Raw genomic sequence first — 114,696 nt, 5'->3', positions numbered from 1 at the left:
AAACGGCTGCTGACCAGAAAGAGGATGACGCTCATGAGCAAATTGACTGATATACCGCTGGCGACCTGCCTGCCCGCCGACCTGCCCCAGGCCCTGCTGGTGGGCCGCGTGTGGCGCGGCGGCGAGATCGACGGCCCCAGCGTGGTGGTGGTGCGCAACGGCGAGGTGGTCGACATCACGCGCCATGCGCCCACCGTGTCCGATTTGCTGGAGCGCGAGGACGCCGCCGCCTGGGCCCGCGCCGCCCAGGGCGAGCCCCTGGGCCGGGTCGAGGCCCTGCTGGAAACCGCGCTGCGCAATGACCCCGGCGCCGCCACCGCCGACACCCCGCGCCTGCTGGCGCCCAACGACCTGCAAGCCATCAAGGCCTGCGGCGTGACTTTTGCCGTCAGCCTGCTGGAGCGGGTGATCGAGGAGCAGGCCGGCGGCGACGCCAGCCGCGCCGAGGAACTGCGACTGGCCCTGCTCAAGGACATAGGCGCCGACCTGTCTGCCATCAAGCCCGGTTCGCCGGAAGCGGAGCAGCTCAAGCAGCAGTTCATCGCGCGCGGCGCCTGGTCGCAATACATGGAAGTGGGCATAGGCCCGTACGCCGAGGTATTCTCGAAGTCGCAGCCCATGTCGGCGGTGGGCTTTGGCGCCGACGTCGGCCTGCACCCTATCTCCAACTGGAACAATCCCGAACCGGAAATCGTGCTGGCCGTGAACAGCCGCGCCCAGGTGCAGGGCGCCACCCTGGGCAACGACGTCAACCTGCGCGACGTCGAGGGCCGCAGCGCCCTCCTGCTGGGCAAGGCCAAGGACAACAACGCTTCCTGCGGCATCGGCCCCTTCATCCGCCTGTTCGACCAGCATTTCACCATCGACACCGTGCGCGGCGCCGAGCTGCGCATGCTGATCGAAGGCGCCGAGGATGGCTTCACGCTCGATGGCGAAAGCCGCATGCGCGAGATCAGCCGCGATCCGCTCGACCTGGTGCAGCAGACCTGCGGCCCGCACCACCAGTACCCGGACGGCTTCATGCTATTCCTCGGCACCATGTTCTCGCCGATCAAGGACCGTGGCGCGGCCGGCGCCGGCTTCACCCACAAGCTGGGCGACCGCGTCACCATCGCCACCCCGTCGCTGGGCGCACTGGTCAACCACGTGCAGCGCAGCGACCAGATCGCGCCCTGGACCTTTGGCGTGCGCGCGCTGTACCGCAACCTGGCGCGCCGCGGCCTGCTCACCTGAGCCCAACCACAACGAATACGTATCAACTGGAGGTAACAAGATGGTCCAAGCAACAGCCGGCACGAGAGCACCGATGGTGTACGCCACCTATCCCAGCCTGGCCAACAAGCGGGTGCTCATCACCGGCGGCGGCACCGGCATAGGCGCGGCGCTGGTCGACGCCTTTGCCAAACAGGGCGCGCAAGTGTTTTTCATCGATATCGCGGCCGAGGCCTCGCGCGAGCTGGCGGCCAGCCTGGCCGGGTCCAGCTACCCGCCCGTGTTTTTCGAATGCGACCTGACCGACCTGAAGGCGCTGAGCCAGGTGTTCGCGCAAATCGAGGGCGAGCACGGCGCGGTGGAAGTCCTGATCAACAACGCCGCCAACGACCATCGCCATGAAATCCAGGGCGTGACGCCGGAATACTGGGACAACAGCCTGGCGGTCAACCTGCGCCACCAGTTCTTTTGTGCGCAGGCCGTGGCGCCCGGCATGAAGGCGGCAGGCGGCGGCGTGATCCTCAATTTCGGCTCCATCTCCTGGCACCTGGCGCTGGGCAGCCTGAGCCTGTACATGACCGCCAAGGCCGCCATCGAAGGCCTGACGCGGGGCCTGGCGCGCGACCTGGGCGGCGACGGCATCCGCGTCAACTGCATCATCCCCGGTTCCGTGCGCACCCCGCGCCAGATGGCGCTGTGGCATACGCCGCAGGGCGAGCAGGACATCCTGGCCGCGCAATGCCTGCACCAGCGCGTGGAGCCCGAGGACATCGCCGCCATGGCGCTGTTCCTGGCTTCCGACAACGCCGGCCGCTGCTCGGGCCGCGATTACTTCGTCGACGCCGGATGGTATGGCGCATGAACGCCAGCCCTGAGTGCATCTGGGCGCTGGGCGCCACCCTGGGCGAAGGCCCGGTGTGGCATGCCGGCGAACAGGCGCTGTACTTGGTCGACATCAAGGGCCGACAGCTGCACCGCTGCGGCGCCGACGGCGGCCAGCGCCACAGCTGGGCGCTGCCGGACGAAACCGGCTTCGCGCTGCCCATGCGCGACGGCGGCCTGGTATGCGGGCTGCCGGGACGCTTGCTGCGCCTAGCGCCCGGCAGCGGCGACACCGAACCGCTGCTGATGCTGGAGCAGGACCTGCCCGGCAACCGCCTTAACGACGGCTATGTGGACCGCCACGGCAGCCTATGGTTCGGCAGCATGGACAACGCCGAGCAGCAGCCCAGCGGCGCCCTGTACTGCTGGGACGGCGGCGTCCCGCAGCGCCAGGACCGGGGCTATGTGATCACCAACGGCCCCTGCGCCAGCCCGGACGGCCGCACCTTCTACCATACGGACACGCTGGAAAAAACCATCTATGCCTACGACGTCGATGCGGATGGCAGGCTCTCGGGCAAGCGGGTGCTGATACGCATAGACGGCAGCGGCTACCCGGACGGCACTACCGTGGATGCGCAAGGATCGCTGTGGGTGGCGCTGTTCGGCGGCGCCCGCATCGAGCGCTACGACGCCGGCGGCGTGCTGCGCGACACCATCCCCATGCCGTGCTCGAATATCACCAAGGTGGCCTTCGGCGGCGCCGACCTGCGCACCGTGTACGCCACCACCGCCCGCAAGGGACTGGACGCCGCCGCGCTGGCGCGCGAGCCCCTGGCCGGCGGGGTGTTCCGCTTCCGGGCCGAGGCGCCCGGCCTGCCGCAGCATCACTATTCACCATCAGGATACGCAACATGAGTGACCACACAGGCGCCGCGCGCCGCTACCGTTCCCAGGACTGGTTCGACAACCCGGACCACATCGACATGACCGCGCTCTACCTGGAGCGCTTCATGAACTACGGGATCACGCCGGAGGAACTGCGCTCCGGCAAACCCATCATCGGCATCGCCCAGTCGGGCAGCGACATCAGCCCGTGCAACCGCATCCACCTGGAACTGGCCAAGCGCGTGCGCGACGGCATCCGCGACGCCGGCGGCATTGCCATGGAATTCCCGCTGCACCCCATCTTCGAGAATTGCCGCCGCCCGACCGCCGCCATCGACCGCAACCTGGCCTATATGGGCCTGGTCGAGATCCTGCACGGCTATCCCATCGACGCCGTGGTGCTGACCACCGGCTGCGACAAGACCACGCCCTCGCAGCTGATGGCTGCCGCCACGGTGGACATCCCGGCCATCGTGCTGTCCGGCGGCCCCATGCTGGACGGCTGGCTGGACGGCGAACTGGTGGGTTCGGGCGCCGCCATCTGGAAGGGCCGCAAGCTGCTGGCGGCCGGCCAGATCGACGAAGAGAAATTCCTGGCCATGGCGGCCGCGTCGGCGCCGTCGGCCGGCCACTGCAACACCATGGGCACGGCCTCCACCATGAACGCCATTGCCGAAGCGCTGGGCATGTCGCTGACCGGCTGCTCGGCCATCCCCGCGCCCTACCGCGAACGGGGGCAGATGGCTTATGAAACGGGGCGGCGCATCGTGGAACTGGCGCGCCAGGACCTGCGGCCCTCGGCCATCCTGACGCGCGAGGCATTCCTGGACGCCATCGTGGTCAATGCGGCCATCGGCGGCTCCACCAACGCCCAGCAGCACATCATGGCCATGGCGCGCCACGCCGGGGTGGAGCTGAAGTCCAGCGACTGGATGGAATACGGCCACAAGGTGCCACTGCTGCTGAACATGCAGCCGTCCGGCAAGTTCCTGGGCGAGCGTTTCCACCGCGCCGGCGGCGTGCCGTCCGTCATGTGGGAACTGGAGCAGGCCGGCCGCCTGCGTTCGGACCGCATCACCGTGACCGGGCGCAGCATGCGCGAGAACCTGCAACACCGCGAGACCACAGACCGCGAAGTGATCTACCCGTACGCGGCGCCGCTCAAGGAAGATGCCGGTTTCTTCGTCTTGAAGGGCAATCTGTTCGACTTTGCCATCATGAAGACCAGCGTGATCTCGGACGCCTTCCGGGCCCGCTACCTGAGCCGCCCGGGCCAGGAAAACGTGTTCGAATGCCGCGCCGTGGTGTTCGACGGCTCGGGCGACTACCATGCCCGCATCAATGATCCCGCCCTGAACATCGACGAGGATAGCATGCTGGTGATACGCGGCGCCGGTCCGGTCGGCTGGCCAGGCTCGGCCGAGGTGGTCAACATGCAGCCGCCGGACGCCCTGATCAAGCGCGGCGTCCAGAACCTGCCCACCCTGGGCGACGGCCGCCAGTCCGGCACCTCGGACAGCCCGTCCATCCTGAACGCCTCGCCGGAAAGCGCGGTGGGCGGCGGCCTGGCCTATGTGCGCACCGGCGACATCATCCGCGTCGACCTGAATGCGGGTACCTGCGACATGCTGGTCAGCGACGAGGTGCTGGCGGCCCGCAAGGCGGAAGGCATCCCGCCGGTGCCACCCAGCCAGACCCCGTGGCAGGAGCTGTACCGCGCAACGGTGGGGCAGATGGAGTCCGGCGCCTGCATGGAGTTGGCCCTCAAGTACCGGGGCGTGGCAGACCAGCTGCCACGCCACAACCACTAAACGATAATAAAACAAGACACAAGGAGACAGCAGCATGGAGCAGGTGCAAGCCTGGGGCGGTGCACGCCCCTGTTGCCGGAAGTGAGGCCGCCATGGCCGATTATCTTCTGGAGATGCGCAACATCGTCAAGGAGTTCGGCGGTGTGCGCGCACTGAACGGCATCGACATCCGGATACGCCAGGGCGAATGCGTGGGCCTGTGCGGCGAGAACGGGGCCGGCAAGTCCACGCTCATGAAAGTGCTGTCGGCGGTCTACCCGCACGGCAGCTGGGACGGCGAGATCGTGTGGGACGGCCAGCCGCTGCGGGCCCAGTCCATCCGCGAGACCGAGGCGGCCGGCATCGTCATCATCCACCAGGAACTGATGCTGGTGCCGGAACTGTCGGTGACCGAGAACCTTTTCCTCGGCAACGAGATCACGCTGCCCGGCGGGCGCATGGACTATGGCGCCATGCACCGCCGCGCGGCCGAATTGCTGGCGGAACTGAACATCCGCGACGTCAACGTGGCGCTGCCCGTCAAGCAGTACGGCGGCGGCCACCAGCAGCTGATCGAGATCGCCAAGGCCCTGAACAAGAATGCGCGCCTGCTGATCCTGGACGAACCCTCGTCCTCGCTGACGGCGGCCGAGATCAAGGTGCTGCTGGCCATCATCCACCAGCTCAAGGCCAAGGGCGTGACCTGCGTCTACATCTCGCACAAGCTGGACGAGGTGGCCGATATCTGCGACACCATCTGCGTGATACGCGACGGCCGCCACATCGCCACCACGCCCATGGCGCAGATGGACATAGACCGCATCATCGCCCAGATGGTGGGGCGCGAGATGAACCAGCTGTACCCGCCGCGCAGCCACCAGCCGGGCGAGGTGGTGTTCGAGGCCCGTAACGTGACCTGCTTTGACGCCGACAACCCGCAGCGCAAGCGCGTGGACGATATCTCGTTCTCGCTGCGGCGCGGCGAAATCCTCGGCATCGCCGGGCTGGTGGGGGCGGGGCGCACCGAGCTGGTGTCGGCCATCTTCGGCTCCTATCCGGGGCGCCACAGCGGCGAGGTGTGGCTGGAAGGGCGCAAGCTCGATACCGGCACCCCGCTCAAGGCCATACGCGCCGGGCTGGCCATGGTGCCGGAGGACCGCAAGCAGCACGGCATCGTGCCCGACCTCGGCGTGGGCCACAACATGACGCTGTCGGTGCTGGGCAGCTTTGCGCGCCACACCCGGATCGACCAGCAGGCCGAGCTGGTGGCCATCCGCAAGGAAATCGCCAGCGTCAGGCTCAAGACGTCCAGCCCCTTCCTGCCGATTACCGGTCTGTCCGGCGGCAACCAGCAGAAGGCCGTGCTGTCCAAGATGCTGCTGACGCGCCCGAAAATCCTCATCCTGGACGAGCCCACGCGCGGCGTGGACGTGGGCGCCAAGTACGAGATCTACCAGCTGATACTGGACCTGGCCAGGGAAGGGATGTCCATCATCATGGTGTCGTCCGAGATGGCCGAGGTGCTGGGCATGTCGGACCGCGTGCTGGTGATAGGCGAGGGTAGGCTGCGCGGCGATTTCATCAACGACAATCTGAGCCAGGAAACCGTGCTGGCGGCGGCGCTGGAGCAGGCGCACTAACATAGTGATCATCATGAAAAGTAACGACATCAAGAAGCTGTTCACGCAGTACAAGATGCTGGCCCTGCTGATCGCCGTCGCGCTGATCTGGGGCTTCTTCAGCTACCACACCGAGGGCGGCTACGTCTCGCCGCGCAACCTGTCCAATTTGATGCGGCAGATGGCCATCACCGGCATCGTCGCCTGCGGCATGTCGCTGGTGATCATCGCCGGCGAGATCGACCTGTCGGTAGGCTCCCTGCTGGGCCTCCTGGGCGGGGTGGCGGCGGTGCTGGATTCCACCCACCACCTGCCGCTGCCCATCACCCTGGCGGCGGTGCTGGCCGTGGGGCTGTTCATCGGCCTGTTCAACGGCTACCTGACGGCCTATCTGGCCATCCCCTCCTTTATCGTCGGCCTGGGCGGCATGCTGGCCTACCGCGGCATCGTGCTGGGCGTGACCGGCGGCGCCACGGTGGCGCCGGTGTCGGACCAGCTGGTCTACATCGGACAGGCCTATCTGCCGCCGCAGGCCGGGCTGGTGCTGGGCGTGGCGCTGTTCGCGGTGGCGGCCTTCCTCGTGTGGCGCCAGCGCCGCAGCCACGCGCTGCACCAGCTGGCCGTGGCGCCGGCCTGGCGCGACGCCATCAAGCTGGCCGTGACCGGCGCCGTGATTGCCGCCTTTGTGCTCACCTTCAATTCCTACGAGGGCATCCCGCTGCCGGTGCTGCTGCTCCTGGCCTTGCTGGGCGTGTTCAGCTACGTGACCACCCAGACCGTGTTTGGCCGCCGCGTGTATGCCGTGGGCAGCAACATGGAGGCGACCCGTTTGTCCGGCATCAACGTCAGGGCCGTCAAGCTGTGGATCTTCGGCATCATGGGCCTGATGTGCGCCCTGGCCGGCATCGTCAACACGGCGCGCCTGGCGGCCGGTTCGCCCTCGGCCGGCACCTCCGGCGAACTCGATGCCATCGCCGCCTGCTTCATCGGCGGCACGTCCATGCGCGGCGGCTCAGGCACCGTGCACGGCGCCCTGATCGGCGCCCTGGTCATGGCCAGCCTGGATAACGGCATGTCCATGCTGGACGTGGACACCTATTGGCAAATGATCGTCAAGGGCGCCATCCTGACCCTGGCCGTGTGGGTGGACGTCAGCACCCGCAGCGGCAAGCGTTGAATACATAAATACATCAAGGAGACATACGACATGAGCAGCAACCGCAGGCAGTTCCTCTCTTCCATGACCGGCCTGGCCGGCCTGACCATGCTGCCGGCCATGGCCGCCACCAGCGAACCGTACAAGGACCCCACGCTGCCGGTGGCGCGCCGGGTCGACGACCTGCTGGCCCGCATGACGCTGGAAGAAAAAATCATGCAGATGCAGTGCACCTGGCAGCAAAAGCCCGCGATCCAGGACGCCAAGGGCGAGTTCTCGGCAGCCAAGGCGCAGCAGGTCTATCCCCACGGCCTGGGCATGATCGCCCGCCCGTCGGACCGTCAGCTGGGCCAGGCCGCCGGCGCCGGGGACACCGGCGCGGTGGCCAACCGCAAAGCGCTGGAGACGGCCAACTACGTCAACGCGGTGCAGAAGTGGGCGGTGGAGCAGACCCGCCTCGGCATCCCGCTGCTGATGCACGAGGAAGCCCTGCATGGCTACGTGGCGCGCGACGCCACCAGCTTCCCCCAGGCCATCGGCCTGGCGTCCTCCTTCGATACGCAGCTGGTGCGCGAGATCTTCAGCGTGGCGGCGCGCGAGATGCGGGCGCGCGGCGCCAACCTGGCGCTGGCGCCGGTGGTGGACGTGGCGCGCGAACCGCGCTGGGGCCGCATCGAGGAAACCTTCGGCGAGGACCCCTACCTGTGCGGCGAGATCGGCAAGGCCGCCGTGCTGGGCTTCGCCGGCGAGTCGCCCAGGCTGGCCCGGGACAAGGTGTATGTCACGCTCAAGCACATGACCGGCCACGGCCAGCCGGAAAGCGGCACCAACATCGGCCCGGCCGAAGTGAGCGAACGCACCCTGCGCGAGGAATTCTTCCCGCCGTTTGAAAAGCTGATCAAGGAAACCAATGTCGGCGCCGTCATGCCCTCGTATAACGAGATCGGCGGCGTGCCCTCGCACGCCAACCGCTGGCTGCTGCGCAAGGTGCTGCGCGAGGAATGGGGCTTCAAGGGCGTCACGGTGTCCGACTACTTCGGCATCAATGAACTGGTCACGCGTCACAAACTGGCCGCCACGCCCAAGGAAGCGGCCTATTACGCCTTCCGCGCCGGGGTCGATATCGAGACCCCTGACGGTCTGGGCTACCAGACCCTGGCCGAGCTGGTGCGCGAAAAGCGCATCGCCGAAAGCGATATCGACACGGTGGTGCGCCGCATCCTGGAACTGAAGTTCAACGCCGGCCTGTTTGAAAACCCCTATGTGGACGCCAAGGCGGCCGACCGCCTGACCGCCACCCCGGACGCCGTGGCCCTGGCCCGCCGCGCCGCCACCCGCAGCGCCGTGCTGCTCAAGAACGAGCGCGGCCTGCTGCCGCTGGACGGCAAGAAGGTCGGCAAGGTGCTGCTGCTGGGCACCCACGCCAAGGACACGCCCATAGGCGGCTACTCCGACGTGCCGCGCCACGTGGTATCCATCCACGACGGCCTGCTGGCCGAGAGTCGCGCCCAGGGTTTCGAGCTGGCTTACGCCGAGGGCGTGCGCATCACCGAAAGCCGGGTCTGGGGCCAGGACGAGATCAAGTTCACGCCGCCGGAAGTGAACCGCAAGCTGATTGCCGAAGCGGTGCAGGCGGCCAGGTCGGCCGACACCATCATCATGGTCCTGGGCGACAACGAGCAAACCAGCCGCGAAGCCTGGGCCGACAACCACCTGGGCGACCGCGACAGCCTGGACCTGATGGGCCAGCAGAACGAGCTGGCGCAAGCGATTTTCGCGCTCGGCAAGCCGACCGTGGTATTCCTGCTGAACGGCCGTCCGCTCTCGATCAACCTGCTGGCGGAGAAGGCCGGCGCCATCATCGAAGGCTGGTACATGGGGCAGGAGACCGGCCACGCGGCGGCCGACCTGCTGTTCGGCCGCGCCAACCCGGGCGGCAAGCTGCCGGTGTCGATCGCGCGCTCGGTGGGCCAGCTGCCCATCTTCTACAACCACAAGCCATCCGCGCGGCGCGGCTATATCGATGGCTCGACCAAGCCGCTGTATCCCTTCGGTTTCGGGCTGAGCTACACCAGCTTCGTGATCTCGGCGCCACGCCTGGCCAAGTCCAGCATCGCCGTGGGCGAGGCTACCCGGGTGGAAGTGGACGTGGCCAACACCGGCAAGCGGGTCGGCGACGAAGTGGTGCAGATCTACATCCGCGACGACGTCAGCTCCGCCACCCGGCCGGTGCTGGAGCTCAAGGCCTTCCAGCGGGTCACGCTGCAGCCGGGCGAGAAGCGCACCCTGGCCTTCGACATCAAGCCTTCCGACCTGTGGTTCTACAACCAGGACATGCAGCGCGTGGTGGAGCCGGGCAGCTTCACCATCCACGCCGGTCCCAATTCGATGGACTTGAAATCGGTGAAGCTGATGGTGGTCTAGTCGCCGCTGTAGACGGCTACTTCCGCCAGGCGCAGCGGCCGCATCGGCGCCTGGTACTGGAAGGCGATGATGGCGTCGTTGCTCCAGGCCTGGTCGCTGAGCGGCAGGCGGTAGGCGCCGCCCTCGGACCTCAGCGGTTCCTTGCGGCCGGCCTCGGTGATGGTGGCGCCGCTGGTGGCAGCGCGGGGCCGGTACAGCACCCTGGCCCTGGCGTTGCAATAAGTCCGGCTCTGGCGCTGCAAACGGCCATTCCTGCGGGTGGGCTGGTCCACGTTGCGGCCCGGGTCGTCGGCGTCGGCGATGGCCTCGGTGATTTCGCAGCGCAGGCGGGCGTCGCCCAGACGTTCCTGTTCGGGCGGCACGGCCAGGGTATGCACCAGCAGGCCGATGCGCAGTACGCCGCCCTTGAAATTGCTGACCAGGTCGGCTTCGACCCCAGGATCGGGCAGGGCGGGCAGTTCGAACAGTTCGCCGTTGTCCAGCGTGATGGGAAACTCCACGCCGTCCCGGGTGCGCACGCGCAGCAGGAAATTCGCCGGCAGGGCCAGGCCGGGCGGCGGCATGACGGCGAAGCGGAAGATCGCGTCCGGCGCCAGCGCCTTGTGCTTGCCGTAGGCTGCCAGCGCGGCCGCCATGGCGCGGTAGCTTTTCCACGGCACGGCGCGCACGCCAGTGACGCGCACCACGGCGGCCTCGGTGGCACCGGCCTGTTCGCGCATGGGGCCGCCGCCGGCAGGCTGCTGCGCTCGCGCGGCGGCGACCATGGCAAGCAGCAGCAGGGCTTGCATCCTCATGGCCCAGGCGGAGCGGCATTGAACACGATATCGCGTACCGTGTAATCGGCCGGGATCTTGAACAGCGCATCGGCCACCTCGCCGGCCTTGAAATTTTCCAGCCGGGTGATCGCTTCGCCGCCCAGCGCCGTATATCTGCGCTGGTAGGTGTACAGGGCGTATTCACCGGAGCGCCACACCTCGCTGGTCTCCACCAGCTCCCTTTCATTTCCGGCGCTGCCGGCGGGGAAAAACGTTTCAGTGAGCGTGCCGGCAGTCTTGTGGCCTTCGAAGTCCTTGCTGCCCAGATTGGTCCGCACTTCCCTGGCCCAAGACATGACGATGGTGCGGGCGGTCAGTGGCGTGTAGACGCGATATCGGGCAGGTTCACCGCTGACACGCAGGACGTCGCGGCGTTCCGGCCGTATCAGGTAGCCGGCCTTGGCCCTGGCATCGACGATCAGGATGCGTTCCTTGCCGGCCGTGGTCTGGTAGGCGAGCCGCAGCCTGCCATGCTGGTCCTGGATACGGTTGACGACCTCGCGTTTCCTGATCTGGTTGCCGTCGGCCAGGGTTTTGGTGCTGTCCGTTACCTGGTCCACGGTATAGGGCGGTATCTTGAAGTCGTAACCGTAGGCGCTGCCATATTCCAGTTGCAGCTTCCTGCCGTCGGATTCATCCTCTCGGCTCGCTGCACTGGCGTCTGCCGTTTGCGCGTGCGCCAGGCCGCAGGTCCCGGGCAGGACCTGGGCAGCCAGCAGCAGGGCGAACAAGGTGGCGGAGGCTTTCATGGGGGGCTTCCTTTCGTCGGATGTGGAAGTGGTTGGTCAGGGCGGCGCGCCATCAACGGCGCTGGATGTCGCGCACCGTGTAGTCGGCGGGCGCCGTGAACAGGCTGGCGGAGGGCTCCGTGCGATGTATCTTTTGCACCCGGCTGATGGTTTCTCCATAGCGCGGATCGACGCTCTTGACGTACAAGTCGAGTTTCAGCGCCGCCGAGTGCCAGGTTTCCACCGTGCTCACGATGGGCAGCGTATTGCCGGCCTTGCCGGCGGGGAGGGTGGTGGTGACCAGTGTGCCCTCGGCCGTCAGGCCCTCGATCTGCCGGGTGCCCAGCGCCCGCGTGCTGCGCAGGCTGTCCGTCGCCGCCACGGCGCCGGCCAGCGCCGGCGCCAGCTGCTCGGCCACCATGCTGGCGCCGGACGAGATGCTGACCGTGGCCAGCGGCGGCACCGAGCCATTGCTGTTGGAGGCGGCCGGTTCGCTGATCGCCATCCTGATGCCCGACCTGTCGCCGGGATACAGGCGGTAGCTGTAGCCTTGCACCGGGTCCTGGATTTGCACCAGTCCCTGATTCAGCCAGGTCGATTCCACCCGGCTGCGGCCCGCGGAGTCGCGGAACAGCTGCTCGCTGCTGCTCCTGGCGATGCGGTTGCCATCGGCGAGCAGGCGCACGTTGTCGATGATGCGTTCGGCAGAATAGGGGGCGTCGCGCACCACGCATGCCTGCTGGCAGCGCGAGGTTGCGCTCAGGCGCAGCATCATCACTTCGCTCGAACTACTGTCGATGACCATGGTGTTGTGTTGCTGCGCGTAGACGGATGGCGCCCATGCCAGCAGCGCGATGGAGATGGTGAGTAAGCTGTGTTTCATGCCTGCCTCCTGTGACGGGCTTAATTGACGGCCAGCCGGATGGCCAGCGGTTCGCCGGAGGCTGCCACCAGCAGTTCGGCATGGATCAGTTCATCGGGCGCATCGGACGCAATCGGTATGCCCAATTGGACCAGCGCCTGGCGCGTCAGGTTGGCGCGCTTGAGCTGCGGATGGACGGCGGCCGCGATCTGCTCGGGCGTGGCCAGCGAGAGGAAACCGTCGCCGGGTGCATGCGCGGCCAGGTCGGCCTGGGGCAGCGGCGCCAGGGTGCCGGCGACGGCCATCAGCAGCACCACGGCGACCGAGGCGATCCCGGCGCCGGAGGCAAGACCGTCCAATGTCCAGCGGCGATACCACGGCCGCTTTTTGTGGCGCCGGACATAGGCTTGCAGCAGCGCGGCTTCCACGCTGTCCGGCGGCGCCGCATGTGCCAGTACCCGGCGCGCGGCGGCCCACTCGGGGGCGCGGCCCCGGCCATCGTTGCGGTGCGGTTCGATGTCGATGGTTTGCATGTCGGTGTTCCTAAGCGAGGTTCTGGTGGATGGCCCGGTACGGGGCCAGGGCTTTGTACAGTGCCGAACGGCCGCGCGACAGGCGTGAACGCACGGTGCCGATGTCCAGCTGGCAGATGCCGGCGATTTCCTGGTACGACAGCTCCTGCAGCTCAAACAGGATCAATACGTCGCGGTAATGCGGGGCCAGCCTGGCCAGCGCCCGGCGCAAGTGGTCAGCGGCTTCCTGGTCCAGCAGCGCGTGCAGCGGACCGTTCTCGCCGATATCTCCTGCGCCGCCGGCCGCGCTGGCCAAGCCGGTAGCGCCGTCCCCGTGCTCGCCGTCCTCCACATCGGGATCGGGCTGCACCCAGCGCTCGTTCTGGCGCGCGTGGCGCAGCAGCAGGTTGTGCGTCACCCCGTACAAAAAGCTGGACAGCATGCCCTTGAGCGGATCGAAGCGGTAGTCGTCGTTAAGAAGGCCGATGAAGACTTCCTGGACCACATCGGCCGCCACCTCCGGTGCGCCGCAGTGCAGCAGTGCGTAGCCATACAGGCGGGAGCGGTGGCGCCGGTACAGGCTCTGGAAGGCGTTGGCGTCGCCCAGCCGGGTGGCGCGCAGCAGTTGTATGTCATCGGTCTCGTTCACGGTGCTGTGTTATGTGTTTTCTTATATTCGCACCGGACTGCGGAAAAGTTCCCGCTTTTTTAGATCGGCAGCAGCAGCGAGTGCTGGGTGGCGGTGTGGAGGTCGCGCCACACCCGGTTGATGGCGGTGGCGGGATTGGCGGCCTGCAGGCCGCAATAGGGATAGACGCCATCGACTGCCTGGCGGGCGGCCTGCACCAGCGCCAGGGCGGTTTGTTCCAGCGCAGCCGCCCTGGCCTGGTCAGGCGACGGCCAGGCCGCGTCCAGCCGGCCATAGAATGCGCTGCGCGCGGCCAGGAAGGCGGACTGTTCGCGTTCCAGGTACGCCGCCACTTCGGGGCGTCCGGCCACACCCCGGGACAGTGGCGACAGGCGGCGGGCGGCGATGATGTCGCCGGACAGGCTGAGGAAGTGCAGCGCCATGCCGGACACATTGGCCGCCAGCGTGGCGAAGGCCAGGGCGCGGAACGGATAGCGGTACAGCGGTCCGGCGGCGCGGGCGCCCTGCGGCGTCAGGTCGAACCCATGGCTGGCGTCCACCCATCGTTCATGCACGCGGTAGCTGTGCGAGGCGGTGGCGCGCAGGCCCATGGTCTGCCACGACGGCGCCAGTTCCACTGCGGCGGCAGGCAGCACGAATGCCCGGATGCGCGGCGCGCCATGTTCGTCCAGCAGTGGCTGGCCGTTTTCGCGCAGGATGGCGTTGAGGGTGAAATGGCTCGCCATGGGCGCGCCGCTGGCGTAGTCCCAGGCGCCGCTGATGATGTAGCCGCCGTTTTCCAGGTCGGCGTGGCCGGTGGGTGCGCCGCTGCCGGCCAGGCACACGCGCCGTGTGCCGGTGATGGACGCCGCAAGTTCAGGCTGCAGGAAACCGGCGAACCAGCCGGCGCCCGCGCACAGCGTGACCACCCAGCCCACACTGCCATCGGCGGCCGCCAGGGCTTCTTCCAGCCGTACCACGGATGGCAGCGGCAGTTCGGCGCCGCCGCTGGCCTGCGGCGCCAGCATCCTGAGCCAGCCGCGCTGGTGGATGAGGGCCTGCTGGGCCGGATGCAGCCATCCGGCCTGGTCGGCCGCCGCCGCGTGGCGCCGGATACGCAGTACATCGCGCGCGGACAGCCAGGGCTGGACCTCCTGCAAAAGTTCGTTGAGCTGGGCTGTTGGCGGCATCGGTTCCCTCATGAATGGCAGGGATTATAACCGCAGGGATTATCACCGCCGAAGCGTCAGCGGTAGCGGTACAGCCGGACCCGCTGGATGCTGAACGCGTCCGTGCGCAGCATGAGCTGGCGGCCCTGGTGGGTTTCATCGCCGTTCAGCCAGCGTCCCGGCTGCCATGCGCCATGCCGGTACACGCCTTCCGTGGCCTGCCTAATGCCGTAATCCATCAGCTGGCTGCTATCGAGCACCGTGTAGTCAAAGAAAACACCGCCTGCCCACGTGGGCAAGGCGGTGCCAAGGCCGCGAGGCGGCAGGGGGGAGCCCCAGTGAAACAAGGAACATCAAACCGGCGAGTGCAAGTGTGCGTGTCCTGGATGTTCATGTCAACAAAAATATCAATCAAATGTTATGCGCAACCATCGCCGCTGCCGCCACTGCCTTCGCGCAGTCCCGGCCGGCATCGCCAGCTGTGTCAAGGAAACAATTTAATGCTACACGACAGCAACACGGCGGCCTGCCTGCGCTGAAGTATGTTTTAACGTGAGATAACGAACATGGAATCACAACAACGTGGGGCAAACTCGGCATTAATCGTGCGGCGCAAAAATTTTAAAAGCGTAACAATGCACATATAAAAATGTTTTATTGATAACCATCATGCGCAGCCGCTGAGCCCGGTGGCGGCCTGCGTAACTACTACGGGTCTATGCGCCGGGAGTGACTTGTTAAAAGGGGAATGCTATGCCTAAGGTGTGGAAGCCTTGCTGGTTGGCCGTTTGCCTGGCGGTGGGTGCGCCGCTGGCCCATGCGGCCCAGGTGCTGGATCAGAATGTTTCGTCCGGCTTGATGAATGTGTCGTCTTTTGATGAAAGCATGGTGGCCCAGTCGTTCCAGACCTCGGCCACCAACCTGTCCGGGGCAGGCTTGATGCTCGGCTCCAAGGCGGAACCCAGCGGTCCGGTGACGATTTCGCTGTGGACGGCGCTGCCGACCCAGGGCGGCATCAAGCTGGCCAGCGGTACCGCGCAGGGATCGGCCAGCCAGTGGGTGGACGTGGCCTGGAACGCGGTGACCGTGACTCCCAACCAGACCTATTATCTGATGTTCGAGAGCGATACCATCCTGCTGATCAGCGGGGGCATCAAAACCTACAGCAATGGCATGGCATATGCGAACGGATCCGCGCAGCCGCTGTATGACTACAACTTCCGCACCTATTCGTCCTCCACGTTTGTGGCGCCGCCCCCGGTGCCCGAACCGGCAACCTGCGGCATGCTGCTGGGCGGACTGGGGATGCTGGGCATGCTGGCGCGCCGCCGCGCCGGCAAGGCTTGACGGCAAGGGGGACCGGGACGCGGCCGCCGGCCTATCCCGGCTGGCCCGGCTTGGGCAGCCCGGCCAGCACGGCCCGCACGGCGCCGTGCGCCATCACCACGTCCGCGCCGTCGTGCAGCATGGCGCTGTACTTGTCGCGGAATTCCTGGTTCGATGGCGCGCCGGGGCCGATCAGGGCCTCGACCGCGGCGCGGTAATCCCTGGCGGTGGCGTCGTCCAGCGCCTGCGGATCGTCCAGGCGCTCGTCCAGTTCCGCCATCAGCACCGACAGCCGCTGCAGCCAGGCGAACTGTGGGTGGTTGGTGATCAGCTGCAGGTGCTCCAGCGGGCTGCCGACCTGGCCGAAATACTGGGTCTCGACATGGATCAGCTGCTTGTGCAGGTCGCGCAGGGCGCGCGTGAGCGCCGTCAGTGTGGCGCGGTGGTCTGGCTGTGTCATGGCGGCTCCGTTCTGGTGGGGAGGCTGGAGCCTATCAGAAATCGGCGCCGGCCGGCGTTCTCCCTTTTGCCAGAGGCGGGCGCCGTCTCGTCCTTTTGGCGGTCCGCGCGGCGCGCGCTTTGCGCTAGCATGACGGCTTCGCCCCCTATCCAGGAGTAGCCCATGGCCGCCTGCACCCACCTCAACCAGATCCACACCCGTGACGCCAACACCAGCGGCTGCGAGGAATGCATGAAGTCCGGCGACACCTGGGTGCACCTGCGCGTGTGCATGGCGTGCGGCAAGGTCGGCTGTTGCGACAACTCGAAGAACAAGCACGCCACCCGCCATTTCCTGGAAACTGGGCACGCCATCATGCGCTCCAAGGAGCCCGGCGAGACCTGGGGCTGGTGCTACGTGGATCGCCAGGTGTTCGATCCGGTCTGAGTCGCCCCTGGCGCCGTTCGAGCATTCCTTGATTACCTATACGTACAGATACTATCCCCGCTCCACCGCACGGCATAAGATGGGGCCGGACGGTGGACCCGGCGGCGCTCCCTGGTGGCGCGCTATCTTGCCCACCGGCGCTTGGCGTATCGGAACGAAGGAGTGTTATGGGTGGGGTGGAAGACGGCCAGCTGGGCCAATGGCAGGTCGCCGTGGTGGATGACGACCACGCCGTCCGGCAGGGGCTGTGCAACCTGCTGCTGTCGGTGGGCTACAGCGTCACCGGGTACGAGTCGGCCGAGTCCTTCCTGGCAGACGGCCGGCTGGAGCGCTACGGCTGCGCCGTGCTGGACATCAAGCTGCAAGGCATGGGCGGGCTCGATTGCCAGCAGCAGCTGCTGTCCCGGGGCGTGCGCCTGCCCCTGATTTTCATCACCGGCTTCGGCGAGCGCGCCATGGAAACGCGGGCCCTGCGCGCCGGCGCCATCGCCTTCCTGCACAAGCCCATCGACGTCGACGCCTTGCTGCAGCACCTGCAGCAGGCCATGGGTGGAGCGCCATGAATGGCGAGCCCACCGCCTCCGGACCGGACCTGGACGGCTACCGCTTCCATGTGCTGCACCAGGAAGGCGCCCTGGCCTGGCTGCGCGGCTGGCGCGGCGGCGACGCCACTATCCTGCTGGCGCAGCCCGCGTCCGAGGCAGTGGCAGCCCAGGCCCTGCAGCAGATGCAGTCCGAGTACGCGTTGCGCGAACAGCTCCCGCCCGCCTGGGCCCTGGCGCCGACGGCGCTGGTACGGCGCCAGGGCGGCCCGGCCCTGGTCTACCCCGACGACCAGGCCGAGACCCTGGACCAGCGCCAGGCGCGCGCGGTGGACATCGACACCTTCCTGGCCGTGGCCATCGGCGCCAGCGGCGCCCTGGCGGCGCTGCACGGCGCCGGCCTGGCGCACCGCAGCCTGCGACCCACCAGCATCCGTATCGACGCTGCGGGACGCTGCCGGCTGGCCGGCTTCGGGATGGCCGGGCCGGTCCACGGCGCCGCCGACGGCGCAGCGCTATGCGGCACGCCGGCCTACATGTCCCCGGAACACAGCGGCCGCACCGGCCGCAGCCCGGACGCCCGCAGCGACCTGTACTCGCTGGGCGTGATCTTCCACGAATTGCTGGCCGGGCGCCTGCCGTTCGAGCCGGAGGCCGAGGCTGGCGCGGCGCCGGGCTCGTGGATCCACGCCCACCTGGCGTCGCCGCCGCCACCGCTGGACCAGGTCCGCCCCGGCCTGCCCGAGGTGTTGGCGCGCATCGTCGCCAGGCTGCTGGAGAAGAGCCCGGAGCAGCGCTACCAGAGCGCGGCGGGGCTGGAACGCGATTTGCGGCGCTGCCGCCTGGCCTGGCACAGCCGGGGCATGCTGGCGCCTTTCCCGCTGGGCCAGCAGGACCGCGCCGGCGCGCTGGCTTTTCCGGCGCGCCTGTATGGCCGCGAAGCCCAGGCGGCGGCAGCGCGCGCCGCACTGGACGAGGTGTGCGCCAGCGGGCGCCAGGCGCTGCTGCTGGTCAGCGGAGCCTCCGGTGTCGGCAAGTCGGCGCTGCTGCAAGGGTTGCTGGCGGCGCCGCGCACGCAGCGCCTGGCGGCCGGATGGGCCAAGGCCGACCAGTACCGGCACGACATCCCGTATGCGGTGCTGGCGGACGCCCTGCGCAGCGTGGTGCTGCGCATCCTGGGCGAGGGCGGGGCCGCCTACTGGCGGGAGCGGCTGCGTGCAGGCCTGGCCGGCAGCGCGGCCCTGGCGTGCGAGCTGGTGCCGGAACTGGCCTCCCTGCTGGGCGGCGCGTGCGCCGCCGCGTCCGGACCGGAGAGCCAGGACCGTTTCAGGCACGCCGTGCTGGCGCTGGTGCGGGCGTTCGCCGCCCCGGCGCATCCCTTGCTGCTGATGCTGGATGACGCCCAATGGCTGGACGCGGCCACCACCGAGGTGCTGGCCGCGCTGCTGTCGTCCAGCCAGGCCGTTCCCATGCTGCTGGCGGTCAGCTGCCGCCACGGCGGCGAGGCCGGGCCGGGGGCGCCGCTGCTGCTGGAGCCCCTGCGCGCCGCCGCACCGCGCCTGCGCGAAGTGGCGCTGGCGCCGCTAGGACAGACGGTCCTGGCCCGCATGCTGGCCGACACCTTCGGGAGCGGCCGGCGCCAGGCCGGCGCGCTGGCGGAAGTGGTGCACGGCAAGACCGCCGGCAATCCCTACTTCGTACGCCAGTTCATCCAGGCCGTGGCCGACGACGGCCTGATCGCGCGTGACGTGCGCGATGGCCGCTGGCGTTTCGACCTGCAGGCCATGCGCGCGCGCGGCTACACCGCCAACGTGGTGGACCTGGTGCTGGTGCGCCTGGGACGGCTTCCTTCCGAGACGCAGCACGTGCTGGCGGCGCTGGCCTGCCTGGGGCAGGGCGGCGACGCCACGCTGCTGGGTGAGCTGCTGGAGCTTCCCGGACAGCAGATCCATTTGCGCCTGCTGCCGGCCCTCGCCGCGGAGGCCGTGCAGCGCAGCGGGGACGGCTACCGCTTCAGCCATGACCGGGTGCAGGAGGCGGTGCACGCCACCACGCAGGCCGCGCTGCAGCAGCAACTGCATCTGGGCCTGGCGCGGTTGCAGGCGCGGCGCGCCACGGCCTCCAACCGCGACGAGCTGGTGTTCCGCGCCGCCGACCACCTGGCCCAGGCGGGCTTGCAGCCGCTGGCGCAGGAGGAGCGCCGGCGCTTCGCGCAGCTTGCCCTGGATGCCGCCCGCAGGGCGCGCCGCAGCTGTGCCTATGAGTCGGCGCTGCGCTACCTGGGGTTGTCGCGTGGCCTGCTGGAACAGATGGTGGGGGAGCGACCGGTGGAGGCGGCGGTGCGGCGCCTGGAATGGACCGGGGCGCAGCAGCCGATGGAGGCCGCGCTGGAGGATGCCGCGCGCAGCGTGCTGCGGGTGGAACTGGCGCTGGAGCAGGCCAGCTGCGAATTTCTCAGTGGCCACCTGGAACGCTCGCTGGGCGTGCTGCTGCCGCTGCTGGCGGACGCCGCGGCGCTGCCGCTGCCGGTGCGGGCCCAGGCCTGGCGGCTGCGGCTGGAAATCCACATGCGCCGCAGCGAGTTCAGTGCGGCGGTGGCGCTGGCCCTGGCCGCGCTGGCTACTTTCGGCATCCATATTCCCGCCCATCCCGACGACCAGGCCTGCGACCTCGCCTACGCCGGGATCCGCCCGCTGCTGCGGGGCGATTGCGCCGCCACCCTGCTGGCGCTGCCGCCCTTGCGCGATGACGAGGCGCAGGCTGCCATGGGGCTGCTGTGGGCCTTGTCCTTCCCCGCCACCATGACCGACCCGCGCCTGCAATTCATCCAGCTGTGCCACTTGCTGCGGCTGACCTTCGAGCGCGGCATGTCGCCCAGTGCGCCGGTAGCCCTGGCCTGGTTGGGCGTGCTGGCCGCCGAACGCTATGGCGCCTATGCCGAGGGCTATGGGTATGCGTTGGCGGCGCGGGCGCTGGCCGAACGCCAGGACCATCGCGGCTACCTGGCCCAGGTCCTGCTGCCGATGGACCAGGTGGGAGTCTGGACCCAGCCGCTGGCATGGACCGTGGACTGTGCGCGCGAAGGCTACGCGCTGGCGCTGGCGGCGGGCGACACCACCACCGCCTCATATGAATGCTGCCACATCGTCTGCAATTGCATGGTGCTGGGCGTCCCGCTTGAGGCGCTGGGCGCCGAGATCGCCCGCCTGCTGCCATTCGTGCGCGAGGCCGATTTCGCCGACGTGGAAACCATCCTGCTGCTGCAGCAGGAGTTCGTCAACGGCCTGCGCAGCACGGACGGCGCCCTGGGCGGCGCTGCCCTGCGCGGCTGGACACCCGGCTATGCGCTGGGCGGCCGCATGCCGCCCATGGAGTTCTGGCGCTGGCTGTACATCGCCATCACCCATTACCTGGCCGGCGAACTGGCCGATGCGCGCGACGCGCTGGAGCGCGCCGGCGGCCTGGCCTGGGCCGCGCCGGCCCACATCCACCAGCTGGACTACCACTTGTACAGCGTGCTGGTGCTGGGCGCGCTGGCGCGGCAGGCACCGGGGCCGGGAGCGGAATCGCGCGCGGTGCTGGAAGGGCACGCGGCGCGCATCGGGCAGTGGGCGGATCTCCATCCCGACACCTTCGCCGACAAGCATGCCGTGGCCCGGGCGGTGCTGCTCGGCCTGGACGGGCGGGGCCGCGAGGCGCTGGCCGCCTGCGAGCATGCCATCGCCCATGCCGAAGCGCGCGGCTACGAGCAGTACGCCGGCCTGGCGTGGGAGCTGGCGGCCACGCTGGCCCAGGATAGTGGCCTGGCCGCCGCCGCCCGCGCCTATACGCGCGGCGCCCGCGACGCCTACCGCCGCTGGGGCGCGGCGGCCAAGGCCGCGCACATCGAGCGCACGCTGCCGCAGCTGATGGCGGCGCCGCCGCGCGCCAGCGACGGCACGGTATCGTTCACCGACACGGCCGCCATCCGCGACATCGACAGCGTGATACGCGCGGCACGGGCGCTGAGCGAGGAAATCGTGCTTGACGACCTGGTGCGCACCCTGATGAAGATCGTGCTGCAGCAGGCGGGTGCGCAGCGCGGCCTGCTGCTGCGCTGGCAGGACGGGCGCGCCGTGGCCGAGGCCAGCGCGCACAGCACGGCCGCCGGCATCGTGGTGGAGCTGGACCAGCACCAGCCCAGCGAGCGTGAGCTGCCGCTGGCGCTGCTCAACAAGGCGGTGCGCAGCGGGCGGCTGGTGCGGGCCGGCGCCCGGTTCGAGGGCGCCGGCGCCGCCGAGCCTGGCGACTATCCCTACCTTGCCGCGCATCCGGATTGTGCGGCCCTGTGCATCCCGCTGCTCAAGCAGTCGCGCCTGCTGGGCGTGCTGTACCTGGAAAACCGCCTGTCGCCGGACGCCTTCACGGCCGAGCACCTGCAGGTGCTGCAGCTGCTGGCCGGGCAGGCCGCAGTGTCGCTGGAGACTGCGCGCCTGTACGCCGAGCTGATGGCGGAGAACGAACAGCGCCGCCGCATCGAATCCGAGCTGCGCCAGAGCCAGGAAACGCTGCTGATGGGCGAGCAGATCTCGCACAGCGGCAGCTGGACCTGGGACACGGCGAGCGGCCTGCTGCAGTGTTCGGCCGAATTTTGCCGTATCTTCGGGCTGGATCCGGCCCGGCGCCGTATCCCGTTCGCCAGCGTGATGGCGTGCATCCACCCGGACGACCGCGCCCGCGTGGAGGAGAGCGCGCTGCGCGCCGTGCGCGACCGCGCCACCATCCGCAGCGAGTACCGGGCCGTGCGCCCGGATGGCGAGGTGCGCTACCTGTCCGGCGTCGGCAAGCCATTGCCGGACGAGGATACCCTGTATGTCGGCACCGTGTCCGACATCACGGCGCGGCGCCAGGCCGAGGATACGCTGCGCTCGGCCCAGGCCGACCTGGCGCGGGTCGCGCGCGTGACCACCGTGGGCCAGCTGACCGCCTCCATCGCGCACGAGGTCAACCAGCCGCTGATGTCGATCGCTTCCAACGCCGGCGCCAGCCTGCGCTGGCTGGAGCGCGATCCGCCCCAGCTGGACAAGGTGCGCGAGGGCATGCAGGATATCGTGGTCCAGAGCAAGCGCGCCGGCCAGATGATACGCAGCCTGCAGCAGCTGACCCGCAAGGCGCCGCCGGCGCACGAGGTGCTCGACCTGCACGAGACCATACGCCATATCCTGGCCATCTCGCGCGGTGAGCTGGAACGCCAGGGCGTGGCGCTGGAACTGGCGCTCGATGCGCCCGACAGCATGGTGGTGGGCGATGGCGTGCAGCTGCAGCAGTTGCTGCTCAACCTGGTGGTCAACGCCATTGACGCGATGAACGAGTCGCCCGGCGCGCAGCGCACGCTGGCCATCTCGTCGCGCGCCGGCGCCGGCCGCGAGATCGAGGTGCGGGTGGAGGACAGCGGTACCGGCCTGTCGCCGCAGGTGGCGGACCAGCTGTTCGAAGCCTTTTACACCACCAAGGCCAACGGCATGGGCATGGGCCTGGCCATTTGCCGCTCGGTGGTGGAAGCCCACCACGGACGTATCCACGCCGCGCCGCGTGCGCCATGCGGCAGCAGTTTTGTGTTTATATTGCCGACGTGTGCGGCGTAATCGTGACAGGATGGTGGGTTGATGCAGCAAACGGTGTATGTGGTGGATGATGACGACGCGGTGCGCGCCGCGCTGGCGCGCCTGCTTGAAGCCGAGGACTATGCGGTGCGGGCCTATGCCAGCGCGCGCGAGTTCCTGGCGCTGCCTGAACCGGACTGCACGGCCTGCCTGATCCTGGACATGAAGATGCCCGGGGTCGACGGCATGGAGGCGGTGCGCGAACTGGCGGCGCGCGGCTGCGCACTGCCGGTCATCTTCCTGACCGGCTTCGGTTCCATCCCCATGACGGTGCAGGCCATGCGCGCAGGCGCCATCGAGTTCCTGACCAAGCCGGTGGAGCCGGAGCAGCTGCTGGAGGCGGTGGCCGCGGCCCTGGCCGCGCACGAGAAAAGCCAGGGCGCGCGCAATGAGCTGGCCGAGCTGCGCCGCCGGTACGACAGCCTGACGCCGCGCGAACGCGAAGTCATGGGCCTGGTGATAGGCGGGCTGCTGGTCAAGCAGGTGGCCATGGAGCTGGGCATCAGCGAGATCATGGCCAAGGTCCACAAGCGCAAGGTCATGGACAAGATGCAGGCGCGCTCCATGCCGGACCTGGTGCGTAGCGCGGAGCGGCTGGGCATCATCCAGAGCAAGCGCCGCTAGGAGGACGCAGCTGCTCGCCGTGCAGGCCCACGGTCCCGGGAGCTGCGCCTGGCCACGCTCAAGTTGAAACGTCCTCTAAGTGGCGGCACCGTCCTGCAGGGCGCGCTGGGCTTCCTGCGCGCGCTGCCGGTCCTGTTCCGAGTCGGCGCGGCGCAGCAGTTCGGTAGCGGCGGCGCGGGCGTCGGCATGGCGGCCCAGCAGCCCGAGGCAGGCTGCCTGTTCCAGCAGCAGCGAGAATGACAGCGCATGGTGGCGCTGCCAGCAATCCTCGCCCAGCAGGCGCCAGCCGGCGCGCAGGTAGGACAGCGCCGCAGCGCAGTCGCCTCCCTGTCGGGACGCGCGTGCGGCCAGCAGGTTGAGCTGTGCGCACTGCGAACGCTCGGCCTGCATGGGCATGGCATCGTGTGCGCGGTTGAGCTGCTCCAGGATGGCGTACAGCACGGCCGGTGCGGGCGTGGCGCCGGGATGGCCGGACTCCTCCAGCAGGCGGCGGCCCAGGCGCAGGTGCAGCGCCTGGCGCTGCGGCGGCTCCATGGACTGGTACTCGGCCAGCCGCAGTGCGGCGTCGGCATGGGCGTACACCTGGCCGTGGCGTACCAGCGTTCCGTCCGCCACCAGCCGGTCCAGCAGCTGCCGCGCTTGCCGGCTTTGTCCGGCGTGGCCGGCCAGCGCCGCCAGGGTGGCGGCGCTGGCGCCCGCCGGCAAGCAGGCCAGCAGGCGTGTCAAGCGGGCCGCCGCGTCACGGAGTGCCGGGCTTGGTTGCGGCGCCGGCCCATCCGCGCCACCATGCGTTATGCTCATGCCGAAATTGTCGCCAAGGCGCCCGGCCGGCAGCTCTCCCAAAAGAGGGAGACGTCCCCACTCAATGGAGGAAGGGGGCTGGCTTTTGCGCGTAACGCAAAGCAGTTGCGCGGGCGGCGCATCTTCCGGCGCCGGCCCCGGGCCGTTACATTGTCCCCGGGGGCGGAGCGTCAACCGGTCTCCCGTGAAAGGACACCGGCATGAACATCAACACAACAGAGCGCCGCCGCTTCCTGCGCTACCTGGCGGCCGCCATTCCGCTGCCGTGCCTCGCGGGTGCGCCGCCACGGCCGCTGGTCGGCCTGCCGGACCTGGAACCCTGGGTGCTGCACACCCCCTCCGGCGTGCGCGGACCCTTCATTGAACTGGTGCGTGCGCTCGGCGCGGCCAGCGGCCAGGTTCTGGTGCCGTACCTGGCGCCCTACGCCCGCGTGCTCAGCGGCCTTGAAGGCGGCTCTCTGGACGCCATGGTGGCGATTGCCTCGGAGCGTCTGCTGCGCCAGGCGGACGAGATCATGGTGCTGGGTCCGGAGCGGGTGTTGCTGGTGCTGCCGCAGGGCGCGCATCCGGATGTGCTGCGCGGCGCCACGGTGGGTCAGCTGCGCTGGACCGGGCTGGCCACGGCCGAACTGGCCGCGCTGGGGGCGCGGGCGTACGAGACCGGCAGCCACCTGCAGGGCTGGCGCATGTTCCAGGCCGGCCGACTGGACGCGGTGGTGATCCCGGGCACCGCCTGCGATTGCTTCGCGCGCCATGGCCGGTTGTCCCGGCCGTGGAGCGCCATTGAACTGCGCCGCACTGCGGTATCGCTGTTCTGGAGCCGGCGTTCGGCGCTGCCCGAGGCCGGCGCGCAGTTGCGGCGCGCCCTGCAGGACCAGGATCCCGCCAGCCTGCTGGCGCGCGCCAGGCTGGCCGCCAGGCGGAGCTGAGTCCTTGCGCAGGGCGCAACGCAGCTGTGCGTCACGGACCGCTTATCGCCGGCGCCTTGCGGCCTTACATTGGAAGCATGTAACCAGCAACGGGAGGTCACCATGAACAAGCAAAAAACCGCCATCATCATAGGCGCATCGCTGGGCGGGCTGTATGCGGCCGTGTCGCTGCGCGCCATCGGCTGGGAAGTGCAGCTGTATGAGCGCTCCACCAGCCTGCTCGGCAGCCGGGGCGGCGGCCTGGTGCTGCAGCCGGAAGCCGAGAAGGCGCTGGAGGCGGCCGGCGTGACTTATCCGCGTCCGCTGGGCGTGCTGTCGCCGGACCGCATCTACCTGAACCCGCGTGATGAGGTGATCAGCCGCCAGTCCATGCCGCAGATGCAGACCTCGTGGGCCATGCTGTACGACACCCTGAACCAGGCGGTGCCGGCCGGCGTCATCCACCGGGGCCGGCGCCTGGTGTCCTTCGAGCAGGACGCCGGCGGTGTGAGCGCGCATTTCGACGATGGCCACACGGCCCGGGGCGACCTGCTGGTGGCCGCCGACGGCACCCGCTCCACCGTGCGCGCCCAGCTTTATCCGGAACTGGCGCCGCGCTACGCCGGCTATGTGGCCTGGCGCGGCCTGGCGCCGGAATCGGCCCTGGCGCCGCAAGCGGCGGCCGTGCTGGCGGACAGCTTCAGCTTCCAGCACGAGACCGGCCACATGCTGCTGCAGTACCTGGTGCCGGGCGCGGACGGCGCCATGGAGCCGGGCCGGCGCCGCCGCAACTGGGTCTGGTACCGGCGCATTCCGGCCGGTCCTCAGCTGGACGCAGCGCTCACCGGCGCCGATGGCCAGCTGCACGAGGGCACGCTGCCGCCCGGCGCCATGGGCGAGCTGCAAGCCGCGCAACTGCGCGCCGACGCCGGGCGCATCCTGGCGCCGTCGTTCGCCTCCCTGGTGGAAGCGACCGACCAGCCCTTCATGCAGGTGATACAGGACGTGCAGGTGCCGCAGATGGTGCATGGCCGCGTGGTGCTGACTGGGGACGCCGCCTTCACGGTGCGGCCGCACACGGCGGGCGGCGCGGCCAAGGCGGCCGACAATGCGATGACGCTGGCGCGCGCCTTGTCGGGCGATGGCGACATCGACGCCGCGCTGCGGCGCTGGCAGCCGTTCGCGCTGCGTCTCGGGAAGCACTTGATGCAGTCCGGCATCCACGTGGGCGACCGGCTGATGGGCATGGGCCGCCCGCAATGAGTCAGATCGCGCACTCGGCCAGGATGCCGCGCCGGGTGGCGATGGTGACGGCGTGGGTGCGGTCGCGGGCGTGCAGCTTGACCAGGGCGGCGCTCACGTGGGTCTTGACGGTCTCCTCACGGATGCCCAGTTCGGCGCCGATTTCCCGGTTCGAATTGCCCAGCGCGACCAGGCGCAGCACGTCGATCTCGCGCGCCGACAGGGCGTTGGCGCCCAGCCAGGCGCCGACCTCCATGGCCACCTGGGGCGGAATGTACTTGCGGCCCGCGTGCACCGACTCGATGGCCTCGGCCAGTTCCATGCGGCCTTCGCCCTTGAGCAGGTAGCCGGCGGCGCCCGCGTTCAGGGCGCGCTGGATCTGGGCGTCGCCGCGGTCGCCGGTCAGCACGATCACTTTGGCGCGCTGGTTCAGCGCGCGTATCGCCAGCATGGCCTGGTAGCCGCCCAGCAGCGGCATGTGCAGGTCCATCAAGGTGACGTCCGGCCGCACGCGCTGGAACTCGTCGATGGCTTCCTGGCCGTTGCCGGCCTGCGCCACCAGTTCTATGCCTTCGTTGGACGACAGTACCGAGACGATGCCCGCCCGCAGCAGGGCGTGGTCGTCGGCGATCATGACGCGGATGGACATGGCGGACTCCTTGGCGGTGTCAGTTGGCGGCGGGGGCGCCGTCGTAGTTCAGCGGCAGCCACTGGTAGCTGGCGCCGTCCTGGCGGATGCGGCCCAGGCCGGGGAAGGCGATGTGGGCCGCGCCCACCACGATGTCCTGGCGGGCCGCCAGTTGCAGCAGATCGCGGCGCGTGGCGGCGGCGCCGGCCGCGTCGCTGTCGTACTTGAGGGTGGCTTCCGGGTTGGGGAACTGCAGGGCCGCCACGTGCACGATGTCACCCCAGACCAGCAGCTGGCGTCCGCGGCTCTCGACCAGGTAGGCGGCATGGCCCGGGGTATGGCCGGGCGCGGCCAGGGCCCGTATGCCCGGCTCCAGCTGGCCGAAGCCGGAGTAGGGCTGGAAGCGGCCGGCGTCGCGGTAGGGCTGGACTGCCGCGCGCGCGGCGTCGAAGAAGCTGCGCAGGAATTCCGGCGCGGCGGCCTGCTGCTCCCTGCTCAGCCAGTAATCGGCCTCGCGCTGTTCCAGGCGCAGCACGGCGTTGGGAAAGGCGGGGGCGCCGCCGGCGCTGACGCCACCCGCGTGGTCCTTGTGCAGGTGGGTGAGCAGGATCTCGTCCACCTGTTCCGGCCGGTATCCGGCGGCGCGCAGGTTGGCCAGCACCCGTCCGCAGCAGTCGCCGTACAGCACCCCGGCGCCGCTGTCGACCAGTATCAGCTTGCTCCCCGTGTTGATGAGGAAGGCATTGATCGAGCCCTGTACGGGCTGGGCCAGGCGGGCCAGGGACAGGTCGGCGGCGATGGTGGCCGGCGTGATGTTGGTCATCACGCTGTCGATGGGGAAGGCGTGGGTGCCATCGGACAGCACGGTGATCTCGAAGTCGCCCAGCATCATGCGGTAGTAGCCTGGCGCCTGGGTGCGCACCTGGGGCGCGGCCGCGCGCGCGGCGCCGGGATAATCGAGCAGCGGCGCGGCGGCCAGCAGGGAAATCAGCAGCTTGGTGATGGTGCGTGGCATGGGGTGTCCTGGCGGTGGCGGCGCGCGCGGCGCCCGATGTGGCACATTCTGCAAAATTCCAGCGCCAGCGCCTAGTTATACCTAGGGATAGGGCGGGCCCAACCTCCATTGCGCGGGGCGCAAAACAGTTGCGCGCCCGGTGTGGATGGTCCGCGCGCCGCGCGCGGGCTACCCTGCCGCTATCGTCCCCAAGGAGTTCATCATGAAAAAACTGAGTTTTCGCCAGAAATTGTGGCTGCCGCTGGCGGCCGGCCTGTCCTGCGTCTGCGCGCTGTCGGTGCTGCACGCCTTCGAGAGCCGCACGGCCGGCTATGAGGAGCGCCGCACCGACCTGCGGCATGTGGACCAGGCCGCGCTGTCCATCGTGCGCGGCATCGCGGACAGCGCCCGTGCCATGGGCCTGGACCGCGAGCAGGCCCAGGCCCGCGCCCGGGAGGTGCTGGCCAGCTTGCGCTACGGCGAGGACGGCTACGTGGCCATCCTTGGTGTGGATGGCCGCGCGATCCAGAATCCCGGCAATCCGGCCATCAATGGCAGATCCATGCTGGACTTCCGCGACCCTGACGGGCGTTACGTGTTCCGCGAGGTGGCGCAGATCGCCGCCAGCGCGGCCGGGGAGGGTTTCCTGTCCTATGGCTGGCTGCGCCCGGGGCGCGAGGTATCGACCAAGCTCAGCCGGGTGGTGAGCTACCAGCCCTGGGGCTGGGCCCTGGTGACGGGCGTGTACACCGACGACATCGAGGCTGCCTTCCGCGCCTCGCTGTACCGTGCCCTGGGCTGGACGGCGCTGGCCTGCGCGCTGTTGGCGCTGGTGGTTGCGGCCATCAACCGCAGCCTGCAGCGGGCCCTGGGCGGCAGCCCGGAATATGCGGTGGAGGTGGCGCGCCAGATCGCCGCCAACAACCTGGGCATGGCGGTGGCCACCGCGCCGGGCGACGACAGCAGCCTGCTGCACGCAATGAAGACCATGCAGCACAACCTGGCCTCGATGATAGGGGCGATACGCCACAGCGCCGACACCATCGCCACCGCCTCCACCCAGATCGCCGCCGGCAACCAGGACCTGTCGGCCCGCACCGAGACCCAGGCCAGTTCGCTGGAGGAGACGGCGGCCTCCATGGAGCAGCTGACCCAGGCCGTGGCCCGCAACGCCGACCATGTGCGTGCGGCCAGCCGCCTGGCCGGCGACGCGGGCGAGGTGGCGCACCGTGGCGGGGAAGTGGTGGCGGACGTGGTGCGCACCATGGGCGACATCAACGCCAGCGCCGGCCGCATCGAGGACATCACCTCCGTCATCGACGGCATCGCCTTCCAGACCAATCTGCTGGCGCTGAATGCGGCGGTGGAGGCGGCCCGCGCGGGCGAGCAGGGCAAGGGGTTTGCGGTGGTGGCGGCCGAGGTGCGCAGCCTGGCCCAGCGCAGCGCGGCGGCCGCGCGCGAGATCAAGCTGCTGATCGACGCCTCGGTGCAGGGCATGGGGGAGGGCGCCGGCAAGGCGGCGCGCGCCGGCGGCACCATGGACGAGGTGGTGGACAGCGTGGCGCGCATGCGCGCCATCCTGGCCGGCATCAGCGCGGCCTCCAGCGAGCAGAGCACCGGCATCAGCCACATCCACACCGCCATTGCCGAGATGGATGGCGTGACGCAGCAGAATGCGGCCCTGGTGGAACAGGCCGCGGCGGCGGCCGTCAGCCTCAGCGAACAGGCCGGCCTGCTGGCCGGCCTGGTGGGGCGCTTCCGCCTGGCGCCGCAGGCGCCGCGCCTGGCCTGACAGCCATGTCCCGCACGGCGGCGCCGCATGCATCGACGGCGGCGGCCAGCTGCTCCAGCGCCGCCAGCGCCTGGCCCACATCGGGCGTTGGCTTCTTCAGCCACAGGCTGGCCGCCCGCGCGTGCAGCGCAATGGCGGCCAGCGGCTGGTTGAGCTCATGCGCCAGCGCGCGCCGCAACGCGTGCTCGCCGTCGCCGTCGTCATCCATGCTCAGGAACGCAGGAAGGCCAGCAGGTCGGCGTTGAGCTGGTCCTTGTGGGTAGTCGGCAGGCCGTGCGGGGCGCCGGCGTAGACCTTCAGTTCGCCCTGGGGCAGCAGCTCGGCGGCGCGGCGCGCGGTGGCCGCCAGCGGCACGATCTGGTCGTCGTCGCCATGGATCACCAGGGTCGGGATGGTCATCTTCTTCAAATCTTCCGTGAAGTCGCTTTCCGAGAATTGCTTGATGCAGGCGTAGGCGCTGCGTATGCTGCACTGCATGCCCTGCAGCCAGAAGTTGTCGCGCACGCCTTCCGAAACCTTGGCGCCCTCGCGGTTGTAGCCGTAGAAGGGCAGGGTCAGGTCCTTGAAGTATTGCGAGCGGTCGGCCTTGACGGCGCTGCGGATGCCGTCGAACACCTCCATCGGCACGCCGTTCGGATTGTCGTCGCCGACCAGCATGCGCGGGGTGACGGCGCCCACCAGCACGGCGCGCGCCACCCGGCCGGTGCCGTGGCGGCCGATGTAGCGCGCCACTTCGCCGCCGCCGGTGGAGTGGCCCACCAGGGTGGCGCCGGTCAGGTCCAGGGTTTCGATCACGGTGGCCAGGTCGTCGGCGTAGGTGTCCATGTCGTTGCCGTGCCAGGGTTTGCTGGACAGGCCGTGGCCGCGGCGGTCGTGGGCCACCACGCGGTAGCCATGCTCGGCCAGGAACAGCATCTGGTCTTCCCAGGCGTCGCCCTGCAGCGGCCAGCCGTGGCTGAAGACGACAGCCGGACCGTGGCCCCAGTCGGTGTAATGGATCAGGGTGCCGTCCTTGACGGTGACGGTGTTGATGGTGCGGGTAGCGGTCATGGCGTTTCCTTGGTGTGCGTTGAACGGGAAAGGGCCGGAACGCTGTCCGGCCCCTGCGACCCATTCTCGGCAAGGCGCCGGGCCGCGTCTAGCTATACGAAGGGATATCCGCCTTTAGGCCAGCTTTCGTCCCTGCATCGCATGTTGCGCATATTCAGTGACCCAGTACAGCAGGGCCAGGGCCGGGAAGGCCATGCCGGTCAGCAGGGCGGCGTGCCAGCCATGGGCCGCGTAGACCCAGGCGCCCAGCGCCGAACCGAGCGCGCCGCCGGCGAAGAACAGGGCGAAGTAGATGCCGTTCAGGCGGCTGCGCACCTCGGCGCCCAGGGTGAAGATGGCGCGCTGGCCCAGCACCAGGTTGCCGGCCACGCCCATGTCCAGCACGATGGAGGCCGCCACCAGCAGCACCAGGGCCACGTTGCGCGAACCGGGAGCGATCATCGGCAGCGCGAAGCCCAGTACGCCGAGCAGCAGGGCGGCGGCGGTGGCGGGCAGGGTGTGGCCGGCGTCGGCCAGGCGGCCGGCGATGGGCGAGGCCACTGCGCCGGCCATGCCCACCAGGGCGAAAATGGCAATGCCGGTCTGCGACAGGTGGAACTGCGGGCCGGCCAGCATCAGCGGAGTGACGGTCCAGAACAGGCTGAAGGAGCCGAACAGGCCGGCGTGGTAGGCGGCGCGGCGGCGCAGCACCGGGGTGGTGGTGAACAGCGTCCACAGCGAGCCGATCAGCCGCGCATAGGGCAGCGGGGCGGCCGGCACGCGCTCGGGCAGCCGGGCGCGCAGGATGGCGGCCAACGCCAGTATCACCACGGCGGCGCCGCCGAACACCACGTGCCAGCTGCTATGGTCGGCGATCAGGCTGGCGGCAGGACGGGCCAGCATAATGCCCAGCAGCAGGCCGCTGACCACCTTGCCCACGGTCTGGCCGCGCGTGGCTTCGTGCGACAGGTGGGCCGCGAACGGCACCAGGATCTGGGCCGCGACCGAACCCAGGCCGATGGCCAGGGCCGCCGCCAGGAACACCCAGGCCGTGGTGGCGAAGGCGGCCACCAGCAGCGCCACGGCCGTGAACAGCAGGGCGTTGACGATCAGGCGGCGGTTTTCCAGCAAATCGCCCAGCGGCACCACGAACAGCAGGCCCAGGGTGTAGCCGACCTGGGTCAGGGTCACGATCAGGCCGGCCGCCCCGGTGGACAGGCCGGTGGCGGCGCTGATCGGCCCCACCAGGGTTTGCGAGTAGTACAGGCTGGCCACGATCAGGCCGGAGGCGATGGCCAGCAGCAGCACCATGCCGTGCGAGATGTCGGGTTCATGCGGTTTCATGTCGTTTCCTTTGATTGGGTAGGGGATGCGGCCAGTGTAGACAAAAGCGGGCCGCAGATAATCAGGGCATAATCGCCCTATACTTTTCACATTTAATGAACAATTCCGGGAGCCCCATGGACAAGGTCAAGGCCATGCAGACATTCGTGCGCATCGTGCAGGCCAACAGCTTCACCAAGGCCGCCGAAACGCTGGAGTTGCCGCGCGCGGCGCTGACGGCTACCCTGAAGAACCTGGAAGCCTTTCTTGGCACCCAGCTGCTGCAGCGCACCACGCGCCGTTTGTCGCTCACCCCGGACGGCGCCGAGTACTACCGCCAGTGCGTGGAAATCCTGAGCGCCATCGAGGCCGCCGAACAGGCCCTGCGCGGGCCGGAGGCGCGCCGTCCCCGGGGCAAGCTGCGGGTCGACCTGCCGGGCGCGCTGGGCCGCCATCTGGTGGTGCCGCGCCTGGCGGAATTCCACCACGCCTACCCCGAGGTGCAGCTGGCCATCAGCCTCACGCACCGCCTGGTGGACCTGACCCAGGAGGGCATGGACTGCGTGCTGCGCGTCGGCCAGCTGCAGGATTCGTCCATGGTCGGACGCCAGCTGGGCACCATGCGCTTCGTCACCTGCGCCGCGCCGTCCTACCTGGAACGCCACGGCACCCCGCTGGCGGTGGAGGAGCTGGAGCGGCACCAGTGCGTGGTGCACTTTTCCGGCCGCACCGGCCGCCCCTTCGAATGGGAGTGGATGGGGCCGGACGGCGCCGTGCGCAGCAGCGCCATCAGCGGGCCGGTGGCCGTCAACGACGCCGACGCCTACATCAGCTGCGCCCTGCAGGGCCTGGGTCTGGTGCAGGCCGCCAGCTACCAGGCGCGCCCGCACCTGGCGGCCGGGCGGCTGGTGGAGGTACTTCCGCAGGCCGTGCCCACGCCCATGCCGGTGTCGCTGCTGTATCCGCAGGGTCGCATGGCGTCGCCCAAGCTGAGCGTGTTCGCGGCCTGGCTGGCGGGTTTGTTCGAGCAGGACCCCGACCTGCGCCTCTAGGCTAGCCATCGGCGGGCAGGCGCTCGGCCAGCAGGTCGACCAAGGCCTTGATCTTGACCGACCCGCGCCGGTTGGCGGCGTACATGGCGTACAGGGCGATGTCCATCTCGCCTGGATTGGCCTGGTAGCGGGACAGCACCGGCAGCAGCGCGCCCGAGGCCAGGTCGGCGCGCACCAGCCATTCCGGCAGCATGGCCAGGCCGACGCCGTCCAGCACCGCGCGCCGCAGCACTTCCGAGTTGTTGACGGCCAGGGTGCCGCGCACCGGCAGGTCGATGCAGGCCTCGGGTTCAGCGCTGCCCTGGCCGTCGCACGCTGGCTCGCGCAGGCGCCAGCCGCGCCGCGTGCCGCCATAGGAGAACAGCAGGCAGTTATGGCCCAGCAGGTCTGACGGTTGCCGCGGCGTGCCGTGTTCCCGCAGGTAGGCCGGGCTGGCGCAGATCACGCGCCGGTGCCCGCCCAGGCGGCGCGCGATCAGGTTGGGCTGCTGCTGCGCGGTGCCGATGCGGATGGCCACGTCGATGGCGTCGTCCACCATGTTGCTCACGGTGTCGGAGAGCTGCAGTTCCAGCTGCAGGCGGGGATGGCGCCGCGCCAGCTCGCCCAGCAGCGGCGCGATGTACAGGGTGCTGAAGGTGACCGGCGCCGTGACCCGCAGCAGGCCGGCCGCCTCGCCCTGGTGGGCGGTGGCGGTGTCGTCGGCCGCCTCCAGCTGCGACAGGATGGCCAGGGCGCTGTCGTAGTACTGCTGGCCGCTGTCGGTCAGGGTCACCCTGCGGGTCGAGCGGTTCAGCAGCGGCGCGCCCAGACGCTGTTCCAGCGCATCCACCAGCCGCGTCACCGAGGAAGTGGCCACGCCCAGCTGGCGCGCGGCCGGCGAAAAGCCGCCGCAGGCGGCCACCAGGCAAAACGCCTTCAATTCAGAGAACCTGTCCATACGATGTCCTTGTCCTTGCCCTTGGCCATGGCCTTTGCGCGCTGCGCAAGGGTGTTGACGGCGGCCACCGTCTTATCGCGGCGGCGCCGGCCCGCTACAGTGGCTCCATCGCAATCAACCCGGAGCCCCACATGAAACACCTCCTGCAAGCCGCCACCCTGGGCGACCTGACCTTCAGCAGCCGCGTCGCCATGGCGCCCGTTACCCGCGCCCGCGCCGGCGAGGGCGGCGTGCCGACCGCGCTCAACGCGCAATATTATGCCCAGCGCGCCTCGGCCGGCCTGATCATCAGCGAGGCCACCAATGTCTCGCCCAATTCGGCTGCCTTCGAGCTGGCGCCAGGCATCCACAGCGCAGCCCAGGTGGCGGGCTGGCGCCGTGTGGCGGAGGCGGTGCACGCCGGCGGCGGCCGCATCTTCATGCAGCTGTGGCATGGCGGACGGGTGGGCAGCTACGCCGTGCTGCAGGGCCGCGATCCGCTCTCGCCATCCGGCGTGAACGAGGACCTGGGCCTGCTGCAGGTGTATGGCGCGCTGCGCAATGGCTATTACGCGCGCATCGCCGCCTCGCCCTCGCGCGCCATGACGGTGGAAGAGATTCACCAGGCCGTGGCGGAATTCCGCGAGGGCGCCCGCAATGCGCTGCTGGCCGGCATGGACGGCGTGGAAATCCACGCCGCCAACGGCTACCTGCCGCAGCAGTTCCTGTCTCCCCACGTCAACCGCCGCAGCGACCAATTCGGCGGCAGTGTGGACAACCGGGCGCGCTTCCTGCGCCTGGTGGTCGAAGCGGTGCTGGACGTGCTGCCGGCCCAGCGCGTGGGCGTGCGCATCTCGCCCTATGCGCTGTACAACAATGCCATCGACGACCGGCCCGACCAGACCTATGCCTATGTGCTGCGCATGCTGCAGCAGTACGGCATAGGCTATGTGCACGGCGCCGACACCAACGCCTGGGGCGGCACGGCCGACATGCCGCGCCTGCTGCAGCTGATACGCGCCAACTACCAGGGCCTCTTGATCGCCAACGCCGGCCTGGCGCCGGACCAGGCCGAGGCGCTGGTGGCGCAGGGCCGGGCCGACATGGTGGCCTTCGGGCGCCAGTATGTGGCCAATCCGGACCTGGTGCGCCGCATCGCCCAGGATGGGCCGTTCAACACGCCCGATCCCTTTACTTTCTACGGCGGCGGCGCCAAGGGTTATACGGACTATCCGGCGCTCGATTGAGTCCATGCTCAGCCCCGCAGCGGCGGGGACAGCAGCGGCAGCGCGTGGCGGCGCTGGCCGCTGGCCTGGGCCAGGGCGTTGGCCAGCGCCGCCGCCGTCGGTCCCTGGGCCGCTTCCGCCACGCCCAGGAAGGGCGCGCCCGGCTGGTCCAGCAGCTCGACCTCGATGCGCTCCGGCATGGCCGGGAAGCGCAGGATGGGGTAGCTGGCCCAGTCGATGCTGGCCACGCCCTGCGGTCCGTAGCGCAGCTGCTCATACAGGGTCCAGCTGGAGGACTGGATGATGGCGCCTTCCAGCTGGTTGCGCGCGCCGTCCGGGTTCACCACCTGGCCGCAGTCGGCGGCGGCCGCCACCCGCACGATGCGCACCAGGCCGGTGTCGCGGTCCCAGGCCAGTTCCAGCGCGACCGCCACGTAAGCCATGATGTTCTTGTACTGGCCGAAACCGAAGCCATAGCCATGGTACTGGGGCGGCTTCCTTGCGCCCCAGCCGAACCTGGCGGCCGCCGCCCGTATCACGGCCTGGGCGCGCGGCTGGCCTTCCAGGTGCCGGAGGCGGAAGTCCACCGGATCGGCGCCGGCCAGCGCGGCCAGCTGGTCCATGGTGCCTTCTATGGTCACCAGGTTGAGGTGGGCGCCCAGCGAGCGCATGGCCGAGGTGCGCAGCGGCGTCACCGGCAGGAAGTGGTTCACCACCCGCTGGTTGGGAAACTCATATAGCGGGATGGCGTTGCGGTCGCCGCCACCCTCCGGCTGCGGCATGGGTTCGGACGGCGTGGGCGCGATCGGCTGCGCCAGCAGCCAGGCGGGCACCAGCTTGCCGGCGTTGCCAGGGCGTTCATTGTGCGAGCCGCTCCACAGCTCGTAGTCCCAGTGGCTGACCTTGCCGTCCGCGCCCAGGGCCGCGTGCACGCTGGTGGCCATGGCCGGCGCGTACGGTTCCCACATATTCTCCTGGTCGCGCATCAGCTGCACGCGGATCGGCCGCCCCGGCATGGCGCAGGCCAGCAGGGCGGCGTCGGCGGCCACGTCGTCGGCGCCGTTCTGGCCATAGCAGCCGGCGCCCTCGGTATGGATGCAGCGCACCCGCTCCGGCGGCATCCTGACCAGCTCCGCCAGCGCCATGCGCAGCGGGTAGACGCCCTGGGTATGGGTCCAGATGGTCAGCTCCTCCCGGTCCAGCAGGCCCACTGAACATGAGGGGCCGATGGAGCCGTGCAGCACGTACTGCTTGGTGTACTCGGCCCGCACGGCGCGCGCGCCGGCTGGCGCCGTGGCGCCAGCCGCTCCCACCGCGCCACGGTTGGCGATGGTGATGTCCTGCGAGGGCAGCTTGCGCAGCACGGCGTGGATCTGGTCCGGGCGCGGCAGCTCGGCGCCGCCTTCCCAGCGCGCGCCGGCGTACAGCGCCTGCATGGCTTGCACCGTGCGCCATTCGTCGTCGCCGATCACGGCCAGGTAATTGCCGTCGCGGACCACCTTGAGTACGCCCGGCAGGCGCCGTATCGCGTCCAGGTCGGCCGCCGCCAGGCGTGCGCCGGGACGGGGCGGGCGCACCACGCGGGCGTGCAGCATGCCGGGCAGGCGCATGTCCTGCACGTAGGCGGCGCCACCGGTCACCTTGGCCGGGATGTCTACCCGCTGCACCGGTTTGCCGATCAGGCGGTAGCTGCCCGGCGCGCGCAGCGGCGACTGTTCCGTAGCCGGCCGGTGCAGCTCGATGCCTGCGACCGCCTCGCCGTAATGCATGCTGCGGCCGTCCGCGCCATGCACGCGGCCGGCGCGCAACTGCACGCTGGCCGGCGCCACCCGCCACTGCGCGGCCGCGCCCTGGCGCAGCAGCGCCGCCACCTGGGCCGAGGCATGCAGCAGGGCGGTTCCGCTGTCGGCCACGCTGTGGCTGCCGGCCGTGAAGCCCTCGTTGGGCGTGAGGCTGGTGTCGCCGGCGATGAAGCGCATGCCGTCCAGCGTCAGCTCCAGCTGCTCGGCGGCGACCTGCATCAGCGCCGTGCGCAGGCCGGTGCCCAGTTCCACCTTGCCGCTGCAGACCGTCACCGAGCCGTCGCTGGCCACGCGTATCCAGGCATCGAGCATGGGCGTGCTTTTCAGGCTGCCCGGCAGCCTGGGGTTGGCCACGGCGGGAACGCCCATGGCGTTGAACTCGGCCCGCGCCAGTTGCGGCAGCAGCGAAAAGCTGAGCAGCAGGGCGCCGCCCTTGATGAAGGCGCGGCGGCCCGCGCTGTCGGCCACGGGCCTCATGCCGCTGCTCCCTGCGCCACGTCGCGGATGGCGGCCAGGATGCGGTGGTGGGTGCCGCAGCGGCACAAATTGGGCTCCATGTGGCGCTTGATCTCCTGGTCGGTGGGATGCGGATTCTGGTCCAGCAGCGCTTGCGCGCGCATGATCATGCCGGCGATGCAATAGCCGCACTGGGCCGCCTGGTGCTTGATGAAGGCTGCCTGCAGCTTGCCCGGCTTGGCGGCGCTGCCCAGGCCTTCCACGGTGCGCACCGAGCGGCCCTCCAGCGCGGCCAGCGGCGTCAGGCAGGAAAACACGGGCTTGCCGTCGACGATGACGGTGCAGGCCCCGCACTGGCCCATGCCGCAGCCGAACTTGGCGCCGTTGAGCTGCATCTCGTTGCGCAGCACGTACAGCAGCGGCGTGGCGGGATCGGCCTGCAGGCGCTGGGCGCGGCCGTTGATGGTGACCTTGGTGCTCATGGCTGGTACTCCTTGCGCAGCTTGGCGCTTTGTTGGGTGACATTCGTCCAGGCCGGACGGCCGGCCAGGTCGGCGCGCACGTAGGCGGCCAGGCTGGCGATCTGTTCATCGGTCAGCACGTCGGCAAACGGCGGCATGTAGGCGCTGCCCGGCGTTGGCGTCCAGGGTATGCCCTGCAGGACGGTCTGGATGAAGGTGCTGGGCGCCGCGTTGGCCAAGGCGCTGCTGCGCGCCAGCGCGGGGCGCCCGCCCAGGCGCATCATGGCGGCCGGGATGCTGTGGCAACCGGCGCAGGCGGCGGCGAACAGGGTGGCGCCCCGGGCGTTGGCCGCAGCGCTGGCGGAGGGCCCCGGCAAGCCGCCGGCGTGCGCTGGCGGCGCGGCGGTGCCGCCCACCGGCCCCGCCGGCGGCTCCTGGATGGACATCAGCCAGGCCGCGATGGCGTCCACGTCGCTGGCGGGCACTTCGGCCAGGCGCTCGGTCACGGGCCGCATCGGGCCCTTGGCCGCGCCATGGGCCAGCGACAGCCCGCCGCGCAGGTAGTCGGACAGTTCGGCCGCGTTCCAGGGCGCGGCGCCGTGCGCGAGGCGGGTCAGGGCGGGCGCGTCCCAGCCGTCCACCTGTCCTCCGCCAAATGGGGGATGGCGTTCTCCGCCGATCGGATTGAGGCCGCTGTGGCAGGAGGCGCAGTGGCCCAGCGTATCGGCCAGGTAGCGCCCGCGCTCGACCTGGCTATCCTGGCGTGCGGGGATGCTGCTGTCGCCGGGCCGCAAATACAGCACGTTCCAGAAGGCCAGCAGGCGCCGTATGGTGAGCGGGAAGACCAGGTCGTTGGGCGGCGGCGTGTAGCGCACGGGCGTGCGCGACATCAGGTAATCGTAGGCCAGGGCGATGTCCTGGTCGGACAGGCGCGTGTAATGGATGTAGGGGAAGGCCGGATACAGCAGGTGGCCGTCGCGCGCCACGCCGCGCCGCAGCGCGCGCTGGAAGGCGTCCCTGGACCAGGCGCCGATGCCGGTCTGCGGATCGGGCGTGATGTTGGTGGTGTAGATAGTGCCGAAGGGCGTCTTGAGCGGCAGGCCGCCGGCATAGGGTGCGCCATTGGCGGCCGTGTGGCAGACCATGCAGTCGCCCAGCGCCACCACGCGGGCGCCGGCCGCTATCGCCTGCGCCGAGGCCTGCGGCGGCGGGGGCACCGGGGCGATGGCGGGTTCGCCGGTCCAGGCATACAGCGTGGCGGCCGCCAGGGCCGCCGCGCCGACGGCCACGCCAATCAGCTTCTTGTTCATGTCGGTATACCTCCGTGTGGTGTCACCGGCCCATTGTCGAAACAGCGCCAGGCAGCGTCTAGATATACCTATGGATAGGCCGGGGCCGTTTCATGGAGGAGTATTAAACCTAGGTATGAGTGGCCATACCTAGGTCTGATTTTCCTGGCCCGCGCCGCTGTTTATATTGGGCTGTATCGCCGCCAGCAGCGGCCCATACCACGATACCGGGGGAGATATGCCAGTCGAACTGCTAGCCCGCTTGCCCAGGCCGCGCCGCGCCACCGCCGAATGGCTGGTGCTTGCGCTGGTGCTGCTGATGAGCGGATTGATGGCCGTGTACTTCATCTGGAGCGAGCGCCGCATGCTGTTCGCCTCGGACATCGAGCGCATGCGCATGCAGACCCTGATCATCGACGAGAACCTGCGCCACCAGCTGGAAGGGGTGCGCAATGCGCTCGACAGCGCCCGCGCCGGCTTCAACGCCAGCAGCGGCTGCAACGGCAGCTGCCGCCAGGTGCTGCTGCAGTCGCTCAAGCGCGCCATGCCGGGCGTGCGGGCGCTGGTGGTGGTGGACCGCGAGGGGCGCATCCAGAAGTCGGACGACGACCTGCGCGACGCCCGCCTGGACGACCGCGCCTACACCAGCAACGTGAGCCGCATGCGCGCCGCCGACACCCTGTACCTGTCGCAGCCCTACGAGAACACGCCAGGCGTGTTCAACATCAAGCTGTCGCTGGCGATCCTGGATGCGGCCGGCCACAATGACGGCGCCGTCAGCGCCATCCTCAACCCGGAATACTTCGACGCCGTGATGCGCTCGGCCATGTACGCCAACGACATGAACAGCTCCATCACCGAGAACGGCGGACGCCGCATCCTGTACGTGCCCGCCGATCCCGGCGCCATGCGGGCCGACGCCTCCAGCGAACCGTTCTTCCGCCGTCACCAGCAGAGCGGCCTGATGCTGACCGTGCTGGCCGGGGCGGACCGCAACGGCGAGCAGCGCCTGGTGGTCCAGCGCACCATGCAAATGGGCGAACTGGGCCTGGACAAGACCCTGGTGGTGAGCCTGAGCCGCAGCCAGGCCCGCATCGAGGCCGGCTGGCACGGCCTGGCCGTGGTGGCCGGGATGGCCTGGGCCCTGACCGGCGCCGTGGGCGCCATCGGGCTGTGGCTGGCGCAGCGCCGCCGCATGGCGCTGGAAGGGCTGGCGCTGGAGCAGGAGGCCGAGCGCGCGGCCGCCGCCGAGCGGGTCGAACTGGCGCTGAACGGCGCCAACCTGGGACTGTGGGAATGGCATCTGCCCACCGATATCCGCAAGGTGGACGCGCGCGCCGCAGCCATGCTGGGCTACGCCCCCGGCGAACTGCCCGAGCAGCCGGGCGACTGGCGCCGCATGGCGCACCCGGACGACTTGGAACACATCGATGCGGCCCTGGCGCTGCACCTGAACGACAGCACCCATTCCTATGAAGCGGAATACCGCATGCGTCACCGCAACGGCCATTGGGTCTGGCTGCAAAGCCGGGGCAAGGTGATCGAGCGCGATGCCGCCGGCAAGGCGGTGCGCATGGTGGGTACGCGCATGGACATCAGCGCGCGCAAGCTGGCCGAGGCGGAAATCGCCCACCTGGCCTTCTACGACGGGCTGACCAACCTGCCCAACCGCCGCCTGCTGCTGGACCGCCTGGGCCACGCCATCGCCAAGTGCGAGCGCGGCGGCTGCCATGGCGCCGTGCTGTTCGTGGACCTGGACAACTTCAAGGCCCTGAACGACACCATGGGCCACGACATGGGCGACCGCCTGCTGGAAATGGTGGCCTTCCGCCTGCAGCAGGTCACCCGTGACAGCGACACCGTGGCGCGCCTGGGCGGCGACGAATTCGTGATCCTGCTGGAAGACCTGGGCGGCTCGGCCCAGCTGGCGGCCTCCCATGCCGAGGTGGTGGCGCAGAAGGTGGTGGCCGCGCTCAGCCTGTGCTATCCGCTGGACGGCCATGAACTGCGCAGCACGCCCAGCATAGGCGTGGTGTTGTTCGGGGGCGGCAGCCACACCATCAACGACCTGCTGCGCCAGGCCGACATGGCGATGTACGAGGCCAAGGCGGCCGGGCGCGCCACCTTCCGCTTCTTCGATCCCGTGATGCAGGCCGCGCTGGACGCCACCGCCACCCTGGAAGCCGACCTGCGCTACGCCCTGGTGCGGCGCGAACTGGTGCTGCACTACCAGCCGGTGGTCGACGCCCACGGCCGCACCCTGGGCGCCGAGGCGCTGCTGCGCTGGCAGCATCCGCGCCGGGGACTGGTGCTGCCCGGCGAATTCATCCCGCAGGCGGAAAAGAGCGGGTTGATCATCGAGATCGGTGTATGGGTGATAGAAACCGCCTGCCAGCAGCTGGTGCGCTGGGCCCAGGCGCCGCACACGCGCGCCCTGACCGTGGCCGTCAACGTCAGCGCGCGCCAGTTCCGCCATCCCGCGTTCGCCGAGCATGTGCTGCAGATCGTCGAGCGCAGCGGCGCCAACCCACACCTGCTCAAGCTGGAGCTCACCGAGAGCATGCTGCTGGCCGACGTCGAGGACATCATTGCCAAGATGGCCCAGCTCAAGGCGCGCGGGGTCGGCTTCTCGCTGGACGACTTCGGCACCGGCTATTCCTCGCTCAGCTACCTCAAGCGGCTGCCCATCGACCAGCTCAAGATAGACCGCTCCTTCGTGCAGGACATGCTGGTCACGCCGCACGCTTCCACCATCGTGCGCAGCATCGTCTCGCTGGCGCACAGCATGGGCCTGAGCGTGGTGGCGGAGGGCGTGGAAAGCTGCGAGCAGTGGGACAGCCTGCGCCAGATCGGCTGCACCGCCCTGCAGGGCTACCTGTTCGGGCGCGCCGTGCCGGCCCAGGATCTGCTGGCGCCGGGCGTGGCGCTGCTGGCGCCGCCCGCCGCCGTCGCCGCTGAGCACAGCGGCGACGGATTGATACTCGACTTGCCACTTTAGGGGAAGGCACCACATGGAAAAGAAAGACACCCGCGCGCCAGCCGGCCGCATCGCACCCTACACCCACGCCGCCGCCGGCTGGGGGGCGCTCAAGTACGTGGCCCTGAACCTGATCAGGGAGCGTGTCAGCGGCATCAACTACAAGACGCTGTTCGCCCAGAACCAGCCGGACGGTTTCGACTGCCCGGGCTGCGCCTGGCCGGACCGCGTGCACACGTCCACTTTCGAGTTCTGCGAGAACGGCGCCAAGGCGGTGGCGGCGGAGGCGACCAGCAAGCGCGCCACGCCGGAGCTGTTCGCGCGCCATACGGTGGCCGAGCTGCTGCTCCAGTCCGATTACGAACTGGAGCAGCACGGCCGCCTGACCCACCCCATGCGCTACGACGCGCCGACCGACCGCTACCTGCCGGTGCCCTGGGAAGAGGCCTTCGCCATGGTCGGCCGCGAGCTGAACCGGCTGCCGGACCCCGACCAGGCCGCGTTCTATACCTCGGGCCGCGCCAGCAATGAGGCGGCTTTCCTGTACCAGCTGTTCGCCCGCGCCTACGGCACCAACAACTTCCCGGACTGCTCCAACATGTGCCATGAGGCGACCAGCCGGGGCCTGCCGCCCGTGGTCGGTGCAGGCAAGGGCACGGTCACGCTGGACGACTTCGAGCATGCGGACACGCTGCTGCTGTTCGGCCAGAACCCGGCCACCAACCATCCGCGCATGCTGGGCGAGCTGCGCGAGTGCGCGCTGCGCGGCGCCACCATCGTCGGCATCAACCCGCTCAAGGAGCGCGGCCTGCAGCGTTTCACCAATCCCCAGGACCCGGCCGAGATGCTCACCAACGGCAGCACGCCCATAGTCTCGGTGTTCATCCAGCCCAGGCTGGGGGGAGACTTCGCGCTCATCAAGGGTGTCGCCAAGCGCCTGCTGGAACTGGACGACGAAGCCGTGCTGGAAGGCTGCCCGCGCCTGGTGGACCAGGAATTCATCGCCAGCCATACGGTGGGCTACGGCGAATTCGCGCGCGACCTGCGGGCCGAGCGCTGGGAGCTGCTGCTGGAGGAAAGCGGCGTACCGCGCGAACAGATGGACCAGCTGGCCGCGATCTACGCGCGCGGCCAGCGCGTGATCGCCACCTGGGGCATGGGCCTGACCCAGCACAAGAACTCGGTGGCCGCGATCCAGATGCTGGTCAACCTGATGCTCATGCGCGGCAACATCGGTAAGCGCGGGGCCGGGCTGTGCCCGGTGCGCGGCCACTCCAACGTGCAGGGCGACCGCACCATGGGCATAGAGGAACAGCCCGCGCCGGCCTTCCTGGACCGTCTGAAGCAGGTGTTCGGCTTCGAGCCGCCGCGCCGCCACGGCCATGACGTGGTGGCCACCATCGCCGCCATGGCGGCCGGCAAGGTCAAGGTGTTCATCGGCCTGGGCGGCAATTTCGCCGTCGCCACGCCGGACACGCCGCTGACCTTGCGCGCCCTGCGCGCCTGCGAGCTGACCGTGCACGTCGCCACCAAGCTCAATCGCAGCCACCTGGTGCATGGCCGCCAGGCGTTGATACTGCCTACGCTGGGCCGCACCGAGATCGATCTGCGCCAGGGCGTGCCGCAGGGCGTGACGGTGGAGGATTCGATGAGCATGGTGCACATCTCGTATGGCCGCAACCAGCCGGCATCCGCCCACTTGCTGTCGGAGGTGGCGATCGTGTCGCACATGGCGCAGGCCACGCTGGGCGGCGGCGCCGGCCAGGGCCGCCACGGCCTGGCCTGGCAGGCCTACCGCGACAACTACGCCATGATACGCGACGATATCGAGAAGGTGTTCGACGACTTTTACGACTACAACGCCCGCGTCGGCGTGCCGGGCGGCTTCCACCTCAAGGTGGCGCCGCGCGAACGCGAGTGGCGCACGGCCAGCGGCAAGGCCGAATTCACGCTGCATGCGGTGCAGCTGGACAGCCCGATCCGCCGCGCCCGCGCCCTCCACGGCGAGCGGCTGCTGGTGATGATGACCACCCGTTCACACGACCAGTACAACACCACCATCTACGGCCTGGACGACCGCTACCGGGGCGTGTTCGGTATGCGCCGCGTGATCTTCATCCATGCGGCCGACCTGGCGATGCTGGGCATGCGCGCCGGGGACTGGGTGGACGTCACCAGCGTGTGGGACGACGGCGTGCAGCGCCGCGCCGACGGCTTCATGCTGGTGGAGTACGACATTCCGCGCGGCTGCGTGGCCGCCTACTATCCCGAGACCAATCCCCTGGTGCCGCTGGCCAGCGTCGCCGACGGCGCAGGCACCCCGACTTCCAAATCCATCCCGGTGCTGCTGCATCCGGGCGACATTCCCGCCAACGGAGGAAAGTGATATGACGCCTGATACCCTGGACCTGTCCCGCCTGCAGTTCGGCCTGACTGCGGTCTTTCATATTTTGTGGCCCATCCTGACCATCAGCCTGTCGGCCTTCGTGCTGGCCATGGAGGCATGGTGGATGCATACGGGCGAAGTGCTGTACTATCGCCAGGCGCGCTTCTGGAGCCGGCTGCTGGTGCTCAATTTCGCCGTCGGCGTGGTCAGCGGCATCCCGATGGAATTCCAGTTCGGGACCAACTGGTCCTCGTTCTCCGAGTTCACGGGGCAGTTCATCGGCAACATCCTCGGCTTCGAAGGCGCCATGGCCTTCATGCTGGAGGCGGGTTTCATCGGCGTGATGATGTTCGGCTGGGACCGGGTGCCGCGCGGCGTGCACCTGTTCGCCACCGCCATGGTGGCGCTGGGCTCCTCCATCTCGGCGTTCTGGATCATGGTGGCCAACTCCTGGATGCAGACCCCGGCCGGCATCAAGGTGGTGGCCGGCAAGGTGGTGGTGACCGATTACGTGGCCGCCATCTTCAATCCCGACATGGCGCTGGGCGTGGCCCACATGTGGGTGGGCGCCATGGAGACCGGCCTGTTCGTGGTGGGCGGCGTCTCGGCCTGCTACCTGCTGCGCCGGCATAACACGGAGTTCTTCCTGCCGTCCTTCAAGTTCGCCCTGGGCGCGCTGCTGGTGGTGGCGCCGCTGCAGATGCTGCTGGGCGACGCCAGTGGCGTGGACGTGTTCGAGCGCCAGCCGGCCAAGGGCGCGGCCATCGAGGGCCATTGGGACACCAACGCGCCCGGCACCGGCGCCTCCTGGTCGCTACTGGCCTGGCCGGACCAGGAGCGGCAGCGCAACGATTGGTCCATCGAAGTGCCCAACATGCTCAGCGTCCTGGGTACCCACAGCCTGCACGGCACCGTCACCGGCCTGCACGATATTGCGCGCGCCGACCAGCCGCCCGCGCTGCCGCTGCTGTACTACGCCTTCCGCATCATGGCGGGCATAGGCTTCATCCTGGTCGCGCTGGCCACCTGGACCGCATGGACCATGTACCGCACCGGCGGCCGGCTGGCCGAGGTGCTGGCGCAGCGCAAGCTGCTGCTGGCCTGGATGTGCTGCATCCCGCTGCCCTATATCGCGGTGGAAGCGGGGTGGATAGTGCGCGAAGTGGGGCGCCAGCCCTGGGTGGTGTACGGCCTGCTGCGCACCAGCGAGGCGGCGTCGCCGGTGCCTGCCGCCGACGTGGCCGGCAGTATCGCGATGTTTTGCGCCTTCTACGTGGTGCTGCTGGCCACCTTCGCGGTGTTCGCCCTCAAGTGGCTGCGCCAGGGTCCGGACCTGAGCATCATCCCGGTCACCATCCTGGAGCGTACCCAGCTCACCATGATGCAGCAGGAGGTGCTATGAACGGCATGACGCACGGTTTGCTGGCCCATATGTGGTTCGGCCTGATGGGACTGATGCTGGTGTTCTATGTGATCACGGACGGCTTCGACCTGGGCGCCGGCCTGCTCAGCCTGGCCACCCGCGACCAGCGCGAGCGCGACCAGATCTTTGCCGCCATCGGCCATGTATGGGACGCCAACGAGACCTGGCTGGTGGTGCTGGGCGGGGCCATGTTCGGCGCCTTCCCCGCGGCCTATGCGCTGCTGATGCACGCGCTGTACGTGCCGGTGATGGCCCTCATCGCCAGCCTGATACTGCGCGGCGCCGCCATCGAATTCCGCCACGCGGCCAGCAACAAGCGCGGCTGGGACCTGGCCTTCGGCATCGGCAGCCTGGGGGCCGCCGTGTCGCAGGGCGTGGTGCTGGGCAGCGTCATCACGGGGCTGCAGCCGGGCGCCGCCAGCATGGGTTTCATCGCCATCGCGGCGCTGGGCGTGGTGTCCGGCTACGCGCTGCTGGGCGCGACCTACATGATCAAGAAAGCGGGCGGCGCCGCCGGGAGCTGCGCGCGCGTCCATGCGCGCTACAGCCTGGCCGCCACCGTGGCCTGCGCCTTCTGGCTGACCGCCGCCACCTTCCTGTTGCCGGAGGTCGGCCATGAGCGCTGGCGCCAGCCCGGCGTGCTGCCGCTGCTGGCCGTGCTCGGGGCCTTGTCGGCCAGCGCCGTGCTGTGCGTGATGCACGGCCTGTACACGGGCGCGCAGCGCGCGCCGTTCCGGGGCGCCGTGGCCCTGTTCGTGTTCTCCTTCGCCGGCCTGGCGGTGAGCCTGTTCCCGGACCTGGTGCCGGGCCGGCTGGCCATCACCGAGGCGGCTTCGGACACCGCCACGCTGGCCTTCATGTTGTGCGGGATAGGGCTGTTCTTTCCGGTGATGGTGGGCTATAACTTGTACCAGTACTACGTTTTCCGCGGCCGGGTGCGGCTGCAGCACTGAGTGCGAACGCTAGCAAATCCGCTGAGCCGCCTGGCCGCGCTGGCGGCCGGCCAGGGCGGCGCCCCATGCCGGCAGCTGCGAGGCTGGCATGGGGCGGGACACCAGGTAGCCCTGGGCCAGCCGGCAGCCCAGGCTGCGCAGCAAGGCCAGGTCGCCCGGCTGCTCCACGCCTTCGGCCACCGTTTCCACACCGAGCTTGTGGGCCGCCAGGATGGCGTGGCGCAGCAGGGGGCGCAGGTGGGGGCGGGCGGCGGCGCCGTGCACCAGGCTGCGGTCCAGTTTGAGTTCGGTGAACGGCATGCGCGACAGCTGCAGCAGCGAGGCGAAGCCGGCGCCATAGTCGTCCAGCGACAGGCCGAAGCCGCGCAGCCGCAGTTTCAGGACAAAGCGCAGCGCGGCCGCCAGGTCGGCGATGTCGCTCTGTTCGGTGATTTCGAAGGTGATGGCGGACGGCGGCGCGCCGGCCTGCTCCGTGGCCGCGATCAGCTGGACCGCCAGGTGCGGGTCGCTCAGCGACAGCGCGGACAGGTTGAGCGACAGCGGCAGTTCCCATCCGGCCTCGCGCCAGCAGCGCCACTGGTCCAGGGCGATGCGCAGCACTTCCAGCGTCAGCATGCCGGACAGGCCGGCCTCCTCGGTCTCGGGCAGGAAGGCGGTGGGCGCCAGCAGTCCGTGGCGCGGATGACGCCAGCGCAGCAGGGCCTCGGCGCCGCGCAGGGAGCCATCCCGCAGCGATATCTTGGGCTGGTAATGCAGCTCGAACTGGCGCTGTTCCAGCGCCTGTAATTGCTCGGCCGCTTCCGGTGCGGAGGCGGTGAGCGCGGGCGCCGCCTGGACGGCGCCAGTGCCGGACTCCCGTGGTGGCGCGATGCAGGGCAGGGCCGCCGCCAGCGCGCCAGGACTGACAGGCTTGGCGACGGTGGTGCAGGCGCGCAGCCCCAGCGTGCGGGCCAGCGCCAGGGCGGCGTCCAGGATACGGGCGTCGGCCGAGGCGCACAGCGCCAGGGCGAAATCCCGCTCCAGCATGGACAGGGCCGGCACCAGGTCGGCGCCATCCATGTCCGGCAGGCGCAGTTCGGCCAGGACCAGGTCCGGCGGCGACGGCAGCGCCTCGATCAGCTCCAGCGCGGCGGCGCCGCACCCGGCCCAGCCGTTGATCTGCCACCCCAGGGCGCGGCAGGCGGCGTAGGCGCGCTCGCGGGCGGCGGGATCGGGGTCGATGACGACGATGCGCGGCGCTGCAGGCAAGAGATGAGCGTTCACGCGCCGCGCCCCCGGTTCAAGGCCAGTACCACCGCGCCATCGGCCCGGGATGCAGCCGCGCCTGCTGGCGCGCCACCGCCAAGCCGGCCGTTGGACGCGTTTCTGGTCCAGTCCCGCCCAGCGCCGGCGCCGCGTGTCCAGGCCCGCGTGCCGGGGGCAGCTGCGCCCGCCGCCGCCGTGTGGGCGGCGCCGCCATGGGGGTGCTCGTCGATACGGAAGCGTGCCACCGCGCGCGTGAGCTGGCCGGCCTGGTCCTGCAGGGACTGGGCCGCCGCCGCCACCTGTTCCACCAGCGCGGCGTTTTGCTGGGTGCCCTGCTCCATGCGGGCGATGGCCCCGCTGCAGGAGCGTATCCCGGCCAGCTGCCCCGCGCTAGCGTCGCGGATCTGGCCCATGATGGTGTCCACGCTGGCCACCCGGGCCACGATGTCGCGCATGGCCGTTTCCGCCGCCGCCACCTTGCGCGCGCCGGCTTCGGTCTCGCGCGCGGCGCCGGCTATCAGTCCCGCGATGCGGCCTGCCGCGTCGGCCGTGCGCGCGGCCAGTTGCCGCACCTCGGCAGCAACCACGGCAAAGCCGCTACCGGCCGCGCCCGCGCGCGCCGCCTCCACCGAGGCGTTCAGCGCCAGGAGGTTGGTCTGGAAGGCGATGCCGTCGATCAGGCTGGTGATGTCGGCCATCTGGGCGGCGGCCGCGAGTATGGCGTCCATGCGCTCGCTGACCGCCGCCATGGCGTGGCCGCCGTGTCCGGCCGCCACGGATGCCTGTTGCGCCAGCCGGTTGGCCTGCTCGGCATGGCCGGCGTTTTGCTGCACTGCCACGGTCAGCTGTTCCATGGCGGCCGCCGTCTCCTGCAGGCTGGCGGCCTGCCGCTCGGTGCGCTGCGACAAGTCCAGGTTGCCGCTGGCGATCTGGGTCGAGGCGGCTGCGATCTGGTCGGTGTCGGCGCGCACCTGGGCCACCAGCTGTCCCAGGCTGGCGCGCATGTGTTCCATCTCATACAGCATGCTGGCGCGGTCGCCCGGGCGCAGCGGCACGGCGCCGGCCAGGTCGCCGCCGGCGATGCGGGCCGCGATGCGCGCCGCCTGTTCCGGTTCACCGCCCAGGTCACGCCGCAGCCGCATTATGATGGCGGCCACCGCCGCGCCCGAGACCAGCAGCGCTACCGCGCCCAGCGCCGCCATCTTGAGGCGGGTGGCGTCATAGGCGCGCGCCGCCTCGGTGCGGGCGCCGTTCATCAGTTCCACCTCGTTGCCGATCTGCGTGGCCAGGGCGTCGCGGCAAGCTTGCAGCATGGGTTTGACATGGGTGTTCAGGAAGTCGCGCGCCTCGGTCTCGCGGCCCGCCTCCACCAGCGCGACCAGCTCGCGCTGGCCGGCCGCATAGTCCTGGAACGCCGTGCTGACGTGCTGCAGGGCCGCGCGTCCATTCGGCGTGACCACGCGCCTGTCCAGTTCGGCGATGCTGGCGGCGGCCGCCTCTCGCGCGCTGCGCATGTTGTCCAGCTGCCGCCGGCGCACGGCCGGATCGCTGGTCAGCAGGATATTGCGCAGCGCGACCGCGATATCGGTCACGCGCAGGCGCACGTCGGTGGCCAGTTCGATCTTGGGCCAGCGCTCGTCCGCCATGCTGGCGGTGGCGGCGTTCAGTTTGGCCTGTTCGCTGAGTGCGAGCGCGATGGCGGCGACCAGGAAGGTGCAGACCAGGCCGTAGCCTGTCATCAGCAGGTTGGCGACCTTGATGCGGGAGGTTTTCATGGGTGTCCGTTCCGGTTGGCTGCGTTGCGGCCGGGCGGGAGTGCGCGGCGTCAGGCCTCAGGATAGGACTGGAGGCCGCGCCCGATGGGCTACAGTTTGTGTGCGCGGCGGGGAGCACAGTTGGCGCGGGCGCGCTGCCGGGGCTCGGCCAGCTCGCCGGCCAGCAGCCCCAGGGTGCGCACGGCGGCCTCGAGGCCCGGTCCCCACGGATAGCTGTAATTGAGGCGGATGTGATGCTGGAAGGCGTCGCCGGTGGCGAACATGTTGCCGGCCCCGATACTGATGCCGCGCTCCTGTGCCCGCGCATACAGCTCCAGCGCGCAGATGCGGCCCGGCAGGCCGACCCACAGCAGGTAGCCGCCCGCCGGCCGGCTGACCGTGGTCCCCGGCGGGAAGAAGCGCGTCACGGCGGCAGTCATGATGCTGGCCTGCTGGGCATAGGCCTTGCGCAACCTGCGCAGGTGATAATCGTATCCGTCCTGGCCCAGGTATTCGGCTATGGCCAGTTGCGGCAGGGTCGGCGTGGTCAGGGTGTTAAAAAACTTGAGTTTTTCCACTTCGGCCCGGTAGCGGCCGGGGAGGGTCCAGCCGATGCGGCAGGCCTTGCTCAGGCTCTTGGAGAAGGAATTGCAGTGCAGCACCAGCCCGCGCTCGTCGTAGGCCTTGAGTGATCCCGGATGCGCGTCGCCGTAATACAGTTCGTGGTAGACGTCGTTTTCGATCACCGGCACGTCGTGGCGCGACAGCAGCGCGACCAGCTCGCGCTTGCGCTGCTCGCCCATCTGCAAGCCCAGCGGATTCTGGAAGTTCGGCATCACGACGCAGGCCGCCACCCGCTCGCGCGTGATGGCGCGCTGCAGCGATTCCAGGCGCACGCCCTGGACCGGATCGGTGTCCAGCTCCACCACGCGCATGCCCATGCGCGCTATCGTGTGCAGCAGGGCGTGGTAGGTGGGCGTCTCAACGGCGATGGCGTCGCCCGGCCGCGCCACCGCCTGCAGGCACAGGTTGATGGCCTCGGTGGCGCCGGCCGTGATGATGATCTCGGACGGGTCGACCGCCAGCCCGTTCGCCAGGTGGCGGCGGGCGATCTGGCGTATCAGCTCCGGGTTGCCGGGTGGGAGGTCGGCCAGCAGCGCGCTGCCGCTGTTGCGGCGGGCGATGGCGGCGGCGTACTGGTTCAGGCGCGCCTCGGGAAAGGCGCCGGGATCGGGGTAGGGCGAACCGAGCGGCACGCTGCCCTGGTCGATGGAGCGCAGGTTGGTCAGGGCCAGGGCGCTGGTGTCCAGCTCTTGCGCGCGCGCCACGGCCACCGGATCGGGCGGCGGCACCACGCTCAGGCGCGCGCGCGCCGCCCCGGCCGGACGGCGCCGCACGAAGTAGCCGGACTGCGGGCGGCTTTCTATCAGTCCCTGGCTTTCCAGCAGCAGGAAGGCGCGGATCACGGTCGAGATGCTGAGGTTGTGGTGCTGGCTGGTCTGGCGCACCGAGGGGATGCGCTCGCCTTCGAGGATCACCCCCTGCGCGATCTGTCCGGCGATGTCGGCCGCAAGGGCCTGATACATTTTCACGGTAGGCTCCGGAGCTTGGATGCCCCAGCTTAGCCCGGAATCGGCGCGGCCGATACTATACCTGGGTTTAGCATTCTTTCCGATTGTTATCGATTTATAATGCGTTGACAACGATTCCAATCACTCCTGAATACCTCCTGAAAGGACACGCATGGTGCGCATGAAGGGCAGTCCCTTGTTTTCCGGTCTGCTGGCCGGTCTGACGCTGCTGATCTTCGTTATCGACGCCTTGACGCCGCTGGACGTGGCCATCGCCGTCATGTACGTGGTGGTGGTGCTGCTGTCGGCACACATCTGGGAGCGGCGCGGCGTGCTGCTGACCACCGGCTTGTGCCTGGGACTGACGCTGCTGGCCTACATCCTGGCGCACGGCCAGTTTTCCGGTCCGGCCTTCGCGCGCATGCTGGTCAGCGTGGCGGCCGTCGCCAGCACCGCCTTCCTGGCCCTGAAAAGCCAGGACGCCACCAACGAGCTGCGCGCGCGCGAGGAGGCGCTGCGCCGCAGCGAGGGCTTCCTGGCCGGCGCCCAGCGCATCGCCAAGACCGGCAGCTTCAGCCTGCGCCACAGCGACGGCACCATGTACTGGTCGGACGAGGCGGCCCGCATCTTCGGCTATGCCCCGGGCCAGCCGGCCGGCATGGACCTGGTGCTGCGCCACACGGCGCCGGAAGACCGCCAGCTGGTGCTCGACGCCATGGAGCAGGGTCGCCGCTGCGAGGGGCCGCTGGAACTGCGCCACCGCCTGCTGCTGCCGGACGGCGAACTGAGATACGTCCACGTGCTGGCCCATCCGGCCTACGACAAGGCCGGCCAGTGCGAATACCTGGGCGCCGTGATCGACGTCACCCGTTCGGTGCAGGCGGAGCAGGCCCTGCACCGCTCGCAGGTACAGCTGGCCCACGTTACCCGCGTCACCATGCTGGGCGAACTGGCCGCCTCCATCGCGCACGAGGTCAACCAGCCGCTGGCCGCCATCGCCACCAATGGCGAAGCCGCGCTGCGCTGGCTGAACCGTCCCCAGCCCAACCTGGACGAGGCGCGCGCCTGCGTCGACCGTCTGCTGGAGGCCAGCGTGCGCGCCACCGAGGTGATACAGCGCATCCGCGCCCTGGCGCGCCGCAGCGATCCGCGCCACTTGCCGCTGGACTTGAACATGGTGGCGCAGGAATCGGTGGAACTGGTGCGGCGCGAGCTGGCCAGCCACCAGGTGGCGCTGATGCTGGAGCTGGCGCCGCAGCTGCCGCCGGTGCTGGGCGACCGCGTGCAGCTGCAGCAGGTGCTGATCAATTTGCTGATGAACGCGATCCAGGCCATGCAGTCCTGCGCCCCCGGGCAGGCGGTGCTGGTGCTGCAGACCCAGCGCGACGCCGAGGGCGGGGTGCAGTGCAGCGTCAGCGATTCCGGTCCCGGCATCCCGGCCGAGCACATGCCGCGCCTGTTCGACGCCTTCTTCAGCACCAAGGAAGAGGGCATGGGCATGGGCCTGCCGATCTGCCGCTCCATCATCGAGACCCACGGCGGCCGTATATGGGCGGCCGGCGCACCGGCGGCCGGCGCCACGCTGCTGTTTTCCCTCCCTGTCCTGGATACCGAACACGCATGAACGAACTCCCCGACACCGCACTGGTCTATATCGTCGACGACGACGCGCCGCTGCGCGCCGCCATTTCCAGCCTGCTGCGCTCCGTGGGGCTGGAGGTGCGCGACTTCGGCTCGGTGCCGCAATTCCTGGCCCACGCGCGCGCCGAGGTGGCCAGCTGCCTGCTGCTGGACGTCCGGCTGCAGGGTATCAGCGGGCTGGAATTCCAGGCCGAGCTCAATCGCGAGGGCGTGGCCCTGCCCATCATCTTCATGACCGGGCATGGCGACATCCCGATGTCGGTGCGCGCCATGAAGGCCGGGGCGCTGGACTTCCTGGCCAAGCCCTTCCGCGACCAGGACCTGCTGGACGCCGTCAACGCGGCCCTGGAGGCGGACCGCGAGCGGCGCCGCCGCGACCAGTCGCGCCTTGGCCTGCAGGCCTGCTACCAGAGCCTGACGCCGCGCGAGCGCGAGATCATGGCGCTGGCGGCCAGCGGCTTGATGAACAAGCAGATTGCCGGCCAGCTGGGCACCAGCGAAATCACGGTCAAGATCCACCGAGGCAACGCCATGCGCAAGATGCAGGCGCGCACCTTCGCCGACCTGGTGCGCATGGCCGAAGCCCTGGGCGTGGTGCCGGGCAAGGACTGACGTACACCTGCGGGTTGATAGTCTTATACCCTTGTATGATTTCGCCGCCGCCCGGCGGCCTGTATCGTACTCCCATGCGCTGGACGGCCGCGAACCGCCGTCAGTACCAGGGAGTATGCAGTGAACCTTTCCACCAACCTTTATCGAATCGCCCTCGTCGACGACCATGAGCCGGTGCGCAGCGCCGTCAGCAGCCTGCTGCGCTCCTACGGCTACGAGACCGATGGCTACGAGAGCGCCGAAGCGCTGCTGGACGCCGGCGGCCAGCAGCAATGCGCGTGCATCATCACCGACCTGCAGATGCCGGGCATGAGCGGCCTGGACCTGCTGGAACAGCTGCGCCGCAGCGGCTGCCAGGTGCCGCTGATCGTGCTGACCGCCTTCCCCGAAGCCTCGGTACGCCAGCGCGCCCTGCAGTCCGGTGCCTGCTGCTTCCTGAGCAAGCCGTTCCAGGCCAATGACCTGATGCGCTGCGTGCGCCAGGCCTGCGGCGCCCCCTGATACGCCGTCCCCCCCACCCACCACCAGGGAGTCCCGTATGAGCACCGTCATGAGCAATGCCCCCCTCCTGTCCCACGCCGTGCACGGCGCCGGCTTGTACAGCCCGCAGGGCGGCTGGTGGAACTTCGCCGTCCAGCGCGCCCGCTGGGCTGTGTATGGCCTGTTGCTGGCCGTGATTGCCGCCAGCATCGCGCTGTCGGTGGTGATGGAGCAGACCGCCGGCGCCATCCGCCGCAACGCCGCGCCGCTGCTGGACCAGAAGATCCCGCAGCTGCGCCACCTGGCCAACTTCGACAGCGCCGTGCTGCGCTACCAGCTCGCGCTCGACAAGCTGTACACGGAATCGATCACCCATGAGCGCTTCCAGATGCTGGAACCCATGGTGCGCGGTGAGCTGGAGGCGGACTACGAACAGTTGCGGACCAGCCTGGGCGATAGCCCGGAGCTGGCCGCCCTGCATCAGAACTACGCGCGCATCGTGGCCCGCACGCCGCGCTTCGAGCAGGAAATGGCAGTCTCGCCGGCTGCTGCGCGCGGTGTGCTTTACCAGATGAACCAGGATGTCAAGCAGCTGCGCGCCGAGGTCGGCGCGCTGGAGCAGGGCGCGCAGCAGGCCATCTACGAGAGCGGCGGCATGGCCGTGCGCAATGTGGACGGCATGACGCGCCTGGTGCACCTGTTCGATATCCTGGCATTGCTGACCAGCGGCTTCCTGCTCTACCACGTGTGGGCCCGCTACCGCGTCGAGCGCCAGCTGGAGCACCATGCCGGCCACGACCCGCTCACCGGCCTGGCCCACCGCCGCTCGTTCGAGGCCCGCCTGCGCGGCCTGCCGGCGCGGCCGCATACCGTGGTGCTGGGCACCATAGACCGCTTCTCGCGCATCGTCGGCGGCTACGGCCACAGCTTCGGCGACCGCATGATCAAGGGCCTGGCCCGCCGGATCCGCCAGTCCGCCGAGGCCAGCGGCGGCGAGGTGTACCGCCTGGACGGGGCCAATTTCGCCATCCTCTACCAATGGCGCCGCGACAGTCCGGAATTCGACGCCGCCATCTCGGCCCTGCGCGAGGAAGTCGGCCTGCCCTATGTGTGCCAGGGCCATGAGGTGTACACCACCCTCAGCCTGGGCGCCGTGTGCTATCCGATGGACGGCGCCGAGCCGGAGGTCCTGCTGCGCAACGCCGACGCCGCCCTGCAGGCGGCCCGCCAGGCTGGCGGCGACACCCTGGTGCGCTATTCCGGCCACCTGAACGCCCAGGCAGGGCAGCGCCTGGAGCTGGAAGCCCAGCTGCGCCACGCCATCGACCGCCGCGAGCTGGAACTGCACTACCAGCCGCAGCAGGCCCTGCACGATGGCGCGCTGGTCGGCTTCGAGGCCCTGATACGCTGGCGCCGGAATGGCGAGCTGGTGTCCCCGGCCCAGTTCATCCCGCTGGCCGAGGAATCGGGCCAGATCGTCGCCATCGGCGAATGGGTACTGGAGGAGGTGTGCCGCCAGCTGGCGCAGTGGCAGGATCTGTGCGGCAGCGTGCCCACGGTGGCGGTCAACATCTCGCCGCGCCAGTTCGCCGCGCCCGGCTTCCTGCAGCACGTCGAAGCGCTGCTGGCCGCCAGCGGCATCCCGGCATCCTGCCTGGAGCTGGAGATCACCGAAGGGGTCATGATGGAAAACGCCGAAAGCGCCATTGCGCTGCTGGAGCGCCTGCGCGCCCTGGGGCTGCGCTTGTCGATCGACGACTTCGGCACCGGCTATTCCAGCCTGGCCTACCTGAGCCGCTTCCCCATCCACAAGCTCAAGATAGACCAGTCTTTCGTGCGCAACATGAGCGCCGTGACCGAGCAGAGCGCCATCGTCCAGGCCACCATCAGCCTGGGCCACAGCCTGGGGCTGACGGTCATAGCCGAGGGCGTGGAAACCGAGACCCAGCGCGCCCTGCTGCACAAGTGGCAGTGTGACGAAATCCAGGGCTACCACTATAGCCGGCCGCTGCCGGCGGAGGCGGCCCGCACATTCCTGGAAGGCAGCCTGCAACTGCAGGCGGCCTGACCGTTCAACCGATCACCGGAGATAGCCATGAACTGGTTCCACCACTTGAAAATCGCCCACAAGCTGATTGCCGCCGTGGCGGCCGTGCTGGTCCTGACCGCCGCGCTGGGCGTGTTCTGCTTCCTGCAGCTGCAGCATCTGAACCGCGTCAATGGCGAGATCACCCAGCGCTGGAGTCCCGCCACGCGCAGCGTGCTGGAAATCAAGGCAGGGCTGCTGCGCTTCCGCACCTATGAATTGCAGCATGTGCTGTCGCGCGAGGCCGGTGAGTTCGATTACTACGAAGCGCAGATGAAGGCCCAGATGGCCACTCTGATGGCGGCCGTGCAGGACTACGCGGACCAGCCGCGCGCGGCTGGAGCGCAGGCCGAGTTCCTGAGTTTCCGCTCGGCGCTGGAGTCCTACCGGGCGGCGGCGCGGCGCGTGGTGGCGCTGGACCGGGCCGGCGACCATGCGGGAGCCCTGGCCCTGGTGCGCGGCGAGTCGCGCCAGTATAACTTCCAGGCGGCCGGCCTGGTCAACCAGCTGGTGCAGGCCAACGAGGCCGGCAGCGCGGCGGCCGCCGCCTCGGCCGCGCAAGCCTATGCCCGCTCGCGCACCCTGATTGTCGGCCTGGTGGCGGCCACCGTGGCGCTGGGCATGCTGCTGGCCGCCTGGGTGGCGGCCCGCATCGCCGGGCCGCTGCGCATGGCGGTCGAGGTGGCGCAGCGCGTGGCCAGCGGCGACCTGCGCAGCGGCGCCATGGTGGAGTGGCGCGACGAGACCGGCGAGCTGCTGCGCGCCCTGCACGCCATGAACCTGCAGTTGCAGCAGATGGTGGGCCAGGTGCGCGCCGGTGCCGATAGCGTTGCCGCCGCCTCGGCCCAGATCAGCGCCGGCACCGGCGACCTGGCCAGGCGCAGCGAGCGCCAGGCCGCCGCGCTGGAGCAGACCGCGGCCACCGTCGGGCAACTGACGGCCACCGTGTGCCACAACGCCGACCAGTCGGTGCGCGCCCACGCCGTGATGGAGCAGACCGCGCAAGTGGCGCAGGAGGCGGAGACGGCCGTGCAGGGCATACGCAGCACCATGGACGGCATCGCCGGCGCCGCGCGCCGCATCGGCGACATCGTGGGGGTCATGGACGGCATTGCCTTCCAGACCAATCTGCTGGCGTTGAACGCCTCGGTGGAGGCGGCCCGCGCCGGTGAGCAGGGGCGCGGCTTTGCCGTGGTGGCGGGCGAGGTGCGCAGCCTGGCGCACAGCAGCGCCCAGTCGGCGCGCGAGATCCGGCAGCTGATCGCCGCCTCGCTGGCGCAGGTGGAGCAGGGCGGCCAGGTGGTGCACCGCGCCAGCGCCGTCATCAACGAGGTGACGGCCGGGGTGCGCCAGGTGGCGGCCCTGGTGGCCGATATCAGCGTGGGCAACCGCGAGCAGAGCAGCGGCCTGCGCCAGGTCAACGCCAGCCTGGCCGAGCTTGATGGCAATACCCAGCAGAATGCAGCCCTGGCCGAGGAATCGCTGGCGGCCACCGTGTCGCTCAGCGGGCAGGCGCAGCGGCTGGCGCGCAGCGTGGACCTGTTCCGGCTGGCCGATCCGGCCGGCCAGGACGTGATCGAGATGGAGGCGGTGCGCAAGGTGCGGCCGCCGCGCGCGGCGCGCCAGCCGGCGCCACGGCGCCCTGCCTATGTTGCGGGCCTGGTCTGACTGATAACCCGTTTCAAAAGGACCATGGCGCCGTTGCCGCACCTTGCCGTGCTGGCGCACTGTCTGCGTCGCCCCGGCTTTGGCCGCGCCTGGCCCTGCTCATGTTGAAACGGGTTTTAACTGGCCGGGCGCGCCGGCTGCGCCGCGAAGAAAGGCCGAAGGCGCGCAATGGCCTCGGCGATTTCCGGGGTGGACACGGCAAAGCTGAAGCGGATGAAATGGCGTCCGTCCACCGGGTCGAAGTCGATGCCCGGCGCCGTGGCCACGCCGGTTTCTGCCAGCAGGCGCTGGCAGAAATCCAGGCTGTCGCCGGTCAGGTGGGCGATGCTGGCATAGATGTAAAAGGCGCCGTCCGGCGGCGCGATGGCGTTCAGGCCCAGGCCGGGCAGGGCGTCCAGCAGCAGGCGGCGGTTCTCGCGGTACACCTGCAGGTGGCCTTGCAGCACATCCAGCTGGGTAAACGCGGCCAGCGCCGCGTGCTGGCTGAGCGAGGGCGGCGTGAGGAACAGGTTGCCGCAATAGGCCTGGGCGCGCTCGATGTGCTCCGCCGGCACCAGCAGCCAGCCCAGGCGCCAGCCGGCCATGCTGAAGTACTTGGAAAAGCTGCTCACCACCAGCGCCTGCGGTGCGTGGGCCAGGATGGTCTGGGCCGGCTCGGCATAGCTGAGGCCATGGTAGATTTCGTCCGAAATGATGCGGATGCCGCGTTCGCGGCACACCCGCGCGATGGCGGCCAGTTCATCGGGGGCGATGATGGTGCCGGTCGGGTTGGCCGGGCTGGCGATGATCACGCCGGCCGGCGCCGGTTCCAGCGCCGCCAGCGCGGCCGCCGTCAGCTGGAAGCGCACCTCCGGGGCGCAGGCGATTTCCACCGGCTCCAGGTGCAGGGCCTTGAGCGTGTTGCGGTAGGCCACATAGCCGGGCCGCGCCAGCGCCACCCGCGCCCCCGGTGCGAACACGGAAGCAAGCGCCAGCACCAGCGCCGGCGATGCGCCGCAGGTGAGCACGAAGCGCTCCGGAGCGATCTCCAGCCCGTATTGCTCCTGGTAGTGCTGCGCCATGCGCTGCTTGAGGGGCGCGCTTTCCCAATAGCCCATGTGGTCGCTATCCAGGATCTCGTGCGCGCGGGCGATGGCGGCGGCAGGGGCGCCGGTCGACGGCTGCCCGAATTCCATGTGGATGATGGACCTGCCTTGCGCCTTCATGGCGTGGGCTTGCTTGCTGATGGCGATGGCGTGGAAGGGTTCGAGCCCGGAACGGGGTAGACTATTCATTAATAAATTATTAGCTGATGTTTGGATAGTGTGCTACCGTGGCGAAGCGCCACAATATAGATGAGTTTTCGATGCTTGGCTGACATGAAAGTTACAATCGTAACAATAATATTTAGTTAATTGTGTTATGCTACTTCCGCCAGCCGCCGTTGCTCGTTTGTAATCGGCCTGGGTTGCATGCGTGGTGGCTGGCGCCTGTACTGTGCACGGCATCCGGCACGGTGGTTAGCACCGTATCGGCTCCCATAGCCGCCCCATAGCCCCCCATAGCCGTCCCGTGGCCGCCCCCGTATCGGCTCCCGTAGCCGCCCCCGTATCCGCCATTGTATAGCAGCCCCCCATGTGCCAGCGCGGCCGCTTGTGCGCGCCGGTAGCGGCTGCTATCCTGCCTTTTTTGACTTTTTTGCGTGCTTCCGGAGCTTTATGCGTTTGACCTTCTTGCCCGCCCTGGGTTTGGCCCTGGCGCTGGCGGCCTGCGCGCCGCCCCGACTCCCGCCCGGCCATGCGTCCGGCGCCAGCCTGCGCTTCATCGGCGAACAGCGCTTGCCGCACAAGTCCGGCTATGGCGGCACCACGGTGGGCGGCTTGTCCGGCATCGACTATGATCCCGCCAGCGGCAGCTGGCTGCTGGAAAGCGATGACCGCTCCGCCGTCAATCCGGCCCGCTACTACACGGCGCGCCTGGACTATGACGGCCAGGCGTTCCGCTCGGTGCAGCTGACCGGCGTGCACCTGCTGCGCCAGCAGGATGGCAAGCCCTATCCAGGTACCGATACGGTGGCCAGAAACGGCGGCGAGGTGCCCGACATCGAATCCATGCGCTACGATCCGCGCGACGGCAGCATCTGGTATTCCAGCGAGGGCGACCGTACACTGGGCTTCCAGCCTTTCGTGCGCCACGCCCGGGCCGATGGCGCTTACCTGTCCACGCTGGCCACGCCGGCCATGTTCCGGGTCTGGCCGCAGCGCGAGTATGGCGCGCGCGACAATGTCTCCTTCGAGGGCCTGAGCTTCGCCCCGGACGGCCGCACCCTGTGGTTGGGCATGGAGGCGCCCACCTACCAGGACGGCCCGCTGCCGACCCCGCAGTCCGGTGCGCTGTCGCGCATCACCCAGCTGGACCGTGATGGCAGGGTGCTGGCGCAGTACGCCTATCCGCTGGACCCGATACCGCACGCCCCGGCGCCCGGCAAGGCGGCCGACAACGGCGTCTCTGAAATCCTGGCGCTGGACGGACGCCGCCTGTACGTGCTGGAACGGGCCGGCGTGCAGCAGGCCGACGGCAGCTACCGTTGCTACGTGCGGCTGTATGAAATCGACGTGCAGGGCGCCACCGACGTGAAGGATGTCGAGGCGCTGGGCGGCGCCAGGTTCGCGCCGGCGCGCAAGCGCCTGGTGCTGGACCTGAACACGCTGGGCCTGCCGCAGATCGACAATATCGAGGGCATGTCCTGGGGCCCGCGCCTGGCCAACGGCCACGACACCCTGGTGCTGGTTTCGGACGATAACTTCAACCCCGGCCAGGTCACCCAGTTCCTGTTGTTCGAAGTGCTGCCCTGAACGCCGCAGGGTGGGGTAGCGCACTGCGGACGGGACCGGGAGGGACGAGAATGCGTCTCATGAACCGCCTGCATTCCACTGCCTATGCGCTGCGCCGGCAGAAAATCGCCACCGAACGGGTACTGGTCTCGTCCACGCCCGAGGAATGCCAGCGCGCCGCGCGCTGGGCCCGGGCCTGGGAGCGGCTGGTCCAGCGCAACCTGGAGCTGGCCGCCGCCCACGCCCTGCAGCAGCGCTACCTCCATTGAAGCGTAGGACAAGGATGACAATCTGTCATCCATGCTGACTACAAAACGTCTGACAGTGCTCCTATCCTCTTGCCGGTCTCGTGTAGATAAAGTGTCATCCATACCGCCGATATGCATCGGCATCCATCTACCGAGAGAGGTCCGCAATGTTGAACGCCATGGAAACCGCCGCTAGCCGCACCACCGTCCACACCCTGGCCGCCCAGACCGATACTCTGGCCGGCGCCCGCGCCATCAGCATCACCGGCGCTCAGCAGAACGACCTGCTGCGCGGCCTGTCGCGCGATGACCTGATGGGCTTGTTCCAGTACCTGGACCTGGTGCCGCTGCCCGCAGGCAAGCGCCTGTTCGAGCTGGGCGGCAAGATGGAATACGCCTATTTCCCCACCAACGCCATCGTCTCCCTGCAGCACGTGATGGAAGACGGCGCCACCACCGAGGTGGCCGTGGTTGGCCATGAAGGCGTGGTGGGGGTGTCCATGTATCCCAACGAGCTGGCCACCTTCTGCGCCGTGGTGCAGAGCGCCGGCTACGGCTACCGCGTGAAGGCCGAGGTGCTGCGTGAAGCCATCTATGCCGGCGGCCCGCTGGGCCAGCAGCTGATGCGCCACACCAGCGCCCTGTTCGCGCAGATCGTGCAGACCGTGGCCGGCAGCCGCCACAGCAACATCGAGCAGCAGCTGTGCCGCTGGCTGCTGGAGCGCCTGGACCGTTCCGTCTCCAACGAGCTGAAAGTGACCCAGGAGCTGATCGCCAACATGCTGGGCGTGCGCCGCGAAAGCATCACCGGCGCAGCCGGCAAGCTGCAGGAAGAGGGCATGATCGAATACCGCCGCGGCACCGTGGTGATCCTGGACCGCGAGGCCATGGAAAAGCGCGCCGGCCACTGCTACCAGGCGGCCCGCGCGGCCATGCTCAACGCCTGATGTGCCGGTTTATTTGTCCAGTTTCCTGACTTCGATTTCCCAATCCAGGCCGGACGCCACCTGGTGGCGTTCGGCGAAATTGCCCTGGCTGATGGCCACCGCCACCTCCAGCAGGCTGTTCAGGTAGACCAGTGGCTGGCCCTTGGCCACAGCGCCGAAGGTGTGCTCGAACGGCGCCACTACCCTGGCTGCCTGTTTGCCGCCGTGATAAATCTTCACTTCCAGCCTGTCATGCTCGGCCACGCCCAGTTCGTCCAGCAGCGCCTTCGGTATATTGGTCCAGACATTGCCGTATTTCTCATCCAGCACGGGAATGATGCCGCGCACGCCGTTGCCGCTGCGTGTGGGCTGCCGGTAGGCCAGCTTGACGACGCTGTCGGCCGGCAGCTCGGGCCCCACCTGTTCAAACGTGATCTGGCCGGAAGCCAGGCGGGCGCCCGTGTAGGCATAGACGTCGCGGCCGTGGAAGGTGTAGGACTCGCGCGAGCCGGGCAGGCGGTTGACGTTTTCATCGATCTGGCGCAGGCCGGCCACGCCGTCGCGCTGCGCGATCAGGGTGAACAAGCCGTTGTCCGGGCCGACGAAATAGCGGCCGGCCCGGGTCTTGAGCACCACCGACCTGCGGCTGGTGCCCACGCCCGGATCGACCACCGCCACGAACACGCTGCCCTCGGGCCAGTAGTTGGCGGTCTGGTACAGGCGGTAGGCGCCCAGCCAGATGTCGTAATCCGGGATCTGGTGGGTCAGGTCGGACACGGTCAGGGCCGGATCGACTCCGTAGGCCACGCCGTGCATGGCGGAGACGGCGCCGTCGCCGGTGCCGAAGTCGGTCAGCAGCACCAGCGCGGAACGGGCCTGGACCTGGGCCGCGAGGAGGGCGAGGCAGGCCGCAGCGACGAGTTTGTGTATTTTCTTCATGGCATCCTTGGCGGGTTTGTTTTAAAAATTATAAGGCAGTCCACAAGGGATGTTACCGTCGCGTTGCCGATCTCTTGAACACTGTTTTCGGATATCCTGACACATCTGTATAGGATCATGTTCAAAGGTCATGATGACATTCGCCGTTACTTACAGCTTGCCAGGACTCTCTGTCACGGACAGTGCCGGGGGAGTGAACTCCGCCCGGATCTCGATATGAGCTGCGGCCCGCACACCTTCATATTGCTGGTCTGGCTGGTCATCGTCGTGATATTTGCCACACCGTACCACGGGCGATTTACCTTGTACTGTGAACGGCGCGCCAGCCTGGAGGGACGGTCCTTGGAATTCTATTCAGGGGTTTCCATTGATGGCGGGGACAATCTGTATATGATCGAGCAAGCGGGCAAGCTGTGGAAACGCGACTATGTCAAATTCAATGACAAGCAGTTGAGCGAGCTGGGCGACAAGCTCTACCGCGACGGGGGATTTCTGCTCCTGCTTGTTGCAGCAGCAGTCGTCATCAGCTGTTTTACCGCGAACAGTTGCAGCTAGCCCTTTCAGCCCAGCGATGGCCTGCTTAGGTGAGCACGGCGCCCTGTTCGTTCTCGGCGCCGGCCGCGATGCGCCGCAGGCGCCCCGGGTCCAGTATCGACAGCCTGCTGCCGCCTATTTCCAGGCAGCCCGCCTTGCGCATGCGCCCCAGCAGGCGGCTGACGGTCTCGCCGGTCAGGCCCAGGTAGTCGGCCATATCCTGGCGCGACATCGGCAGGCGCAGCTGCAGTGCCGCCTGGCCGCGCATGCTCATGCCCTGCGACAGCTCCAGCAGCATGCCGGCCAGGCGCTGGGCCGCGCTGGCGCCGCGCAGCATGCGGGTGACGGCCAGGCGCTGGCGCAGCGTGTCCGCGGTCGCCGCCTCCAGCCAGCCGCACAGCAGGCCGGCCCGCGCCGCCCGTTCCACGGCGCGGGTCGAAAATTCACACACCAGCGCCGGCTCCAGCGCCACGGCGCTGTAGGCATGGTATTCCAGCTCGCCCGCTTCCAGTCCCAGGTAATTGCCGGCCTGGGCGAAGGCCGCCACGCGCTGGCGCAGCTGGCCGTCCAGCTGGTACAGCTTGAAGGCGCCGCCGCACACGGCGTAGAAGCGGTCCTGCACCGCATCGCCGGCCTGGTACAGCGCCTCGCCGCGCTGCAGGCAATGGCGCGCCACCACCAGCCGCGCGATCTCCTGGATGCAGCCGGCGCCGGCCTCGCCCATGCACAGCTGGCGCGCCACGCAGGCCGCGCAGGACTGCTCGCCGTCGTTCCTGGGAGGTACGCTCATGCTGCGCTCCTCATGGGCTCACCCGAGGCGATATGCTGCAGGCCGGCCAGGTCCAGGATGCGGATGCCGCCGCCGTCCGCGCCCAGGACGCCCAGGCTGCGCAGCTGGTGCAGGGCGCGGCTGGTGCATTCGGGCGTCAGGTTCAGGTAGTCGGCCATGTCCTGGCGCCGCATCGGCAGGCGGAAGGCGTCGGCCGCGTAGCCGCGCGCCAGGTAGTGCTGCGACAGGTGCGCCAGATAGGCCGCCAGGCGCTGGTCGGAGCGGGTGTGGCGCAGCAGCTGGGCCGTATCCTGCTCGGTGCGGATGGCGCGCCGCAGCCGTGCGCGCACATGGGCCGCCAGCGCGGGCTCGGCCAGCAGGGCGGCCCACGACAATTCGCACACCACGCTGTCTTCCATGGCGGCCGCGTTGTACTGCAGTGGCCGCCCGCCCAGGCCGTCCAGCCCCAGCAAGTCGCCGTTGAAGGCAAAGCCGGCGATGCGCTCTTCGCCGGATGGACTGCAGGCGGTGAGCTTGAAGCTCCCGTGGCGCACCGCATAGCAGCTGGCCGAGCCCTGGCCTTCGCGGTACAGGGTCTCGTGCCGGGCTATGCGCAGTTGGCGCCCCAGTGCCGCGCCCAGGCCGCTTTCCAGGCCGCTTTCCAGGCCGCCATCCGGCGAAATGCAGAAGGGCCGGGCGCGGCATTCCCGGCAGGGGCCGGAGACCGGCCAGGTGGATAAGGCAAGTGCTTGTTTCATGTGATCAGAATAACTAGTGGAAACATTAATTCCTTTGATTTGGATCAAAACACGCGCAGCTTGCTGGTGCAAATAACAATAATTTTTGCGGCCTACTTGATTCTGATCAGAATCCCTGCATGACGATGAGGTAGGAACACCATAAAGTGTTGCTCCATATAAAACGTTTATTACCAAAGGGAGTGGAGAGCGATGAAGGACATGGACGCGGTAGCAGCCGGGATGGCGCCGGATCCGGAGCAATTGAGCGCGCGCCTGGCCTTTCTGCAGATCGGCGAGCGCGACCTGGCGCTGCTCAAGCGCGTGCACGCGCGCCTGGAGCAGGAACGCGGCGCCGTGGTGGACGCGTTCTACGCCCATCTGGATGAAGTGCCGGCGCTGCGCACGCTGCTGGGCGACGAGCACGCCCGCGCACGCCTGCGTGAGGTGCAGGGCGCCTATTTCAGTTCGCTCAGCGGTGATCCCATCGACGAGGCCTATGTCCATCACCGCCTGCGGGTGGGCCTGGCGCACCAGCGCATCGGCCTGGCGCCGCAGTGGTATATCGGCGCCTACCGCACCTACCTGGCTGAACTGTGGCCGGTGCTCAACGAGGTGCTGGCCGACCGGCCGCAGCAGATCTGGCCCACCTTCGACGCCCTGCTCAAGCGGGTCTGCTTCGACCTGGGCCTGGCGCTGGACGCCTATATCGAGTCGGGCCGGCGCCAGCTCGAGAGCCTGAAGAACTATTCGGAACACATCATCGGCGGCATGTCCAGCGGCGTGCTGGTGCTGGACCGCCGCCGCGCCGTGCGCACCATGAACCTGGCCTTCCGCGCCATGCTGGACATCGGCGAGCACGAGCCGGTGCAGGGCCAGCCCTATGTGCGCTTCGTCCAGCACGCGCTGCTGCGCGACTGCATCGAGCTGGGGCTGGCCGATCCTGGCTACCAGCAGGAGCTGCTGCTGAGCGTGGAACAGGGCCGGGCCCCGCGCCACCTGCGCTGCAAGCTGTCGCGCTGTGTGCTGGACGGTGATGGCTACCTGATGGTGATGATGGAGGACGTGACGGCCCTGCTGCGCGCCCGCGCCGACCTGCGCGACAGCGAGGAGCGCTTCCGGGTTGCCTTCGGCCAGGCCGCCGTCGGCCTGGCGCAGTTGGGGGCGGACGGCTGCTGGCTGCGCACCAACCGCAAGCTGCAATCCATACTGGGCTATGGCGAGCATGAGCTGGCGCGCATGACCCTGGCCGACCTGACCTCGCCCGAGGAGCACGAGGACGAAGCGCGCCAGTTGCGCGGCCTGCTGGACGGCAGCGTGCCCTCCTACAGCCGCGAGGCGCGCTACCGCCACAAGGATGGCGGCATGGTCTGGGTGCAGGCCAGCTTCTCGCCCATGCACACGGGTGACGGCCAGGCCAGCCTGATCGCCGTGATCGAGGATATCGCGCCGCGCAAGCGCTTCGAGCTGGAGCTGATCAAGCTGGCCAACCAGGATGGCCTGACCGGGCTGGCCAACCGCAACCTGCTGCTGGACCGGCTGTCGCAGGCCATCTCCCATGCGCGCCGGGCCGGACGCTGGGTGGGGTTGCTGTTCGTCGACCTGGACCGTTTCAAGAACATCAACGACAGCCTGGGCCACGACGCCGGCGACCATGTGCTGATGGAGGTGGGACGGCGCCTGGAGCATAGCGTGCGGCAGGGCGACACGGTGGCGCGCCTGGGCGGCGACGAATTCGTGGTGCTGCTGTCGGACGTGGCGCGCAGCGATGACGTGGCCTCCCTGGGCCAGAAGGTGCGCGATGCGCTGGAGGCGCCCTTCATCGTGTTCGGACACGAGGTGGCGCCGGTGGCCAGCATCGGCATCAGCCTGTATCCGCGCGACGGCGCCGACGCGGCCTCGCTGCTGAAGAATGCGGACGCCGCCATGTACCGCGCCAAGCGCCTGGGCGGCGACAGCTTCCAGTTCTACGCCCAGGACATGAATGCCCGTACCCTGGACCGCCTCAAGCTGGAGGCCGCGCTGCGCCACGCGCTGGAGCGCGGCGAATTCCACCTGGTGTACCAGCCCCAGCTCGACCTGGCCAGCGGCCAGATCGTTGGGGTGGAGGCGCTGGTGCGCTGGCAGCCGCCGCACCGTCCCCTGGTGATGCCGGGCGAATTCATCCCGGTGGCCGAGGAAACCGGCTTGATCGTGCCGCTCGGGGCCTGGGTGCTGCGCACCGCCTGTGCCCAGCAGGCCGCCTGGGAGCGGGCAGGCCTGCGCAGCGTGCGCATGGCGGTCAACCTGTCGGCGCGGCAGTTCAAGCAGCAGGACCTGGTGCAGACGGTGTCGGACGCGCTGCACGCCAGCGGCTGCGACCCGCGCAAGCTGGAGCTGGAAATCACCGAAAGCGTGCTGATGGAGAATCCGGACGCCGCCACCGCCGTCATGCAGCAACTGGCCGACATGGGCATACAGCTGTCGATCGACGATTTCGGCAGCGGCTATTCCAGCCTGTCCTACCTGAAGCGCTTCCCCATCCATTCGCTCAAGATAGACCGCAGCTTCGTGCACGACATCCCCAACGACAGCGACGACGCCGCCATCGCCAGCGCCGTGATCGCGCTGGCGCACAGCATGCGCCTCAAGGTGACGGCGGAAGGGGTGGAAGGGCCGGCCCAGCTGGACTTCCTGCGTGCCCAGCGCTGCGACCAGATACAGGGTTATTGTTTCAGCAAGCCCAAGCTGGCCAAGGACCTGGCGGTGCTGTTGGAACCGGACTGCGGAGGCCAGGCCGCCTAGCCTGCGAGTATTTAAATTCCATGCTAATATTTAGGATCCTAAGTAAATATTGGCATGCAACATGGCGGACGACGCGGACGACAGGAATTACGACAAGACCCTGATGACACTGACCCACACGCTGGTGCACGCGGCGCGCGCCTACAAGGCCGTCGCCGACCAGCTGGCGGGGGAATTCGAGCTGTCCCATGCCAGCGCCTGGCCCATGGTGATGATCGCCCGCCTGGGCGACGGCGTCCGCCCAGGCGTGGTGGCCGATGCGGTGGGCATCGAGGCGCCCTCGCTGGTGCGCATCATCGACCAGCTGGTGGCGGCCGGACTGGTGCTGCGCCAGGACGACCCCGGCGACCGGCGCGCCAAGACCCTGGCGCTGACGCCGGAAGGCAAGCGCCGCGCGCAGCGCATGGAAATGGCGCTGGTGCCGTTCCGCCGCGAGCTGTTCCAGGACATGGCGCAGGCCGACGTCCAGGCCTGCGTCAAGGTGCTGATACAGCTGGACGACTTGCTGGCCAGGCGCGGCAAGGCCTGAGCGGGCGGCCAGCATGAAGTTCAGGTTTTCGCCTCCCACCGGCGCCGAGCTGCTGTTTTCGGCCAAATGCTACGCCGGCTCCATGCTGGCCCTGTACGTGGCCCTGGCCGCCGGCTTGCCGCGCCCGTTCTGGGCCATGATGACGGCCTACATCGTGGCCAGTCCGCTCTCCGGCGCGGTGCGCTCCAAGGCGCTGTTCCGCGTGTGCGGCACCATCATCGGTTCGCTGGCCACCGTCGTCATGGTGCCGCAGCTGGCCAACGCGCCCGCGCTGCTGTCGCTGGCCCTGGCCTGCTGGGTGGGCCTGTGCCTGTATGTGTCGCTGCTGGACCGCACCCCGCGCTCCTATGTGTTCATGCTGGCCGGGTACACGGCCGGCCTGATCGGTTTTCCGGCCGTGTCCGACCCGTCCACCGTGTTCGACAGCGCGCTGGCCCGGGTCGAGGAAATCACCATCGGCATCCTGTCTGCCACCGTGGTGCACTCGCTGGTGTTCCCGCAGGGCGTGGGCAAGGCGGTGCTGGGCCGGCTGGACCGCGCCATCGCCGACGCCCAGCGCTGGATGTGCGATATCCTCGCGCCGGCCAGCACCACGCCGGCCAGGGCGGCGCATACCCGTTTGGCGCTGGCCGGCGAGATCAGCGACATGCGCGTCATGTCCACCCACCTGCCTTTCGATACCAGCCATTTACGCTGGACCGCCGGCATGGTGCACGGCCTGCACGACCGCCTGGCCACCATGGTGCCGCTGCTGCTGGCGGTGGACGACCGCCTGTCCACCCTGCGCGAGATCGACCCGGGCAGCCTGACGCCGCGCTGGCAGGCAGTGCTGGACGAGACCGCGGCCTGGGTCAACGCCGGCCACGGCGCCGACCCGGCCCGCGCCGCCGCCCTGCGCGCCGAACTGGCCGCCCTGGCGCCGCCCCTGGCGCCCGATTCCAGCTGGAGCGACATTTTGCGGCTCAACCTCAGCCAGCGCCTGGACGCCCTGGTGGCCGCCTGCGCGGACAGCCTGGCGCTGCGCGCCAGCGTGGGCGCCGTGATGGAGGGCGCCGCGCCCACCATCCAGCCGCCGCACCTGACCCCGGCCGTGCTGCACCGCGACCATGGCATGGCGCTGCGTTCGGCGCTGGCGGCCGTGCTGGCCATCGCGCTGTGCTGCGGGTTCTGGATCATGACGGCATGGCCGGCCGGCGCCGCCATGCCCATGATGGCGGGGATCTTCTGCTGCTTCTTCGCCACCCAGGACGACCCGGTCCCGGCCATCAAAGTATTCCTTCATTACACGCTGCTGTCCATGCCGGTGTCGGCGCTGTACATCCTGGGCGTACTACCGGCCGTGCACAGCTACGAAATGCTGGTGCTGGCCATCGCGCCCGTGTTCCTGCTGGCCGGGGCCTATGCGGGCCGGCCCAGCACCGGCGGCCCGGCCATGGCCTTTTTGATCGGCATGGCCGGCACCCTGTCGCTGCAGGACACCGGCCCGCTGGATATGCCCAACTTCCTCAACAGCATGCTGGCCCAGCTGCTGGGCTATATCGCAGCCGGCGTGGTGTCGCGCCTGGTGCGTACCGTCAGCGGCGACTGGATGGCGCGCCGTATGCTGCGCAAGTCGCGGCAGGAGCTGGCCCGCATGGCAGCCGGCCCGGCGCCGCAGCCGCTGCTGGCGGTCTCGGCGCGCGTGGTGGACCGTATCGGCCTGCTGATGCCGCGCCTGGCCATCGCCCATGCCACCCCGGAGGCGCGCGCCGCCGCCGTGGATACCTTGCGCGAACTGCGCGTCGGCCTGCACATCACGCAACTGCGCGGCATGCAGGCGCAGCTGGAGGCGGCCGGCGTGCCGCTGCAAGCCTTGCTGCAGCGCGTGGCCCGCTATGTGGGCGCGCGCGCCGGCGCCAGCGCCGGCCCGGCCCTGCTGGAAAGCCTGGACGCCACCCTGCGCCGCGTCTGCGCGGCCGGGATGGGCGGGAGCGAGGGCAGGGCGGCTGGCGCGTTGGCTGCCGCCGCCCTGGCCAGCATGCGGCGCGACCTGTTCCCGCGCGCCGCTTCCTATCAACCCAAGGCCACGGAGAGCACGCCATGACCGCCGAACTCAGTCTGTACGGACTGTATGTCCCCGCCTTGCTGCTGCTGGCCGTGCTGGCACTGATCTGCACCCGCGCGCTGGGACGCTTGCTGATGCACCTGGGCTTGTACCGCCTGGTATGGCATCCGGCCCTGTTTGAATTCGCCCTGTTCTTCATCCTGCTGGGCGGCTTTTCCACCTTCCTCACCACACGGGGTATTTAACATGAACCTCAAGACCTCATTGGCGGCGCTGGGCCGCTTCACCGTCACCATGGTCGCCGTGGCCGCCGCCGCCTGCCTGGGCTGGCGCCTGTGGCAGCACTACGAAGTCGAACCCTGGACCCGCGACGGCCGCGTCAAGGCCGACGTGGTGCAGATGGCGCCCGACGTCACCGGCCAGGTCACGGCCGTGCTGGTGCGCGACAACCAGCAAGTCCAGGCCGGCCAGGTGCTGTTCGAAGTGGACCGCGCCCGCTTCGAGCTGGCGCTGCGCCAGGCCGAGGCGGCCGAACAGGCCCAGCGTACGGCGCTGGAGCAGGCGCAGAAGGAGGCGCGCCGCAATACCGAGCTGCGCGAACTGGTGGCGGCCGAGACCCGCGAACAGGGAGCCTTGCGCGTGGACCAGCTGCGCGCCGCGCTGGCCCAGGCGGTGGTGGCGCGCGAGCTGGCCAGGCTCAACCTGGAGCGCACCCGGGTGCGCTCGCCGGTCAACGGCACCGTCGCCAACCTCGACCTGCGTCCCGGTTCCTACGTCAGCGCCGGCCACGCCGTGATGGCGCTGATCGACAGCGACTCCTATTATGTCGAAGGCTATTTCGAGGAAACCAAGCTGCCCGCCATTCAGGTTGGCGACGCCGTCACGGTGCTGCCCATGGGCCAGCGCCAGCGCCTGGCCGGCCACGTGGAGAGCCTGGCCGGCGGTATCGCCGACCGCGACCGCAGCACCTCGGCCAACCTGCTGTCCAACGTGAATCCGACCTTCAACTGGGTGCGGCTGGCGCAGCGCATTCCGGTGCGCGTCAAGCTCGATGCGCTGCCGGCCGGCGTGCGCCTGGTGGCGGGACAAACCGTGACCGTGGACGTGCGTCCGTCCGCCACCCATTCCTGAAGCGGAGGCCGCCATGAACTCCTTAGCCGACACGGGCCGCGCCCTGGCCGCCACCGCCGTCCTTGCCACCCTGGCCGCCTGCGGCACCGTGGGGCCCGATTACCAGGTGCCGCAACAGGCGGTCATCCAACGTCAGTCCGCCGCCGCGCCTTTCCTGAATACCGCCGAAGCGCCGTACACACCGGCGCCGCTGCCGCCACACTGGTGGCGGCTGTACCACGATGCACAGCTCGATGGGCTGATAGAACAAGCCTTTGCGGCCAATACCGATTTGCGCGTGGCGGCGGCCAACCTGGCGCGGGCGCGCGCCGTGCTGCAAGAGGCCGGCGAGGCCGGCAAGCCGGTGCTGGGTGTCAGCGCGGCGCCGGGCGTGGGGCGCTCCTCGGCTGCCGCGCGCGGCATCGCCCATCCGCTGCCGGACGCCTGGAACTACGACGCCGGGGTCAGTGTGTCCTACCAGTTTGACCTGTACGGCAAGATCGCGCGGGCGGTGGAATCGGCCACGGCCGATACCCAGGCGGCCCAGGCTGCCTACGACCTGGTGCGCGTCACCGTGGCGGCCGATACCGCGCGCGCCTACGCCGACGCCTGCGCCGCCGCGCGCCAGGCCGAGGTGGCGCGCCACTCCATCGTCCTGCAGCAGCGCTTCGTGCAGCTGACCGCCGAACGCATCCGGGCCGGGCGCGGCACGGCCACCGAGGATGCCCGCGCCCGCGCGCAGCTGGAACAATTCCATGCCGCACTGCCGCCGCTGCTGGCCCAGCAGCGCACCGCGCTCTACCGGCTGGCGGCGCTGACCGGGCGCACCCCCGGCGAGATGGCGGCGCCGGCCGCCCAGCTGCAATGCCAGGCCGCGCCAAGGCTGGCAACACAGATTCCGGTCGGCGACGGCGCCGCGCTGCTACGCCGCCGGCCCGACATCCGCCAAGCCGAGCGCGCGCTGGCCTCGGCCACGGCGCGCATCGGCGTGGCCACGGCCGACCTGTATCCCAGCATCAGCCTGGGCGCCTCGCTGGGCAGCACCGGCTTGCTGGACCAGTTCGGCGCCGCCAACGCCACGCGCTGGAGCCTGGGCCCGCTGATTTCCTGGACCGTGCCCCATACCGGCAGCGCGCGCAGCCGTGTTGCCCAGGCAAAGGCCGGCGGCGACGCGGCGCTGGCGAGGTTCGACGGGGTGGTGTTGAACGCCCTGCGCGAGGTGGAGGGCGCGATGACGGTTTATGCGCGTGAATTGGACCGCAACGCGGCCCTCAAGGCGGCGCGCGAGCAGGGCGAGATGGCGTCGCGGCAGTCGCACCGGCTGTACCAGGCCGGGCGCATCGATTTCCTGTCGGTGCTGGACGCCGACCGCAGCCTGGCGTCCATGGATGCCGCCTGGGCGGCGTCGGACGCGCAGTTGGCGGCCGACCAGATCGCCTTGTTCCTGGCCTTGGGTGGAGGCTGGGAGCCGGCAGCCACGCGGCCGCCAGCCGAGGCGCAACCCTGATCAGCTGCGGCGGCGCGCCAGCGCGACGGTGGTGGCCAGGCCCGCCAGCAGCATGGCATAAGTGGATGGTTCGGGCACCGGTGCGGCGTCCTTCAGGCTGACGGCGGAAATCGAATTCGCCAACTGGTTGTTGTAGCCGGCGAAGGTCAGCTTGTCGTTACCGGTGGCCATGAACGTGTAGCTATACACGCCGCCGACCTGCCCGGAAATCTTGCCGATGAGTGTATCGTTCCAGTACACGTTCTCCCAGGCGCTATCACTTCCCATTGAACTGTAAGTAAATGTCAGGCTCAACTGGCCGCTCAGGCCGGTAAACGATTGACTGATATTGCCTGCATCGATTTGTGTGTAGCTGCCATTGAGGAACATGTAATTGTTCAGCAGCGTACCCACATCCCACCCGGTCTGGAATTTGGCGCTCGCATCACTAAATGTCCCGTTAACAATAACTTCCTTGGCAGAAACCCCTAAACTTGCTGCCATCATTGTGGCAAGCAATATTTTTCTTGGTAACAATTTATTTCTCCTTTCCTATTTAAGTTAGAAAAGCAAGCGTGGGATTGCAGACCTCCTAGTGGACATACCTTTTATATACATGAGCTCGCCCTGACATAATAGCACTCAGGAAAAAAAATACTAGAAAAATTAATAATAATACCTCGCTACATTATTTCTTCGAGATAATATTGATTGTCGAAATTGCCGGCTGGATAATCGACGTTTCTTTAATTAAATTAAATTTCCACAATTTAACGATATGTGGATGATATGGTGAGGATAATGGCAGGGCGCAACGGTGGCGCCTGGCCAACTCCTTCAGGAGCGGGCGCCAGGATGGCCTTACAGAGAGGGAAGGATAGTTACCGTATCCAGCGCCGGAACGGGGACGGATCGGCGCCTTCCGGCACGTACCAGGCGCGCCGGGCGAGGTCGTAGGCCGCCCCGAGGGCCTTGGCCTCGGCCTTGTCCTGGTATGCAACCTGCAAGTACACGCGGTGGTGCGACGCCGGGGCGGCGGTGGATTGGTTGCGTGTCATTGCCGCCGCTGCGCTGGCGCTGCTGCCCGGCAGCTCCATCGCCGCCAGAAAAGGGCTGCGCCGCTGCGCCGCGGCCGGCGATAGCAGGGTCAGGCGGAATCGTGCGCGGGTGGCGCCCACATAGAACAGGTTTTCTTCGGCCCGCAAGTCCTCCAGCGCACTCGGAAACTCGCCCGCCTCCAGGTAGGGCAGCAGCACATGGTCATACTCCTTGCCCTTGGCGCTGGCCACGCATTCGATCAGCACGGCGTCGCGCCCGCGCTTGCGCTGGCCGCCATCCTCGCTGGCATTGAGCCAGGCCCAGAAGCCGCGCAGGTCCAGCCGGCTGGCGTGCGCCGCTTCGACAAAACCGGCCACCGAGCGCGCCACCACGCTGGCGTCGTAGGGACGCACGAAGATGCGCCGCGCCGCCGTGACCAGCTGCATGCGTTCGCAGATCCCGGCCAGCACCTGGCCGGCCGGCTGCGCCGCATCGACCGACTGCAGCCAGGCCACGGTGGCGGCAATGATCTGGCGCGCCGCCAGCCGGGCCGGGTGGGGCGGCTGGCCGCCGCGCCGCTCGTGTCCGATATAGGCGCTGAAGAAGTCGTTGAGCAGCTGCGGGTCGCGTGCGATGTCGTTGCGCGCCATTTCCATCTCGCGCGGGGACAGGTCCACTTCGCCAAAGATGGCCATGGCGTCGACGATGGCGCGGCGCACCTCTGCCGAGCGTACCGCCGCCAGGTCCCCGAGGGCGATGGCGATCATCCCGCGCAAAAACAGGATTTCATCGCGCCGCAGATAGCCCGCCATCTGCTCGGTACGATAGGGGATGCCGGCCTGCAGCAGGGCGTTTTCCAGCGCGACCGACTGGTGCCGTTCGCGTATCAGGATGGCGCATCCCGCCAGCGCATGGCCTTGCTTGCGCCAGGACTGGAGCGCATCGAGCACGAGGGCAGCGCAGTCCTGCGCGTCGCCTGCCCGGGGCTCGCCATCTCCGTAATGGAGCTGGCGGATTTCAGTATGCAGCGCCAACGGCGATTCGACCCGTTTGCGCTTGAAAGCGGCCATGGCCAGCGCCAGGTGCGGCCCGTAGCGGTAGCTCCAGGTCAGCGGCAGGCGCACCAGCGCCGGGTAGGCCTGCTCGAAGCGGCGTGCCAGGAACTCGTGGCTGGCGCCCTGGCGCGCGTGGATCACCTGGTCGCGGTCGCCGGCCCCGACGAAGTAGCAGTGCGGCTGGGCCAACAGCGCGCCGAGGATGCGGAAGGCTGCCTCGTTCAGGTCGTGCAGCTCGTCGCACAGCACCAGCCGGTATTGCGGCAGGGCTTGCAGCGCCTCGGAGCCGTGCGCCAGCGCGCAGGCCAGGTCGTAGCTGGCGTCCAGCGGACCGCGGAAGCTGGCCCCGGCGCCGCCTGCCAGGCGGATGCGTTCATATTCCACCGTCAGCAAATAGTCGGTGACGGGCACGCCCAGCACATCGGCGGCTTCTTGGTGGTCCATGAATTCCACATCCGCTTCCAGCGCCATGCTGGCTTTCAGGTTGAGCTGGGTGTCGAGGAACTGGCTCAGGGCCAGGTTGTGGGTGCGCAGATCCAGGCCCTCGACCTGGCCGGCGTAGCGCAGTCCGGCCTGTTCCACCGCCGCCAGCACCCACGGCTTGAGCTGGCGCGGGTGGGACAGGCAGGCCACCTCCTCGCTGTCGGACAGGGCCAGCCGGCGCGCCGCGAAGTCTTCGAAGGTCAGCACGGCGATGCGCGCCGCCACGGCCGGCGCCACGCCCAGTTCCAGCAGGCGCTGGCGCATCACGTCGCGCGCCTCGGGCGTGAAGGCCAGGGCCAGGATCTGTTCCGGCGCCAGGCCGCGCGCCAGCGCCTCGCCGGTGCGCAAGGCCAGCGTGGTGGTCTTGGCGGCGCCTGCATTGGCGTCCACCAGCACCACCTTGTGGCGCGCCAGCTGGATGGCCAACTGTTCGGCGGTGGGCGTAATGCCGTGCGGGATGAAGCGGGGCGGATTGGTACTGTTCATCGGCGGCATTATAGCGGGGCCGCCGCCGGGGTGCGGCCTCAGGCCGCCAGTACGCTGAAGCGCGGTGCGGCGTCGATGCGGGGCGGCGCCAGGCGCGCCGTGGCGCCTTCGATGAACTGGGCCCCGAAGACGCGCCTTTCTGCTTCGCCGCCGCCGTGCTCCATCAGCTCGTGCAGCAGGTCGGCCGCCGCCACCGCCATCTTCTGCATGGGCTGGCGCAGCGTGGTCAGGTTGTAGCTGAGCCAGCCGGACGGTTCGACCGCGTCGAAGCCGGCCACCGACAGCTGCGCCGGCACTTGCAGGCCCAGCTCGTGGCGGGCGCAATCGAGGCAGCCGATGGCTGTCACGTCATTGCCACAGATGACGGCGTCCGGCAGGCGGCCCAGCTGGGCCACGATTTCGCGCAGGCCGCGCTGGCCGCTGGCGTAGTCGAACTGGCCGGACACGATCAGCGGCGCCGGCAGACCCAGTTCGGCCAGCCGTTCGCAGGCGCCGCGGCGGCGCTCGGCAGCCACGCTGGAGTCACCCGGCCCGTCGATAATGGCAAAGCTGCGGTGGCCGGCGGCGGCCAGCCGCCCGGCCAGCATGCGGCCGGCCTCGTGGTGGTCGCACAGCACGGTGTGCACCGGCTGGTCGCGCAGATGGCGGTTGAACAGTACCAGCGGCACCTGGCGCCGCTCGAACTCGGCCACCTGCGACGGCGCCATGCGCGCCGCCACGATGGCGCCATCGACCTGGAATTGCCAGACGTCGGCCATGACCTGTTCCACCTCGGCCTCGCGTGCCAGCGTGAATAGCAGCACGCGCTTGCCGCGCCGTGTGACATGGCGGCTCAGCTCGGCCAGGAGTTCCGGATAATACAGGTTGGCCTGGTTGGTGATGATCAGCGCCACCATGTTGGAACGGCGCGTGATCAGGCTGCGCGCGGCGGCGTTGGGAATGTAGTCCAGGCCGGCGGCGGCTTCCATCACCCGCTCATAGGTGGACTTGGACACGCTGGCGCCCGGCTTGAAGCAGCGCGATACGGCCGATTGCGATACCCCGGCCGCCAGCGCCACATCGTAGGAGGTGACGCGGCGGGCGGCGCGCTGCAGGACTGCTTTGTGCTCGGCTGGGCTGTCGCCCTCGAATGACTTGGTCTTGGTCATGGATGGCCTGGTAATTGGCACGAATTTAGTTGCCTTGGAGCATAACCAATAAATTGCCATGTGGCAATGAGTTTCCTTGGGTAAAGCTTTTCCTGTGGTTAATTTGCCCGCGGGGCGGCCGGTCCGGCAACGCCCCTGTGGCGGCTGCGGCACTTCTGGCGCAAGGCGTTTTCTGATATGCTCTCGCCCCTTTACATGGAAGGGTGTACATGGCCATCGCTTGCGGCGTCGACTTCGGAACGTCTAATTCCACGGTGGGCTGGGTGCGCCCCGGCCAACCCGTCATGCTGGCCCTGGAGGATGGCAAGCCCACCCTGCCGTCGGTGGTGTTCTTCAACGCCGACGACGACCAGGTCAGCTTCGGCCGCGCCGCCCTGGCCGAATACCTGGCCGGCTATGAGGGGCGCCTGATGCGTTCGCTGAAAAGCCTGCTGGGCACCAGCCTGATCGACGGCCAGACCGAGGTTGGCGGCCGCGCCCTGCCGTTCCGTGAGCTGCTGCAGCAGTTCATTGGCGAACTCAAGCGCCGTGCCGAGCGCGCCGCCGGGCGCGAGTTCACTTCCGCCGTGTTCGGCCGCCCCGTGTATTTTATCGATGACAATCCGGACAGCGACCGCCTGGCCCAGGACACCCTGGCCGAAGTGGCGCGCGCCGTCGGCTTCAAGGAGATCGCCTTCCAGTTCGAGCCGATCGCGGCCGCTTTCGACTATGAGTCGCAGATCAGCCGCGAGGAGCTGGTGCTGATTGCCGACATCGGCGGCGGCACTTCGGACTTTTCGCTGGTGCGCCTGTCGCCCGAACGCTCTAAGCGGACCGAGCGGCGCGACGACATCCTGGCCAATGGCGGCGTGCACATCGGCGGCACCGATTTCGATAAATACCTGAGCCTGTCGGCCGTGATGCCGCTGCTGGGCTACGGCAGCCGGCTGCGCAACAACAGCGAGATCCCGTCCAGCTATTACTTCAACCTGGCCACCTGGCACACCATCAACCAGGCCTATACCAAGAAAATGTGGACCCAGCTGTCCGACCTGGCGCGCGACGCCGCCGAACCGGACAAGATAGGCCGGCTGCAGCGCCTGATCGAGGAGCGCGCCGGACACTGGCTGGCCATGAAGGTGGAGGAGGGTAAGATCGCGCTGTCCGGCGCCGAGCGTGCCGAACTCGAACTGGAGCGCTTGTCGCCGCCGGCCGTGCTGGCGCTGGAGCGGGCCGGGTTCGAAGGCGCCATTGGCCACCTGGTCGGCAGCGTGGAAGATACCGTGCTCAAGCTGCTGCGCGAGGCCGGCGTCGCCCTGGACGCGGTCGACACCGTGTTCTTCACGGGCGGCTCCAGCGGGGTCGGCATGCTGCGCAGGCGCATCGCGGCCCTGGTGCCCCATGCCCGCAAGGTCGAAGGCGACCTGTTCGGCAGCATAGGCGCCGGCCTGGCGCTGGACGCCGTGCGCAAGTTCGGCTGAGGAGGCGGGATGAGCGTCTACGATCAACCCATGGTCATGCTGGACTTCGAGACCACCGGCCTGTCGCCCGACATGGGTGACCGCATCACCGAGGTGGCCGCCCTGCGCATCGTCGGCGGACAGGTGGTGGAACGCTATGTCAGCCTGGTCAATTGCGGTGTGCGGGTGCCGTCCTTCATCACCGCCCTGACCGGCATCACCCAGGCCATGGTGGACGGCGCGCCGCCCGCGCAGCAGGTGGTGCCGCAACTGCTGGACTTCATCGGCGATGACACCCTGTGCGCGCACAATGCCAGCTTCGACGACAAGTTCCTGCGCGCCGAGGCGGCCCGGCTGGGCCTGGCCACCCGCCATCCCAGCCTGGTGTGCTCGCTCAAGCTGGCGCGCCGCGTGTTTCCCCAGCTGCCCAGCTACAAGCTGGGCCACCTGTCGGCCCAGCTCGGTATCCGCTTTGCCAGCGCCGCCCACCGGGCCGAGGCCGACGCCGAGGTGGCGGCCGAGGTGCTGATCCACATCGCGCGCCACTTGGGCCGCACCTACAGCCTGCCGAGCGTGGCGCCGGCCCTGTTGGTGGCCGTCAACAAGCTGGCGGCCGCCAAGGTGCACGCCTACCTGCTCAAGCACAGCCCTGCGCACTCCTGATCCTGCGCAAACTCCTGCCCGTTTTGGGATTTACAATTTATTAACATTGTAAGTCTTACGGGTAGGAGGCGCGGCATGAAAAATCCTGTTTCAGCCCAGGACAGCTATCACAGCTACCGCTGGTTCCGGGATGCCGCAGAGCAGGGCAATCCCTACGCCCAGTTCAACCTGGCACTGCTGTACAAGAATGGCCTGGGCGTGCCGCGCGACCTGGGCCAGGCCTACGCGTGGATGGCCAGGGCAGCCGCCCAGGGACTGGCGTTCGCGCAGAACCACCTGGGCGTCATGCTGTACCACGGGCGCGGCTGCGAGGCCTGCCCTGCCGAGGCGGTGCGTTGGTTCCACAGCGCCGCGCTGCAGGGCGACGCCTCCGCCCAGCAGAACCTGGGGCAGATGTACCAGCGCGGGCGCGGCGTGGCACGCTGCAGCGGCCAAGCCCTGGCCTGGTTCTACCGGGCCGCCGAGCAGGGCGTGGGCAGCGCCCAGACCCTGGTCGGGCTGGCCTACCTGCGCGGGCAGGGCGTACGCCGCTGCGATGCCCTGGCCATGGCCTGGCTGCGCCGCGCCGCCGTGCAGGGGGACAGCACGGCCCAGCTCAACCTGGGCTTCATGCTGCAGCGCGGGCGCGGCGCGCCGGCCAGCGAGCAGCGCGCATTGGACTGGTTCCGCCAGGCGGCGGCGCAGGGCGACGCAGCGGCCCAGCGCCAGGTCGGGGTGGCCTACGCCAGCGGCCTGGGCGTGGCCCCGGACGGCGCCCGCGCCCGCGCCTGGCTGCGCCGCGCCGCCGAGCAGGGCGACGCCGACGCCCAGTTCAACCTCGGCCTGCTGCTGGCACAGGGACGCGGCGGCGAGCCCGATGCGGAAGAGGCGGCGTTGTGGTACCTGCAGGCGGCCGAGGCCGGCCACACGCTGGCGCAGAACAACCTGGGTGTGATGTGCGCGGCGCGCGGCGACGATGTCCAGGCCGTTGCCTGGTACCTGAAGGCGGCGGCCCAGGGGCATGCGCTGGCGCGCTACAACCTGGCCGGCATGGTGGGCGCCGGGCGCGGGGTGGCGGCCGATCCGGTGCGTTCATACATGTGGATGCTGTTGGCGGCCGAGGGCGGCGTGCAGGCGGCAAGCCGCGCGCGGCGCCTTGCGGCTCGCCAGCTGAGCGCGGCAGGGCAGGCCGAGGCCCACCGCCTGGCCCGCCAGTGGCGGCGTTAAGCAGCCCGGTTCCCGCCACCCGCCCCGGCCGGCCTGGGGCGTGATCGGACCGCGCGCCACGCAAGCAGTTCCCCCGCTTACTTGCCGTGACGCTACAATGGCTGCTCCAGTCCCAGCCCGGATCGTCCGATGCAGCCTTGCCATCATGCCCTAGTCCTCCTGTCCAGCCTCGCGCCAGCCGTGGCCGCCGCCTCCGGTGTCGCGGTGCAGGTCCAGGACGGCGCCGGCAAGGCGCTGTCCGACGCCGTGGTCTACGCCGAGCCGGAGGGGGCGGCGCCCGCCAGGCCGCCGGCCAGCGCCGAGATCGAACAGAAGGGCTTGAAATTCCTGCCGCTGGTGACCGTGATACAGACCGGCGCCAGGATCATGTTTCCAAATAACGACAAGGTGCGCCACCACATTTATTCCTTTTCGCCGGCCCACAAGTTCGACCAGAAACTGTATTCCGGCCAGGCCGCCGCGCCCCAGGTGTTCGACAAGGCCGGCACCGTGGTCCTGGGCTGCAATATCCACGACAAGATGGTGGCCTATGTGAAAGTGGTCGACACCCCGTACTACGCCAAGACCGACGGCCAGGGCGCCGGCCGCATCGAGCTGCCGCCGGGGAAATACGTGCTCAAGGCCTGGCATTACAATGGCAGTGGCAGCCAGGGCGTAGAGCAGGCGCTGCTGGTCAAGCCGGGCGATGCCCTGGCCAGCGCCGTGTTCAAGCTGCCCGTCAAGCCGCCCTCGGCCGACGGCGACGCCCCCTAACCCGACCAGGACCCGCCCGGCATGCGTTTTCGTAGTCTGGAAAGCCGTATCGTCACCCTGTTCCTGCTGCTGATCGTGGCAGTGCAGGTGGCCGGCCTGCTGCTGATACAGCGCGGTATCGCCAATAATGCGCGGCTGGCCATCAGCAGCGAGTTGAACAACGGCGCCAAGGTGTTCCGCCGCCTGCTGGACCAGAATGCCCAGAGCCTGCGCTTCGGTTCGCGCCTGCTGGCCCGCGATACCGCTTTTGTCGCCGCCATCGGCAACAATGAAGAAGACGACCGCGCCACCATCGTCTCGGCGCTGGCCAACAGCGCCGACCGCATCAAGGCCTCGGCCGCCATGCTGGTCAGCGCCGGGCGCAGGATCAGCGCCAGCACCAACGAAGCGCAGTCGGCCGCGCTGGCGGCCCAGGTGGAAGGCATGCTGGACGCGGCCGAGTCCGGCGATGGCGCCAACGGCATCGCCGTGGTCGAGCGCCGTCCGTACCAGATCGTGGTGGTGCCGGTCAAGGCCCCCGTCACCATCGGCTGGATCGTGATGACCTTTCCCATCGACCGGCGCCTGGCCAGCGACATGCGCGAGATCACCGGTCTGCACACCTCCATCGTCACCCGCGACCAGCAGGGCAAGTGGCTGGCGGCCGCCTCCACCTTCCTGGAGCCGACCCAGCAGGCAGTGCTGGCGCAGTTGCAGGCCATGCCGGCCGCGCTGCCGGAAGGCCAGGTCGAGCTGGCGATCGAAGCGGCGCAGTTCGGCGCGCGCCTGCAGGCCATAGGCGCGTCCGGCGGACACACGGTGTATGCGGTGCTGGCGCGCTCGATCGACGAGGCCATGGCCGAATACACGCGCCTGGAGCGCTGGCTGCTCGGATTGACGGTGGCCGGCATCCTGGTGTCGGCGGCGGTCTCGGTGCTGACTGCCAAGCGCATCGCCCAGCCGCTCAGCGAGCTTGCCGTCACGGCGCGCCGCCTCGAGCAGGGCGACTACAAGGACCCCATCGACAGCAGCCGGGCCGACGAGATCGGCGCCCTGGCGCACGCCTTCGACAGCATGCGCGAGGGGATAGCCAAGCGCGAACAGGAAATCCGCCGCCTCGCCTACTGGGATACCCTGACCAACCTGCCCAACCGGGCCCAGTTCTCGCTGCTGCTGGACGATGCGCTGGCGGCGGCGCGCAAGCGCGAGGAACAGGTGTTCGTGCTGATGATGGACCTGGACCGCTTCAAGCATGTCAATGACGTCATGGGCCACGGTTTCGGGGACAACCTGCTGCGCCAGGTGGCGGGACGGCTGCAGCTGCTGCTGGCCAACCGGCGCCAGTCCTCGGCCCAGGTGGCGCGCCTGGGCGGCGACGAGTTCGCCGTTCTGCTGCCCGGCGTCGACTTGCCGCAGGCCCAGGCGGTGGCGGCCGAGATCCTGCAGGCGCTGGAAACCCCGCTGTCGCTGGATGACCAGACCGTGGACCTGGGCGCCGGCCTGGGCCTGGCCGGCTACCCGGAGCACGGCGCCGACGCCGGACACTTGCTGGGCATGGCCGAGATCGCCATGTACGCGGCCAAGCAGCGCAACTATGGGGCCGTGGTGTACGACAGCGCCATGGACCAGTCCAGCGCCCAGAGCCTGTCGCTGCTGACGGAATTGCGCAATGCGGTCGAGGGCAACCAGTTCCGCCTGCATGTGCAGCCCAAGATCATGCTCGACACGGGCCGGGTGGTGGGCATGGAAGCGCTGGTGCGCTGGGTCCATCCAGAGCGCGGCAATGTGTTCCCCGACGAGTTCATCCCGTTTGCCGAGCAGACCGGCTTCATCCGCGTGCTGACGCGCTGGGTTCTGGAGCGCTCGGCCGAGCTGTGCCGCGAACTGGCGGCGCGCGGCCACCAGCTCAAGGTCTCGGTCAACCTGTCCACGCGCGACCTGATGGACCAGGATTTGCCGGCCAAGTTTGCCGAGACGCTGGCGCGCCACCAGCTGGCGCCGTCCGCGTTCTGCCTGGAGATCACGGAAAGCGCCATCATGGACGACCCGGTACGGGCCCAGCAGACCCTGGAGCGGCTGCACGCCATGGGCCTGGACTTGTCCATCGACGATTTCGGCACCGGGTATTCGTCGCTGGCCTACCTGAAGCGCCTGCCCGTGAATGAGCTCAAGATCGACAAGTCCTTCGTGCTCAACATGGAGCACGACGAGGACGACAGCAAGATCGTGCGCTCCACCATCGACCTGGGCCATAACATGGGACTGCGCGTGGTGGCGGAAGGCATCGAGAGCCTGGCCGTTTGGAGGCTGCTGGCCGCCATGGGCTGCGACCAGGGCCAGGGCTACTTCATGAGCCGTCCCATCCCCGCCGACCAGCTGCCGGGCTGGCTGGAGCAATGGCGTCCTCCCGTGGCCGCGCTGGCCGGGGCCTGAGATGGACGTCGGCTTTTTTACAACACAAAATTTGCCGCAAGACAACTAAAGCTCTAGACTGCATCCTCTTATGCCGCCGGACGACGGCTGCATGGCGGTCGCACCACCATTTCAGGCCCAGCCTGCAACGTTGTGAACAAAGAGAGCAAGATGAATAATTTAAAGATAGGTGTGCGGCTGCGGCTTGCGTTTGGCGCCATGCTGGTGCTCTTGGTGGTCATCGCATGCATCGGCTGGAAGGGGCTGGCCGTCAGCAAGGCGAGCATGGACGACGTGGTCAATGACAACAATACCAAGATAGCCTTGTCGAACAACATGCTCGCTGAGCTGAACCAGATAGCCCGGGCAACGCGCAACTACATCATCTACACCGACAAGGAAACCCAAGCCCGCATGCAAAACCGCATCGAGGCTGCCCACAAGAAGTTCAACGCCAGCATGGAGCGTCTCGGCACGCTGGTGCGCAGCGAGCGCGCCCGGCAAATCCAGTCGCAACTGCAGAGCGAGGCGCCGGAAACCATCCGCCTGCTGGGGCAGGTGCTGCAGATGGTCGATGCCGGCAAGGTGGCGGACGCGCCCCGTTTCCTGCAGTCTGCGGTGCAGAAACCGCAAGACGCCACCTTTGCCTTGATTAACGAGATGATCAGCCTGCAGGAGCAGCAGAATGCCGTGGCGGTCGCGCAAATCGACGCCGACTACCAGTCCGGCGTGGGTTTGCTGGTTGGCTCCACCGTGCTGGCCGTGGCGCTGGCGGTCGCGCTGGCGGTCTTGATCACGCGCTCGATCACGCGCCCGATCAACGACGCGGTCGTGCTGGCGCGCACGGTGGCGGCAGGCGACCTGACCCATGCCATCACGGTGCAAGGACGTGACGAGATCAGCCAATTGCTGGCGGCCCTGCAAGCCATGACCGGCAGCCTGGCGTCCATCGTCGGGGAAGTGCGCGCCTGCACCGACACCATCAACACGGCCTCGCGCGAGATCGCCACCGGCAACCAGGACCTGTCGGCCCGCACCGAGGAGCAGGCCAGTGCGCTGGAAGAGACCGCCTCGTCGATGGAGGAATTGACCTCCGCCGTGCGCCACAGCACGGACAACGCGCGCCAGGCCAACCAGCTGGCCACCTCGGCATCCGAGGTGGCCACGCGCGGCGGGCAGGTGGTGTCGCAAGTGGTCGACACCATGGGCTCGATCAAGGAATCCTCGCGCCGGATTGTCGATATCATCGGCGTGATCGACGGGATCGCCTTCCAGACCAACATCCTGGCGCTCAATGCCGCCGTGGAGGCGGCCCGCGCCGGCGAACAGGGGCGCGGCTTCGCGGTGGTGGCTTCCGAGGTGCGTACGCTGGCCCAGCGCTCGGCCTCGGCGGCCAAGGAAATCAAGGCCCTGATCGACGACTCGGTGGGCAAGGTGGAGGCCGGCGCCGAGCTGGTCGAACGTGCCGGCGCCACCATGGACGAGGTGGTCGAAGGCGTCAGGCGCGTGACCGGCATCATGGCCGACATTGCGCTGGCCAGCCAGGAACAGAATGCCGGCATCGAACAGATCAACATGGCGGTGTCGCAAATGGACCAGATGACGCAGCAGAACGCCGCCCTGGTGGAGGAGGCCGCCGCCGCGGCCGAGTCCTTGCAGGACCAGGCCGGCCATCTGGCGCGCGCGGTGGATGTGTTCAAGCTGGCCAAGTCGCCTGGCGCGGGGCGGTCTGCCGCGGCGCGCCTGTCCGTCGCGTAGCGCCCCCGCTCCGGGCGCCACGGCCGTGGACAGTCTGAAGCGGCTTCGCATGGCCGCTTGTGTTGGATAGCTGACAGCGCCGCTGCGCCGGGTGGCCTAGGATTGACGAGATTCGTGGTCTTGGCCGGCATTCCGGCATAGTATGGATGTTCGCCCTGCGGTATCGCGGGCGCACCCCGACCTGTGTTTTAATTAACTTGAGGACCATCATGAGCACGGCGCCGCAGCCCCAGCAGGACCGCAGCGTGCCGGACTTGCCGTTCCGGTCGCTGTTATACCGCTTCATCTTCTTTGACTGGCTGTTCCGCGACGTCAGCGCCGCGCGCGACAAGTTCGAGCGCCATGCGGCCGTCCAGCACAACCGCCACATGAGCCGCTACCTGCCGGTGTATTTGCGGCGCTGGTCGGTGCTGACGGTGTTCGACTTCGCCCTGGGCTGGCTGTGCGAGCGGGCGCTCCAGGCCACGGTGCTGTCGGCCTGGTGCTTTACCTGGTCCTGCGTGACGGCCACCGGCATGGTGGTGATCACCATCGCCTGGCTGGCGCTGCAGTACGCGCGCCTGCCCTAGCCGAATTATCCACGCTGTAAGCGGTTTCCTAACGTTTCATATTTGTTACAAGGCAAGCTATGATCGACGGCGGCGCGCGGCCACGCAGTCCTGCGCCGCCAGGCCAGGCCGCGTCCGCGCAGGATGCGGCCGATTCCGAATATTCTTCGATCATACGGACCCCCGATGCAGCATTTGAAACGCGCTACCCTCGTCATTTCCCTGCTTCTGGCTCACGGCGCGCTGGCGCAGGGCTGCCTCGCCAACGGCCCCGGCTTGCAATATCCCGCCACCCGCACCGTCGACCAGGTGGACGATTACCATGGCGTCAAGGTGGCCGACCCCTACCGCTGGCTGGAAGACGCCAATAGCGCCGACACCGCCGCCTGGGTCGCGGCACAGAACCAGCTGACCCAGGGCTACCTGGCCGGGATTCCCGGCCGCGCCGCCATCAGGGACCGCTTGACCAAGCTGTGGAATTTCGAGCGCTTCAGCGTGCCGTTCAAGGAGGGCGGCCGATACTTCTACAGCCGCAACGACGGCCTGCAGAACCAGGCCGTGCTGTACACCGTCGACAAACTGTCCGACACGCCGCGCCTACTGCTGGACCCCAACACCCTGGCCGCTGACGGTACCGTGGCCCTGGCCGGCCTGGCCGTCAGCCCGGATGGCAAATACCTGGCCTACAGCACCGCCGCCTCCGGCTCCGACTGGAACGAGATCAAGGTGCGCGACATCGCCACCGGCAAGGACCTGGCCGATCACCTGAAGTGGGTGAAGTTCTCCAACACGGCCTGGCTCAAGGATGGTTCCGGCTTCTTCTACAGCCGCTACGACGAACCGACCGAAGCGACCAAGCTGGCCGCCGTCAACTACTACCAGAAGGTGTATTTCCACAAGCTGGGTACGCAGCAAAACGCCGACGTGCTGGTGTATGACCGTCCCGACCACAAGGACTGGGGCTTTGGCGCCCAGGTCACGGACGATGGCCGCTACCTGGTCATCAACGGCTCGCAGGGAACGGCGCACAAGAGCCGCATCTTCTACAAGGACCTGAGCGCCAAGGATGGCAAGGTGGTGGCGCTGCTGGAAGAATTCGACGCCGCCTATGACTTTATCGACAATGACGGCCCGGTGTTCTACTTCAGCACCGACCGCAACGCCCCGCGTTCGCGCATCATCGCCATCGACACGCGCAAGCCGCAGCCTGCCCACTGGAAGGAAATCGTGCCGGAAAGCGCCAGCACCCTGGCCTCGGCCAACATCGTCAACCGCCAGCTGGTGCTGAACTACCTGACCGACGCCCACAGCCAGGTGAAAGTCTACGACCTGAAAGGCAAGCTGGTACACGAGGTGGCGCTGCCCGGCCTGGGCACGGCCAGCGGCTTCGGCGGCAAGAAGGGCGACACCGAAACCTTTTATTCGTACACCAGCTTCACCACCCCGGCCACCATCTACCGCTACGACCTGAAGAGCAACCAGAGCAGCATCTACCGCCAGCCCAAGGTGGACTTCGACCCCAACGCCTACGAAACCCGGCAGCAGTTCTACACCAGCCGCGACGGCACCCGCGTGCCCATGTTCATCGTCGCTAAGAAGGGCCTCAAGATGGACGGCAACAACCCGACCTATTTGTATGGCTACGGCGGCTTCAATATCTCCCTCACGCCCAGTTTCTCGGTGGCCAACCTGGCCTGGATGGAAATGGGCGGCGTGTACGTGATGGCCAACCTGCGCGGCGGCGGCGAGTACGGCGAGAGCTGGCACACGGCCGGCACCAGGCTGCAGAAGCAGAACGTGTTCGACGACTTCATCGCCGCGGCCGAATGGCTGATCGCCAACAAGGTGACCTCGCCGGCCAGGCTGTCCATAGGCGGCGGCAGCAATGGCGGCCTGCTGGTGGGCGCGGCCATGACCCAGCGACCCGAGCTGTTCGCGGCCGCCATTCCGCAAGTGGGCGTGATGGACATGCTGCGCTTCCACAAGTTCACCATCGGCTGGGCCTGGACCTCGGATTACGGCTCGTCCGACAACGCCGACGAATTCCAGGCCCTGTACAAGTATTCGCCGCTGCACAACCTGAAGAAGGGCGCCTGCTATCCGGCCACCATGATCACCACCGCCGACCATGACGACCGCGTGGTGCCGGCCCACAGTTTCAAGTTCGCCGCCACCGCCCAGGCCGACCAGGGCGGCAGCGCCCCGGTGCTGATACGCATCGACACCAAGGCCGGACACGGCGCCGGCAAGCCGACTTCCAAGCAGATCGAGGAAGTGGCCGACCGCTGGGGCTTCCTCAGCCGCGCCCTGCACATGGACACGGCCGCGCCAGCAGCCGTGTCGGCCGGCCAGCAGTAAGCCAGGAGCACGCCGCCATGGACATGAAAGCCATCAACGCCGGCAAGCTGCGCGCCATCGGCTACGACGCCCGCGAGCGCGTGCTGCGCGTGGAATTCGATGACGGCAACGCCATCGAGTACGCCGGCGTCGGCGCGGAAGTCTGGCGGCGCCTGTCCACTTCCGGCGCGGCCTGGAGCTACTACCGCGACAATATCGAGGAAGAGTACACAGGACGCGCCAGCCGCGTGCGCAAGGATGGCGCATGCGCCGCCGGCGCGCTGGCAGACCTTTTCAAGCAGCCTGGCGATCCCGCCGCCTGAACGGCACGTTACTTGCTATCAGCTTAGCGACGCCGGGCGCCGCACACCGTTCCGCACTGGGGACGCTGTGCGGCGTTTTTTATTCTCAAGGAGATCACGACCGCCATGCGCACCAACACCATCCTGTTTGCCGCCCTGATGCTGGGCGCCGTTCCCGTGCTTGCCGCCGAGGCGCCCGCCAGACCTGCGGCCACGCTGTCCGATCTGACGCGCGGCCTGCAGCCGCAACCGGGTTTCATCGATGTCTGGCGCGACGCCGACAAGGGCAGGGTGCTGATTGCGGTGACGGCGCTGGAACAGCCCTTCCTGCTGGTCAGCTCGCTGCCGTATGCGCTGGGCTCCAACGACGTGGGCCTGGACCGCCAGCAGTCCGGCGAGGTGCGCATGGTGCGCTTCGAAAAGCATGGCAAGCGCTTGTTCCTGGTGCAGGACAATACCCGCTACGTCGCCAACTCGGCCGACAAGGACGAGCGCGCGGCGGTGCGGGAATCGTTTGCCAACGCCGTGCTGTGGTCGGGCGACATCCTGGCCAGCGAGGGCGGCGCGCAGCTGGTGGACTTCTCCAGCTTCCTGCTGGCCGACTGGCACGGCATCGCCGAGCGCCTGGAACAGACCCAGCAGGGCGCCTACCGCATCGACCCGGCGCGCAGCGCGGTGCTGCCGGAGCTGGCCAAGAGTTTTCCGCGCAACGTGGAGCTGGAGGCGCTGCTGACCTTTGCCGGTCCGGGCAAGGCCGACTACGTGCGCCAGGTGGCGGCTGATCCGGCCAGCCTGAGCCTGCGCCAGCATATCAGCATGGTCAAGCTGCCGGACGACGGCTACCAGCCGCGCGCCTACCATCCCTACTCGGGCGGCTTGGACACCGGCTATTACGACTTCGCCACCCCGCTGGCCGGCGCCATCGACGTGCGCTGGCAGGTGCGCCACCGGCTGCAGAAGACCGATCCCGGTGCCGCGTCCAGCACCGTGAAGCAGCCCATCGTCTACTACGTGGACCGCGGTGCGCCCGAACCGGTGCGCAGCGCACTGCTGGAGGGCGCGCGCTGGTGGGCCACGGCCTTCGAGAAGGCCGGTTTCAGGGATGCCTACCGGGTCGAGCTGCTGCCCGAGGGCGCCGACCCCATGGACATCCGCTACAACATCATCACCTGGGCGCACCGCGCCACGCGCGGCTGGTCGTACGGGAATGCCCTGGCCGATCCGCGCACCGGCGAGATCATACGCGGCGCCGTCACCCTGGGCTCGCAGCGCGTGAGACAGGACATCATGATCGCCGAGGCGCTGCTGGCGCCCTATGGCAAGGGCGCCGCCAGCGGCAAGGAGAAGCTGGCCGAGCAGATGGCCATCGCCCGCCTGCGCCAGTTGTCCGCCCACGAGGTCGGCCACACGCTGGGCTTTGCCCACAACTTCGCGGCCAGCCGTGCCGGCAATGGCTCGGTGATGGATTATCCGCATCCGGTGCTCAAGCTGGACGCACAGGGCGAGATCGACCTGTCCGACGCCTACGGTGTGGGCGTGGGCGCCTGGGACGACTACATTGTCAAGTACATCTATGGCCAGTACGGCAGCGGCCAGCAGGAACAATCGGCGCTGGCCAGATTGCGCGCCGAGGCCCATGCGGCCGGGCTGGTGTACGCCAGCGACCCGGATGCGCGCTCGCCCGGCGCCAGCCATCCCGACGGCCTGCTGTGGGATTTCGGTCCGGACAGCCTCAAGACCTGGGACCAGCTGGGCGCCGTGCGCCAGCGCGCCCTGGCCACTTTCGGCGCCGCCGTGCTGCCCGATGCGCGCCAGCTGGGCGAGCTGGAGGCGCGCCTGGTGCCGGTCTACCTGCTGCAGCGCTACCAGGGCGAGGCGGTGGCGCGCTTGCTGGGCGGCGGCGATTTCGAATACGGCAGCGCCGGCGACGTCAAGGCGGGCATCGCGCGGGCCGGGGTGCGCGCCACCCCGGCCGCCACCCAGCGCGCCGCCCTGGCGCGCCTGACCGACAGCCTGCGCGCCGAGTACCTGGCGCTGCCGTCCGCCGTGCTGGACCTGCTGACGCCGCAGGCCATGGGCTATGAACGGGGCCGGGAGAATTTTGCGAACCGCATGGGCAGCGTGGCCGACGCCCTGTCCATCACGGAGGCGGGCGCGGCCCAGACGGCCGGCTTCCTGCTGGACCCGGCCCGTATCAACCGCCTCTCCTGGCAGCATGCGCGCGACGCCCAGCTGCCCGGCGTGCAGGAAGTGCTGGGCCAGCTGCTGCAAAAAACCTGGAAACGCGACGCCGTGCCGGCCTCGGTGGCGGGCGGCGAGGCGGTGCAGCTGGCCGCCAACTGGGTGGTGTCGGACGCCCTGCTGAACCTGCTGGACGGCGGCAAGCTGCATCCGGCGGTGGCGGCCGAGGTGCGCCAGTCGGTGCGCGAGCTGTCACAGTGGCTGCGCGCGTATCCAGGCAAGGGCGTGACTGCCGACAGCCGCAGGCAGGCCGCCGACACCATCGCCGCCTACCTGGCCGACCCGCGCAGCGTCAAGCTGCGGCCGCTGCCCCCCGTTCCGCCGGGCGCACCGATCTAGGCGAGTGCACCAAAAAGCAGCATCATGTTGGTGCGCGCCCGTTCGCGGTGCAATTGTGTGATGCGACGAAAACCCAGCAAAATCATGTACTTGGAATTTTGCACCAAATTGGAACGAATATTGCTTATATGTTCGTTCTTTATTTTGGTTTGCATTATTTTGGGGAGTTTTTGATGGGTAGTCACCAAGACGGCGCCGATGCCTTGTTCATATTGCTGGGCGCCATCATGATTTTGGCCATGCACGCAGGCTTCGCATTCCTGGAGCTGGGCACGGTACGCAAGAAGAACCAGGTCAACGCCCTGGTGAAGATCCTGGTGGACTTCGGCGTGTCCACCATCGCCTATTTCTTCGTGGGCTACAGCATCGCCTACGGCATCAGTTTCTTTGCCTCGGCCGACGTGCTGGCCGCGCGCAACGGCTATGAACTGGTCAAGTTCTTCTTCCTGCTGACCTTTGCCGCCGCCATTCCGGCCATCATCTCGGGCGGCATCGCCGAGCGCGCCAAGTTCCATCCCCAGACCGTGGCCACGGCCCTGCTGGTCGGCCTGGTCTATCCCTTTTTTGAAGGCATCGCCTGGAACCACCGCTTCGGCGTGCAGGAATGGCTGCAGCGCAGCTTCGGCGCCGAATTCCACGACTTCGCCGGCTCGGTGGTGGTGCACGCCGTGGGCGGCTGGATCGCCCTGGCGGCCGTGCTGCTGCTGGGCGCGCGCCGCGGCCGCTACATGAAGAATGGCGCCATTGCCGCCCATCCGCCGTCGTCCATCCCCTTCCTGGCGCTGGGCGCCTGGATACTGACCGTGGGCTGGTTCGGCTTCAACGTGATGAGCGCGCAGGCGCTGGACAAGATGAACGGCCTGGTGGCCGTCAACTCCCTGATGGCCATGGTGGGCGGCACCCTGGTGGCGCTGGCGCTGGGCAAGAACGATCCCGGCTTCGCCTACAACGGCCCCTTGGCCGGCCTGGTGGCGGTGTGTGCGGGTTCGGACTTGATGCATCCGCTGGGCGCCCTGATCACCGGCGCCCTGGCTGGCGCCATCTTTGTCTGGATGTTCACCCTGGCGCAAAACAAATGGAAGATCGACGACGTGCTGGGCGTGTGGCCGCTGCACGGCCTGTGCGGCGCCTGGGGCGGCATCGCGGCCGGCATTTTCGGCCTGCGCGAGCTGGGCGGTGTGGGCGGCGTTTCGTTGCTGTCGCAGCTGGTGGGCACGGGACTGGGCGTGTCGATTGCGGTGGCGGGCGGTTTTGCCGTGTATGGCCTGCTGAAAGCCACACTGGGCCTGCGCCTGGACGCCGAAGAGGAATTCCAGGGCGCCGACCTGTCCATCCACCGGATCACCTCGACCCCCGAGCGGGAGTCCAACTGGTAAGATTTACCGGTGTATCACCACCATCAGCGCCTTGGCCTCCGTCTTGCCATGGTTGCGGATGACGTGCTGCTGGTCGGCCGGATAACGCGCCGTGCCGCCCAGCTTGATCTTCTTCTTGTCCGTTCCCACTTCCACTTCCACTGAGCCGTGCAGCACGGTCAGGTGCTCCTGCGCGCCGGGATCGTGGCCCTGCGAGGCCAGTTCGCCACCCGGCGCCAGGGTCAGCTCATACCATTCATATTTGCCCGCCAGCTCCATCGGCCCCAGGATGCGCAGGATGTAGCCGGCATGCGCGCCGGGCAGGGTGGGCGTCTCGTGGGCGTCGATCACCCGGATGGCGTCGGCGGCCGGGGCGTCGCTGGACAGCAGCTCGCTGATCTGCACGCCCAGCGCGTTGGCCAGGCGCCAGGTGATGGCGATGGTCGGGTTGGCCTTTTCGCGTTCTATCTGCGACAGCATCGATTTGGACACGCCGGCGATGCGCGACAAGTCCTCCAGCGTCAGTCCGCGCGCCAGTCGCAGGCGTTGCAGGGCGGCGCCGACTTCCGGCGGGGCGTTCGGCGGTACGGGTGTTTTCATTGTTTTATTCGGACTATGGGCTATGTTGAGAGTAAAACTGTCGGAATCCGGGGTGATAACCGCACGGTATTGCCTTGCGGTCCATGCCGTTTCTCTGTAATATACAATATATCGAAAATCAGTTCGAGATAATGAACTTCCGCAGGATCCAGTGAATTTGTTCACCGGCTGCGCCTGCGATGCACGGTACAACATCCAGCGGCCAGCGGTCAAGCCGCCCACCAGACTCCGAGGACCAGACATGAGCGATCAAGCAAAGCACACTTTCTTCAGCGGCCTGCAGCAGAACCTGGACCAGCTGCGCGAGCAGGGCTTGTACAAGCCCGAGCGCGTGCTGGCCTCGCGCCAGGGCGCCGAGGTGGTGGACCAGGACGGGCGCACGCTGATCAATATGTGCGCCAATAATTACCTGGGACTGTCAGGACAGGAATGGGTGGCCCAGGCCTCCGTCGCCGCGACGGAAAAGTACGGCTACGGTTTGTCCTCGGTGCGCTTCATTTGCGGCACCCAGACCGTGCACAAGCAGCTGGAGCAGGCCATTTCCAGGTTCCTCGGCACTGAGGACACCATCCTCTACGCGGCCGCCTTCGACGCCAACGGCGGCGTGTTCGAACCGCTGTTCGACGAGAACGACGCCATCATCTCGGATGCGCTCAACCACGCATCCATCATCGATGGCATCCGCCTGTGCAAGGCGGCGCGCTTCCGTTACGCCCACAACGACATGGCCGACCTGGAGCGCCAGCTGCAGGCCGCCGCCGGCAAGCGCCACAAGATCATCGTCACCGACGGCGTGTTCTCCATGGACGGCACCATCGCCCAGCTGGACAAGATCTGCGACCTGGCCGACCAGTATGGCGCGCTGGTCATGATAGACGAGTGCCACGCCTCCGGCTTCATGGGCGCGACCGGGCGCGGCACCCACGAGCACCACAACGTCATGGGCCGCATCGACATCATCACCGGCACCCTGGGCAAGGCCCTGGGCGGCGCCATGGGCGGCTTCACCTCGGCGCGCAAGGAAGTCATCGAGATGCTGCGCCAGAAGTCGCGTCCCTATCTGTTCTCCAACACGCTGGCGCCGTCCATCGCGGGCGCCTCGCTGGCGGTGCTGGAGCGGCTGTCGCAATCGACGGAACTGCGCGACCGCCTGCATGAGAACACCGCCCACTTCCGCAAGGAGATAGAGCGCATCGGCTTCACCATCAAGCCCGGCACCCATCCCGTGGTTCCGGTGATGCTGTTCGACGCGCCGGTGGCGCAGAAGTTCGCGGCCCGAATGTATGAGCTGGGCGTTTTGCTCAGCGGCTTCTTCTACCCGGTGGTCCCCATGGGCCAGGCGCGCGTGCGCGTGCAGCTGTCCGCGGCCCATACCCGCGAGCAGCTGGACTTCGTGCTCAAGGCATTCGAACAGGCCGGCCGTGAACTCGGCGTCCTGAAAAACTAATATGGAACTCGTCAGGAACAACAACATGGAACGCATACTCGTCATCGGCGCCAACGGCCAGATCGGCAGCGAACTGGTGGAAGCGCTGGCCGCGAAACACGGGGCGGACAACGTCATCGCCAGCGATATCAGCAGCACCAACCTGTACCACGCGCAGCGCTACACCCAGCTCAACGTGCTGGACCGCGACGCCCTGGCGGCCCTGGTCGCGCAGGTAGGCATCACCCAGGTCTACCAGCTGGCCGCCATGCTGTCGGCCACCGGCGAAGCGGCGCCGCTCAAGGCCTGGACCCTGAACATGGACGGCCTGCTCAACATCCTGGAAGTGGCGCGCGAACGCAACGCGGTGGGCAAACCGCTGCGCATCTTCTGGCCCTCGTCGATCGCCGCCTTCGGCCCGAACACGCCGGCGCAGGACACGCCGCAGACCACGGTGATGGACCCGACCACCATCTACGGCATCAGCAAGCTGGCCGGCGAGCGCCTGTGCGAGTATTACTTCATCAAATATGGCGTGGACGTGCGCAGCATCCGCTACCCCGGCATCATCAGCTACAAGTCGCCTCCGGGAGGCGGCACCACCGACTACGCCATCGCCATCTTCCACTCGGCCCTGCGCGGCGAACGCTACGAGTGCTTCCTCGGCCCGCACACCACGCTGCCCATGATCTACATGCCGGACGCCATCCGCGCCACCATCGAACTGATGGAAGCGCCGGCCGAACAGGTCAAGGTGCGTTCCTCGTACAACGTGGCGGGCGTGTCCTTCAACCCCGAGCAGCTGGCCGCCGCCATCGCGCGCAAGCGTCCCGACTTCAAGATTGCCTATAAGCCGGACAGCCGCCAGGCCATCGCCGACAGCTGGCCGCACAGCCTGGACGACGCTGCCGCCAGGGCCGACTGGGGCTGGAAAGCGCGCATCGGCATCGATGACATGGTGGACGACATGCTGGCCAACGTAAAGGTCAACCTGGGCAAGGCCGCGTAATTCAATTCACATCACAAGAATAGAGAGAGACCAAGCGCATGGACATGAGCGTATTCGATTTGTTCAAGATCGGCATCGGGCCATCCAGTTCCCACACCGTCGGCCCGATGGTGGCGGCGCGCCGTTTTTTGCTCGATAGTGCGCCGCTGGACGGCGTGACGGCGGTGACGGCCGAGCTGTATGGCTCCCTGGCGCTGACCGGCGTAGGCCACGCCACGGACAAAGCTGTCATCCTGGGCCTGATGGGTGAAACCCCGCAGGATGTCGATCCGGCCATGGTGGACCTGCGCCTGGCGGCAGCCGAAGAAGCAGGGCGCTTGCAGCTGCTGGGCCAGTACCCGGTACCGTTCAAGCGCGCCGTCAACCTGGTGTTCCACATGGCCGAGTCGCTGGCCGAGCACCCTAACGGCATGCGTTTCACGCTGGAGCGCGCGGACGGCAGCCGCAGCAGCAAGGTGTATTACTCGGTGGGCGGCGGCTTCATCAAGGAAGAGGGCGAGGAAACCACGCTGCCGGCCGCCGCGCCGCAGGCCCCGCTGCCTTATCCCTTCGACACCATGGCCGACCTGCTGGCGCACGGCGTGCGCAGCGGCCTGTCCATCCCGCAGATGCTGCGCGCGAACGAACTGACACGCCGCAGCGAAGCCGAACTCGATGCCGGCATCGACAGGATCTGGACCGTGATGCGCGACTGTATCGCCCATGGCCTGGAGACCCCGGGCCAGCTGCCCGGCGGCCTGAACGTGAAGCGCCGCGCCGCCAAGCTGTGGCGCCAGGCGCTGGATGCGCGTGACCAGCCCAACCACCTGCCGCACGACGCCATGCACCAGGTCAGCCTGTACGCCATGGCCGTCAACGAGGAAAACGCCGCCGGCGGACGGGTAGTGACCGCGCCCACCAATGGCGCGGCCGGCATCATCCCGGCCGTGCTGCGCTACTACGCGGAGGACTGCAAGCCCAGCGATCCGGTCACGGGCGTGCGCGACTTCCTGCTCACGGCGTCGGCGATCGGCATGCTATGCAAGCGCAACGCGTCGATTTCCGGCGCCGAGATCGGTTGCCAGGGCGAGGTGGGCGTGGCCTGCGCCATGGCGGCTGCCGGCCTGGTGGCGGCCCTGGGCGGCAGCAACCAGCAGATCGAGAACGCGGCCGAAATCGGCATCGAGCACCACCTGGGCATGACCTGCGACCCGATCGGCGGCCTGGTGCAGATCCCGTGCATAGAACGCAACGGCATGGGCGCGGTCAAGGCCATCACGGCCGCCTCGCTGGCGCTGAAAGGCGACGGCACCCATTTCGTCAGCCTGGACAACGTGATCGAAACCATGCGCCAGACCGGCGCCGACATGCAGGCCAAGTACAAGGAAACCTCGCTGGGCGGTCTCGCCATTCACGTGGTCACGGTCAACCACGCGGCTTGCTGAACATACGGGCATCGAAGGTAAAGGGGCGGATCACCCCCAGCCTGACGCTGGCATAGGCGGGGTGACGAGGATTGATCACGAGGTTGATTCATGCGCCGCCCCCGGTGGCAATGGCGTTCAGCACCTGGCGTACCGCCATCCCGCCAGGTTCTGTATCGAGTACATCCATGGGCGCCTGTCCGTCGAACACCGGACTAGCCGTGCGCAGCCACGCCTTTGCCGCTTCTTCATCCTCGAACACGTCGACGGCGAGCAGTGTCAGGTCGGCCAGCCGCCATAGTCTCTCCGAGGCGGGAGCATCCAGCCGTCCGCCACGTTTGAGCAGGGTATGGGCAGTGGTTTCAGGCAAGCGCAGCATGCCGCGAATGCGGTTTGCGGGGACGCCGAAATGGCGGCTGGCGTCCTTGAGCAGGGTGGCCGGATAGCCCTGGCGTATGCCGGCGGCAGCCGTATCGGAGCCTGTGCGCAGCGCATCCAGCAGGCTGGAAAAGCCTGGGTGTGGGCCGGTAATGGCGGGCTTGGTCATGCAACCTCCGTTTTGAAGTATTAAAACTTCTTGGCAGGAGTATTTTATCACCGCGCCAACACCGATTTCCCGGTCCGCGCTGCGGCGCACTATAATAGACCCTCGATTTGCACCGTTCTGCCATTCAGCTGTCAGCCCCAACCGGACTTTCTAACCTATGCAATACGTGTCTACCCGCGCCGCCGCGTCGGCTCCGTCGTCTCCCCAACAATTTTCGGACATCCTGCTGGGCGGCCTGGCCGCCGACGGCGGACTGTTCCTGCCAACCGAGTATCCGCAAGTGACCGGCGCCGAGCTGGATGCCTGGCGCCAGCTGTCCTACGCCGACCTGGCCTTCGAGATCCTCAAGAAGTTCGCCACCGATATTCCGGAAGCCGACCTGCGCGCCCTGACCGCCAAGACCTATACCAAGGAGGTCTACTGCAACGTCCGCCAGGGCGAGAAAGCCAGCCAGATCACGCCGCTGCGGGTGCTGGAAGAGCGCGAGGATGGCAGCAGGCTGGTGCTGCAAGCCCTGTCCAACGGCCCGACCCTGGCCTTCAAGGACATGGCCATGCAATTGCTGGGCAACCTGTTCGAGTATGCGCTGGCCAGGCAGAACGCGGAACTGAACATCTTCGGCGCCACCTCGGGCGACACCGGCAGCGCGGCCGAATACGCCATGCGCGGCAAGAAGGGCATACGCGTCTTCATGCTGTCGCCGCACAGGAAAATGAGCGCCTTCCAGACTGCACAGATGTTCAGCCTGCAGGACCCCAACATCTTCAACATCGCCGTCGAAGGCGTGTTCGACGACTGCCAGGACATGGTGAAAGCGGTCTCCAACGACCTGGCCTTCAAGGCCCGCCACAAGATCGGCACCGTCAACTCGATCAACTGGGCGCGCGTGGTGGCCCAGGTGGTGTACTACTTCCGCGGCTACCTGTCGGCCACCACCAGCAACGACCAGAAGGTGTCGTTCACCGTCCCATCGGGTAACTTCGGCAATATTTGCGCCGGCCACATCGCCCGCATGATGGGCCTGCCCATCCACACCCTGGTGGCCGCCACCAACGAGAACGATGTGCTGGACGAGTTCTTCCGCACCGGCGTGTACCGCGTGCGCAAGTCGGCCGAAACCTATCACACCAGCAGCCCATCCATGGATATTTCCAAGGCGTCCAACTTCGAGCGCTTCGTGTACGACCTGGTGGGCCGCGACAGCGACCGCACCCGCGCCCTGTTCCAGAAAGTGGACACCCACGGCGGCTTCGACCTGTCCGGCAAGCCGGGCAGCGATGGCGACGAATTCAAGCTGGTCGCCAAGTACGGCTTCAAGTCCGGCAAATCGACCCACGCCGACCGCCTGGACACCATACGCGACGTGGCCGACGACTACGATATCGTGATCGACACCCACACCGCCGACGGCGTCAAGGTGGCGCGCGAGAACATGGAGCCCGGCGTCACCATGATCGTGCTGGAAACCGCGTTGGCGGCCAAGTTCAACGAAACCATCCTGGACGCCCTGGGCCAGGATGCCGAGCGTCCGGCCGGCTTCGAAAACATCGAGGAACTGCCGCAGAAGTTCGTGGTGATGCCGGCCGACGTGGAAAAGATGAAGGCCTACATCGCGGCCAACACCGGCCTGTAAGCACATGGCAGAGCAAGCGCGCAAACCCATGCTGTCCGTGCGTGAGGCGCTGGACTTCATGCTGGCCGCCGCCCGTCCGGTGGCCGACGTGGAAATCCTGCCCACGCTGGAAGCCAATGGCCGGGTGCTGGCCCAGGCCCAGGTGTCGGGCATGAATGTGCCCAGCCGCGACAACACGCAGATGGACGGCTACGCCGTGCGCGCGGCCGACTGCGCCAGCGGCAACGCCACGCTCACCGTGTCCCAGCGCATCCCGGCCGGCCACGTGGGCCAGCCGCTGCTGCCCGGCACGGCCGCCCGCATTTTCACTGGCGCCATGATCCCCGAGGGCGCGGACGCGGTGGTGATGCAGGAGCAGTGCGAGGCCACCGGCAACCTGGTCACCGTGCGCCACGCGCCGCAACCCGGTGAGTGGATACGGCGCGCCGGCGAGGATATCGCCCATGGCAGCATCGTGCTGCAGGCCGGCGCCCGCCTGCGCGGGCAGGAACTGGGCCTGGCCGCTTCCATCGGCCTGGCCGAGCTGCCGGTGCGGCGCCGCCTGAAAGTGGCGGTGTTCTTCACCGGCGACGAGCTCACCATGCCGGGCCAGCCGCTGGCGCCTGGCGCCATCTACAATTCCAACCGCTACACCCTGCGCGGCCTGCTGCAAAACCTGGGCTGCGAGATCAGCGACTACGGCATCGTGCCGGACTCGCTGGAGGCTACCCGCGCCGTGCTGCGCGAGTGTGCGGCCGGACATGACCTCATCATCACCTCGGGCGGCGTGTCGGTCGGCGAGGAAGACCACATCAAGCCGGCCGTGGAAGCGGAAGGGCGGTTGAACATGTGGCAGATTGCAGTCAAGCCGGGCAAGCCGCTGGCCTTCGGCGAGGTGGGCCAGGCCTTCTTTGTCGGCCTGCCCGGCAATCCGGTATCGAGTTTCGTCACCTTTTTGCTGTTCGTGCGGCCCTTCATCCTGCGCCTGCAGGGCGTGGACGATGGGCGCGAACTGGCGCCGGGCAGCTACCCGATGCGGGCCGATTTCAACTGGCCCAGGGCCGACCGCCGCAACGAATTCCTGCGCGCCCGCATCAATGCGGCCGGCGGGCTGGAACTGTTTTCCAACCAGGGTTCCGGCGTGCTGACCTCCACCGTGTGGGGTGACGGCGTGATCGACAATCCGCCCGGCCAGGCCATTGCGGCGGGCGATACAGTGCGCTTCATTCCCTTCAGCGAATTGATGTACTGATGACCATTACCTTGAAATTCTTTGCCAGCGTGCGCGAAGCGCTGGGCGTGTCGTCCGAGACCATGGCGCTGCCGGACGGCGTAGCCACCGTGGGCCAGCTGCGCGCGCACCTTGCCGCGCGCGGCGGCGTGTGGCAGGACGCGCTGGGCGAAAATGGGCGCGCGCTGCGCACGGCCTGTAACCAGGTCATGTGCGACGCCGCCGCTCCGGTGACCGATGGCGCCGAAGTGGCGTTCTTCCCGCCGGTGACCGGCGGCTGAACTGCGGGGTGTTGGCGGCTGCAAGGCTGCGGACGTGCGCGATTGCCGCGTGGCGGCTGCGTGGTGCGCGGCTGCAGCCTGTGCCTTGCTTGCCGGCGGCTGGCGCACCCGGCCGGGCACAAATTGGCCGCCGGCAGCGAGCGCTCAGCGCGCCGGCTTTTTCTTCGGCTTGGCCTGGGCCGGCGCCGTCGCCTGGCGCGCCGCCTCCAGTTCGGCGCTGGCCACGCAGTTGCGGTAGCGGCGGTAGGCCACGCCGGTGAAAATGGCCGCCGCGACCATCGCCCACACGGCGGCGCTCAGGATATCGCGGGGCGTGGTGGTGCCCTTGGCCCACTCCGTTGCCGCCAGGATGGCGAACAGCGGCACCGCCGCCAGCAGATAGCGTTTGATCCAGTAGGCTGCGCCCATCGTCTCCCTCCTTTTAATGTCGTGTTTGGCATATAGTATGCCCGATATAGTATGCCCGATATAGTATGCCCGATTAAGCCTCCCTAATATATTCATGCAGTCCAATTCCCCTACATACAGCGTCGCCGTGGTCGGCGGCGGCCCGGCCGGCCTGATGGCGGCTGAAACCCTGGCTGCCGCCGGGGTCCAGGTCGACCTGTACGACGCCATGCCCTCGGTGGGCCGCAAATTCCTGCTGGCCGGGCGCGGCGGGATGAACATCACGCACGCCGAGCCTTACACGAGCTTCGTCACCCGCTACGGCGCGGCCAGCGCCGCGCTGCGGCCCATGCTGGACGCCTTCGGCCCGCAGGACGTGCGCGACTGGGTGCATGGGCTGGGCATAGACACCTTCGTCGGCAGCTCGGGCCGCGTATTCCCTACCGGGATGAAGGCCGCGCCCATGCTGCGCGCCTGGCTGCACCAGCTGCGCGAGGCGGGCGTGCGCTTCCACCAGCGCCACCGCTGGCAGGGCTGGCGCGATGGCGCGCTGCTGTTCGCGGACGAGCATGGGGCAGCGCCCAGGGAAGTGCTGGTGCGGCCGGATGCCGTGGTCCTGGCGCTGGGCGGCGCCAGCTGGGCGCGGCTGGGATCGGACGGCGCCTGGGCGCCGCTGCTGGCCGCGCGCGGGGTGGAGGTGGCGCCGCTGCGGCCCTCCAACTGCGGCTTCGATACCGATTGGAGCGCACATTTCAGCAGCCGCTATGCCGGCCATCCGCTGACCACGGTGGCCATCAGCAGCGTGGGCGCGGATGGCGCCGAGTTCCGCAAGCAGGGCCAGTTCGTGGTCACGGCCGGCGGCGTGGAGGGCAGCCTGATCTACGCGCTGTCGGCGGCCCTGCGCGAGCAGATCGCCGCGCACGGCGACACCACCATCTGGCTGGACCTGCTGCCCGACCTGTCGCCCGACCGCGTGACGGACGAGGTGCTGCGCCCGCGCGGCTCGCGTTCCATGTCCAGCCATTTGCAGGGGAGGCTGGGGCTGAAGGGCGTCAAGGCCGGGCTGCTGCACGAATGCCTGGACAAGGACGATTATGCCGACCCGCGCACGCTGGCGCGCGCCATCAAGCGGCTGCCGCTCAAGCTGCTGCGGCCACGCCCCATCGATGAAGCCATCAGCAGCGCCGGCGGGGTGCGCTGGTCGGCGCTGCAGGGCGCCATGCTGAAGGAGCTGCCGGGCGTGTTCGTGGCCGGCGAGATGGTGGACTGGGAAGCACCCACCGGCGGCTATCTGCTCACAGCCTGCTGGGCCAGCGGCCGCGCCGCCGCCCGCGATGTGCTGGCCTGGGTGCGGCGCTAGCGCTGTGTGGCCATGATGCGCAGCCGTGGGGCGCGCCGGCACGGCGCCGTGCCGTGGCGGGCCTGGCCGTGCCGCAGCCGGGCCGGCGCTACTCCCAGCTGACGTCGCCGGAACCGTTGCGGGTGACGTTGCGGTGGTCCGGATTGCCGAACACGCGGATATCGCCGCTACCGCGCAGGGTCAGGTCGGCGCTGCGCTTGGCGAACACCTGGGTGGTGCCCGAACCCTTGAGTTCCACATTGACCTGTTCGGCGGCCAGGTGGCGCGCATCGAGGTCGCCGGAACCGGTCAATTCCGCGGTCAGATCCTTGCAGCTGCCCGAGGTCGTGATGCGGCCCGACCCCACCAGCTCCAGCGCCACGCTGCCGCTGCTGCCCGTGTTCAGTGTCATGTTGCCGCTGCCGTGGGAGCTGGCGGAGAGTTCGCGGTAACGGCCGTTGAAGCTGACATTGCCGGAGCCGTGCAGTTGCACCTCCATGCGGTCGCCCGTGAAACCGGTCACCACGGTGTCGCCGCTGCTGTGCACACTGAGCTCGCTCAGGCGCGGCAGCACCAGGTCCACCTGCAGGCGGTGGCGCGGGTTGAGCAGCATGCCCTTGGCGCCGATGTGCAGGGTGTCGCCATCCTGTACGGTTTCCAGGTTGCCCAGCGAGCGCTGTTCGCCGCGCACCTTGAGCGACACGGTGGGGCCCTGGGTCACGTTCAGGTTGATGGGGCCGGACAGGTCGATGGCCGTCACTTCGCCTTCCAGGCTGCGCGTTTCGCCACCCAGGGCGCGGCCGGCGGAACTGGCCGGGCTGGTGCTGCCGTAGGCGCGCAGCATGCTGTAGGACACGCCGATCAGGACAAAGGCCAGCACCAGCAGGCTGGTGGCCACTTTCATCAGGGCTCGCATGCTCATGTCAGCGTCCTTTCAGCAGAGAGACATTCATGGCCGCATAGCGCTTCAGGCCCGTCAGGGTGTAGCGCGTCACCACCAGGCTGACCAGGCACAGGGCGATCCCGCCCAGCACCAGGCCCAGGCCGACCACGGTCTGGCTGGTGCGGGCGCCGCTGTCGAAATCCGTCGTGACGTGCAGGTCGCCGTTGGCCACCGCCTCGGCGCGGTTCAGGATGCGGCCGGCGCGGCTGCTGCCCGGTTCCGGCGCCTCGCCCGGATCCACTTGCGACACCCGCACGCCCATCTTGTCGATCGCCATGCGCCACTCGCCGCCGTCGCCGGTATCCTCGTCCACGTAGGCCACCAGCTGGCGCAGCGGGCCTTCCAGGGCCAGCTCGTTTTGCCCGGACAGGCCGCTGGCCGTCAGCGCGATGCCGCCGATATAGAAGCTGAAGGCGCAGGCGTACACGGTCAGCAGCAGGGCCGCGTACACCATGGCCGGGATCACCATGAACAGGTTGAAGATGGCCAAGCCGACGAAGGACACCGCCATGCGCGCCAGGTTGACCGGGGTTTTCTTTTCCTCGAAGGCGCTCAGATGGGCGCTGGCGCGCAGGCCCATGGCGATCTTGCGCGGCTCGTCCAGGCCGGCCAGGATGTCCTCCTCGCTCCGCCCGGCGCTCCAGCCGTCGATGAAGCGCTGCTCATAATCGGCCAGGGTCCTGGCCACCGTTTCCGGCGGCAAGCCCGTCAATGCCTTCTTGAGTGCCTCAAGATAATCTTGCTTGCTCATTTGTAATTCCGTGACGTCTCAATTCCCATGCTGTCACTGTACCTGTGCTGGACAAGCATACCTACCGTCATACGACAGGCTGCACAAAGCGGGGAACAGTCGGCATATCCATGGGCTAGGACGTGGCCCGCCACAGCGCGGCGGCCGCCGATACGCCGCTGCGCACGGCGCCTTCCAGGGTGGCCGGGTAGTCGCCGGCCGTGTAATCGCCGGCCAGCACCAGATTGGGCAGATTGATATGGTTGCCGGGACGGGCCAGGCCGGGCGTGCAGGCAAAGGTGGCGCGCTTTTCGGTGATGACCTGGAACCACTGCGGCCGGCCCAGCTCCGGGCGCTGGAAGGCCGCCGCCAGCTGCACCGCCACAGCCTCGGCCAGCAGGCTGTGCTCCTGGCTGGACGCCTCGCCGGAAGCGCTGATGACGACCGCCATCAGCCCGGCCTGGGCCGGGTCCAGCTGGCCGCGGTCAAACACGAACTGGCCCCATTCGTAGTTGTAGGGCTGGTCGCGCAGGGCGTAGAAGGGCAGGGCCAGGCGTTCGGACTTGTCGTATTGCAAATAGCAGGTGGTGATGGCTTCGTATTGGAAGGCGGTGAGCAGGGCGCCCACGGCGGTGACGTCGGCGTCCGGGATGGTGTGCAGCAGCGCGGCGGCCTGGGCGGCGCCGGTGGCGATCACGATGCCGTCGAAATACGCGGTCCAGTTGCCGCCCACGGCGCTGCCGCTGGCCGCCACCTGCCACCAGCCTTCCGGCAGGCGGGAGAGGGCGTTGACCTTGGCGCCGCAGCGCAGCGCGCCGCCATGGGCTTGCACGTAGGCGGCGGCCGCGTCCGGGAACAGGGCGGAGAGGTCGGTGCGCGGCAGCAGCATGTCGGACGCCTCGCGGCGCGCGCCCAGGCTGTCGCGCATCACGTTGAGGAAGACCTGGGCCGAGGCCCGCTCGAGCGGCGTGTTGAGCGCCGCCAGGCACAAAGGACGCCACATCAGCTCGACCAGGCGCTCGGTCTGGCCGTAACGCTGCAGCAGTTCGCTGACGCTGCAATCGCGGGCCAGCTTCCAGCCCATGGCGCGCGCCCTGACAGACAGGCGCGCCAGGCTGATCTTGTCTTCCGGCAGCAGACCGGTGGCGCGCACCAGGGCGGCCAGCACGTGCAGCGGCGCCGGCAGGCGCCGTGGCGCGATGAAATCCATGCCATGGCTGTGGCGCGGGTAGCGCATCTGCAAGGGCAGGCGCAGCAGCGCCTGTTCGGTGTCGACACCGGCCAGGCGCATCAGGCGCAGCGATTCTGCATAGGCCCCCAGCAGGATGTGCTGGCCATTATCCAGCACGGCGCGGTCGGTGGCCACGCGGCGCGCGCGGCCGCCCGGCACCTTGCCGGCTTCAAACAGGGTGACCTTGTGGCCGGCCCGGGCCAGCTCGACGGCCGCTGCGCAGCCGGCCCAGCCGGCGCCGATGACGGCTACCGTGCGCCCGGCTTCAGCCGCGCACATAGGTTTTCCACGCCAGCCACAGCTTGCGGATGGGCGTGAGCGAGATGCGCTGCTTGAGCACGTGGTAGCCGTCGGCCTCCACTTCCTCCAGCAGCGTGCGGTAGATGGCGGACATGATCAGGCCGGGCCGCTGGGCGCGCCGGTCCTCTTTGGGCAGCAGGCCAAAGGCCTCGTCGTAGAACTGGTGGGCGCGCGCCACCTGGAATTGCATCAGCCGGTCGAAGTTCTCGGTGTGGCGGGCGTTGAGCAGGTCGGCCGCCGTCACGTTGAATTGCTGCAGCTCATTGATGGGCAGGTAGATGCGGCCCTTGCGCGCATCCTCGCCCACGTCGCGGATGATGTTGGTGAGCTGGAAGGCCAGGCCCAGCTTCTCCGCATACTGCAGGGTTTCCAGCCTGGTCACGCCGAAGATGCTGGCCGACATGATGCCCACCACGCTGGCCACGTGCCAGCAATATTTCTGCAGGGCCGGAAAGTCCAGGTAGCGGGTCTGGTTCAAGTCCATTTCCATGCCGTCGATCACAGCCTGCAGATGCTGTTCCTGCAGGTCGTAGGCCTTCAGGTGCGGTTGCAGGGCCTGGGTCACGGGGTGCGTCATCGTCCCCTGGAACATGGACGAGATTTCCTTGCGCCACCAGGCCAGCTTGATGCGGGCGACGGATTCGTCCGTGCATTCATCCACCGTGTCGTCGACTTCGCGGCAAAAGGCGTACAGCGCGGTGATGGCGCGGCGCCGTTCCGGCGGCAGGAACAAAAAGCTGTAGTAAAAACTGGAGCCGCTTTGGGCGGCCTTCTGCTGGCAGTATTCGTCGGGAGACATTGGTCAAAAAAGCAAGGGTTCGATCAGAGCCGCTATTCTATAGGGCCGGACGGGCTGCCGGGGCGATATCTGTGGATTAAGAGTGCGCACCAGCGTGCGCGCCAGGCTGCCTCAGGCTAGGCGCAGGCTGGCCTTCCGGCTGCGCATGCGCAGCGCGCGCCACAGGATGATGCGCCAGTCGCGCCCGGTCAGCTGCGGGCGGCGCCGGAACACATCGTAATCAACTTCCTCTATGGCTTCCAGGATGCGCAAGCCGCCTTGCACCACCATGCGCAGCTCGAACCCTATTCTTCCCTTGAGGCGCAGGGCCAGCGGGGCGCCGTCCAGCAGCAGGGCGCGGGCGCGCTCCACCTCGAAGCGCATCAGGCTGCGCCAGCGGCCGCGCGAGTCCGGATGGTCGATTGCGGCCGGGGAAATGGCGTAGCGTGCCAGGTCTTCCAGCGGCAGGTAGATGCGTTCCTTGTGGATGTCGATTGCTACGTCCTGCAGGAAGTTAATCAGCTGCAGGGCGCTGCAGATGGCGTCCGATTCGCGGATGTTGGCCTCGTCGGCGGCGCCGTACAGGTGCAGCATCAGAACGCCGACCGGATTGGCCGAGCGGGCGCAGTAGTCGAGCAGGTCCGTATAACTGGCATAGCGGTGCACCGCCACGTCCTGCTTGAAGGCGGACAGCAGGTCGTAAAATGGCTGCAGCGGCAACTGGTATTGCGTGATGACGGCCGACAGGCGCTGCCACAGCCGCTCCGGCGGCGGCTCGCCCCCTGCAATCTGGTCCAGGGCTTGCTCGTAGGCGCGCAGCGCGGCCAGCCGCTGTTCGGGTGTGGCGTCGCCTTCATCGGCGATGTCGTCCGCACTGCGGGCAAAGGCGTAAATCGCCTCGACAGCCGGTCTCAGCTTCCTGGGCAATAAGATAGATGCCACAGGGAAATTCTCGTAATGATCTACCGGCATAAAGTGAAAGTTAAGCTTAATGACGCGAAAGTCATTTCCAAACTGACCCGCGCGTCATATAATTAATTGATGGAAAGTTATTAATTTCCGACCCGTAATGGTAGTGTCATACCGCAGCCGTAGCAAGGCTGGCGGGGAATGTGTTTTGAAGCGTGCTTTATAAAGGATGACATTGTGCTTGACTTGACTACGCTGCGGCGTCTCACCCTGCCGGCCGCCCTGGGCGCCGCCCTGCTGGCCGGCTGCTCCAAGCCGCCCGAGAAAACAGAAGATATCCGCCCGGTGCGGGTGCAGGTGCTGGCCGCCTCCGACGTCGCCATCGACGCCGAGTTCGCTGGCGAGGTCAGGGCACGCATCGAATCCAGGCTGGGTTTCCGCGTGCCCGGCAAGATCGTCAGCCGCAAGGTGGACGTGGGTGCGGTGGTCAAGCGCGGCCAGCTGCTGATGCAGCTGGACCCGCAGGACTTGCAGCTGAGCCAGGCCCAGGCCCTGGCCAGCCTGCGCGCCGCCGAGACCAGCCGCGACCTGGCCAAGGCCGAGCTCAAGCGCTACCAGGACCTGCGCGCCCAGAATTTCGTCAGCCAGGCGGTGCTGGACGCCAAGGACACGGCCTACAAGTCGGCCCAGGCCCAGGTGGATGCGGCCCAGGCGGCCTTCCGTGGCCAGGCCAACCAGGCCGGCTATGCCAGCCTGGTATCGGACGTGGATGGGGTGGTGACCTCGGTGTCGGCCGAAGCGGGGCAGGTGGTGGCGGCCGGGACCCCGGTGGTCAGCGTGGCCAAGTCGGGCGAGAAGGAAATCGTCATCGGCCTGCCGGAAGACAAGGTGGACACGCTGCGCCGCGTCAGCGACGTGCAGGTGCGCCTGTGGGCCGATCCATCCAAGTCCGTGGCGGGCAGGATACGCGAGATTTCGCCGGTGGCCGACCCCGCCACCCGCACCTATACGGCCAAGGTCAGTATTCCGGACAGCCTGCAGGAAGCCAAGCTGGGGATGACGGCCATGGTGCGCTTCGCTTCGAAAACCGAGGCGCCGCGCATCAAGGTGCCGCTCACGGCCCTGTATTATGAAAAATCCAAAACCTCGGTGTGGGTGGTGGAGCAGGGCGTGGCCAGGCTGGTGCCGGTCACCGTGGCCGGCGCCGACGGCAACGAGCTGGTGCTGGCCAGCGGCGTGCAGCCCGGCCAGGCCGTGGTGACGGCCGGCGTGCACCTGCTCAAACCGGGACAGAAGGTCAAGATACTCGGCAACGAGGCCGGAGCCGCCAAATGAAAGGTGGCTTTAACCTGTCGCGCTGGGCGCTGGAGCACATCCCGCTCACGCGCTACCTGATTGCCGTGCTGCTGATCGGCGGCTTCCTCAGCTACAACAACCTGGGCCAGGACGAGGACCCCCCGTTCACCTTCCGCGCCATGGTGGTGCGCGCCATGTGGCCGGGGGCGACCTCGCTGCAGATGGCCGAGCAGATCACCGACAAGCTGGAGAAAAAGCTGCAGGAAACCCCGGGCATCGACGAGATCAGCAGTTATTCCAAGCCGGGCGAGACCACCATCATCCTCAAGCTGCGCGAATCGACCCCGCCGAAAGAAGTGCCGAACGCCTGGTACCAGGTGCGCAAGAAGATAGGCGACATCAAGGGCACGCTGCCGGCCGGCGTGCAGGGGCCCTTTTTTAACGATGAATTCGGCGATACCTACGGCTCCATCTTCGCCCTGTCGGCGGACGGCTTCACCTATGCCGAGATGAAGGATTACGCCGACTTCGTGCGCCAGGCGCTGCTGCGGGTGCCGCTGGTGTCCAAGGTCGAGCTGTTCGGAGTGCAGGACGAGAAGATCAACATCGAGTTCTCGCACAAGAAATTCGCCCAGCTGGGCGTGCCCTTCCAGGCCATCGTCAGCCAGATCGCCACCCAGAACGGGGTGGAGGCCACCGGCGTGCTGGTCACGCCCACCGACAACCTGCAGGTGCGGGTCAGCGGCGCCCTGCGCACCGTCAGGGACCTGGAAAACCTGGAGCTGCGCGCCAACGGCACCACCTTCCGCCTGGGCGACTTTGCCGTCGTCAAGCGCGAATACCAGGACCCGCCCGGCGACAAGATGCGCTTCAACGGCAAGGAAGTCATCGGCCTGGGCGTGTCGATGGAGAAGGGCGGCAACATCATCGTCCTTGGCAAGAACATGGAAAAAACCGTGGCCGAGCTCAAGGCCAAGCTGCCGGTGGGCATAGAGCTGGAACGCGTGTCCGACCAGCCGCAAGCCGTCACCGCCTCCGTGGGCGAATTCGTCCATACCCTGATCGAAGCCGTGTTGATCGTGCTGGCGGTCAGCTTCGTCGCGCTGGGCATGCATACCAAGCCCACATTCAAGCTGGACGCCCGTCCCGGCCTGGTGGTGGCGCTCACCATCCCGCTGGTGCTGGCCGTGACCTTCCTGTTCATGCGCATGCTGGACATCGACCTGCACAAGATATCGCTGGGCGCCCTCATCATCGCGCTCGGCTTGCTGGTGGACGACGCCATCATTGCCGTGGAAATGATGGTGCGCAAGATGGAGGAGGGCATGTCGCGCTTCGACGCCGCCACCTTCGCCTACACCTCGACCGCGCTGCCCATGCTGACCGGCACCCTGATCACGGTGGCCGGCTTCCTGCCCATCGGCCTGGCCAAGTCGGCGGCCGGCGAGTACACCTTCTCGCTGTTCTCGGTCAATGCGCTGGCGCTGGTGATTTCCTGGGTGGTGGCGGTGGTGTTCACGCCCTACATCGGCTACATCCTGCTCAAGGTGAAACCGCATGCGGACGGCCACAGCGAGCATGACCTGTTCGACTCGCCCGGCTATCGCCGTTTCCGCGCCATGGTCAACTGGTGCGTGGAATACCGCAAGACCACGATTGCCGCCTCCATGCTGGTGTTCGCGCTGGGCGTGTACGGCTTCAATTTCATCGAGAAGCAATTCTTCCCCGATTCCAGCCGCCCCGAGCTGATGGTGGAAATGTGGTCGCCCGAGGGCACGGCCTTTGCGGCCAACGAGGCCCAGGTCAAGAAATTCGAAGCCTTCATCCGCCAGCAGGAGGGCGTGGTCAGCGTCACCAGCTATGTGGGTACCGGCAGCCCACGCTTCTATTTGCCACTGGATCAGATCTTCCCGCAGACCAACGTCTCGCAAATCGTGGTGCTGCCCCGGGATTTGAAGGCGCGCGCCGCCCTGCGCGACAAGATCGTGGAAGTGTTCAAGAACGACTTCCCGGAAGTGCGCGGCCGCGTCAAGCTGCTGCCCAACGGGCCGCCGGTGCCATACCCGGTGCAGTTCCGCGTGACCGGCGACGACGTGGCCAAGGTGCGCGCCATTGCCGACCAGGTCAAGGACATCATGCGCGCCAATCCCAATACGGTGGGCGTGAACGACAACTGGAACGAGTCGGTCAAGGTGCTGCGCCTGGACCTGGACCAGGACAAGATGCGCGCCCTGGGCGTGACCTCGCAAACGGTGCGCCAGGCCGCCAATACCATCCTGTCCGGCACCACCATAGGCCAGTTCCGCGAGGGCATACGCCTGATCGATATCCAGGTGCGCCAGCCGATCGAGGAGCGGCGCACCATCTCGGTCCTGAACGACACCAACATCCCCACCGCCGACGGCCGTTCCGTGACCATAGGCCAGCTGGCGCGCGCCCACTTCGTGTGGGAGCCGGGCGTGGTGTGGCGCGAGGGCAGGGAATGGGCCATTACCGTGCAGTCCGACGTGGGCGACCATATCCAGGGGCCGACCGTGTCCGGACAGATCGACCCCAAGCTGAACGCCATCCGCGCCCAGCTGCCGCCCGGCTACGCCATCACCGTCAAGGGCGCGGCATCGGACAGCAGCGCGGCCGAGGCCTCGATCGCGGCCAACCTGCCGTTGGCCATCTTCATCATCTTCACCCTGCTGATGCTGCAGCTGCACAGCTTCTCGCGGGCGCTGCTGGTGTTCCTGACCGGGCCGCTGGGCGTGGCCGGGGCTGCCATGGCGCTGCTGGTGCTGGGCCGGCCGCTGGGCTTCGTGGCCAACCTGGGCATCATCGCCCTGTTCGGCATGATCATCCGCAACTCGGTGATCCTGGTGGACCAGATCGAGCAGGACATACAGGCCGGCCATGCGCCATGGGACGCCATCGTGGAATCGGCGGTGCGGCGCTGCCGCCCCATCATCCTGACGGCGGCCGCCGCCGCGCTGGCCATGATACCGCTGTCGCGCTCGGTGTTCTGGGGACCGATGGCGGTGGCCATCATGGGCGGCCTGATACTGGCCACGGCCCTTACTTTGCTGTTCCTGCCGGCCCTGTACGCGGCCTGGTTCCGGGTGAAAAAGCCCGTAAGGGCCGCTTAATATGGGGAAATTCCGGGAAAGAGGCGGAGGTGTTGGTGTTAAGTCAAAAAACACTACAATTTCCCGGGAAACCCGTTAGAATATCGCGTTGAAGTTGAAAGCTCCTGCGAAAAGCGGGTGAGGGCGACCGTTTTCACTTAGGGTCGCCCTTTGCTTTTGTGCAAACATGCCGCGAGGATGGCGAAATTGGTAGACGCACCAGGTTTAGGTCCTGACGCCAGCAATGGTGTGGGGGTTCGAGTCCCCCTCCTCGCACCAACTGTTTTACATTTTTTTGGACGATTTTTACATGGCAACTGCAGTCGAAACCTTGGGCAAACTCGAACGTCGTATGACTATCTCCTTCCCGCTGACCGAGGTCCGCGCTGAAGTTGAGAAGCGCCTGAAAGTGCAAGCCAAAACGGCTAAGGCACCAGGCTTCCGTCCGGGTAAAGTGCCTCTGAAAATGGTCGCCGCACAGTACGGTTATCAGATCGAGACCGACGTGCTGAACGATAAAGTCGGCCGCGCCTTCAACGACGCCGCAAACGAGAACAAGCTGCGCGTTGCCGGTTTCCCCCGCATCGAGCCCAAGCAAGAAGCGCCCGAAGGCCAGCTGTCCTTCGACGCCACCTTCGAAGTCTATCCCGAAGTCGTGATCGGCGACCTGACCCAGGTGGAAATCGAAACCGTCAAGGCGGAGGTCACCGACGCTGAAATCGACAAGACCATTGAGATCCTGCGCAAGCAGCGCGTGCACTTCCACACCAAGGGCGAAGCCGGCGAGCATGGCGACGGCGGCGAAGCCGTGGCCGCCAATGGCGACCGCGTGACCGTGGACTTCGTCGGTTCCATCGACGGCGTTGAATTCCCGGGCGGCAAAGCCGACGACTACGCCTTCGTGCTGGGCGAAGGCCGCATGCTGCCGGAATTCGAAGCCGCCACCGTGGGCCTGAAAGTGGGCGAGTCCAAGACCTTCCCACTGGCCTTCCCCGAGGACTACCATGGCAAGGACGTGGCCGGCAAGACCGCCGAGTTCACCATCACCCTGAAAAAGCTGGAATGGGCGCACCTGCCGGAAGTGGACGCCGAGTTCGCCAAATCGCTGGGTGTGGCCGATGGCGACGTCGCCAAGATGCGCGAAGACATCAAGGTCAACCTGGAGCGCGAAGTCTCCGGCCGCATCAAGGCCCGCAACAAGGAAGCCGTGATGGAAGCCCTGGTCAAGACCGCCACCCTGGACGTGCCTGAAGTGCTGATCGCCCAGGACACCGAGCGCCTGGCTGAAATGACCCGCCAGGACATGGCCCAGCGCGGCATGAACGTCAAGGACGTGCCCTTCCCGCCGGAACTGTTCAAGGACAAGGCCGAGCGCCGCGTGCGCCTGGGCCTGATCCTGTCCCAGCTGGTGGGCGAGAACAATCTGCAAGCCCTGCCGGAGCAGGTGAAAGCCCAGGTGGAAGATTTCGCCCAGAGCTACGAAGATCCGCGCGAAGTGCTGAAATACTACTACAGCGACCGCCGCCGCCTGGCTGAAGTGGAAGCCCTTGTATTGGAAGAAAACGTCGTCAACTATGTACTGGGCCTGTCGAAAACGTCGACCAAGGTAATCGCTTTCGACGAATTGATGGGAAGCAACGCTCAAGCGTAATTCCAGCCCGGGCCGCCGTCCTCCCCAACATGGGACTGCGGCCCGGCTGCTTCACAAGGAAAAGGAATGACTGGTATGAACCGAAATCCGGCGCTGGACACTGAAATGCTCGGCCTGGTGCCGATGGTGGTGGAACAAAGCGGCCGCGGCGAGCGGTCCTACGACATTTACTCGCGCCTGCTGAAGGAGCGCATCATCTTCATGGTCGGTCCCGTGAACGACCAGATGGCCAACCTGGTGGTGGCCCAGCTGCTGTTCCTGGAAAGCGAAAATCCGGACAAGGATATCTCGCTGTACATCAACTCTCCCGGCGGTTCCGTGTCGGCCGGCCTGGCCATCTACGACACCATGCAGTTCATCAAGCCTGACGTGTCGACCCTGTGCACCGGCCTGGCCGCCTCCATGGGCGCCTTCCTGCTGGCCGCCGGTGCCAAGGGCAAGCGCTTCTCGCTGCCGAACTCGCGCATCATGATACACCAGCCGTCCGGCGGCTCGCAGGGCATGGCGTCGGACATCGAGATCCAGGCCAAGGAAATCCTGTACCTGCGCCACCGCCTGAACACCATCATGGCGGAACGCACCGGCCAGAGCGTGGAACAGATCGCCAAGGACACCGACCGCGACCGCTTCCTGTCGGCCGAAGAGTCGGCGGAATATGGCTTGATCGACAAAGTCCTGACCCACCGGGCTTGATGCGTCGCCAGCTGTCGCTCTAAAAAAACGCCCGGGCGATCAATCGTTCGGGCGTTTCGTTTTTTTTTCGGGTAGCATTGTGGTGTCAGGCAGTCTTGCCTGCCCGCATAAGTGTGTACCCCAACAGAGATATTGCCCATGTCAGACAAAAAATCCTCCAGCGGCGAAAAATTACTGTACTGCTCGTTCTGCGGCAAGAGCCAGCACGAGGTAAAGAAGCTGATCGCCGGTCCGTCCGTGTTCATCTGCGACGAGTGCATCGACCTGTGCAACGACATCATCCGCGATGAAACCTCGGCCATCGAGTCCGTCTCGGGCGCCAAGTCGGACCTGCCCACGCCCCAGGAAATCAAGGACTTGCTGGATCAGTACGTAATCGGCCAGCAAACCGCCAAGCGC

At 68.1% G+C, this 114,696-nt stretch carries 94 protein-coding genes, 1 tRNA gene and 1 pseudogene (1 of these 96 only partly in view); 60 read left to right on the top strand and 36 right to left on the bottom strand.

Annotated features, from left to right (window positions below):
• Positions 1–33 precede the first annotated feature (33 nt).
• The 7 genes from ACLB1G_RS01820 to ACLB1G_RS01790 all read left to right on the top strand — a co-directional run bounded on the left by ACLB1G_RS01820 (position 34) and on the right by ACLB1G_RS01790 (position 9,911).
• Positions 34–1,233, top strand: coding sequence for a fumarylacetoacetate hydrolase (locus ACLB1G_RS01820; protein WP_491625467.1), 1,200 nt, complete (start codon positions 34–36; stop codon positions 1,231–1,233).
• A gap of 73 nt (positions 1,234–1,306) precedes the next feature.
• Positions 1,307–2,074, top strand: a complete 768-nt coding sequence (gene xylB, locus ACLB1G_RS01815) for a D-xylose 1-dehydrogenase (RefSeq protein ID WP_491625661.1) — start codon at positions 1,307–1,309, stop codon at positions 2,072–2,074.
• A complete protein-coding gene (locus tag ACLB1G_RS01810; RefSeq protein ID WP_491625466.1) occupies positions 2,071–2,952 on the top strand; it encodes an SMP-30/gluconolactonase/LRE family protein in 882 nt (293 codons plus the stop codon). Before xylB ends, ACLB1G_RS01810 begins: the two co-directional genes overlap by 4 nt.
• Positions 2,949–4,733: an IlvD/Edd family dehydratase gene (locus ACLB1G_RS01805; protein ID WP_491625465.1), complete on the top strand. Its 1,785-nt coding sequence runs from the start codon at positions 2,949–2,951 to the stop codon at positions 4,731–4,733. The genes ACLB1G_RS01810 and ACLB1G_RS01805 overlap by 4 nt, the downstream gene beginning before the upstream one ends.
• A gap of 92 nt (positions 4,734–4,825) precedes the next feature.
• Positions 4,826–6,352, top strand: coding sequence for a D-xylose ABC transporter ATP-binding protein (gene xylG, locus ACLB1G_RS01800; protein ID WP_491625464.1), 1,527 nt, complete (start codon positions 4,826–4,828; stop codon positions 6,350–6,352).
• Between the two features lie 13 nt (positions 6,353–6,365).
• The gene (locus ACLB1G_RS01795) at positions 6,366–7,508 is read left to right on the top strand and encodes a sugar ABC transporter permease (protein ID WP_491625463.1); all 1,143 of its coding nucleotides are present in this window, start codon (positions 6,366–6,368) and stop codon (positions 7,506–7,508) included.
• 30 nt (positions 7,509–7,538) lie between these two features.
• Positions 7,539–9,911: a glycoside hydrolase family 3 N-terminal domain-containing protein gene (locus tag ACLB1G_RS01790; RefSeq protein WP_491625462.1), complete on the top strand. Its 2,373-nt coding sequence runs from the start codon at positions 7,539–7,541 to the stop codon at positions 9,909–9,911.
• On the opposite strand, the gene ACLB1G_RS01785 is transcribed toward ACLB1G_RS01790, so the two are convergent.
• Genes ACLB1G_RS01785 through ACLB1G_RS01755 form a run of 7 tightly spaced genes read right to left on the bottom strand, consistent with a single transcriptional unit; the run spans position 9,908 to position 14,924 of the window.
• Complete coding sequence (locus tag ACLB1G_RS01785) at positions 9,908–10,705, bottom strand: hypothetical protein (protein WP_491625461.1); 798 nt, start codon at positions 10,703–10,705, stop codon at positions 9,908–9,910. The two genes, ACLB1G_RS01790 and ACLB1G_RS01785, sit on opposite strands and share 4 nt — an antisense overlap.
• Positions 10,702–11,475, bottom strand: a complete 774-nt coding sequence (locus ACLB1G_RS01780; protein WP_491625460.1) for a hypothetical protein — start codon at positions 11,473–11,475, stop codon at positions 10,702–10,704. Before ACLB1G_RS01780 ends, ACLB1G_RS01785 begins: the two co-directional genes overlap by 4 nt.
• A 52-nt stretch (positions 11,476–11,527) precedes the next feature.
• Positions 11,528–12,337 carry a hypothetical protein gene (locus ACLB1G_RS01775; protein WP_491625459.1) on the bottom strand — a complete coding sequence of 270 codons (810 nt, stop codon included), beginning with the start codon at positions 12,335–12,337 and terminating at the stop codon, positions 11,528–11,530.
• A gap of 20 nt (positions 12,338–12,357) precedes the next feature.
• Complete coding sequence (locus ACLB1G_RS01770; RefSeq protein ID WP_491625458.1) at positions 12,358–12,849, bottom strand: hypothetical protein; 492 nt, start codon at positions 12,847–12,849, stop codon at positions 12,358–12,360.
• A gap of 10 nt (positions 12,850–12,859) precedes the next feature.
• The gene (locus ACLB1G_RS01765) at positions 12,860–13,477 is read right to left on the bottom strand and encodes an RNA polymerase sigma factor (protein WP_491625457.1); all 618 of its coding nucleotides are present in this window, start codon (positions 13,475–13,477) and stop codon (positions 12,860–12,862) included.
• Positions 13,478–13,536: 59 nt separating this feature from the next.
• A complete protein-coding gene (locus tag ACLB1G_RS01760; protein ID WP_491625456.1) occupies positions 13,537–14,658 on the bottom strand; it encodes an acyl-CoA dehydrogenase family protein in 1,122 nt (373 codons plus the stop codon).
• Between the two features lie 44 nt (positions 14,659–14,702).
• Positions 14,703–14,924, bottom strand: a complete 222-nt coding sequence (locus ACLB1G_RS01755; protein WP_491625455.1) for a DUF5597 domain-containing protein — start codon at positions 14,922–14,924, stop codon at positions 14,703–14,705.
• A 454-nt stretch (positions 14,925–15,378) separates the two neighbouring features.
• Between ACLB1G_RS01755 and ACLB1G_RS01750 the strand changes: the two genes are divergently transcribed.
• The gene (locus ACLB1G_RS01750) at positions 15,379–15,972 is read left to right on the top strand and encodes a PEP-CTERM sorting domain-containing protein (protein WP_491625454.1); all 594 of its coding nucleotides are present in this window, start codon (positions 15,379–15,381) and stop codon (positions 15,970–15,972) included.
• 31 nt (positions 15,973–16,003) lie between these two features.
• On the opposite strand, the gene ACLB1G_RS01745 is transcribed toward ACLB1G_RS01750, so the two are convergent.
• The gene (locus tag ACLB1G_RS01745) at positions 16,004–16,411 is read right to left on the bottom strand and encodes a hypothetical protein (protein WP_491625453.1); all 408 of its coding nucleotides are present in this window, start codon (positions 16,409–16,411) and stop codon (positions 16,004–16,006) included.
• A 162-nt stretch (positions 16,412–16,573) separates the two neighbouring features.
• Here ACLB1G_RS01745 and ACLB1G_RS01740 point away from each other — a divergent pair, with 162 nt between their 5' ends.
• From ACLB1G_RS01740 to ACLB1G_RS01725, 4 genes are all read left to right on the top strand, one after another.
• Complete coding sequence (locus ACLB1G_RS01740; RefSeq protein WP_491625452.1) at positions 16,574–16,837, top strand: UBP-type zinc finger domain-containing protein; 264 nt, start codon at positions 16,574–16,576, stop codon at positions 16,835–16,837.
• A 167-nt stretch (positions 16,838–17,004) separates the two neighbouring features.
• Positions 17,005–17,400: a response regulator transcription factor gene (locus ACLB1G_RS01735; protein WP_491625451.1), complete on the top strand. Its 396-nt coding sequence runs from the start codon at positions 17,005–17,007 to the stop codon at positions 17,398–17,400.
• Entirely contained in the window at positions 17,397–23,003 is a 5,607-nt protein-coding gene (locus ACLB1G_RS01730; RefSeq protein WP_491625450.1) for a trifunctional serine/threonine-protein kinase/ATP-binding protein/sensor histidine kinase, read from the top strand. The genes ACLB1G_RS01735 and ACLB1G_RS01730 overlap by 4 nt, the downstream gene beginning before the upstream one ends.
• Before the next feature lie 21 nt (positions 23,004–23,024).
• Positions 23,025–23,645 (top strand): response regulator transcription factor, encoded by a 621-nt coding sequence (locus tag ACLB1G_RS01725; protein WP_491625449.1) that lies wholly within the window; start codon positions 23,025–23,027, stop codon positions 23,643–23,645.
• A gap of 75 nt (positions 23,646–23,720) precedes the next feature.
• On the opposite strand, the gene ACLB1G_RS01720 is transcribed toward ACLB1G_RS01725, so the two are convergent.
• A complete protein-coding gene (locus ACLB1G_RS01720) occupies positions 23,721–24,371 on the bottom strand; it encodes a hypothetical protein (protein ID WP_491625448.1) in 651 nt (216 codons plus the stop codon).
• Positions 24,372–24,646: 275 nt separating this feature from the next.
• Here ACLB1G_RS01720 and ACLB1G_RS01715 point away from each other — a divergent pair, with 275 nt between their 5' ends.
• Both ACLB1G_RS01715 and ACLB1G_RS01710 read left to right on the top strand, forming a co-directional pair.
• Positions 24,647–25,375: a hypothetical protein gene (locus tag ACLB1G_RS01715; protein WP_491625447.1), complete on the top strand. Its 729-nt coding sequence runs from the start codon at positions 24,647–24,649 to the stop codon at positions 25,373–25,375.
• Positions 25,376–25,477: 102 nt separating this feature from the next.
• Entirely contained in the window at positions 25,478–26,617 is a 1,140-nt protein-coding gene (locus ACLB1G_RS01710; protein ID WP_491625446.1) for an FAD binding domain-containing protein, read from the top strand.
• A 1-nt stretch (position 26,618) separates the two neighbouring features.
• On the opposite strand, the gene ACLB1G_RS01705 is transcribed toward ACLB1G_RS01710, so the two are convergent.
• The gene (locus ACLB1G_RS01705; RefSeq protein ID WP_491625445.1) at positions 26,619–27,245 is read right to left on the bottom strand and encodes a response regulator transcription factor; all 627 of its coding nucleotides are present in this window, start codon (positions 27,243–27,245) and stop codon (positions 26,619–26,621) included.
• Positions 27,246–27,264: 19 nt separating this feature from the next.
• Positions 27,265–28,239 (bottom strand): MBL fold metallo-hydrolase, encoded by a 975-nt coding sequence (locus ACLB1G_RS01700; protein ID WP_491625444.1) that lies wholly within the window; start codon positions 28,237–28,239, stop codon positions 27,265–27,267.
• Between the two features lie 202 nt (positions 28,240–28,441).
• Between ACLB1G_RS01700 and ACLB1G_RS01695 the strand changes: the two genes are divergently transcribed.
• Positions 28,442–30,010 carry a methyl-accepting chemotaxis protein gene (locus ACLB1G_RS01695; RefSeq protein WP_491625443.1) on the top strand — a complete coding sequence of 523 codons (1,569 nt, stop codon included), beginning with the start codon at positions 28,442–28,444 and terminating at the stop codon, positions 30,008–30,010.
• Here the strand turns inward: ACLB1G_RS01695 and ACLB1G_RS01690 are convergent.
• The 3 genes from ACLB1G_RS01690 to ACLB1G_RS01680 form a co-directional block, all read right to left on the bottom strand.
• A complete protein-coding gene (locus ACLB1G_RS01690; RefSeq protein ID WP_491625442.1) occupies positions 29,934–30,218 on the bottom strand; it encodes a hypothetical protein in 285 nt (94 codons plus the stop codon). The two genes, ACLB1G_RS01695 and ACLB1G_RS01690, sit on opposite strands and share 77 nt — an antisense overlap.
• 2 nt (positions 30,219–30,220) lie before the next feature.
• Positions 30,221–31,042: an alpha/beta fold hydrolase gene (locus ACLB1G_RS01685; protein ID WP_491625660.1), complete on the bottom strand. Its 822-nt coding sequence runs from the start codon at positions 31,040–31,042 to the stop codon at positions 30,221–30,223.
• Positions 31,043–31,174: 132 nt separating this feature from the next.
• The gene (locus ACLB1G_RS01680) at positions 31,175–32,383 is read right to left on the bottom strand and encodes an MFS transporter (RefSeq protein ID WP_491625441.1); all 1,209 of its coding nucleotides are present in this window, start codon (positions 32,381–32,383) and stop codon (positions 31,175–31,177) included.
• 95 nt (positions 32,384–32,478) lie between these two features.
• Here ACLB1G_RS01680 and ACLB1G_RS01675 point away from each other — a divergent pair, with 95 nt between their 5' ends.
• Positions 32,479–33,414, top strand: coding sequence for a LysR family transcriptional regulator (locus ACLB1G_RS01675; protein ID WP_491625440.1), 936 nt, complete (start codon positions 32,479–32,481; stop codon positions 33,412–33,414).
• A gap of 1 nt (position 33,415) precedes the next feature.
• Here ACLB1G_RS01675 and ACLB1G_RS01670 read toward each other — a convergent pair whose 3' ends face one another.
• On the bottom strand, positions 33,416–34,351 hold the full coding sequence (locus ACLB1G_RS01670; RefSeq protein WP_491625439.1) for a LysR family transcriptional regulator: 936 nt from the start codon (positions 34,349–34,351) through the stop codon (positions 33,416–33,418).
• Positions 34,352–34,482: 131 nt separating this feature from the next.
• Here ACLB1G_RS01670 and ACLB1G_RS01665 point away from each other — a divergent pair, with 131 nt between their 5' ends.
• Positions 34,483–35,577, top strand: coding sequence for an alkene reductase (locus ACLB1G_RS01665; RefSeq protein WP_491625438.1), 1,095 nt, complete (start codon positions 34,483–34,485; stop codon positions 35,575–35,577).
• An 8-nt stretch (positions 35,578–35,585) separates the two neighbouring features.
• Here the strand turns inward: ACLB1G_RS01665 and ACLB1G_RS01660 are convergent, their stop codons facing one another.
• The 3 genes from ACLB1G_RS01660 to ACLB1G_RS01650 are packed head-to-tail and all read right to left on the bottom strand — an operon-like array spanning position 35,586 to position 39,585.
• Positions 35,586–37,835: a molybdopterin cofactor-binding domain-containing protein gene (locus ACLB1G_RS01660; RefSeq protein WP_491625437.1), complete on the bottom strand. Its 2,250-nt coding sequence runs from the start codon at positions 37,833–37,835 to the stop codon at positions 35,586–35,588.
• On the bottom strand, positions 37,832–38,296 hold the full coding sequence (locus ACLB1G_RS01655) for a (2Fe-2S)-binding protein (RefSeq protein ID WP_491625436.1): 465 nt from the start codon (positions 38,294–38,296) through the stop codon (positions 37,832–37,834). Before ACLB1G_RS01655 ends, ACLB1G_RS01660 begins: the two co-directional genes overlap by 4 nt.
• The gene (locus ACLB1G_RS01650) at positions 38,293–39,585 is read right to left on the bottom strand and encodes a c-type cytochrome (protein ID WP_491625435.1); all 1,293 of its coding nucleotides are present in this window, start codon (positions 39,583–39,585) and stop codon (positions 38,293–38,295) included. The genes ACLB1G_RS01655 and ACLB1G_RS01650 overlap by 4 nt, the downstream gene beginning before the upstream one ends.
• 217 nt (positions 39,586–39,802) lie before the next feature.
• Here ACLB1G_RS01650 and ACLB1G_RS01645 point away from each other — a divergent pair, with 217 nt between their 5' ends.
• The 4 genes from ACLB1G_RS01645 to ACLB1G_RS01630 are packed head-to-tail and all read left to right on the top strand — an operon-like array spanning position 39,803 to position 47,303.
• Positions 39,803–42,562: a bifunctional diguanylate cyclase/phosphodiesterase gene (locus ACLB1G_RS01645; protein WP_491625434.1), complete on the top strand. Its 2,760-nt coding sequence runs from the start codon at positions 39,803–39,805 to the stop codon at positions 42,560–42,562.
• A gap of 13 nt (positions 42,563–42,575) precedes the next feature.
• A complete protein-coding gene (locus ACLB1G_RS01640; protein ID WP_491625433.1) occupies positions 42,576–44,927 on the top strand; it encodes an FdhF/YdeP family oxidoreductase in 2,352 nt (783 codons plus the stop codon).
• A 1-nt stretch (position 44,928) separates the two neighbouring features.
• Complete coding sequence (locus ACLB1G_RS01635; RefSeq protein WP_491625432.1) at positions 44,929–46,329, top strand: cytochrome ubiquinol oxidase subunit I; 1,401 nt, start codon at positions 44,929–44,931, stop codon at positions 46,327–46,329.
• The gene (locus ACLB1G_RS01630) at positions 46,326–47,303 is read left to right on the top strand and encodes a cytochrome d ubiquinol oxidase subunit II (RefSeq protein WP_491625431.1); all 978 of its coding nucleotides are present in this window, start codon (positions 46,326–46,328) and stop codon (positions 47,301–47,303) included. The genes ACLB1G_RS01635 and ACLB1G_RS01630 overlap by 4 nt, the downstream gene beginning before the upstream one ends.
• A gap of 9 nt (positions 47,304–47,312) precedes the next feature.
• Here ACLB1G_RS01630 and ACLB1G_RS01625 read toward each other — a convergent pair whose 3' ends face one another.
• From ACLB1G_RS01625 to ACLB1G_RS01615, 3 genes and pseudogenes are all read right to left on the bottom strand, one after another.
• Positions 47,313–48,566 (bottom strand): EAL domain-containing response regulator, encoded by a 1,254-nt coding sequence (locus tag ACLB1G_RS01625; protein WP_491625430.1) that lies wholly within the window; start codon positions 48,564–48,566, stop codon positions 47,313–47,315.
• 374 nt (positions 48,567–48,940) lie between these two features.
• Positions 48,941–50,296, bottom strand: a pseudogene (locus ACLB1G_RS01620) (methyl-accepting chemotaxis protein); the annotation flags it as partial.
• Between the two features lie 116 nt (positions 50,297–50,412).
• Entirely contained in the window at positions 50,413–51,894 is a 1,482-nt protein-coding gene (locus ACLB1G_RS01615) for an aminotransferase-like domain-containing protein (RefSeq protein WP_491625429.1), read from the bottom strand.
• Positions 51,895–52,054: 160 nt separating this feature from the next.
• Here ACLB1G_RS01615 and ACLB1G_RS01610 point away from each other — a divergent pair, with 160 nt between their 5' ends.
• The 5 genes from ACLB1G_RS01610 to ACLB1G_RS01590 all read left to right on the top strand — a co-directional run bounded on the left by ACLB1G_RS01610 (position 52,055) and on the right by ACLB1G_RS01590 (position 58,360).
• On the top strand, positions 52,055–53,497 hold the full coding sequence (locus tag ACLB1G_RS01610; RefSeq protein WP_491625428.1) for a sensor histidine kinase: 1,443 nt from the start codon (positions 52,055–52,057) through the stop codon (positions 53,495–53,497).
• Positions 53,494–54,126, top strand: a complete 633-nt coding sequence (locus tag ACLB1G_RS01605) for a response regulator transcription factor (RefSeq protein ID WP_491625427.1) — start codon at positions 53,494–53,496, stop codon at positions 54,124–54,126. The genes ACLB1G_RS01610 and ACLB1G_RS01605 overlap by 4 nt, the downstream gene beginning before the upstream one ends.
• Positions 54,127–54,246: 120 nt before the next feature.
• Entirely contained in the window at positions 54,247–54,627 is a 381-nt protein-coding gene (locus tag ACLB1G_RS01600) for a response regulator transcription factor (RefSeq protein WP_491625426.1), read from the top strand.
• Between the two features lie 37 nt (positions 54,628–54,664).
• Entirely contained in the window at positions 54,665–56,674 is a 2,010-nt protein-coding gene (locus ACLB1G_RS01595; RefSeq protein ID WP_491625425.1) for a putative bifunctional diguanylate cyclase/phosphodiesterase, read from the top strand.
• A gap of 27 nt (positions 56,675–56,701) precedes the next feature.
• Positions 56,702–58,360, top strand: a complete 1,659-nt coding sequence (locus ACLB1G_RS01590) for a methyl-accepting chemotaxis protein (RefSeq protein WP_491625424.1) — start codon at positions 56,702–56,704, stop codon at positions 58,358–58,360.
• 116 nt (positions 58,361–58,476) lie between these two features.
• Here ACLB1G_RS01590 and ACLB1G_RS01585 read toward each other — a convergent pair whose 3' ends face one another.
• Entirely contained in the window at positions 58,477–59,634 is a 1,158-nt protein-coding gene (locus ACLB1G_RS01585; RefSeq protein WP_491625423.1) for an aminotransferase class I/II-fold pyridoxal phosphate-dependent enzyme, read from the bottom strand.
• A 423-nt stretch (positions 59,635–60,057) separates the two neighbouring features.
• Here ACLB1G_RS01585 and ACLB1G_RS01580 point away from each other — a divergent pair, with 423 nt between their 5' ends.
• The 3 genes from ACLB1G_RS01580 (at position 60,058) to ACLB1G_RS01570 (ending at position 62,368) form a co-directional block, all read left to right on the top strand.
• The gene (locus tag ACLB1G_RS01580; protein WP_491625422.1) at positions 60,058–61,194 is read left to right on the top strand and encodes an esterase-like activity of phytase family protein; all 1,137 of its coding nucleotides are present in this window, start codon (positions 60,058–60,060) and stop codon (positions 61,192–61,194) included.
• 50 nt (positions 61,195–61,244) lie between these two features.
• Positions 61,245–61,442 (top strand): hypothetical protein, encoded by a 198-nt coding sequence (locus ACLB1G_RS01575; RefSeq protein ID WP_491625421.1) that lies wholly within the window; start codon positions 61,245–61,247, stop codon positions 61,440–61,442.
• A gap of 158 nt (positions 61,443–61,600) precedes the next feature.
• Positions 61,601–62,368, top strand: coding sequence for a Crp/Fnr family transcriptional regulator (locus tag ACLB1G_RS01570; RefSeq protein ID WP_491625420.1), 768 nt, complete (start codon positions 61,601–61,603; stop codon positions 62,366–62,368).
• A gap of 9 nt (positions 62,369–62,377) precedes the next feature.
• Here the strand turns inward: ACLB1G_RS01570 and ACLB1G_RS01565 are convergent, their stop codons facing one another.
• Complete coding sequence (locus tag ACLB1G_RS01565) at positions 62,378–63,286, bottom strand: SAM hydrolase/SAM-dependent halogenase family protein (RefSeq protein WP_491625419.1); 909 nt, start codon at positions 63,284–63,286, stop codon at positions 62,378–62,380.
• A 117-nt stretch (positions 63,287–63,403) separates the two neighbouring features.
• On the opposite strand from ACLB1G_RS01565, the gene ACLB1G_RS01560 reads away from it, so the two are divergent.
• Positions 63,404–63,841, top strand: coding sequence for a hypothetical protein (locus ACLB1G_RS01560; protein ID WP_491625418.1), 438 nt, complete (start codon positions 63,404–63,406; stop codon positions 63,839–63,841).
• Positions 63,842–63,866: 25 nt separating this feature from the next.
• Here the strand turns inward: ACLB1G_RS01560 and ACLB1G_RS01555 are convergent, their stop codons facing one another.
• Positions 63,867–64,610 (bottom strand): Crp/Fnr family transcriptional regulator, encoded by a 744-nt coding sequence (locus ACLB1G_RS01555; protein ID WP_491625417.1) that lies wholly within the window; start codon positions 64,608–64,610, stop codon positions 63,867–63,869.
• Positions 64,607–65,347, bottom strand: a complete 741-nt coding sequence (locus ACLB1G_RS01550; RefSeq protein ID WP_491625416.1) for a Crp/Fnr family transcriptional regulator — start codon at positions 65,345–65,347, stop codon at positions 64,607–64,609. The genes ACLB1G_RS01555 and ACLB1G_RS01550 overlap by 4 nt, the downstream gene beginning before the upstream one ends.
• Before the next feature lie 201 nt (positions 65,348–65,548).
• Between ACLB1G_RS01550 and ACLB1G_RS01545 the strand changes: the two genes are divergently transcribed.
• The 6 genes from ACLB1G_RS01545 to ACLB1G_RS01520 all read left to right on the top strand — a co-directional run bounded on the left by ACLB1G_RS01545 (position 65,549) and on the right by ACLB1G_RS01520 (position 73,300).
• Positions 65,549–68,110, top strand: a complete 2,562-nt coding sequence (locus ACLB1G_RS01545) for an EAL domain-containing protein (protein WP_491625415.1) — start codon at positions 65,549–65,551, stop codon at positions 68,108–68,110.
• Between the two features lie 61 nt (positions 68,111–68,171).
• Positions 68,172–68,639, top strand: coding sequence for a MarR family winged helix-turn-helix transcriptional regulator (locus ACLB1G_RS01540; RefSeq protein ID WP_491625414.1), 468 nt, complete (start codon positions 68,172–68,174; stop codon positions 68,637–68,639).
• Between the two features lie 13 nt (positions 68,640–68,652).
• Entirely contained in the window at positions 68,653–70,722 is a 2,070-nt protein-coding gene (locus tag ACLB1G_RS01535; RefSeq protein ID WP_491625413.1) for an FUSC family protein, read from the top strand.
• A complete protein-coding gene (locus tag ACLB1G_RS01530; protein ID WP_491625412.1) occupies positions 70,719–70,928 on the top strand; it encodes a DUF1656 domain-containing protein in 210 nt (69 codons plus the stop codon). Before ACLB1G_RS01535 ends, ACLB1G_RS01530 begins: the two co-directional genes overlap by 4 nt.
• Position 70,929: 1 nt before the next feature.
• Positions 70,930–71,814, top strand: coding sequence for an efflux RND transporter periplasmic adaptor subunit (locus tag ACLB1G_RS01525; RefSeq protein ID WP_491625411.1), 885 nt, complete (start codon positions 70,930–70,932; stop codon positions 71,812–71,814).
• A 13-nt stretch (positions 71,815–71,827) separates the two neighbouring features.
• Entirely contained in the window at positions 71,828–73,300 is a 1,473-nt protein-coding gene (locus ACLB1G_RS01520) for an efflux transporter outer membrane subunit (protein WP_491625410.1), read from the top strand.
• Here ACLB1G_RS01520 and ACLB1G_RS01515 read toward each other — a convergent pair whose 3' ends face one another.
• The 3 genes from ACLB1G_RS01515 to ACLB1G_RS01505 form a co-directional block, all read right to left on the bottom strand.
• Positions 73,301–73,786 carry a PEP-CTERM sorting domain-containing protein gene (locus ACLB1G_RS01515; RefSeq protein ID WP_491625409.1) on the bottom strand — a complete coding sequence of 162 codons (486 nt, stop codon included), beginning with the start codon at positions 73,784–73,786 and terminating at the stop codon, positions 73,301–73,303.
• Between the two features lie 374 nt (positions 73,787–74,160).
• Positions 74,161–76,341, bottom strand: a complete 2,181-nt coding sequence (locus ACLB1G_RS01510) for a 3'-5' exonuclease (RefSeq protein WP_491625408.1) — start codon at positions 76,339–76,341, stop codon at positions 74,161–74,163.
• Positions 76,342–76,379: 38 nt separating this feature from the next.
• Positions 76,380–77,489, bottom strand: a complete 1,110-nt coding sequence (locus ACLB1G_RS01505) for a LacI family DNA-binding transcriptional regulator (protein WP_491625407.1) — start codon at positions 77,487–77,489, stop codon at positions 76,380–76,382.
• A gap of 209 nt (positions 77,490–77,698) precedes the next feature.
• Here ACLB1G_RS01505 and ACLB1G_RS01500 point away from each other — a divergent pair, with 209 nt between their 5' ends.
• The 11 genes from ACLB1G_RS01500 (at position 77,699) to ACLB1G_RS01450 (ending at position 92,842) form a co-directional block, all read left to right on the top strand.
• On the top strand, positions 77,699–78,949 hold the full coding sequence (locus ACLB1G_RS01500) for an Hsp70 family protein (protein WP_491625406.1): 1,251 nt from the start codon (positions 77,699–77,701) through the stop codon (positions 78,947–78,949).
• A 9-nt stretch (positions 78,950–78,958) separates the two neighbouring features.
• Positions 78,959–79,591 (top strand): 3'-5' exonuclease, encoded by a 633-nt coding sequence (locus ACLB1G_RS01495; protein ID WP_491625405.1) that lies wholly within the window; start codon positions 78,959–78,961, stop codon positions 79,589–79,591.
• A gap of 75 nt (positions 79,592–79,666) precedes the next feature.
• Positions 79,667–80,797, top strand: coding sequence for a tetratricopeptide repeat protein (locus ACLB1G_RS01490; protein ID WP_491625404.1), 1,131 nt, complete (start codon positions 79,667–79,669; stop codon positions 80,795–80,797).
• A gap of 129 nt (positions 80,798–80,926) precedes the next feature.
• Positions 80,927–81,550 carry a methylamine utilization protein gene (locus ACLB1G_RS01485; RefSeq protein ID WP_491625403.1) on the top strand — a complete coding sequence of 208 codons (624 nt, stop codon included), beginning with the start codon at positions 80,927–80,929 and terminating at the stop codon, positions 81,548–81,550.
• 21 nt (positions 81,551–81,571) lie between these two features.
• Positions 81,572–83,962 (top strand): putative bifunctional diguanylate cyclase/phosphodiesterase, encoded by a 2,391-nt coding sequence (locus tag ACLB1G_RS01480; protein ID WP_491625402.1) that lies wholly within the window; start codon positions 81,572–81,574, stop codon positions 83,960–83,962.
• 150 nt (positions 83,963–84,112) lie between these two features.
• The gene (locus ACLB1G_RS01475) at positions 84,113–85,699 is read left to right on the top strand and encodes a methyl-accepting chemotaxis protein (RefSeq protein ID WP_491625401.1); all 1,587 of its coding nucleotides are present in this window, start codon (positions 84,113–84,115) and stop codon (positions 85,697–85,699) included.
• A 209-nt stretch (positions 85,700–85,908) separates the two neighbouring features.
• Positions 85,909–86,268 carry a hypothetical protein gene (locus tag ACLB1G_RS01470; RefSeq protein ID WP_491625400.1) on the top strand — a complete coding sequence of 120 codons (360 nt, stop codon included), beginning with the start codon at positions 85,909–85,911 and terminating at the stop codon, positions 86,266–86,268.
• Between the two features lie 165 nt (positions 86,269–86,433).
• Positions 86,434–88,605, top strand: a complete 2,172-nt coding sequence (locus ACLB1G_RS01465; RefSeq protein ID WP_491625399.1) for a prolyl oligopeptidase family serine peptidase — start codon at positions 86,434–86,436, stop codon at positions 88,603–88,605.
• A 17-nt stretch (positions 88,606–88,622) separates the two neighbouring features.
• Positions 88,623–88,907, top strand: coding sequence for a KTSC domain-containing protein (locus ACLB1G_RS01460; protein ID WP_491625398.1), 285 nt, complete (start codon positions 88,623–88,625; stop codon positions 88,905–88,907).
• A gap of 105 nt (positions 88,908–89,012) precedes the next feature.
• Positions 89,013–91,466 (top strand): zinc-dependent metalloprotease, encoded by a 2,454-nt coding sequence (locus tag ACLB1G_RS01455; protein ID WP_491625397.1) that lies wholly within the window; start codon positions 89,013–89,015, stop codon positions 91,464–91,466.
• A 173-nt stretch (positions 91,467–91,639) separates the two neighbouring features.
• Positions 91,640–92,842, top strand: coding sequence for an ammonium transporter (locus tag ACLB1G_RS01450; protein ID WP_491625396.1), 1,203 nt, complete (start codon positions 91,640–91,642; stop codon positions 92,840–92,842).
• 3 nt (positions 92,843–92,845) lie between these two features.
• Here the strand turns inward: ACLB1G_RS01450 and ACLB1G_RS01445 are convergent, their stop codons facing one another.
• Positions 92,846–93,421: a helix-turn-helix domain-containing protein gene (locus tag ACLB1G_RS01445; RefSeq protein ID WP_491625395.1), complete on the bottom strand. Its 576-nt coding sequence runs from the start codon at positions 93,419–93,421 to the stop codon at positions 92,846–92,848.
• 241 nt (positions 93,422–93,662) lie between these two features.
• Between ACLB1G_RS01445 and kbl the strand changes: the two genes are divergently transcribed.
• Genes kbl through ACLB1G_RS01430 form a run of 3 tightly spaced genes read left to right on the top strand, consistent with a single transcriptional unit; the run spans position 93,663 to position 97,280 of the window.
• On the top strand, positions 93,663–94,868 hold the full coding sequence (gene kbl, locus ACLB1G_RS01440; RefSeq protein ID WP_491625394.1) for a glycine C-acetyltransferase: 1,206 nt from the start codon (positions 93,663–93,665) through the stop codon (positions 94,866–94,868).
• A gap of 25 nt (positions 94,869–94,893) precedes the next feature.
• Positions 94,894–95,856 carry an NAD-dependent epimerase/dehydratase family protein gene (locus ACLB1G_RS01435; protein ID WP_491625393.1) on the top strand — a complete coding sequence of 321 codons (963 nt, stop codon included), beginning with the start codon at positions 94,894–94,896 and terminating at the stop codon, positions 95,854–95,856.
• Positions 95,857–95,894: 38 nt separating this feature from the next.
• Positions 95,895–97,280 (top strand): L-serine ammonia-lyase, encoded by a 1,386-nt coding sequence (locus ACLB1G_RS01430; RefSeq protein ID WP_491625392.1) that lies wholly within the window; start codon positions 95,895–95,897, stop codon positions 97,278–97,280.
• Between the two features lie 88 nt (positions 97,281–97,368).
• Here the strand turns inward: ACLB1G_RS01430 and ACLB1G_RS01425 are convergent, their stop codons facing one another.
• Positions 97,369–97,806, bottom strand: a complete 438-nt coding sequence (locus tag ACLB1G_RS01425; RefSeq protein WP_491625391.1) for an Xre family toxin-antitoxin system antitoxin — start codon at positions 97,804–97,806, stop codon at positions 97,369–97,371.
• A gap of 157 nt (positions 97,807–97,963) precedes the next feature.
• Here ACLB1G_RS01425 and thrC point away from each other — a divergent pair, with 157 nt between their 5' ends.
• The 3 genes from thrC to moaD are packed head-to-tail and all read left to right on the top strand — an operon-like array spanning position 97,964 to position 100,930.
• Positions 97,964–99,439 carry a threonine synthase gene (gene thrC / locus ACLB1G_RS01420; RefSeq protein ID WP_491625390.1) on the top strand — a complete coding sequence of 492 codons (1,476 nt, stop codon included), beginning with the start codon at positions 97,964–97,966 and terminating at the stop codon, positions 99,437–99,439.
• A 4-nt stretch (positions 99,440–99,443) separates the two neighbouring features.
• The gene (locus ACLB1G_RS01415) at positions 99,444–100,670 is read left to right on the top strand and encodes a molybdopterin molybdotransferase MoeA (protein WP_491625389.1); all 1,227 of its coding nucleotides are present in this window, start codon (positions 99,444–99,446) and stop codon (positions 100,668–100,670) included.
• Positions 100,670–100,930, top strand: a complete 261-nt coding sequence (gene moaD, locus ACLB1G_RS01410; RefSeq protein WP_491625388.1) for a molybdopterin converting factor subunit 1 — start codon at positions 100,670–100,672, stop codon at positions 100,928–100,930. Before ACLB1G_RS01415 ends, moaD begins: the two co-directional genes overlap by 1 nt.
• A gap of 144 nt (positions 100,931–101,074) precedes the next feature.
• Here the strand turns inward: moaD and ACLB1G_RS01405 are convergent, their stop codons facing one another.
• Complete coding sequence (locus tag ACLB1G_RS01405) at positions 101,075–101,338, bottom strand: hypothetical protein (RefSeq protein WP_491625387.1); 264 nt, start codon at positions 101,336–101,338, stop codon at positions 101,075–101,077.
• A 94-nt stretch (positions 101,339–101,432) separates the two neighbouring features.
• On the opposite strand from ACLB1G_RS01405, the gene ACLB1G_RS01400 reads away from it, so the two are divergent.
• A complete protein-coding gene (locus ACLB1G_RS01400; protein ID WP_491625386.1) occupies positions 101,433–102,677 on the top strand; it encodes a TIGR03862 family flavoprotein in 1,245 nt (414 codons plus the stop codon).
• Between the two features lie 88 nt (positions 102,678–102,765).
• Here ACLB1G_RS01400 and ACLB1G_RS01395 read toward each other — a convergent pair whose 3' ends face one another.
• From ACLB1G_RS01395 to hpnC, 5 genes are all read right to left on the bottom strand, one after another.
• Positions 102,766–103,578, bottom strand: a complete 813-nt coding sequence (locus tag ACLB1G_RS01395) for a head GIN domain-containing protein (RefSeq protein WP_491625385.1) — start codon at positions 103,576–103,578, stop codon at positions 102,766–102,768.
• 1 nt (position 103,579) lies between these two features.
• Positions 103,580–104,350 (bottom strand): DUF1700 domain-containing protein, encoded by a 771-nt coding sequence (locus ACLB1G_RS01390; protein ID WP_491625384.1) that lies wholly within the window; start codon positions 104,348–104,350, stop codon positions 103,580–103,582.
• 115 nt (positions 104,351–104,465) lie between these two features.
• Entirely contained in the window at positions 104,466–105,839 is a 1,374-nt protein-coding gene (hpnE, locus tag ACLB1G_RS01385) for a hydroxysqualene dehydroxylase HpnE (RefSeq protein ID WP_491625383.1), read from the bottom strand.
• Entirely contained in the window at positions 105,826–106,659 is an 834-nt protein-coding gene (gene hpnD, locus ACLB1G_RS01380; protein ID WP_491625382.1) for a presqualene diphosphate synthase HpnD, read from the bottom strand. The genes hpnE and hpnD overlap by 14 nt, the downstream gene beginning before the upstream one ends.
• Positions 106,660–106,770: 111 nt before the next feature.
• On the bottom strand, positions 106,771–107,610 hold the full coding sequence (hpnC, locus tag ACLB1G_RS01375) for a squalene synthase HpnC (RefSeq protein WP_491625381.1): 840 nt from the start codon (positions 107,608–107,610) through the stop codon (positions 106,771–106,773).
• A 174-nt stretch (positions 107,611–107,784) separates the two neighbouring features.
• Between hpnC and ACLB1G_RS01370 the strand changes: the two genes are divergently transcribed.
• The 6 genes from ACLB1G_RS01370 to clpX form a co-directional block, all read left to right on the top strand.
• A complete protein-coding gene (locus tag ACLB1G_RS01370; RefSeq protein ID WP_491625380.1) occupies positions 107,785–108,882 on the top strand; it encodes an efflux RND transporter periplasmic adaptor subunit in 1,098 nt (365 codons plus the stop codon).
• Entirely contained in the window at positions 108,879–111,974 is a 3,096-nt protein-coding gene (locus ACLB1G_RS01365; RefSeq protein WP_491625379.1) for an efflux RND transporter permease subunit, read from the top strand. Before ACLB1G_RS01370 ends, ACLB1G_RS01365 begins: the two co-directional genes overlap by 4 nt.
• A gap of 171 nt (positions 111,975–112,145) precedes the next feature.
• A tRNA-Leu gene (locus ACLB1G_RS01360) sits at positions 112,146–112,232 on the top strand.
• 31 nt (positions 112,233–112,263) lie between these two features.
• Positions 112,264–113,604 (top strand): trigger factor, encoded by a 1,341-nt coding sequence (gene tig, locus ACLB1G_RS01355; RefSeq protein ID WP_491625378.1) that lies wholly within the window; start codon positions 112,264–112,266, stop codon positions 113,602–113,604.
• Between the two features lie 75 nt (positions 113,605–113,679).
• Entirely contained in the window at positions 113,680–114,297 is a 618-nt protein-coding gene (gene clpP / locus ACLB1G_RS01350) for an ATP-dependent Clp endopeptidase proteolytic subunit ClpP (RefSeq protein ID WP_491625377.1), read from the top strand.
• A 138-nt stretch (positions 114,298–114,435) separates the two neighbouring features.
• Positions 114,436–114,696 carry the beginning of an ATP-dependent Clp protease ATP-binding subunit ClpX gene (clpX, locus tag ACLB1G_RS01345; protein WP_491625376.1) on the top strand. It continues 1,008 nt past the right edge of the window, so the window shows 261 of its 1,269 coding nt (coding positions 1–261); the start codon lies at positions 114,436–114,438; its stop codon lies off the right edge, out of view.

Source organism: Duganella kummerowiae (assembly GCF_053572355.1).
Note: the sequence above shows the minus strand (reverse complement) of the source record. Positions and strands in the feature narration are given on the sequence as shown.

Bases quoted from the DNA above. Each gene is read 5' to 3' on its own strand.
- ACLB1G_RS01700 (WP_491625444.1), bottom strand. From the start codon at position 28,239: ATGCCACGCACCATCACCAAGCTGCTGATTTCCCTGCTGGCCGCCGCG.
- ACLB1G_RS01400 (WP_491625386.1), top strand. From the start codon at position 101,433: ATGCAGTCCAATTCCCCTACATACAGCGTCGCCGTGGTCGGCGGCGGC.
- ACLB1G_RS01725 (WP_491625449.1), top strand. From the start codon at position 23,025: ATGCAGCAAACGGTGTATGTGGTGGATGATGACGACGCGGTGCGCGCC.
- ACLB1G_RS01575 (WP_491625421.1), top strand. From the start codon at position 61,245: ATGCGTCTCATGAACCGCCTGCATTCCACTGCCTATGCGCTGCGCCGG.
- ACLB1G_RS01595 (WP_491625425.1), top strand. From the start codon at position 54,665: ATGAGCACCGTCATGAGCAATGCCCCCCTCCTGTCCCACGCCGTGCAC.
- tig (WP_491625378.1), top strand. From the start codon at position 112,264: ATGGCAACTGCAGTCGAAACCTTGGGCAAACTCGAACGTCGTATGACT.
- ACLB1G_RS01745 (WP_491625453.1), bottom strand. From the start codon at position 16,411: ATGACACAGCCAGACCACCGCGCCACACTGACGGCGCTCACGCGCGCC.
- ACLB1G_RS01465 (WP_491625399.1), top strand. From the start codon at position 86,434: ATGCAGCATTTGAAACGCGCTACCCTCGTCATTTCCCTGCTTCTGGCT.
- hpnE (WP_491625383.1), bottom strand. From the start codon at position 105,839: ATGTGCGCGGCTGAAGCCGGGCGCACGGTAGCCGTCATCGGCGCCGGC.
- ACLB1G_RS01485 (WP_491625403.1), top strand. From the start codon at position 80,927: ATGCAGCCTTGCCATCATGCCCTAGTCCTCCTGTCCAGCCTCGCGCCA.
- hpnD (WP_491625382.1), bottom strand. From the start codon at position 106,659: ATGTCTCCCGACGAATACTGCCAGCAGAAGGCCGCCCAAAGCGGCTCC.
- ACLB1G_RS01535 (WP_491625413.1), top strand. From the start codon at position 68,653: ATGAAGTTCAGGTTTTCGCCTCCCACCGGCGCCGAGCTGCTGTTTTCG.
- thrC (WP_491625390.1), top strand. From the start codon at position 97,964: ATGCAATACGTGTCTACCCGCGCCGCCGCGTCGGCTCCGTCGTCTCCC.
- ACLB1G_RS01810 (WP_491625466.1), top strand. From the start codon at position 2,071: ATGAACGCCAGCCCTGAGTGCATCTGGGCGCTGGGCGCCACCCTGGGC.
- ACLB1G_RS01435 (WP_491625393.1), top strand. From the start codon at position 94,894: ATGGAACGCATACTCGTCATCGGCGCCAACGGCCAGATCGGCAGCGAA.
- ACLB1G_RS01365 (WP_491625379.1), top strand. From the start codon at position 108,879: ATGAAAGGTGGCTTTAACCTGTCGCGCTGGGCGCTGGAGCACATCCCG.
- hpnC (WP_491625381.1), bottom strand. From the start codon at position 107,610: ATGCCGGTAGATCATTACGAGAATTTCCCTGTGGCATCTATCTTATTG.
- kbl (WP_491625394.1), top strand. From the start codon at position 93,663: ATGAGCGATCAAGCAAAGCACACTTTCTTCAGCGGCCTGCAGCAGAAC.
- ACLB1G_RS01760 (WP_491625456.1), bottom strand. From the start codon at position 14,658: ATGAGGGAACCGATGCCGCCAACAGCCCAGCTCAACGAACTTTTGCAG.
- ACLB1G_RS01490 (WP_491625404.1), top strand. From the start codon at position 79,667: ATGAAAAATCCTGTTTCAGCCCAGGACAGCTATCACAGCTACCGCTGG.
- ACLB1G_RS01500 (WP_491625406.1), top strand. From the start codon at position 77,699: ATGGCCATCGCTTGCGGCGTCGACTTCGGAACGTCTAATTCCACGGTG.
- ACLB1G_RS01610 (WP_491625428.1), top strand. From the start codon at position 52,055: ATGAAGGGCAGTCCCTTGTTTTCCGGTCTGCTGGCCGGTCTGACGCTG.
- ACLB1G_RS01390 (WP_491625384.1), bottom strand. From the start codon at position 104,350: ATGAGCAAGCAAGATTATCTTGAGGCACTCAAGAAGGCATTGACGGGC.
- ACLB1G_RS01735 (WP_491625451.1), top strand. From the start codon at position 17,005: ATGGGTGGGGTGGAAGACGGCCAGCTGGGCCAATGGCAGGTCGCCGTG.
- ACLB1G_RS01450 (WP_491625396.1), top strand. From the start codon at position 91,640: ATGGGTAGTCACCAAGACGGCGCCGATGCCTTGTTCATATTGCTGGGC.
- ACLB1G_RS01430 (WP_491625392.1), top strand. From the start codon at position 95,895: ATGGACATGAGCGTATTCGATTTGTTCAAGATCGGCATCGGGCCATCC.
- ACLB1G_RS01795 (WP_491625463.1), top strand. From the start codon at position 6,366: ATGAAAAGTAACGACATCAAGAAGCTGTTCACGCAGTACAAGATGCTG.
- ACLB1G_RS01785 (WP_491625461.1), bottom strand. From the start codon at position 10,705: ATGAGGATGCAAGCCCTGCTGCTGCTTGCCATGGTCGCCGCCGCGCGA.
- ACLB1G_RS01750 (WP_491625454.1), top strand. From the start codon at position 15,379: ATGCCTAAGGTGTGGAAGCCTTGCTGGTTGGCCGTTTGCCTGGCGGTG.
- ACLB1G_RS01510 (WP_491625408.1), bottom strand. From the start codon at position 76,341: ATGAACAGTACCAATCCGCCCCGCTTCATCCCGCACGGCATTACGCCC.
- ACLB1G_RS01530 (WP_491625412.1), top strand. From the start codon at position 70,719: ATGACCGCCGAACTCAGTCTGTACGGACTGTATGTCCCCGCCTTGCTG.
- ACLB1G_RS01790 (WP_491625462.1), top strand. From the start codon at position 7,539: ATGAGCAGCAACCGCAGGCAGTTCCTCTCTTCCATGACCGGCCTGGCC.
- ACLB1G_RS01460 (WP_491625398.1), top strand. From the start codon at position 88,623: ATGGACATGAAAGCCATCAACGCCGGCAAGCTGCGCGCCATCGGCTAC.
- ACLB1G_RS01675 (WP_491625440.1), top strand. From the start codon at position 32,479: ATGAACAATTCCGGGAGCCCCATGGACAAGGTCAAGGCCATGCAGACA.
- ACLB1G_RS01665 (WP_491625438.1), top strand. From the start codon at position 34,483: ATGAAACACCTCCTGCAAGCCGCCACCCTGGGCGACCTGACCTTCAGC.
- ACLB1G_RS01655 (WP_491625436.1), bottom strand. From the start codon at position 38,296: ATGAGCACCAAGGTCACCATCAACGGCCGCGCCCAGCGCCTGCAGGCC.
- ACLB1G_RS01565 (WP_491625419.1), bottom strand. From the start codon at position 63,286: ATGAAGAAAATACACAAACTCGTCGCTGCGGCCTGCCTCGCCCTCCTC.
- ACLB1G_RS01540 (WP_491625414.1), top strand. From the start codon at position 68,172: ATGGCGGACGACGCGGACGACAGGAATTACGACAAGACCCTGATGACA.
- ACLB1G_RS01495 (WP_491625405.1), top strand. From the start codon at position 78,959: ATGAGCGTCTACGATCAACCCATGGTCATGCTGGACTTCGAGACCACC.
- ACLB1G_RS01805 (WP_491625465.1), top strand. From the start codon at position 2,949: ATGAGTGACCACACAGGCGCCGCGCGCCGCTACCGTTCCCAGGACTGG.
- ACLB1G_RS01505 (WP_491625407.1), bottom strand. From the start codon at position 77,489: ATGACCAAGACCAAGTCATTCGAGGGCGACAGCCCAGCCGAGCACAAA.
- ACLB1G_RS01550 (WP_491625416.1), bottom strand. From the start codon at position 65,347: ATGAAACAAGCACTTGCCTTATCCACCTGGCCGGTCTCCGGCCCCTGC.
- ACLB1G_RS01590 (WP_491625424.1), top strand. From the start codon at position 56,702: ATGAACTGGTTCCACCACTTGAAAATCGCCCACAAGCTGATTGCCGCC.
- ACLB1G_RS01705 (WP_491625445.1), bottom strand. From the start codon at position 27,245: ATGTCCATCCGCGTCATGATCGCCGACGACCACGCCCTGCTGCGGGCG.
- ACLB1G_RS01525 (WP_491625411.1), top strand. From the start codon at position 70,930: ATGAACCTCAAGACCTCATTGGCGGCGCTGGGCCGCTTCACCGTCACC.
- ACLB1G_RS01475 (WP_491625401.1), top strand. From the start codon at position 84,113: ATGAATAATTTAAAGATAGGTGTGCGGCTGCGGCTTGCGTTTGGCGCC.
- ACLB1G_RS01455 (WP_491625397.1), top strand. From the start codon at position 89,013: ATGCGCACCAACACCATCCTGTTTGCCGCCCTGATGCTGGGCGCCGTT.
- ACLB1G_RS01520 (WP_491625410.1), top strand. From the start codon at position 71,828: ATGAACTCCTTAGCCGACACGGGCCGCGCCCTGGCCGCCACCGCCGTC.
- moaD (WP_491625388.1), top strand. From the start codon at position 100,670: ATGACCATTACCTTGAAATTCTTTGCCAGCGTGCGCGAAGCGCTGGGC.
- ACLB1G_RS01715 (WP_491625447.1), top strand. From the start codon at position 24,647: ATGAACATCAACACAACAGAGCGCCGCCGCTTCCTGCGCTACCTGGCG.
- ACLB1G_RS01555 (WP_491625417.1), bottom strand. From the start codon at position 64,610: ATGAGCGTACCTCCCAGGAACGACGGCGAGCAGTCCTGCGCGGCCTGC.
- ACLB1G_RS01580 (WP_491625422.1), top strand. From the start codon at position 60,058: ATGCGTTTGACCTTCTTGCCCGCCCTGGGTTTGGCCCTGGCGCTGGCG.
- ACLB1G_RS01605 (WP_491625427.1), top strand. From the start codon at position 53,494: ATGAACGAACTCCCCGACACCGCACTGGTCTATATCGTCGACGACGAC.
- ACLB1G_RS01730 (WP_491625450.1), top strand. From the start codon at position 17,397: ATGAATGGCGAGCCCACCGCCTCCGGACCGGACCTGGACGGCTACCGC.
- ACLB1G_RS01690 (WP_491625442.1), bottom strand. From the start codon at position 30,218: ATGGATGACGACGGCGACGGCGAGCACGCGTTGCGGCGCGCGCTGGCG.
- ACLB1G_RS01560 (WP_491625418.1), top strand. From the start codon at position 63,404: ATGTTCAAAGGTCATGATGACATTCGCCGTTACTTACAGCTTGCCAGG.
- ACLB1G_RS01820 (WP_491625467.1), top strand. From the start codon at position 34: ATGAGCAAATTGACTGATATACCGCTGGCGACCTGCCTGCCCGCCGAC.
- ACLB1G_RS01405 (WP_491625387.1), bottom strand. From the start codon at position 101,338: ATGGGCGCAGCCTACTGGATCAAACGCTATCTGCTGGCGGCGGTGCCG.
- ACLB1G_RS01570 (WP_491625420.1), top strand. From the start codon at position 61,601: ATGGAAACCGCCGCTAGCCGCACCACCGTCCACACCCTGGCCGCCCAG.
- ACLB1G_RS01395 (WP_491625385.1), bottom strand. From the start codon at position 103,578: ATGAGCATGCGAGCCCTGATGAAAGTGGCCACCAGCCTGCTGGTGCTG.
- ACLB1G_RS01585 (WP_491625423.1), bottom strand. From the start codon at position 59,634: ATGAATAGTCTACCCCGTTCCGGGCTCGAACCCTTCCACGCCATCGCC.
- ACLB1G_RS01660 (WP_491625437.1), bottom strand. From the start codon at position 37,835: ATGAGGCCCGTGGCCGACAGCGCGGGCCGCCGCGCCTTCATCAAGGGC.
- ACLB1G_RS01630 (WP_491625431.1), top strand. From the start codon at position 46,326: ATGAACGGCATGACGCACGGTTTGCTGGCCCATATGTGGTTCGGCCTG.
- ACLB1G_RS01680 (WP_491625441.1), bottom strand. From the start codon at position 32,383: ATGAAACCGCATGAACCCGACATCTCGCACGGCATGGTGCTGCTGCTG.
- ACLB1G_RS01645 (WP_491625434.1), top strand. From the start codon at position 39,803: ATGCCAGTCGAACTGCTAGCCCGCTTGCCCAGGCCGCGCCGCGCCACC.
- ACLB1G_RS01670 (WP_491625439.1), bottom strand. From the start codon at position 34,351: ATGGACAGGTTCTCTGAATTGAAGGCGTTTTGCCTGGTGGCCGCCTGC.
- ACLB1G_RS01650 (WP_491625435.1), bottom strand. From the start codon at position 39,585: ATGAACAAGAAGCTGATTGGCGTGGCCGTCGGCGCGGCGGCCCTGGCG.
- ACLB1G_RS01740 (WP_491625452.1), top strand. From the start codon at position 16,574: ATGGCCGCCTGCACCCACCTCAACCAGATCCACACCCGTGACGCCAAC.
- ACLB1G_RS01770 (WP_491625458.1), bottom strand. From the start codon at position 12,849: ATGCAAACCATCGACATCGAACCGCACCGCAACGATGGCCGGGGCCGC.
- ACLB1G_RS01425 (WP_491625391.1), bottom strand. From the start codon at position 97,806: ATGACCAAGCCCGCCATTACCGGCCCACACCCAGGCTTTTCCAGCCTG.
- ACLB1G_RS01545 (WP_491625415.1), top strand. From the start codon at position 65,549: ATGGACGCGGTAGCAGCCGGGATGGCGCCGGATCCGGAGCAATTGAGC.
- ACLB1G_RS01780 (WP_491625460.1), bottom strand. From the start codon at position 11,475: ATGAAAGCCTCCGCCACCTTGTTCGCCCTGCTGCTGGCTGCCCAGGTC.
- ACLB1G_RS01515 (WP_491625409.1), bottom strand. From the start codon at position 73,786: ATGATGGCAGCAAGTTTAGGGGTTTCTGCCAAGGAAGTTATTGTTAAC.
- clpP (WP_491625377.1), top strand. From the start codon at position 113,680: ATGAACCGAAATCCGGCGCTGGACACTGAAATGCTCGGCCTGGTGCCG.
- ACLB1G_RS01695 (WP_491625443.1), top strand. From the start codon at position 28,442: ATGAAAAAACTGAGTTTTCGCCAGAAATTGTGGCTGCCGCTGGCGGCC.
- ACLB1G_RS01640 (WP_491625433.1), top strand. From the start codon at position 42,576: ATGGAAAAGAAAGACACCCGCGCGCCAGCCGGCCGCATCGCACCCTAC.
- ACLB1G_RS01635 (WP_491625432.1), top strand. From the start codon at position 44,929: ATGACGCCTGATACCCTGGACCTGTCCCGCCTGCAGTTCGGCCTGACT.
- ACLB1G_RS01415 (WP_491625389.1), top strand. From the start codon at position 99,444: ATGGCAGAGCAAGCGCGCAAACCCATGCTGTCCGTGCGTGAGGCGCTG.
- xylB (WP_491625661.1), top strand. From the start codon at position 1,307: ATGGTGTACGCCACCTATCCCAGCCTGGCCAACAAGCGGGTGCTCATC.
- ACLB1G_RS01470 (WP_491625400.1), top strand. From the start codon at position 85,909: ATGAGCACGGCGCCGCAGCCCCAGCAGGACCGCAGCGTGCCGGACTTG.
- ACLB1G_RS01480 (WP_491625402.1), top strand. From the start codon at position 81,572: ATGCGTTTTCGTAGTCTGGAAAGCCGTATCGTCACCCTGTTCCTGCTG.
- ACLB1G_RS01445 (WP_491625395.1), bottom strand. From the start codon at position 93,421: ATGAAAACACCCGTACCGCCGAACGCCCCGCCGGAAGTCGGCGCCGCC.
- ACLB1G_RS01775 (WP_491625459.1), bottom strand. From the start codon at position 12,337: ATGAAACACAGCTTACTCACCATCTCCATCGCGCTGCTGGCATGGGCG.
- ACLB1G_RS01710 (WP_491625446.1), top strand. From the start codon at position 25,478: ATGAACAAGCAAAAAACCGCCATCATCATAGGCGCATCGCTGGGCGGG.
- xylG (WP_491625464.1), top strand. From the start codon at position 4,826: ATGGCCGATTATCTTCTGGAGATGCGCAACATCGTCAAGGAGTTCGGC.